At 70.8% G+C, this 112,733-nt stretch carries 108 protein-coding genes, 1 pseudogene and 2 riboswitches (2 of these 111 only partly in view); of the genes and pseudogenes, 41 read left to right on the forward strand and 68 right to left on the reverse strand.

Going from position 1 to position 112,733, the window contains the following annotated elements:
- The 21 genes and pseudogenes from AW272_RS07980 to pyrR form a co-directional block, all read right to left on the reverse strand.
- Positions 1–802, reverse strand: the 5' portion of a protein-coding gene (locus tag AW272_RS07980) for an RsmB/NOP family class I SAM-dependent RNA methyltransferase (RefSeq protein WP_066362216.1). Its footprint begins 608 nt before the window's first position; only the first 802 of its 1,410 coding nucleotides appear in the window; its start codon is at positions 800–802; its stop codon lies off the left edge, out of view.
- A 48-nt stretch (positions 803–850) separates the two neighbouring features.
- A complete protein-coding gene (gene fmt / locus AW272_RS07985) occupies positions 851–1,777 on the reverse strand; it encodes a methionyl-tRNA formyltransferase (protein WP_066362217.1) in 927 nt (308 codons plus the stop codon).
- On the reverse strand, positions 1,777–2,322 hold the full coding sequence (gene def / locus AW272_RS07990) for a peptide deformylase (protein WP_066362219.1): 546 nt from the start codon (positions 2,320–2,322) through the stop codon (positions 1,777–1,779). The genes fmt and def overlap by 1 nt, the downstream gene beginning before the upstream one ends.
- An 80-nt stretch (positions 2,323–2,402) precedes the next feature.
- A complete protein-coding gene (locus AW272_RS07995; RefSeq protein ID WP_245657264.1) occupies positions 2,403–3,632 on the reverse strand; it encodes a hypothetical protein in 1,230 nt (409 codons plus the stop codon).
- Positions 3,633–3,655: 23 nt separating this feature from the next.
- Positions 3,656–5,341: a hypothetical protein gene (locus tag AW272_RS08000; protein WP_066362221.1), complete on the reverse strand. Its 1,686-nt coding sequence runs from the start codon at positions 5,339–5,341 to the stop codon at positions 3,656–3,658.
- 182 nt (positions 5,342–5,523) lie between these two features.
- Complete coding sequence (locus AW272_RS08005) at positions 5,524–7,080, reverse strand: primosome assembly protein PriA (RefSeq protein WP_066362223.1); 1,557 nt, start codon at positions 7,078–7,080, stop codon at positions 5,524–5,526.
- A gap of 909 nt (positions 7,081–7,989) precedes the next feature.
- A pseudogene (locus AW272_RS44865) lies at positions 7,990–8,334 on the reverse strand (primosomal protein N' family DNA-binding protein); the annotation flags it as partial.
- Between the two features lie 63 nt (positions 8,335–8,397).
- On the reverse strand, positions 8,398–9,585 hold the full coding sequence (gene metK, locus AW272_RS08010) for a methionine adenosyltransferase (RefSeq protein WP_066362225.1): 1,188 nt from the start codon (positions 9,583–9,585) through the stop codon (positions 8,398–8,400).
- Positions 9,586–9,675: 90 nt separating this feature from the next.
- Complete coding sequence (locus AW272_RS08015; protein WP_066362605.1) at positions 9,676–10,032, reverse strand: hypothetical protein; 357 nt, start codon at positions 10,030–10,032, stop codon at positions 9,676–9,678.
- A gap of 98 nt (positions 10,033–10,130) precedes the next feature.
- Positions 10,131–11,318: a bifunctional phosphopantothenoylcysteine decarboxylase/phosphopantothenate--cysteine ligase CoaBC gene (coaBC, locus tag AW272_RS08020; RefSeq protein WP_218010828.1), complete on the reverse strand. Its 1,188-nt coding sequence runs from the start codon at positions 11,316–11,318 to the stop codon at positions 10,131–10,133.
- A 517-nt stretch (positions 11,319–11,835) separates the two neighbouring features.
- Complete coding sequence (gene rpoZ, locus AW272_RS41860) at positions 11,836–12,105, reverse strand: DNA-directed RNA polymerase subunit omega (RefSeq protein WP_061299114.1); 270 nt, start codon at positions 12,103–12,105, stop codon at positions 11,836–11,838.
- Between the two features lie 12 nt (positions 12,106–12,117).
- On the reverse strand, positions 12,118–12,681 hold the full coding sequence (gene gmk, locus AW272_RS08030; protein ID WP_066362235.1) for a guanylate kinase: 564 nt from the start codon (positions 12,679–12,681) through the stop codon (positions 12,118–12,120).
- A 146-nt stretch (positions 12,682–12,827) separates the two neighbouring features.
- Complete coding sequence (gene mihF / locus AW272_RS08035) at positions 12,828–13,151, reverse strand: integration host factor, actinobacterial type (protein ID WP_066362237.1); 324 nt, start codon at positions 13,149–13,151, stop codon at positions 12,828–12,830.
- Positions 13,152–13,312: 161 nt separating this feature from the next.
- Positions 13,313–14,017 carry an orotidine-5'-phosphate decarboxylase gene (gene pyrF, locus AW272_RS08040; RefSeq protein WP_066362238.1) on the reverse strand — a complete coding sequence of 235 codons (705 nt, stop codon included), beginning with the start codon at positions 14,015–14,017 and terminating at the stop codon, positions 13,313–13,315.
- Positions 14,014–14,973, reverse strand: coding sequence for a dihydroorotate dehydrogenase (locus AW272_RS08045; protein ID WP_245657266.1), 960 nt, complete (start codon positions 14,971–14,973; stop codon positions 14,014–14,016). The genes pyrF and AW272_RS08045 overlap by 4 nt, the downstream gene beginning before the upstream one ends.
- Positions 14,963–15,781: a dihydroorotate dehydrogenase electron transfer subunit gene (locus tag AW272_RS08050; RefSeq protein ID WP_066362606.1), complete on the reverse strand. Its 819-nt coding sequence runs from the start codon at positions 15,779–15,781 to the stop codon at positions 14,963–14,965. Before AW272_RS08050 ends, AW272_RS08045 begins: the two co-directional genes overlap by 11 nt.
- 56 nt (positions 15,782–15,837) lie before the next feature.
- Positions 15,838–19,116 carry a carbamoyl-phosphate synthase large subunit gene (carB, locus tag AW272_RS08055; protein WP_066362240.1) on the reverse strand — a complete coding sequence of 1,093 codons (3,279 nt, stop codon included), beginning with the start codon at positions 19,114–19,116 and terminating at the stop codon, positions 15,838–15,840.
- Positions 19,109–20,212 (reverse strand): glutamine-hydrolyzing carbamoyl-phosphate synthase small subunit, encoded by a 1,104-nt coding sequence (carA, locus tag AW272_RS08060; protein WP_066362241.1) that lies wholly within the window; start codon positions 20,210–20,212, stop codon positions 19,109–19,111. The genes carB and carA overlap by 8 nt, the downstream gene beginning before the upstream one ends.
- Positions 20,209–21,498 (reverse strand): dihydroorotase, encoded by a 1,290-nt coding sequence (locus tag AW272_RS08065; protein ID WP_066362242.1) that lies wholly within the window; start codon positions 21,496–21,498, stop codon positions 20,209–20,211. Before AW272_RS08065 ends, carA begins: the two co-directional genes overlap by 4 nt.
- Positions 21,495–22,409: an aspartate carbamoyltransferase catalytic subunit gene (locus tag AW272_RS08070; protein ID WP_066362243.1), complete on the reverse strand. Its 915-nt coding sequence runs from the start codon at positions 22,407–22,409 to the stop codon at positions 21,495–21,497. The genes AW272_RS08065 and AW272_RS08070 overlap by 4 nt, the downstream gene beginning before the upstream one ends.
- Positions 22,406–22,966: a bifunctional pyr operon transcriptional regulator/uracil phosphoribosyltransferase PyrR gene (gene pyrR, locus AW272_RS08075; RefSeq protein WP_157518430.1), complete on the reverse strand. Its 561-nt coding sequence runs from the start codon at positions 22,964–22,966 to the stop codon at positions 22,406–22,408. Before pyrR ends, AW272_RS08070 begins: the two co-directional genes overlap by 4 nt.
- Positions 22,967–23,356: 390 nt before the next feature.
- Here pyrR and bldD point away from each other — a divergent pair, with 390 nt between their 5' ends.
- The 4 genes from bldD to AW272_RS08095 all read left to right on the forward strand — a co-directional run bounded on the left by bldD (position 23,357) and on the right by AW272_RS08095 (position 26,382).
- Entirely contained in the window at positions 23,357–23,851 is a 495-nt protein-coding gene (gene bldD / locus AW272_RS08080) for a transcriptional regulator BldD (protein ID WP_066362246.1), read from the forward strand.
- A 116-nt stretch (positions 23,852–23,967) separates the two neighbouring features.
- Positions 23,968–24,183 (forward strand): DUF3040 domain-containing protein, encoded by a 216-nt coding sequence (locus AW272_RS45970; RefSeq protein WP_066362247.1) that lies wholly within the window; start codon positions 23,968–23,970, stop codon positions 24,181–24,183.
- A gap of 37 nt (positions 24,184–24,220) precedes the next feature.
- Entirely contained in the window at positions 24,221–25,444 is a 1,224-nt protein-coding gene (locus AW272_RS08090; RefSeq protein ID WP_066362249.1) for an arginine deiminase, read from the forward strand.
- 53 nt (positions 25,445–25,497) lie between these two features.
- Positions 25,498–26,382: a universal stress protein gene (locus tag AW272_RS08095; protein ID WP_066362251.1), complete on the forward strand. Its 885-nt coding sequence runs from the start codon at positions 25,498–25,500 to the stop codon at positions 26,380–26,382.
- Between the two features lie 35 nt (positions 26,383–26,417).
- On the opposite strand, the gene AW272_RS08100 is transcribed toward AW272_RS08095, so the two are convergent.
- The 4 genes from AW272_RS08100 to AW272_RS08115 all read right to left on the reverse strand — a co-directional run bounded on the left by AW272_RS08100 (position 26,418) and on the right by AW272_RS08115 (position 29,241).
- The gene (locus tag AW272_RS08100; protein ID WP_066362253.1) at positions 26,418–26,981 is read right to left on the reverse strand and encodes an NADPH-dependent FMN reductase; all 564 of its coding nucleotides are present in this window, start codon (positions 26,979–26,981) and stop codon (positions 26,418–26,420) included.
- Between the two features lie 137 nt (positions 26,982–27,118).
- On the reverse strand, positions 27,119–27,466 hold the full coding sequence (locus tag AW272_RS08105) for a winged helix-turn-helix transcriptional regulator (protein WP_245657269.1): 348 nt from the start codon (positions 27,464–27,466) through the stop codon (positions 27,119–27,121).
- 192 nt (positions 27,467–27,658) lie between these two features.
- Positions 27,659–28,120, reverse strand: a complete 462-nt coding sequence (locus AW272_RS08110) for an SAV_6107 family HEPN domain-containing protein (RefSeq protein ID WP_066362255.1) — start codon at positions 28,118–28,120, stop codon at positions 27,659–27,661.
- A gap of 338 nt (positions 28,121–28,458) precedes the next feature.
- Positions 28,459–29,241, reverse strand: a complete 783-nt coding sequence (locus AW272_RS08115) for a L,D-transpeptidase family protein (protein ID WP_066362256.1) — start codon at positions 29,239–29,241, stop codon at positions 28,459–28,461.
- 133 nt (positions 29,242–29,374) lie between these two features.
- Here AW272_RS08115 and AW272_RS08120 point away from each other — a divergent pair, with 133 nt between their 5' ends.
- Both AW272_RS08120 and AW272_RS08125 read left to right on the forward strand, forming a co-directional pair.
- Positions 29,375–29,851, forward strand: a complete 477-nt coding sequence (locus AW272_RS08120; RefSeq protein WP_066362258.1) for a YbaK/EbsC family protein — start codon at positions 29,375–29,377, stop codon at positions 29,849–29,851.
- An 18-nt stretch (positions 29,852–29,869) separates the two neighbouring features.
- Complete coding sequence (locus tag AW272_RS08125) at positions 29,870–30,424, forward strand: GNAT family N-acetyltransferase (protein WP_066362259.1); 555 nt, start codon at positions 29,870–29,872, stop codon at positions 30,422–30,424.
- Positions 30,425–30,606: 182 nt separating this feature from the next.
- Here AW272_RS08125 and metF read toward each other — a convergent pair whose 3' ends face one another.
- A complete protein-coding gene (gene metF, locus AW272_RS08130; protein ID WP_066362262.1) occupies positions 30,607–31,527 on the reverse strand; it encodes a methylenetetrahydrofolate reductase [NAD(P)H] in 921 nt (306 codons plus the stop codon).
- A 129-nt stretch (positions 31,528–31,656) separates the two neighbouring features.
- Between metF and AW272_RS08135 the strand changes: the two genes are divergently transcribed.
- Complete coding sequence (locus tag AW272_RS08135; RefSeq protein WP_066362607.1) at positions 31,657–32,724, forward strand: polyprenyl synthetase family protein; 1,068 nt, start codon at positions 31,657–31,659, stop codon at positions 32,722–32,724.
- Here the strand turns inward: AW272_RS08135 and thiE are convergent.
- Genes thiE through AW272_RS08150 form a run of 3 tightly spaced genes read right to left on the reverse strand, consistent with a single transcriptional unit; the run spans position 32,721 to position 34,989 of the window.
- Positions 32,721–33,380: a thiamine phosphate synthase gene (gene thiE / locus AW272_RS08140; RefSeq protein WP_066362263.1), complete on the reverse strand. Its 660-nt coding sequence runs from the start codon at positions 33,378–33,380 to the stop codon at positions 32,721–32,723. The two genes, AW272_RS08135 and thiE, sit on opposite strands and share 4 nt — an antisense overlap.
- Before the next feature lie 21 nt (positions 33,381–33,401).
- Positions 33,402–33,776 carry an Rv2175c family DNA-binding protein gene (locus AW272_RS08145; RefSeq protein WP_066362264.1) on the reverse strand — a complete coding sequence of 125 codons (375 nt, stop codon included), beginning with the start codon at positions 33,774–33,776 and terminating at the stop codon, positions 33,402–33,404.
- A gap of 43 nt (positions 33,777–33,819) precedes the next feature.
- A complete protein-coding gene (locus AW272_RS08150; RefSeq protein ID WP_066362265.1) occupies positions 33,820–34,989 on the reverse strand; it encodes an NAD(P)/FAD-dependent oxidoreductase in 1,170 nt (389 codons plus the stop codon).
- 124 nt (positions 34,990–35,113) lie between these two features.
- A riboswitch (TPP riboswitch) is annotated at positions 35,114–35,228 on the forward strand.
- Between AW272_RS08150 and thiO the strand changes: the two genes are divergently transcribed.
- The 4 genes from thiO (at position 35,217) to pknB (ending at position 39,251) form a co-directional block, all read left to right on the forward strand.
- Positions 35,217–36,278, forward strand: a complete 1,062-nt coding sequence (gene thiO / locus AW272_RS08155) for a glycine oxidase ThiO (protein ID WP_066362608.1) — start codon at positions 35,217–35,219, stop codon at positions 36,276–36,278. Its footprint overlaps the riboswitch before it by 12 nt.
- Positions 36,279–36,479 carry a sulfur carrier protein ThiS gene (gene thiS / locus AW272_RS08160; protein ID WP_066362266.1) on the forward strand — a complete coding sequence of 67 codons (201 nt, stop codon included), beginning with the start codon at positions 36,279–36,281 and terminating at the stop codon, positions 36,477–36,479.
- A 6-nt stretch (positions 36,480–36,485) separates the two neighbouring features.
- Positions 36,486–37,256 (forward strand): thiazole synthase, encoded by a 771-nt coding sequence (locus AW272_RS08165; protein ID WP_218010815.1) that lies wholly within the window; start codon positions 36,486–36,488, stop codon positions 37,254–37,256.
- Positions 37,257–37,328: 72 nt separating this feature from the next.
- On the forward strand, positions 37,329–39,251 hold the full coding sequence (gene pknB, locus AW272_RS08170) for a Stk1 family PASTA domain-containing Ser/Thr kinase (RefSeq protein ID WP_066362269.1): 1,923 nt from the start codon (positions 37,329–37,331) through the stop codon (positions 39,249–39,251).
- Positions 39,252–39,264: 13 nt separating this feature from the next.
- Here the strand turns inward: pknB and alc are convergent, their stop codons facing one another.
- The 9 genes from alc to uraD are packed head-to-tail and all read right to left on the reverse strand — an operon-like array spanning position 39,265 to position 46,963.
- Positions 39,265–40,206 carry an allantoicase gene (alc, locus tag AW272_RS08175; protein WP_066362273.1) on the reverse strand — a complete coding sequence of 314 codons (942 nt, stop codon included), beginning with the start codon at positions 40,204–40,206 and terminating at the stop codon, positions 39,265–39,267.
- The gene (gene allB / locus AW272_RS08180; protein ID WP_066362274.1) at positions 40,203–41,489 is read right to left on the reverse strand and encodes an allantoinase AllB; all 1,287 of its coding nucleotides are present in this window, start codon (positions 41,487–41,489) and stop codon (positions 40,203–40,205) included. Before allB ends, alc begins: the two co-directional genes overlap by 4 nt.
- Positions 41,486–42,625, reverse strand: a complete 1,140-nt coding sequence (locus tag AW272_RS08185; protein WP_066362275.1) for a glycerate kinase — start codon at positions 42,623–42,625, stop codon at positions 41,486–41,488. The genes allB and AW272_RS08185 overlap by 4 nt, the downstream gene beginning before the upstream one ends.
- Positions 42,626–42,632: 7 nt before the next feature.
- On the reverse strand, positions 42,633–43,961 hold the full coding sequence (locus AW272_RS08190; RefSeq protein ID WP_066362276.1) for an 8-oxoguanine deaminase: 1,329 nt from the start codon (positions 43,959–43,961) through the stop codon (positions 42,633–42,635).
- Positions 43,958–44,434 carry a (2Fe-2S)-binding protein gene (locus tag AW272_RS08195; RefSeq protein ID WP_066362277.1) on the reverse strand — a complete coding sequence of 159 codons (477 nt, stop codon included), beginning with the start codon at positions 44,432–44,434 and terminating at the stop codon, positions 43,958–43,960. The genes AW272_RS08190 and AW272_RS08195 overlap by 4 nt, the downstream gene beginning before the upstream one ends.
- On the reverse strand, positions 44,431–45,294 hold the full coding sequence (locus tag AW272_RS08200) for an FAD binding domain-containing protein (RefSeq protein WP_066362279.1): 864 nt from the start codon (positions 45,292–45,294) through the stop codon (positions 44,431–44,433). Before AW272_RS08200 ends, AW272_RS08195 begins: the two co-directional genes overlap by 4 nt.
- Positions 45,294–46,148, reverse strand: a complete 855-nt coding sequence (pucL, locus tag AW272_RS08205; RefSeq protein WP_066362280.1) for a factor-independent urate hydroxylase — start codon at positions 46,146–46,148, stop codon at positions 45,294–45,296. The genes AW272_RS08200 and pucL overlap by 1 nt, the downstream gene beginning before the upstream one ends.
- 3 nt (positions 46,149–46,151) lie before the next feature.
- Positions 46,152–46,493, reverse strand: a complete 342-nt coding sequence (uraH, locus tag AW272_RS08210) for a hydroxyisourate hydrolase (RefSeq protein ID WP_066362609.1) — start codon at positions 46,491–46,493, stop codon at positions 46,152–46,154.
- Complete coding sequence (gene uraD, locus AW272_RS08215; RefSeq protein WP_066362281.1) at positions 46,490–46,963, reverse strand: 2-oxo-4-hydroxy-4-carboxy-5-ureidoimidazoline decarboxylase; 474 nt, start codon at positions 46,961–46,963, stop codon at positions 46,490–46,492. Before uraD ends, uraH begins: the two co-directional genes overlap by 4 nt.
- Positions 46,964–47,091: 128 nt before the next feature.
- On the opposite strand from uraD, the gene AW272_RS08220 reads away from it, so the two are divergent.
- Complete coding sequence (locus AW272_RS08220; RefSeq protein ID WP_066362283.1) at positions 47,092–47,928, forward strand: deoxyribonuclease IV; 837 nt, start codon at positions 47,092–47,094, stop codon at positions 47,926–47,928.
- Positions 47,929–48,025: 97 nt separating this feature from the next.
- Here AW272_RS08220 and AW272_RS40430 read toward each other — a convergent pair whose 3' ends face one another.
- Positions 48,026–48,667: a LytR/AlgR family response regulator transcription factor gene (locus AW272_RS40430; protein ID WP_245657271.1), complete on the reverse strand. Its 642-nt coding sequence runs from the start codon at positions 48,665–48,667 to the stop codon at positions 48,026–48,028.
- 28 nt (positions 48,668–48,695) lie between these two features.
- Positions 48,696–49,307: a molybdopterin-dependent oxidoreductase gene (locus tag AW272_RS08230; RefSeq protein WP_066362284.1), complete on the reverse strand. Its 612-nt coding sequence runs from the start codon at positions 49,305–49,307 to the stop codon at positions 48,696–48,698.
- A gap of 271 nt (positions 49,308–49,578) precedes the next feature.
- Here AW272_RS08230 and aroF point away from each other — a divergent pair, with 271 nt between their 5' ends.
- Together aroF and AW272_RS08240 are read left to right on the forward strand one after the other, a co-directional pair.
- Complete coding sequence (gene aroF / locus AW272_RS08235) at positions 49,579–50,625, forward strand: 3-deoxy-7-phosphoheptulonate synthase (protein WP_066362288.1); 1,047 nt, start codon at positions 49,579–49,581, stop codon at positions 50,623–50,625.
- An 11-nt stretch (positions 50,626–50,636) separates the two neighbouring features.
- Complete coding sequence (locus tag AW272_RS08240; protein ID WP_066362289.1) at positions 50,637–51,824, forward strand: MFS transporter; 1,188 nt, start codon at positions 50,637–50,639, stop codon at positions 51,822–51,824.
- Here the strand turns inward: AW272_RS08240 and thiI are convergent.
- Genes thiI through macS form a run of 3 tightly spaced genes read right to left on the reverse strand, consistent with a single transcriptional unit; the run spans position 51,813 to position 54,805 of the window.
- Complete coding sequence (gene thiI, locus AW272_RS08245; protein ID WP_066362290.1) at positions 51,813–53,009, reverse strand: tRNA uracil 4-sulfurtransferase ThiI; 1,197 nt, start codon at positions 53,007–53,009, stop codon at positions 51,813–51,815. The genes AW272_RS08240 and thiI overlap by 12 nt on opposite strands.
- Positions 53,010–53,051: 42 nt before the next feature.
- The gene (locus AW272_RS08250) at positions 53,052–53,702 is read right to left on the reverse strand and encodes a response regulator (protein WP_066362291.1); all 651 of its coding nucleotides are present in this window, start codon (positions 53,700–53,702) and stop codon (positions 53,052–53,054) included.
- Positions 53,699–54,805, reverse strand: coding sequence for a MacS family sensor histidine kinase (gene macS, locus AW272_RS08255; protein ID WP_066362295.1), 1,107 nt, complete (start codon positions 54,803–54,805; stop codon positions 53,699–53,701). The genes AW272_RS08250 and macS overlap by 4 nt, the downstream gene beginning before the upstream one ends.
- A gap of 110 nt (positions 54,806–54,915) precedes the next feature.
- On the opposite strand from macS, the gene AW272_RS08260 reads away from it, so the two are divergent.
- On the forward strand, positions 54,916–55,758 hold the full coding sequence (locus AW272_RS08260; RefSeq protein ID WP_083958102.1) for an MHYT domain-containing protein: 843 nt from the start codon (positions 54,916–54,918) through the stop codon (positions 55,756–55,758).
- A gap of 28 nt (positions 55,759–55,786) precedes the next feature.
- Here the strand turns inward: AW272_RS08260 and AW272_RS08265 are convergent, their stop codons facing one another.
- Positions 55,787–56,812: a 6-phosphofructokinase gene (locus AW272_RS08265; RefSeq protein WP_066362296.1), complete on the reverse strand. Its 1,026-nt coding sequence runs from the start codon at positions 56,810–56,812 to the stop codon at positions 55,787–55,789.
- A 107-nt stretch (positions 56,813–56,919) separates the two neighbouring features.
- On the opposite strand from AW272_RS08265, the gene glpK reads away from it, so the two are divergent.
- Complete coding sequence (glpK, locus tag AW272_RS08270) at positions 56,920–58,374, forward strand: glycerol kinase GlpK (protein ID WP_066362297.1); 1,455 nt, start codon at positions 56,920–56,922, stop codon at positions 58,372–58,374.
- Positions 58,371–60,917 carry a type 1 periplasmic-binding domain-containing protein gene (locus AW272_RS08275; protein WP_157518432.1) on the forward strand — a complete coding sequence of 849 codons (2,547 nt, stop codon included), beginning with the start codon at positions 58,371–58,373 and terminating at the stop codon, positions 60,915–60,917. Before glpK ends, AW272_RS08275 begins: the two co-directional genes overlap by 4 nt.
- Here the strand turns inward: AW272_RS08275 and AW272_RS08280 are convergent.
- A complete protein-coding gene (locus tag AW272_RS08280; RefSeq protein WP_066362299.1) occupies positions 60,914–61,867 on the reverse strand; it encodes a lactonase family protein in 954 nt (317 codons plus the stop codon). The two genes, AW272_RS08275 and AW272_RS08280, sit on opposite strands and share 4 nt — an antisense overlap.
- An 88-nt stretch (positions 61,868–61,955) precedes the next feature.
- Here AW272_RS08280 and AW272_RS08285 point away from each other — a divergent pair, with 88 nt between their 5' ends.
- From AW272_RS08285 to AW272_RS08305, 5 genes are read left to right on the forward strand one after another with little or no spacing between them, the layout of a single operon-like run.
- A complete protein-coding gene (locus tag AW272_RS08285) occupies positions 61,956–62,867 on the forward strand; it encodes a bifunctional helix-turn-helix transcriptional regulator/GNAT family N-acetyltransferase (RefSeq protein ID WP_066362300.1) in 912 nt (303 codons plus the stop codon).
- An 18-nt stretch (positions 62,868–62,885) separates the two neighbouring features.
- Positions 62,886–63,950, forward strand: coding sequence for an LLM class flavin-dependent oxidoreductase (locus AW272_RS08290; RefSeq protein ID WP_066362302.1), 1,065 nt, complete (start codon positions 62,886–62,888; stop codon positions 63,948–63,950).
- Entirely contained in the window at positions 63,947–64,708 is a 762-nt protein-coding gene (locus AW272_RS08295; RefSeq protein WP_066362304.1) for an ABC transporter permease, read from the forward strand. The genes AW272_RS08290 and AW272_RS08295 overlap by 4 nt, the downstream gene beginning before the upstream one ends.
- A gap of 13 nt (positions 64,709–64,721) precedes the next feature.
- Entirely contained in the window at positions 64,722–65,708 is a 987-nt protein-coding gene (locus tag AW272_RS08300) for a taurine ABC transporter substrate-binding protein (RefSeq protein ID WP_066362306.1), read from the forward strand.
- Positions 65,695–66,426, forward strand: coding sequence for an ABC transporter ATP-binding protein (locus AW272_RS08305; protein WP_066362308.1), 732 nt, complete (start codon positions 65,695–65,697; stop codon positions 66,424–66,426). Before AW272_RS08300 ends, AW272_RS08305 begins: the two co-directional genes overlap by 14 nt.
- 16 nt (positions 66,427–66,442) lie before the next feature.
- Here AW272_RS08305 and AW272_RS08310 read toward each other — a convergent pair whose 3' ends face one another.
- Entirely contained in the window at positions 66,443–67,423 is a 981-nt protein-coding gene (locus tag AW272_RS08310; protein ID WP_218010816.1) for an alkaline phosphatase PhoX, read from the reverse strand.
- Between the two features lie 152 nt (positions 67,424–67,575).
- On the opposite strand from AW272_RS08310, the gene AW272_RS08315 reads away from it, so the two are divergent.
- On the forward strand, positions 67,576–70,398 hold the full coding sequence (locus AW272_RS08315; RefSeq protein WP_066362312.1) for a P-loop NTPase fold protein: 2,823 nt from the start codon (positions 67,576–67,578) through the stop codon (positions 70,396–70,398).
- A gap of 54 nt (positions 70,399–70,452) precedes the next feature.
- A complete protein-coding gene (locus AW272_RS08320) occupies positions 70,453–70,734 on the forward strand; it encodes a hypothetical protein (protein WP_066362313.1) in 282 nt (93 codons plus the stop codon).
- Positions 70,735–70,868: 134 nt separating this feature from the next.
- On the opposite strand, the gene AW272_RS08325 is transcribed toward AW272_RS08320, so the two are convergent.
- The gene (locus AW272_RS08325) at positions 70,869–71,336 is read right to left on the reverse strand and encodes a Dps family protein (protein ID WP_066362314.1); all 468 of its coding nucleotides are present in this window, start codon (positions 71,334–71,336) and stop codon (positions 70,869–70,871) included.
- 107 nt (positions 71,337–71,443) lie between these two features.
- Here AW272_RS08325 and AW272_RS08330 point away from each other — a divergent pair, with 107 nt between their 5' ends.
- Both AW272_RS08330 and AW272_RS08335 read left to right on the forward strand, forming a co-directional pair.
- Entirely contained in the window at positions 71,444–72,205 is a 762-nt protein-coding gene (locus tag AW272_RS08330) for a helix-turn-helix domain-containing protein (protein ID WP_066362315.1), read from the forward strand.
- Positions 72,202–74,586, forward strand: a complete 2,385-nt coding sequence (locus AW272_RS08335; protein WP_066362316.1) for a VIT domain-containing protein — start codon at positions 72,202–72,204, stop codon at positions 74,584–74,586. Before AW272_RS08330 ends, AW272_RS08335 begins: the two co-directional genes overlap by 4 nt.
- 54 nt (positions 74,587–74,640) lie before the next feature.
- Here the strand turns inward: AW272_RS08335 and AW272_RS08340 are convergent, their stop codons facing one another.
- Complete coding sequence (locus AW272_RS08340; RefSeq protein ID WP_066362318.1) at positions 74,641–75,345, reverse strand: lysophospholipid acyltransferase family protein; 705 nt, start codon at positions 75,343–75,345, stop codon at positions 74,641–74,643.
- Positions 75,346–75,479: 134 nt separating this feature from the next.
- Between AW272_RS08340 and AW272_RS08345 the strand changes: the two genes are divergently transcribed.
- Positions 75,480–76,244 carry an alpha/beta hydrolase gene (locus AW272_RS08345; protein ID WP_066362319.1) on the forward strand — a complete coding sequence of 255 codons (765 nt, stop codon included), beginning with the start codon at positions 75,480–75,482 and terminating at the stop codon, positions 76,242–76,244.
- A gap of 12 nt (positions 76,245–76,256) precedes the next feature.
- On the forward strand, positions 76,257–76,715 hold the full coding sequence (locus AW272_RS08350) for a hypothetical protein (protein WP_066362321.1): 459 nt from the start codon (positions 76,257–76,259) through the stop codon (positions 76,713–76,715).
- Positions 76,716–76,777: 62 nt separating this feature from the next.
- Here AW272_RS08350 and AW272_RS08355 read toward each other — a convergent pair whose 3' ends face one another.
- Positions 76,778–77,911 carry a hypothetical protein gene (locus AW272_RS08355; RefSeq protein ID WP_066362322.1) on the reverse strand — a complete coding sequence of 378 codons (1,134 nt, stop codon included), beginning with the start codon at positions 77,909–77,911 and terminating at the stop codon, positions 76,778–76,780.
- Positions 77,912–78,881: 970 nt separating this feature from the next.
- Here AW272_RS08355 and AW272_RS41865 point away from each other — a divergent pair.
- Complete coding sequence (locus AW272_RS41865) at positions 78,882–79,541, forward strand: hypothetical protein (RefSeq protein WP_157518433.1); 660 nt, start codon at positions 78,882–78,884, stop codon at positions 79,539–79,541.
- 101 nt (positions 79,542–79,642) lie between these two features.
- The gene (locus AW272_RS08365) at positions 79,643–81,823 is read left to right on the forward strand and encodes a bifunctional polysaccharide deacetylase/glycosyltransferase family 2 protein (RefSeq protein ID WP_245657275.1); all 2,181 of its coding nucleotides are present in this window, start codon (positions 79,643–79,645) and stop codon (positions 81,821–81,823) included.
- Here the strand turns inward: AW272_RS08365 and AW272_RS08370 are convergent.
- From AW272_RS08370 to AW272_RS08395, 6 genes are read right to left on the reverse strand one after another with little or no spacing between them, the layout of a single operon-like run.
- The gene (locus tag AW272_RS08370) at positions 81,787–82,425 is read right to left on the reverse strand and encodes an endonuclease/exonuclease/phosphatase family protein (protein ID WP_066362324.1); all 639 of its coding nucleotides are present in this window, start codon (positions 82,423–82,425) and stop codon (positions 81,787–81,789) included. The genes AW272_RS08365 and AW272_RS08370 overlap by 37 nt on opposite strands.
- Positions 82,422–83,366 carry an ROK family glucokinase gene (locus AW272_RS08375; protein ID WP_066362328.1) on the reverse strand — a complete coding sequence of 315 codons (945 nt, stop codon included), beginning with the start codon at positions 83,364–83,366 and terminating at the stop codon, positions 82,422–82,424. The genes AW272_RS08370 and AW272_RS08375 overlap by 4 nt, the downstream gene beginning before the upstream one ends.
- Before the next feature lie 21 nt (positions 83,367–83,387).
- Positions 83,388–83,813, reverse strand: coding sequence for a DUF5304 family protein (locus tag AW272_RS43720; RefSeq protein ID WP_066362329.1), 426 nt, complete (start codon positions 83,811–83,813; stop codon positions 83,388–83,390).
- Positions 83,810–84,958, reverse strand: coding sequence for an ArsA family ATPase (locus AW272_RS08385; RefSeq protein WP_066362333.1), 1,149 nt, complete (start codon positions 84,956–84,958; stop codon positions 83,810–83,812). Before AW272_RS08385 ends, AW272_RS43720 begins: the two co-directional genes overlap by 4 nt.
- The gene (locus tag AW272_RS08390; protein ID WP_066362334.1) at positions 84,955–85,389 is read right to left on the reverse strand and encodes an SRPBCC family protein; all 435 of its coding nucleotides are present in this window, start codon (positions 85,387–85,389) and stop codon (positions 84,955–84,957) included. The genes AW272_RS08385 and AW272_RS08390 overlap by 4 nt, the downstream gene beginning before the upstream one ends.
- Positions 85,390–85,403: 14 nt before the next feature.
- Positions 85,404–86,171 carry a metallophosphoesterase family protein gene (locus AW272_RS08395; protein WP_218010817.1) on the reverse strand — a complete coding sequence of 256 codons (768 nt, stop codon included), beginning with the start codon at positions 86,169–86,171 and terminating at the stop codon, positions 85,404–85,406.
- 176 nt (positions 86,172–86,347) lie between these two features.
- Between AW272_RS08395 and AW272_RS08400 the strand changes: the two genes are divergently transcribed.
- Positions 86,348–88,093, forward strand: coding sequence for an AMP-dependent synthetase/ligase (locus tag AW272_RS08400; RefSeq protein WP_066362336.1), 1,746 nt, complete (start codon positions 86,348–86,350; stop codon positions 88,091–88,093).
- On the opposite strand, the gene AW272_RS08405 is transcribed toward AW272_RS08400, so the two are convergent.
- The 6 genes from AW272_RS08405 to AW272_RS08430 form a co-directional block, all read right to left on the reverse strand.
- Positions 88,084–89,202 carry a glycosyltransferase family 4 protein gene (locus AW272_RS08405; protein ID WP_066362338.1) on the reverse strand — a complete coding sequence of 373 codons (1,119 nt, stop codon included), beginning with the start codon at positions 89,200–89,202 and terminating at the stop codon, positions 88,084–88,086. The two genes, AW272_RS08400 and AW272_RS08405, sit on opposite strands and share 10 nt — an antisense overlap.
- Positions 89,199–90,440: a M48 family metallopeptidase gene (locus tag AW272_RS08410; protein ID WP_066362340.1), complete on the reverse strand. Its 1,242-nt coding sequence runs from the start codon at positions 90,438–90,440 to the stop codon at positions 89,199–89,201. Before AW272_RS08410 ends, AW272_RS08405 begins: the two co-directional genes overlap by 4 nt.
- The gene (locus AW272_RS08415; RefSeq protein ID WP_066362342.1) at positions 90,437–91,216 is read right to left on the reverse strand and encodes a gluzincin family metallopeptidase; all 780 of its coding nucleotides are present in this window, start codon (positions 91,214–91,216) and stop codon (positions 90,437–90,439) included. Before AW272_RS08415 ends, AW272_RS08410 begins: the two co-directional genes overlap by 4 nt.
- A gap of 95 nt (positions 91,217–91,311) precedes the next feature.
- On the reverse strand, positions 91,312–91,815 hold the full coding sequence (locus AW272_RS08420) for a C40 family peptidase (protein ID WP_245657277.1): 504 nt from the start codon (positions 91,813–91,815) through the stop codon (positions 91,312–91,314).
- Between the two features lie 121 nt (positions 91,816–91,936).
- Positions 91,937–92,095: riboswitch (cyclic di-AMP (ydaO/yuaA leader) on the reverse strand.
- A 263-nt stretch (positions 92,096–92,358) separates the two neighbouring features.
- Entirely contained in the window at positions 92,359–93,321 is a 963-nt protein-coding gene (locus tag AW272_RS08425; RefSeq protein ID WP_066362343.1) for a C40 family peptidase, read from the reverse strand.
- Positions 93,322–93,437: 116 nt separating this feature from the next.
- Positions 93,438–94,754, reverse strand: coding sequence for an NYN domain-containing protein (locus AW272_RS08430; protein ID WP_066362344.1), 1,317 nt, complete (start codon positions 94,752–94,754; stop codon positions 93,438–93,440).
- A 169-nt stretch (positions 94,755–94,923) separates the two neighbouring features.
- Between AW272_RS08430 and AW272_RS08435 the strand changes: the two genes are divergently transcribed.
- The 5 genes from AW272_RS08435 to AW272_RS08455 are packed head-to-tail and all read left to right on the forward strand — an operon-like array spanning position 94,924 to position 98,542.
- Positions 94,924–95,133, forward strand: a complete 210-nt coding sequence (locus AW272_RS08435) for a hypothetical protein (protein WP_066362345.1) — start codon at positions 94,924–94,926, stop codon at positions 95,131–95,133.
- A gap of 28 nt (positions 95,134–95,161) precedes the next feature.
- Complete coding sequence (locus tag AW272_RS08440; protein ID WP_066362346.1) at positions 95,162–95,710, forward strand: GNAT family N-acetyltransferase; 549 nt, start codon at positions 95,162–95,164, stop codon at positions 95,708–95,710.
- A gap of 21 nt (positions 95,711–95,731) precedes the next feature.
- A complete protein-coding gene (locus tag AW272_RS08445; RefSeq protein WP_066362348.1) occupies positions 95,732–97,462 on the forward strand; it encodes a DEDD exonuclease domain-containing protein in 1,731 nt (576 codons plus the stop codon).
- A gap of 27 nt (positions 97,463–97,489) precedes the next feature.
- Complete coding sequence (locus AW272_RS08450; RefSeq protein WP_066362349.1) at positions 97,490–97,777, forward strand: Lrp/AsnC family transcriptional regulator; 288 nt, start codon at positions 97,490–97,492, stop codon at positions 97,775–97,777.
- Positions 97,778–97,786: 9 nt separating this feature from the next.
- On the forward strand, positions 97,787–98,542 hold the full coding sequence (locus AW272_RS08455) for an SDR family NAD(P)-dependent oxidoreductase (protein ID WP_066362350.1): 756 nt from the start codon (positions 97,787–97,789) through the stop codon (positions 98,540–98,542).
- On the opposite strand, the gene AW272_RS08460 is transcribed toward AW272_RS08455, so the two are convergent.
- From AW272_RS08460 to AW272_RS08470, 3 genes are all read right to left on the reverse strand, one after another.
- On the reverse strand, positions 98,539–99,234 hold the full coding sequence (locus tag AW272_RS08460; protein ID WP_066362354.1) for a sensor histidine kinase: 696 nt from the start codon (positions 99,232–99,234) through the stop codon (positions 98,539–98,541). The two genes, AW272_RS08455 and AW272_RS08460, sit on opposite strands and share 4 nt — an antisense overlap.
- A 162-nt stretch (positions 99,235–99,396) precedes the next feature.
- On the reverse strand, positions 99,397–100,443 hold the full coding sequence (gene trpD / locus AW272_RS08465) for an anthranilate phosphoribosyltransferase (protein ID WP_066362355.1): 1,047 nt from the start codon (positions 100,441–100,443) through the stop codon (positions 99,397–99,399).
- Positions 100,444–100,467: 24 nt separating this feature from the next.
- Positions 100,468–100,857: a response regulator transcription factor gene (locus tag AW272_RS08470; protein WP_030450462.1), complete on the reverse strand. Its 390-nt coding sequence runs from the start codon at positions 100,855–100,857 to the stop codon at positions 100,468–100,470.
- 137 nt (positions 100,858–100,994) lie between these two features.
- On the opposite strand from AW272_RS08470, the gene ctaE reads away from it, so the two are divergent.
- From ctaE to qcrB, 4 genes are read left to right on the forward strand one after another with little or no spacing between them, the layout of a single operon-like run.
- Positions 100,995–101,615: an aa3-type cytochrome oxidase subunit III gene (gene ctaE, locus AW272_RS08475; protein ID WP_066362356.1), complete on the forward strand. Its 621-nt coding sequence runs from the start codon at positions 100,995–100,997 to the stop codon at positions 101,613–101,615.
- A 17-nt stretch (positions 101,616–101,632) separates the two neighbouring features.
- Complete coding sequence (gene qcrC, locus AW272_RS08480; RefSeq protein ID WP_169807509.1) at positions 101,633–102,445, forward strand: cytochrome bc1 complex diheme cytochrome c subunit; 813 nt, start codon at positions 101,633–101,635, stop codon at positions 102,443–102,445.
- Positions 102,442–103,518, forward strand: a complete 1,077-nt coding sequence (gene qcrA, locus AW272_RS08485; protein WP_066362358.1) for a cytochrome bc1 complex Rieske iron-sulfur subunit — start codon at positions 102,442–102,444, stop codon at positions 103,516–103,518. Before qcrC ends, qcrA begins: the two co-directional genes overlap by 4 nt.
- A complete protein-coding gene (gene qcrB, locus AW272_RS08490) occupies positions 103,515–105,146 on the forward strand; it encodes a cytochrome bc1 complex cytochrome b subunit (protein ID WP_066362360.1) in 1,632 nt (543 codons plus the stop codon). Before qcrA ends, qcrB begins: the two co-directional genes overlap by 4 nt.
- Before the next feature lie 54 nt (positions 105,147–105,200).
- Here qcrB and AW272_RS08495 read toward each other — a convergent pair whose 3' ends face one another.
- The 4 genes from AW272_RS08495 to AW272_RS08510 all read right to left on the reverse strand — a co-directional run bounded on the left by AW272_RS08495 (position 105,201) and on the right by AW272_RS08510 (position 112,051).
- Positions 105,201–105,947, reverse strand: a complete 747-nt coding sequence (locus tag AW272_RS08495; RefSeq protein WP_066362361.1) for a phospholipase — start codon at positions 105,945–105,947, stop codon at positions 105,201–105,203.
- A 34-nt stretch (positions 105,948–105,981) separates the two neighbouring features.
- Complete coding sequence (locus AW272_RS08500; protein WP_066362363.1) at positions 105,982–108,045, reverse strand: serine/threonine-protein kinase; 2,064 nt, start codon at positions 108,043–108,045, stop codon at positions 105,982–105,984.
- On the reverse strand, positions 108,003–110,708 hold the full coding sequence (locus tag AW272_RS08505; protein WP_066362365.1) for a TIR domain-containing protein: 2,706 nt from the start codon (positions 110,706–110,708) through the stop codon (positions 108,003–108,005). The genes AW272_RS08500 and AW272_RS08505 overlap by 43 nt, the downstream gene beginning before the upstream one ends.
- 89 nt (positions 110,709–110,797) lie before the next feature.
- Positions 110,798–112,051, reverse strand: a complete 1,254-nt coding sequence (locus tag AW272_RS08510; protein WP_066362367.1) for an FAD-binding oxidoreductase — start codon at positions 112,049–112,051, stop codon at positions 110,798–110,800.
- A gap of 82 nt (positions 112,052–112,133) precedes the next feature.
- Here AW272_RS08510 and AW272_RS08515 point away from each other — a divergent pair, with 82 nt between their 5' ends.
- Positions 112,134–112,733, forward strand: partial view of an ATP-binding protein gene (locus AW272_RS08515; RefSeq protein WP_066362369.1) — the beginning only. It continues 2,655 nt past the right edge of the window; only the first 600 of its 3,255 coding nucleotides appear in the window; it begins with the start codon at positions 112,134–112,136; its stop codon lies off the right edge, out of view.

Genomic DNA, 112,733 nt, shown 5'->3' on the forward strand with positions numbered 1-112,733 from the left:
TCGCCTCGTCTTGCACCGCCGCGCGCTGCTCGCCGATCGCCTTGAGCTGACCGGGGTCGCCCTCGGTCAGGTAGGCGCCGTAGGGCGAGTAGGGGGCGGGCTCGGCACCGGCGTCGACGAGCTCGTCGATGGTCGCCCGGCCGGGCCGCGCCACCAGGGCCACGCGGGGCCGCTCGTTGTCGGCCTCCAGGGCCTTGGCGGTCTCGTCGATCGACCCGCCGATCGCGTCGCGCAGCGCGACGACGATCCACTTCGGGTGGCTGTAGGTGATCGACAGATGGCCGATCGGGTCGTCTTCGATCGGCGGCGCCACGGCCTTCAGCCACTCGTCGAGCGACCGCTGGCTCACCTTGCGCAGGATCGCGTTGGCGAACTTCGACGGACCCTGGCCGACCCGCAGCCGGACCAGGTCGATCGTGGCGCTGACGGCCGCGTGGGCCGGGATGCGGGTGCGCAGAAGCTGGTGGACGCCCAGGCGCATGGCGTCGAGAAGCGGCGGGTCGATCTCCTCCGGCGGGCGGTCGCTGCAGGCGGCGATCACCTCGTCGTAGGTGCCGAGACCGCGCAGGGTGCCGTAGGCCAGCTCGGTCGCGAGGGCGGCGTCGCGACCGGAGATGTCACGCTGCCGCAACATCTGCGGCAACAGGAGGTTGGCATAGGCATCGCGCTCGTCGACGGCCCTCATCAGGTCGTAGGCCGCGTTCCTGGCCTCGTCACGGACGGGTTTGGGGGGCCGCGGGGGGCCGCCGCGCCGACCGGTGGAGCGGGGCCGGCCCGTGGGGTTGTTGCCCCGGTTCGTCATCTGGCGGTTGCCTTTGGTTGGTGGTGGCGAGCGATCATTCAGCGTAGCTCAGCCGAGGTGGTCGCCTTCCCCGATTCGGGCACCGCGGGCCCAATCGCCCGCCGTCATCGGCTTCTTCCCCTCAGCTTTTACCTCGCCGAGAAGGACGGGATGGCTGGCCGTCCCGGCCCACACGCGATTCTTCTGGACGCGCAGCTCACCCGGCGCCAGCTTCTCGGCCTCCGGGGCGGGGGTGACGGCTCCGAGCTTGAGCCGGTGGCCGCGGAACTCGGTCCAGGCGCCGGGATTGGGCGTACAGGCCCGGATGAGCCGGTCGACCCGCAGCGCGGGCGTGGTCCAGTCGACCCGGGCGTCGTCGACCGCGATCTTCGGCGCCAGGCTGACGCCCTCGCCGGGCTGCGGCCGGGCTTCGAGGGTCCCGTCGTCGATGCCGTCGATCGTGGCGGCCAGCAACCCGGCACCCGAGTAGGCCAGCCGCTCCAGGAGTTCGCCGCTGGTGTCGCCGGGCCGGATCTCCTCGGTGACCACCCCGAAGACGGGCCCCGCGTCGAGCTCTTTCACGATCCGGAACGTGGCCGCACCGGTGATCTGGTCGCCGTGCAGCACCGCGTGCTGGACGGGGGCCGCGCCGCGCCAAGCGGGCAGGAGCGAGAAGTGCAGGTTGACCCAGCCGTGGACCGGGATGTCGAGCGCCGACTGCGGCAGCAGCGCGCCGTAGGCGACGACCGGGCAACAGTCGGGCGCGATCTCCCGCAGCCTCTCGAGGAACGCGGGATCGCCGGCCTTCGCGGGTTTCAGCACCTCGATGCCCGCCTCGGCGGCGAGCTCGGCCACCGGGCTGGGGTGGAGTCTCCGGCCGCGCCCCGCCTGGGCGTCGGGCCGGGTCACCACGGCGACCACCTCATGGCGCGAATCGAGCAACGCCCGCAGAGACGGCAGCGCGGTCTCGGGGGTGCCCGCGAAGACGAGACGCACTAGATGGCCCTCCCACCGGTGGCGTGCGGCGAGTAGCGCACGACGGGCGCCAGCCCGCTCCACTCGGCCTCCCGGACCGCCTTCATGGCGAGCTTGCGCTGCGCGGCGTCCATGCGGTCGATGAACAGGATGCCGTCGAGGTGATCGGTCTCGTGCTGGAGGCACCGGGCCATCAGGTCGGTGCCCTCGATGGTGACCGGCTCACCGTGCATGTCGAAGCCCTTGGCGACCGCCCGGATCGCGCGCGGCGTCGGGAACGCCAGCCCCGGGAAGGACAGGCAGCCCTCGTCGCCGTCCTCGTCGCACTCCTCGCCCAGGTCGAGGACGGGGTTCACCAGATGGCCGACGACGTCGTCGATGTTGTAGGTGAAGACCCGGAGCCCGACGCCGATCTGCGGGGCGGCGAGACCGGCGCCCGGGGCGTCCATCATCGTGTCGGTGAGATCCTTGACCAGCTTGCGCAGTTCCTTGTCGAAGGTCTTGACCGGCTCCGCCGGAGTGCGCAACACGGGGTCGCCGAACAGGCGGATCGGCTGAACTGCCACCAGAAGGCTCCTTGGACTAGGGATCGCTCCAGTTTAGGGGCGACCGCCGTCACCGCGTCCCGGTCTTGTCAGCCGTCGCGCTAGAGCGAGCGGGCCTTCATCGCGGTCTTGCGGGCGGCCTTGGCGACGACCACGTCGGGGTGGTGCTTGCCCAGCAGTTCGAGCACGGCCAGGGTGTCGGGATGGTCGGCGCCGCCCATGGCGGGCACCAGGCTGAGCAGGTCGTCGCCGAGCACGTCGAGGTCGCCGCCCTTGGCGGGCGCGCCCAGGTAGAGCAGGGCGGCCAGGGTGTCGACGGCCACCCAGGCGCCGTCGGTCTCGCCGAGAGCCGGAGCGTCGAAGTCGCGCACACCCAGCCAGGCGGCGGCGTAACGCCACATCAGCGGCTCGTCGAGCGCCTCGCGCACAGCGGGAGAGGCCTCGGGACCGAGCTCCTCCAGGATGGTCCCGGCGGTGCCGCGCTGGGCGGCGTTGCCTGTCGCGGCGATCTTGATGAGGTCGCGGGCCGCCTCCTCGGGGGCCCGCCGCTCCAGCCACAGGCTGGCCGCGCTGGCCGACGCCTTCCCGGCGATCAGCGCGTCGATCAGCTCACCGGCGGTCAGCAGGGCCAGCCCCTCGATCTCGCTCAGCGACGGCGCGTCATGCCCTTCACGCAGCAGGTCGCGGCGCACCGCCCAGACCCCGATCGGCGTCAGCCGCACCGAATCGGCCCCGGCCCGCTCGATCAGCCCGCAGTAGGCCAGCAGCTCCATCGCCGCGGCCAGCTCGGTCGGCAGCACCAGGCGCAGCCGCCGCAGCTCGTGGAGGCCCGCCTCGCAGCCGACCTCGTGGGCCTGCAGGATGCCGGTCGTGAGCAGCGTCACCGACATGCCCTCACGCACCGAGTACATGGTGGCCAGGATCTCGGTCAGGTGCTCGTCGACGACCTTCGACCCGGTCAGCCCGTGTTCGTCGGTGCGGTCGAGGACGTCCATGACGACGCCGTCCCAGAACTCCATCGTGTCGCGGAACCCGGGCCCCGGCCGCGCGCCCTCAGCGGTGATCTCGGTCAGCCGGCCGTTGACCGCGACGATCCACAGCAGCCGCAGCCGGTCAGGCTTCAGACCCAGTTCCTGTACGACCTGAGCAGCGTCCCCAGGCAGCAGAGTGTGGTCGTCGGCGACGGGCCTGGTGCCCGTCCAGGCGGCGAGACGGACCGCGTCGCGAACCAGGGGAACCGACCGGACCTGAGCGGCGAGCTCGTCGTCGAGCGCCAGCTCGACCGGCGGAAAGGTGAGCACGTCGCTGTCGAGGATCGCTGAACCTGGCATTCCTGCAACTTACTCCACAGCAGTTATCTGATGCCCCGCGAACGAGCCTTGAAGGCGGCCTTCCTGGCGGCCTTGGCGGCGTTCCGGTCGGGCAGCGTGTGCCCGAGCAATTCAAGCACCTGCACGACGTCGGGATGCTCCACTTTCCACATGTCCTCGATCACCTCGGGCGACGGCCCCGAGGCCGCCATGTTCTCGGCGAACGACTCGGGATCGGCCTCGGCCGCCGGAATCGCGAGGGCCAGCATGTCGACGCTGACCCACAGCATCTCGTCGTCGGTCATCGACGGCGCCCCCAGCCGACGGGCCGTCAGCCAGTGGATGACGTGGGGCCGCAGCTCCTGGTCGGACAGATATCCCCGGACGGCCGACTCGGCCTCGAACCCGAGCCGGTCGACGATCGTGACCGCCACCCCGCGCACCTCGGCCGGCGCCCCGACGACGGCCGCCAGCAGTTCTTCCGCGGCTTCGGCGGGCGAACGCGCCCCCAGCCACCCGGCGATGTCGGGCTCGGCCCCCTCGGGTGTGAAGCCGTCGGAGAGGAGCCCGGCGATGAGCCCGCTCGCATCCCCCTCGGCCAGAACGGGGGCGATGGGGGCGTCGAGCCCGAGTTCGGCGTACATCTCCCGGATTCCCCACATCCCGTGCGGGGTCAGCATCAGACCCTCGGCGGTGACGGCCACGGTCCCGGCGGCGGCGAGCCCTTCGAGGGCCTCGGTCAGGTCACCCACCGGCCCGTCGTCGGCCACCTCACTGAGGTAGTCGCCGACGGCCTCGACCGGCACGGGCACCTGGAGGCGGTAGAGGAGGTCGTGGATGGCGTACACCTCCTTGTCGACCACCGCCGACCCGGTGACCTCGCCGCGGTCCTCACCCAGGAACTCGACCAGGCCCACCCACAGGTCGAGCACGTCTTCGTCGGCCCGATCCTCCAGAGCCTTGAACCCTGCCTCAGCACTGACCTGGACACCGTCGAGCTCCGCGAGCCCGAGCGCGATGGCGAGCCCCCAGGCGACCGAAGGCCGCGCGACCCGACGGGCGGCGAGTTCCTTGGCGTCTTTGACCCTGAGCGCCTTGCGAGTGGTGGCGGTGGCCCCGGTGCCGACCATCCACGCCACGACGGTGTGGGCGTCGCGCAGCAGCGGCACCTCACGCACCATCTTGGCGACCTCGGCCGGCGCCGCCAGCCGCACGGGCGGCAACGGCGCACACCCCGGACAGTCGCAGTCTTCGTCGAGGGTGAGGCTGCGCCCCTGCCCGAGCCGAGGCGCGGCGTCGTCGACCCCCGGCTCGATGAGCTCGAACGTGTCGGCCCCGATGACACTGAAAATGCTCTTCGCCATGCCGAACTTCGACGAGTCGGCCAGCGCCGACGGCATGAGCGGCCCGACCCGGTCGAGCGCCGCCCGCATCTCGGCGGCGGTCGCGTCGTCGATCTCGCCGGTGGAGACGAGGAAGTCGACGAGCGTGCGCGCCGCCGCGACGATCCCGGCGGCGCTGTCGGGCGGAGTGATCACCTTGCGTGGGTAGATCTCCAGCAACAGTTCCTCGAAGGTGGCCGGACGGAAGTCCCCCGGCTCCCCGACCTCCAGATAGTCGCTGGCGTAGTCGCACAGCAGCCTGATCTCGTCAGCGTCGGGCGTGACACCGTTTTCGTGCCCCCACACACGCAGGCCGACGATGGCCCGGTTCACCCATTCGATCGACACAGGGAGACGCTAACGGGTTACTGACCGCATCGCGAATCGACGCCCTCGCCCCTAGATCAGGTCACAGCAGATCAAGCCCCCCAGACCACCTGGCAGCCCCACCCAACCAGGCCGAACGACAGAGAAGCGAGCCTCCGGCAACGCGTCGAGCGCCCCGAGAAGCCAGCCGGGACGGGCTCAGGTCACAACAGATCAAGCGGGTCGATGTCCACCCTGACCACTTCAGCTGCCTTCCGCGCGGACCTGACGCCGGCGGCCCCCTTGAGGACCTTGGCCAGCTCGGCCCCCTTCGATTTGGGCGCCCTCAGGACCGCTCTCTCCTCTTCGGTACGCCCGACCGGCACCGGCCCCAGCACCTCCACGCCCTCCGGAAGGGTCACCAGCCCGAGCATCTCGCGGATGGCCGAAGGCGAGCCGGTGAGCGTGGCGACATGGGTGACGGGAGGGAAGCCGAGCTCGGCGCGGTCGCGGAGTTCACGTTCGGCATGTGTGACCGGATCCCACCGCACGAGCGCCTGAGTGACCGGCGCCCCCGCGTCGGCGAGCACGACCACCTCCCCGCCCGGCCGCACCAGCGCGGCGGCGTTCAGCCACCTCCGGAGCGCCTCCTCGGCGGCCCTGAGGTCGGGCCTGCTGAGCATCGCCCACCCGTCGAGCAGCGCGGCGGCGGCGTAACCGCCCTCCGCGACCGGTTCGGCGCCCGGCGTGGCCACCACGAGCGCCGGCGCGTCGGGCACCGACGCGAGCACCCCGTCCCGCCCCGACGTCGCGACCCTGGTCGACGGAAACGCCCGCCCCAGCTCTTCGGCCGTCCTGCGCGCCCCCACGACAGCCGCTCGCAGCCGGGGGGACCCGCAGTTGTGGCAGCGCCAGTCTCCGGCGATCCGGCCACACCAGCGGCAGTAGGGCGCCGCGTGCCCGTTCGTCAGCGCGAGTGACCCGGCGCAGTTCGAACAGTGCGCGCGAGTACGACAGTTCTGACAATTCAACGCCGGGAGATATCCCCGCCTCGGCACCTGGATCAGCACCGGCCCGCTCTCCAGCCCGGCCTTGAGCGCCCGCCAGGCGATGCTGGGCAGCCGAGCCGCCCGGGCCGCCTGGTCACGCCCGAGTTCGGCGTCGTCTCCGGCGGGCTTGACCCGGGGGGCCCACCGCCGGACCTCGTCCCGCGAGACGGTCAGCGGCTTCGCCCACCCGGTCGCGATGAGCCGCGTCCCTTCGGCGGTACGCGCGTACCCCCCGATCAACATGGCCGCCCCGGCCGCATGCACCCGGGTGGCCAAGACCTCCCGGGCGTGCGGATAAGGCGCCAGCCGCTCAGAGTGCAGGTCGTCCCCGTCATCCCAGAGCACCGCCAGCCCAAGGTTCTGTACGGGCGCGAACGCCACCGCCCGGTTCCCCACGGCGACCGCCACCTCGCCCCGCAACACCTTGAGCCACCGCCGATACCGCTCCGCAGGCCCCAGATCGGCCGTGATGGCGACATGCGGCGTCTCCCCGAGAGCAGCGGAGACCAGCGTGACGTCCTTCCCATCGGGAACCACGATCACGACCCCCCGCCCGGCCGCCATCGTCTGCTGAACAGCCTCGGCGACGGCCCCAGGCCAACTCGGCGGCCCCCCAGGCAGGGCAGCCCACACGGCCCGCACCGGACGCCCCTCGCGAAGAGCTACCAGGAAGGAAAGCCCCGCCGGATAGGTACCCCAGTAGTCGCTGACCAGGTCAACGGATTCCCCCACCCCACCAGAGACCTCGGAAAGCCCTGGATCGCCCGCATATCCCGAAATTTCGCGACCTGGCTTCGACACAGAAGAAGACGCAGAGGGAGGAGCGTCACCCTCCCGTCCAGATCCGTCGGCATAGCTGGACACACCTGCCGGACCAGCCACATCGGCCCGTTCGGGCACGCCGTCTTGGCCAGTCACGCCACCCGGGCCTGACACATCCACTTGGACGGACACGGCGACTCGTTCAGACACATCGGTTTCTTCAGGCACGCCGACTTGGCCGGACACGTCGGAACCCATGCCAGCTACTTCGGGACCCGAGCCCAACCCGAAGGAGGGCACAGCCTCTCCCTGACCCGAAATCTCACAACCCACCCTGCTCACAGGCAGGGAAGCCACATGGTCAACATCGGAAATTTCACGATCTGCGCGAGGCGCAGGCGGTGACACGGCATGCTCCGCGCCCGAAATTTCGCGACTTGTGCCGCGCGCAGCCAGAGACGACAAACCCGCTTGACCGGATGCTTGGCGACCACTGCCGGCCACGAACCGAGGCGCGCCACCGCCCGCACCGGAAACACCCGGATCCGCACCAGCCGCGAACGAAGCCTCCCCCGAGGTGCCGCCATCCACCCCGTCAGCAGGTGACCCGACTACATCCCCGTCACCAGAAGCCCTCTCGCCCCCGGCCCCGACCGTCGCGCCAAGCCCAGCCCGCTCGGACCCGGCCGCCAGCTCACGAGGTGAACCGGCGGCATCCCCGCCAGGCCCCTTCCCCACCCTGACCGTCGCACTGGTCCGAGCCTTCTTGGACACAGCCGCCGACTCACGCCCCGAAGCCTCGGCCCGGGCATGGCGCGGCGGAATCGCCAGCCGCAGCACATCGGACAACGTCCCCGCATACCGATCGGCCACGGCCCGCGCGAGAGAGGCGATCTCCGCCGTCAGCACCCGCTCCGGCGAGATCACCCGGTCAAGAAAGAGAAGCGCACCTTGGTGCTCGCTGAACTCCACCCGCTCCAGCAGGTAAGCGTCGGTCAGTTTCCCGGCGAACCGCACCCGCACCCGCACCCCGGGCAACGCGGTATCGGACATGCCCTCAGGCACCAGATAGTCGAAGAGCCGATCCAGGTGAGGCAGCGGGTTGTCGACCACCACCCGCCCCACCGGCAGCCGGGAAGCCGCCAGGGGCGCGCCGACGCCCCTCCCCCGGACCTCCGGGGAGGTCGGGAGCGCGATCAGCGCCTCCTGCGAACCCTCACTCACAAGGCCCAAGTCCTACCAGCAAGAAAAAGATCCCCGGACCGTAGCCCGGGGATCTGGGGAAAACTACAGACCGGCGGCAGCGCGCAGCGCCCCGGCGCGGTCGGTCGACTCCCAGGAGAATCCGTCACGGCCGAAGTGGCCGTAGGCGGCGGTCTCCGAGTAGATGGGACGGAGCAGGTCGAGGTCGCGGATGATCGCGGCCGGACGCAGGTCGAACACCTGGAGGACGGCCGACTGGATCGCCGAGATCTCGACGGTCTCGGTGCCGAAGGTCTCGACGAACACGCCGACAGGCTGAGCCTTGCCGATGGCGTAGGCGACCTGGACCTCGGCGCGGTCGGCCAGACCCGCGGCGACGATGTTCTTGGCGACCCAGCGCATGGCGTAGGCGGCCGAGCGGTCGACCTTCGACGGGTCCTTGCCCGAGAAGGCGCCGCCGCCGTGGCGGGCCATGCCGCCGTAGGTGTCGACGATGATCTTGCGGCCGGTCAGGCCGGCGTCGCCCATGGGGCCGCCGATCTCGAAGCGACCGGTCGGGTTGACCAGGAGGCGGTAGCCCTCCACCACGATGTCGAGGTCGGCCAGGACCGGCTCGACGACGTGCTCGCGGATGTCGGGGGCCAGCATCTCCTTGAGGTCGATCTCCGGAGCGTGCTGCGTGGACACGACGACCGTGTCGAGGCGGACGGGCTTGTCACCGTCGTACTCGATCGTGACCTGGGTCTTGCCGTCGGGGCGCAGGTAGGGGATGGTGCCGTTCTTGCGGACCTCCGACAGGCGGCGGGCCATGCGGTGGGCCAGCGTGATCGGCAGCGGCATCAGCTCGGGGGTCTCGCGGCAGGCGTACCCGAACATGAGGCCCTGGTCGCCGGCGCCCTGGCGGTCGAGGTCGTCGCCCAGGCTCTCCTCGCGGTGCTCGTAGGCGTCGTCGACGCCCTGCGCGATGTCGGGCGACTGGGCGCCGATCGAGACCGAGACGCCACAGGAGGCGCCGTCGAAGCCCTTGTGGGAGGCGTCGTAGCCGATCTCAAGGATCTTCTCCCGGATCACTCCGGGGATGTCGACGTAGGTCTCCGTCGTCACCTCTCCGGCGACGTGGACCTGGCCGGTGGTGATCATCGTCTCGACGGCGACTCGGCTCTTGGGGTCGTCCTTGAGCATGGCGTCGAGGATCGCGTCACTGATCTGGTCGGCGATCTTGTCGGGGTGGCCCTCGGTGACCGACTCGGAGGTGAACAGGCGACGGGACAACTCGTGGCTCCTCATGCAGCGGCTGCTGACGGCTAAATGGCTTCGCTGAGTGTAGCCGGACGACCGTCACCGCCGCGAAACCGTCTCACGTTACAAATCAGGAAGTGGGTCACGCGGCAGGTCCCCCGGCGCGAACGCCTCGGCGTCGGCGGCCCCCACGACGGCGACGTACTCGTCGGCGACCTCGAACGACACGCCGCCGAGCTCGATGACGGGACCGGGCGAGAAGTCGACGGGGCCGAGCCGGGTCCGGCGCGGATGACGCGCCCACACCGACGCGGGCTCGTGCCGCCCGAACACCTTGGTGGCCAGGACCGTGATCGACCGGTCGGTCACCACGACGAGATAGCCGGCGCCGTCGGCGTAGGCCGGGAAGACATAGCGGAGATCCTCACCCGGCGGCAGCAGGGCGCGGCAGCGTTCCCGGATCGCGGCGGACACGGGCATGGCCATCTCCTTCATTGCCCGGAGTCGGGGGCCCGTCCCGGAGGGCCAAACGGGCCTTTTGTGGGCCCCATTCCCTCTTTGTCCCGCGAACCGGGGCGTTACACCAGCCTGGCGGCGATGAGATCCCAGACGACCCCGGCGAGGTCGTCTTTGGGCCCGCGCGGAATCTCGACCGGTTCCCCTTCAGCTACTAGGACGGTCGCCGCGTTGTCCGGGGTTCCGAAGGCGAGATTCTCCCCTACTTGATTGACGACAAGCAGGTCACAGCCCTTCCGCGCCATCTTCGCCTGCCCGTTGGCCAGGACGTCGTCCGTCTCGGCGGCGAACCCCGCGATCACCGCGGGCGACTTCACACCGGCCCGGCGCCGCTCTCCGAGCTCCGCCAGAATGTCCGGGTTCTTGGTGAGATGAATGGCCTCGGGTTCATCTCCCGTTTTCTTGATCTTCGTACGACTCGCCGCCACCGGCCGGAAGTCCGCCACCGCGGCCGCCATCACCACCACATCGGCATCGAGGGCCGCGGCGAGCACCGTCTCCCGCAACTGCAACGCCGACTCCACCCGCACCACGTCCACCCCGGCGGGGTCGGGCAGCGACACATTGGCCGCCACGAGCGTGACCGACGCCCCCCGGGCGGCGGCGACCCGCGCCAGCGCGTACCCCTGCATCCCGGACGACCGGTTCCCGATGAACCGCACCGGATCGATGGCCTCCCGCGTACCCCCCGCCGACACCACGACGCGCCGCCCCGCGAGGTCGGGGGTGGCCCCCTTGAGCACGTTCCGGCACACCTCGAAGATCGCCGCCGGATCCGGCAGCCGCCCCTTGCCGGAGTCGGCCCCGGTCAGCCGCCCCACGGCGGGCTCGATCACGATCGCCCCCCGGGCCCGCAGGGTCGCGACGTTGGCCTGGGTGGCGGGGTGCTCCCACATCTCGGTGTGCATCGCCGGCGCGAACACGACGGGACACCGCGCGGTGAGCAGCGTGTTGGTCAGCAGATCGGAGGCGAGCCCATGGGCGGCCTTGGCGAGAATGTCGGCCGTGGCGGGCGCCACGACGAGAAGATCTGCGTTCTGCCCAATCCGTACATGCGGAACTTCCTGGACGGAATCCCAGACCTCAGCCGAAACAGGATTCCCCGAAAGCGCCGCCCAAGTGGGCTCCCCCACAAACCGCAACGCATCCCGCGTGGGCACAACTCGAACAGAATGCCCGGTTTCGGTAAACAACCGAAGAAGCTCACACGCCTTATAGACCGCGATCCCCGCGGATACCCCCAACACCACCTGATTAGCCACGGAGAAACCCTATCGAGCGCCCGCGAAGCGCCCCGCACCCCGGCCCAATTGGACGATCCCGCGCGTGACACCGATCGTCACGACCCCGGCAGAAAAGCTTTTTTCTCTCCGTTACGGCTCACGCCTGGCCGGCACCGCCCGCCGCCGCCGGCCCGCACCGTATTCGACGCCAACCGGCCGCTCCCGCCTCGCCCCGATACGAGGCGGCATCCCCACCCTGACGAGAGAACCATCGGGGTGGAGGATCAGCAGGTGGCCAATGCTCTCGCCGCATGCAGGGGGCAGCACACTTGTCGACCCGCGACCCCGGGGGCGCCCAAACGACGCACCGGTCAAACGCCCGACGAGATCTCCACGTCAGGCGTTACGGCATCAGTCGTGTGGTGCCCGCTCGGGCGCGCCTGTTTCTGGACTGAGGAGCGCAGGAGAGCGAAGCGAACCGGAGCGACGAGGGAAGAAGCAGGCTGAGAGCGCCCGAGCCCGCGTGTGCGGAGCACACGCCAAACTACACAGCGCCCTCGATGGGCTCAGAGGTCAGCAGACCCTCGGAGACCTCGCGCAGCGCGATCGAGAGGGGCTTCTCCTGGGCGTGGGTCTCAACCAGGGGGCCGACGTACTCGAGCAGGCCTTCGCCCAGCTGGGAGTAGTAGGCGTTGATCTGGCGGGCCCGCTTGGCGCCCATGATCACCAGGCTGTACTTGCTGTCGACGACGTCGAGCAGCGAGTCGATCGACGGGTTGGTGATGCCCTCGGAATAGGCGGCGCTGGTGGTCACAGTGCGGGTCCCCTAGCTAGTCGGATCGTCAGCCATCAAATCTATCAGCCGCCGACATACCTCTTGCACCGACGTGTTGACAAGGGTGAGGTCGAACTCTTTCTCGGCCGCCATCTCGATCTGCCCCGCCTCAAGCCGGCGGGCGATGACGTCGGGCGGTTCGGTGCCTCGTCCGCGCAGACGGCGTTCGAGTTCTTCCCACGTCGGCGGGGCGAGGAAGACGAGCAGGGCCTCGGGCATGCTGGCCCGGACCTGGCGCGCGCCCTGGAGGTCGATCTCCAGGAGGGTGGGCTCGCCGTTGACCAGGCGCTCCTCGACGGCTGTGCGAGGGGTGCCGTAGCGGTTGCCGGCGAACTCGGCCCACTCGAGCAGGTCACCGCCGGCGATGAGCCGATCGAACTCGGCGTCGTCGGCGAAGTAGTATTCCACCCCGTGAATTTCCCCGGGGCGGGGTTTCCGGGTAGTCACCGAGACCGACAGCCACACCTCTGGGTGTGCCCGCCGGAGCTCGGCGACGACCGTGGACTTGCCGACGCCGGACGGCCCGGAAAGGACCGTCAGGCGTGTCAGAGGCATGGAGCAACCGTATCGCGCCCCGTCCCCTCCGGTTTCCGCGGCCTCGTGAGCCGTGCTGCCGTCGGACCAGGACGTCGTGGTCACTCAATGCCCCTTGTTGTCACGCGATCCCCGGCCACCCCGAGGGATGGCCGAAAGCGTACGCCTCAGCTTTCAGCGCCACCGAATTCGCGCTCAAGAGAAGCGCGCTGGTTGGCGCCCAGTCCACGCACGCGGCGGGATTCGGCGATACCAAGACGTTCCATCAGCTGCTTGGCGCGGACCTTGCCCACGCCAGGGAGCGACTCAAGCAGAGCCGAGACCTTCATCTTGCCGATGACGTCGTCGGTCTGCCCATCCTTGAGCACCTCGCTCAGAGACACCGCGCCATGCTTGAGACGGTTCTTGACCTCAGCACGTTCCTTGCGGGCCTTCGCAGCCTTCTCAAGTGCTGCGGCGCGCTGCTCGGGGGTCAGGGGAGGAAGAGCCACGCCGGGTCACCTCGAATTTCTGTCGATGTACTCGGACGGGATGGGAAATTAGCTGGTCCTTGCCCCATCCGGCAACGTCAAGACCTGTTTCTCGCAAAGAAACTTAAATAAACTACGCCCCGTAATCGCGATTTAACTGTCCGTCGACGAAAACCGCCTCATCAGGGGCGGGACAGTGATGTGCGCCTCAGTGCCGCGGCGATGCCCGCGGCGGTCGCGCCGGGGTCCGCCGAGCCGGTGATCGGACGTCCGATCACGAGGAGGTCGGCGCCGTCGGCAAGCGCTCTCTCGGGGGTCGCGACGCGGGCCTGGTCCTGTGAGTCGGCCCCCGCCGGGCGGACTCCGGGGGTGATGAGCGTGATGCCCGCCCCGACCTCCGCGCGGACGGCGGCGACCTCCATGGGCGAGCAGACGAGCGCCTGGGCCCCCGCACCCACCGCGAGGGCGGCCAGACGGCGCACGGCGTCCTGTGGCGGCCCCTGGAGGCCGATCGCGGCCAGGTCGGGCTCCGAGAGCGAGGTGAGCACCGTGACGGCCGCGATGCGCGTCTGAGGGGCGTTGTCGACGGCCGCGCGGATCATCGCGGCCCCGCCGGTCGCGTGGACGGTCAGGAACGCGGGCTTGAGGCGGGCGACGGCCTTGGTGGCGCCGGCGACGGTGTTCGGGATGTCGTGCAGCTTCAGGTCGAGGAAGACCTGCACGCCGCTGGCGCCCCGGACGGAGGCGATCACGTCCGGTCCGTACCGGAGATACAGTTCGAGCCCGACCTTGACGGTCGAGACGTGTGGGGTCACCAGGCTCGCCCAGCGGGCCGCGGTCTCCAGGTCGGGCGCGTCCAGGGCGACGGCGATGGGTGCGGGCGTCACAGGGAACTCTCCTCACGATCATTGCGGTGGGACGGACGGTGGGCCAGGCCCACCGCGTCGGCGAGCCGGTCGAACCCGCGCTCCTGGAGGAGTTCCTCCAGCTCTCTCAGCACGCGGTGACCGGCGTAAGGGTCGTGGAACAGGACCGTACCCACCCCCACCGCGCAGGCTCCGGCCAGGACCAGCTCAAGGGCGTCGCGGCCACTCACGACGCCGCCCATGCCGATGACGGGGGTGCCGGGGAGCGCGGCGTGCACCTGCCAGACGCACTTGACGGCCAGCGGCTTGATGGCGGGCCCGGACAGGCCGCCGGTCCCGGCGGCCAGGGCCGGACGCATCCGGTCGACGTCGATGGCCATGCCGACCGGATTGTTGATCATCGCCAGGGCCTCGGCGCCGCCGTCGACGCACGCCTTGGCGATGGCGACCACATCGGCCACGTCGGGCGACAGCTTGGCGATCACGGGGAGGTCGTACCGCGCGGCGGTCCTGACGGCCGAGACGACCTCGCCGGCGGCCGAGGGGTCGCGGGCGAAGACGCGGCCCCTGTCCTCCACGTTGGGGCACGACAGGTTGACCTCAAGAGCAGTCACGCCGGGGGCGTCGGTGAGCTTGCGGGCCAGGGCGGCGAACTCGGCGACGCTGCCGCCGCCGATCGACACGACGGTCCGGACGCCGCGCTCGGCCAGCCAGGGCAGCTCCCTGGTCAGGAACGCGTCGATGCCCGGCCCCTGGAGCCCCACGGCGTTGAGAAGCCCTGAGGGCGTCTCGGCCATGCGGGGGGTGGGACGACCCGCCCGGGGCGACATCGTGATCGTAGGGGTCGTCAGGGCCCCCAGACGGGCCACGTCGGCGAAGGGAGCCAGCTCGCGGCCGGTCCCGGCGCAGCCGGAGGCGGTCAGGATCGGGTTGGGCAGTTCGACGTGCGCCAGGTAGGTGCGCATGTCAGCGGGCACGGTCGCCTCCCGGCGCGCCGTGGGCGTCGAACGGGATCGTGCCGACGTCGTCGAACCTGACCCGCTCGCCCCGGAAGACCGGGCCGTCGACGCAGGCCCTGGTCATGCGGGTGACGCCGTCGTCGCCGATGACGGGAACGGTACATGTCATGCAGATCCCGATGCCGCAGGCCATCATCTCCTCGACGCTGACCTGCACGGGGATGTCGAGTTCCGCGCACACGGCGGTCACGCGGCCCAGCGTCGCCATCGGCCCGCAGGCGTAGACGACGTCGGCGTGCGTGTCGGCGATCACGGCGGGCAGGACGTCGACCACCGACCCCTGCACGCCCAGGGAACCGTCGCGGGTCGTGAGGGTCGCCGTCTCCGCCATCCGGCGGGCCCGCAGCGCGCCGAAGACCCGGTCGGAGGACGCGGCGCCCAGCACGAAGTCGACCCGGCAGTTGCGCTGCTGGAGCACGTCCGCCAGGGCGAACAGGCCGGCCGCGCCGTATTCGGAGCCGACGAGCAGGCAGGAGGCGGGGTCGCGCGGGATCGGGAAGGGCCGTCCCAGCGGGCCGATGAGATCCAGCGGATCACGGGCCCGCCGGTCGGCCAGCCAGGCGGTGCCGGCGCCGCGCACGGTGAAGACCAGCTCGACGGTGCCGCCGTAGTCGGGCTTCACGTCGTGCACGGCGAAGGCCCGGCGGGTGAGGGTGCTGGTGCGGGGCCCGCCCACCGCCACGGTGACGAAGTGGCCGGGCCGGAAGCGGTCGGCGATGCCCGGCGCGACGACGGTCATCGCGTGGTAGGCGTCGATCCGGCGCATGGTCAGCACCGTCCCCGTCACCTGCACCGGGCTCCCGGCCACGTCGAACTCCCTTGTCAGCCCCGCAGGCGCTGAGCGTGCTCCTGCAGCGAGCGCACGCCCACGTCGCCGCGGACGATGTGCTGGATCCCCTGCACCGCGGCGGCCAGGCCCTGGACCGTCGTGATGCAGGCGATGCCGCGCAGCACGGCGGCGGTGCGGATCTCGTAGCCGTCGAGCCGCGGCCCGGCCTGGCCGGGGCTGCCGAACGGGGTGTTCACGATGAGGTCCACCTCCCCGTCGAGGATGCGCCGCACGATCGTCGGTTCGCCGTCGGCGCCCGGTCCGTCGCTCTGCTTTCGCACGATCTTGGCATGGACGCCGTTACGGCGCAGCACCTCAGCCGTACCCTCCGTCGCCAGGATCTCGAAGCCGAGCTCGGCCAGAGCCTTGACGGGGAAGATCATCGCCCGCTTGTCCTTGTTGGCGACCGACACGAACGCCCTGCCCTTGGTGGGCAGACCGCCGTAGGCCGCCTGCTGGGACTTGGCGTAGGCCGAGCCGAAACCGGCGTCGATGCCCATGACCTCGCCGGTCGAGCGCATCTCCGGGCCGAGCACGATGTCGACGCCGAGGAACCGGTCGAAGGGCAGCACTGCTTCCTTCACCGCGATCGGGGAGTCGAGGGGCAGGGTGCCCCCGTCCCCGGTGGAAGGCAGCATGCCCTCCTCGCGCAGCTCGGCGACGGTGGTGCCCATCATCACCCGGGCCGCCGCCTTCGCCAGCGGCACCGCCGTGGCCTTGGACACGAACGGGATGGTCCGGCTGGCGCGGGGGTTGGCCTCCAGGACGTAGAGGACGTTCGCCGCCAGGGCGTACTGGACGTTCAGCAGCCCGCGCACCCCGACGCCGCGCGCGATGGCCTCGGTGGCGGTCCGGATGCGCTTGATGTCGTGGCTGCCGAGGGTGATCGGGGGCAGCGCGCAGGCCGAGTCGCCGGAGTGGATGCCGGCCTCCTCGATGTGCTCCATGACGCCGCCGAGGTAGAGCTCCTCGCCGTCGAACAGGGCGTCGACGTCGATCTCGATGGCGTCGTCGAGGAACTTGTCGATGAGCACCGGGTGGTCGGTCGCGGCCTTGCCCATGTACGTCGTCAGCGTGTCGTCGTCGTACACGATGGCCATCCCGGCGCCGCCGAGGACATACGACGGGCGGACCAGGACCGGGTAGCCGATCTCCTCGGCGATGGCGCGGGCCTCGTCCACGGAAAGGGCGGTGCCGTGGCGCGGGGCGGGCAGGCCGGCCTCCGCCAGGACCCGGCCGAAGGCGCCGCGTTCCTCGGCGAGGTGGATGCTCTCGGGAGAGGTGCCGACGACCGGGACCCCGGCGTCCTTCAGCGCCTGCGCGAGGCCCAGCGGGGTCTGGCCGCCGAGCTGCACGATGACGCCCGCGACGGGCCCGGTGGCCTGTTCGGCGTGGACGACCTCGAGCACGTCCTCCAGGGTGAGCGGCTCGAAGTAGAGCCGGTCGGAGGTGTCGTAGTCGGTCGAGACGGTCTCGGGGTTGCAGTTGACCATGACGGTCTCGAACCCGGCCCTGGCCAGCTCGAACGAGGCGTGCACGCACGCGTAGTCGAACTCGATGCCCTGCCCGATGCGGTTCGGCCCGCTGCCCAGGATGATCACCTTGGGCCGGTCGCCGGTCGGGACCTCGGTCTCCTCGTCGTAGGTGGAGTAGAGGTAGGGCGTCTTGGCGGCGAACTCGGCCGCGCAGGTGTCGACGGTGTTGTAGACCGGCCGCAGCCCGAGGGCGTGCCGCAGGTCCCGGACCCGCGACTCCTCAAGGCCGAGGATCTCGCCGATCTGGACGTCGGAGAAACCGTGTTCCTTGGCCCTGCGAAGCGTCGGCCCGTCGAACTCGTGAATGCCCGACGCCACCTCGTGGATGAGGAACAGCTGGTCGAGGAACCACGGGTCGATCTTGGTGGCGTCGTGGAGCTCTTCGAGGGTGGCTCCGGCGCGGATGGCCTGCTGGACGGTGTTCAGCCGGCCGTCATGGGGCACCCGCATCTGCTGGATCAGCGCGTCCTTCGGGAGAACGGGACCCGCCCAGGAGAACTGCGAGCCCTTCTTCTCCAGCGACCGCAGCGCCTTCTGCAGCGCCTCGGGGAAGCTCCGCCCGATGGCCATCGCCTCACCGACCGACTTCATGTGGGTCGTGAGGGTCTGGTCGGCCCCGGCGAACTTCTCGAACGCGAACCTGGGGATCTTCACGACCACGTAGTCGAGCGACGGCTCGAACGAGGCCGGGGTCTCCTTGGTGATGTCGTTGGGCACCTCGTCGAGGGTGTACCCGACGGCGAGCTTGGCGGCGATCTTCGCGATCGGGAACCCGGTCGCCTTGGAGGCGAGGGCGGACGACCGCGACACCCGGGGGTTCATCTCGATGACGATCATCCGGCCGGTCGACGGGTCGACCGCGAACTGGATGTTGCACCCGCCGGTGTCGACGCCGACCTCGCGGATGACCGCGATGGCGACGTCGCGCATGTTCTGGTATTCGCGGTCGGTCAGCGTCATCGCGGGCGCGACGGTGACCGAGTCGCCGGTGTGCACGCCCATCGGGTCGATGTTCTCGATCGAGCAGACGATGACGACGTTGTCGGCCTTGTCGCGCATCACCTCCAGCTCGTACTCCTTCCAGCCGAGGATCGACTCCTCCAGAAGGACCTCGGTGGTGGGCGAGGCGTCGAGCCCGGCCCCGGCGATGCGGCGCAGGTCGTGCTCGTCGTGGGCGAACCCGCTGCCGGCCCCGCCCATGGTGAAGGAGGGCCGGACCACGACGGGGTAACCCAGCTGCGTGGCACCGGCGAGGCACTCGTCCATGGTGTGGCAGATCACGCTGCGGGCCGACTCGGCGTTCAGGCCGTGCTCGGCGGCGACCTTGGCGACGATCTGCTTGAAGATCTGGCGGTTCTCGCCGGCCTGGATGGCGTCGAAGTCGGCGCCGATGAGCTCGACGTCGTAACGCTCCAGAACCCCGCTCTCGTGGAGGGCGACCGCGGCGTTGAGCGCGGTCTGCCCGCCCAGCGTGGGCAGGAGCGCGTCGGGGCGCTCCTTGGCGATGATCTTCTCGATGATGTCCGGAGTGATCGGCTCGACGTAGGTCGCGTCGGCGAACTCCGGGTCGGTCATGATCGTGGCCGGGTTGCTGTTGACCAGGATCACCCGGAAGCCCTCGGCGCGCAGCACGCGGCAGGCCTGGGTGCCCGAGTAGTCGAACTCGCAGGCCTGCCCGATCACGATCGGCCCGGAGCCGATCACCATGATCGACTCGATATCGGTCCGCTTAGGCACCCATGACCTCACAGAACTCGTCGAACAGGTAGGCCGCGTCGTGGGGTCCGGCGGCGGCCTCGGGGTGGTACTGCACGCTGAACACGGGCCGGTCGAGCAGCCGCAGGCCCTCGACGCAGTCGTCGTTCAGGTTGACGTGGCTGACTTCGGCCCGCCCGTAGGGGGTGTCGAAGGGCCCGTCGAGGGGGGCGTCGACGGCGAAGCCGTGGTTGTGGGCGCTGATCTCGACCTTGCCGGTCCGGCGGTCCTGGACGGGCTGGTTGACGCCGCGGTGGCCGTACCGGAGCTTGTAGGTCCCGAGCCCCAGCGCGCGGCCGAGGATCTGGTTCCCGAAGCAGATGCCGAAGAACGGCTTCCCGGCGTCCAGCACGCCCCGCAGCGTCGCGACGGCCTGGTCGGCGCTCGCGGGGTCGCCCGGCCCGTTGGAGAAGAACACGCCGTCGGGGTTCACCGCGAGGATGTCCTCGACGGTGGCCGTGGCGGGCAGCACGTGCACCTCGCAGCCGCGCTCGGCCATGCGGTGGGGGGTCATGCCCTTGATCCCGAGGTCGACGGCGGCGACGGTGAACCTCTTCGCGCCGATCGCCGGGACCACGTAGGTCTCGGCGGTCGCCACCTCGGCCGCGAGGTCGGCGCCGGTCATCTCCGGGCTGGTGCGCACCCTGTCGATCAGTTCCTGTACGGGGGCCAGCGCGTCCCCCGAGAACACGCCCGCCCGCATCGCGCCGCGCTCACGCAGGTGGCGGGTGAGGGCGCGGGTGCCCCGCATGGCGATCCCGACCACGTTCTGCTCGCGCAGGTAGTCGTCGAGGGACCGGTTCGCGCGCCAGTTGGAGTGGACGCGGGCGGGTTCGCGGACGACGTATCCGGCGACCCAGACGCGGCCCGACTCGGGGTCTTCGTCGTTGACGCCGGTGTTGCCGATGTGCGGCGCGGTCATCGCGACGATCTGACGGTGATACGACGGGTCGGTGAGGGTCTCCTGGTAACCGGTCATCCCGGTGTTGAAGACCATCTCGCCGAAGGTCTCGCCGACGGCCCCGTAGGGCACGCCTTCGAAGACACGGCCGTCCTCAAGAACAAGCAGAGCGGTCATACCAGCTTCCCATCAAGCACAGTGGGGCGGCCTCGAAGGAAGGTCGCCACGACGCGGCCGGGCAGGGTCAAACCCTCGTAGGGCGTGTTGCGGCTGCGGGACACCATCGCCGTCGGGTCGACCGGCGTGCGGACCGCCGGGTCGTACAGGGTGATGTTCGCGGGGGCGCCCACCTCAAGGGCGAGCCCCTGCCCCGACAGGCGGCCGATACGCGCGGGGCGGGTCGACATGCGGTCGGCGACGCCGGCCCAGTCGAGCAGGCCGGTCTCGACCATGGCCTCCTGGACGACGCTGAGCGCCGTCTCCAGGCCGATCATGCCCATGGCCGCCGCGCCCCATTCGGTCTCCTTGTCTTCGACCGGGTGGGGCGCGTGGTCGGTCGCGACGCAGTCGATCGTGCCGTCGGCGAGGGCCTCGCGCAGGGCGTTGACGTCGTCCTGGGTGCGCAGCGGCGGGTTGACCTTGTAGATCGGGTTGTAGGGACCGACCGGCGACTCCTCGGCGCAGGAGTCGGTCAGCAGCAGGTGGTGGGGGGTGACCTCGGCCGTCACGTTCCAGCCCTTGGACTTGGCCCACCGGATGATCTCGACGGACCCGGCCGTGGACACGTGGCAGACGTGCAGGCGCGACCCGACGTGGGCGGCGAGCAGGCAGTCACGCGCGATGATCGCCTCCTCGGCGACCGCCGGCCAGCCGGTGAGCCCGAGCCGACCGGATACCTCGCCCTCGTTGAGCTGGGCGCCCTCGGTCAGACGCGGCTCCTGGGCGTGCTGGGCCACGACACCGTCGAAGGCCTTCACGTATTCCAGCGCCCGCCGCATCAGCACGGCGTCGCTCACGCACTTGCCGTCGTCGGAGAAGACCCGTACGCGGGCCTGGGAGTCGGCCATGGCGCCGAGCTCGGCCAGGTGCTTGCCCTCCAGGCCGCTGGTCACGGCTCCGACGGGGTGCACGTCGCAGTGGCCGGCCTCCTGGCCGCGCCGCCAGACCTGCTCGACCACGCCGGCCGTGTCGGCCACGGGAGAGGTGTTGGCCATCGCGTGGACGGCGGTGAAACCGCCCCTGGCGGCGGCGCGGGTGCCGGTCTCGACGGTCTCGGCGTCTTCGCGGCCGGGCTCGCGCAGGTGGGTGTGCAGGTCGACGAGGCCCGGCAGGGCGATGAGCCCCTCGGCCTCGATGACGGTCTCGCCGCCGAGCCCGGCGCCGATCTCGGAGATCAGCCCGTTCACGATGAGGATGTCGCGCGGCTCGCCGCCCAGAATGCGGGCGTTCCTGATCACGATCACTGGTTCTCGCCTCCGATGAGCAGGTAGAGCGCGGCCATCCGCACGGTCACCCCGTTGCCGACCTGCTCGACGATGGTCGACCGGGGGGAGTCGGCCACCTCGGCGGAGATCTCCATGCCCCGGTTCATCGGCCCGGGGTGCATCACGATCGCGTCGTCGTGGAGCTTGGCGAAGCGGTCGCGGTCGAGGCCGTAGCGGCGGCTGTACTCGCGCGCGCTGGGGAAGTAGGCCGCGTTCATGCGTTCGAGCTGCACGCGCAGCATCATCACGACGTCGGCCTTGGGCAGGACGGCGTCGAGGTCGTAGGACACCTGGCACGGCCAGCGCTCCACCGAGACCGGCAGCAGCGTCGGCGGCGCGACCAGCGTCACCTCGGCGCCGAGGGTGGCGAGCAGCAGCACGTTCGACCGGGCGACCCTGCTGTGCAGGATGTCGCCCACGATCGCGACCTTGAGGCCTTCGAGGCGGCCCAGGCGCTGCCGCATCGAGAAGGCGTCGAGGAGCGCCTGGGTGGGGTGCTCGTGGGTGCCGTCGCCGGCGTTCAGCACGCTCCCCCGTACCCAGTTGGCGAGCCGGTGGGGCGCGCCGGAGGCCGGGTGGCGGATGACCACGGCGTCGGCGCCCATGGCCTGGAGGGTGAGCGCGGTGTCCTTGAGCGACTCGCCCTTGGAGACGCTCGACCCCTTGGCGGAGAAGTTGATCACGTCGGCCGACAGGCGCTTGGCGGCGGCCTCGAAGGAGATCCGGGTGCGGGTGGAGTCTTCGAAGAACAGGTTCACCACGGTACGGCCGCGCAGCGTCGGCAGCTTCTTGATGGAGCGTTCGGAGACCCGGGCCAGTTCCTCGGCGGTGTCGAGGATGAGCAGGGCCTCGTCGCGGGAGAGGTCTCCGGCGGAGATCAGGTGCTTCACCTGGCCGCTCCCTTCAGCAGTTCGACGGCGTCGCGCCCGTCGATCTCGGAGAGCAGGACCTTGACCTTCTCGCTCTTGGCGGTCGGCAGGTTCTTGCCGACGTAGTCGGCCCGGATGGGCAGCTCGCGGTGGCCGCGGTCGACCAGGGTGGCGAGCTGCACGGTCTTCGGACGGCCGATGTCGTTGAGCGCGTCGAGGGCGGCTCTGACCGTACGGCCGGAGAAGAGCACGTCGTCGACCAGGACGACGGTCTTGCCGTCGATCCCCCCGGCCGGGACGTCGGTGTGCCCGAGCGGGCGGGCCGGGCCGAGGCGGAGGTCGTCGCGGTACATCGTGATGTCGATCGAACCGACCGGAACCTTCACGCCCTCGAACTGGGCGACGCGCTCGGCGAGCCGGTGGGCGAGAGTGGCGCCACGGGTGGGGATGCCGAGAAGGACGACGTCGGAGGCGCCACGGGTCCGTTCGAGGATCTCGTGGGCGATCCGGGTGAGCGCCCGGTGGATGTCGGGCCCTTCGAGCACAGCCCTGGCGACCTGATTTTGGGCATGCGTCATCGGATAGTTCACCGCCTTTCCCGCCTCACAGGACGGGTCTTAAAAGGGTGTCTGGCCACCGAAACCCTACCAGGCCCCCTGCCTCTGCCAGCGAGGACGGGTCCCATGGCAGGTAGGAGGCCGACCGCAGCTCAGCGCCCGAAATCCGAAGGATGTTCGGTTCCCGCCGAGAGCACGGTTTCGCCATCTTTTCCCAATCGACTTGACCTTTGACTGTGACGGCTTTACCGTCACTGTCCGTAACCACAACTCTCGACCTTCCTGGGTAAATCCCGACGCAACGGTCACGGTTGGTACCTGCCCCCAGGTACCGCACCCGGTGAACCGGGCATACGGGACGTGGGCACACAATCAAGTAAGAACAGACATAGAGAGCCGGGGGCCCAAACGATGCCGTCTGACTACGCCAAGTCGCTTGGTGCGCGGCTGCGCGCGATCCGAACACAGCAGGGTTTGTCGCTGCACGGGGTGGAGGAGAAGTCCCGCGGCCGCTGGAAGGCCGTCGTGGTGGGCTCCTACGAGCGTGGCGACCGTGCGGTGACCGTGCAGAAGCTCGCCGAGCTGGCCGATTTCTACGGGGTGCCGGTGTCCGAGCTGCTTCCCGGGGGCGCCGCGCCCTCACCGTTGCTGCCCACGCCCAAGCTGGTGATCGACCTTGAGCGCCTTGGCCAGTTGCCGAAGGACAAGGCCGGCCCACTTGCCCGTTACGCGCAGACGATCCAGTCGCAGCGTGGTGACTACAACGGCAAGGTGCTGAGCATCCGCCAGGAGGACCTGCGCTCGCTCGCCGTCATATACGACAGGTCCCCGGCCGAGCTGACCGAGGAGTTCATCGCCTGGGGCGTCCTCGACGCCGAGGCACGCCGCGCCGTCGAGTCGTTCTGACCCCACGATCACCCCTTCCAGCGAGCCGGGGTGATCGTGGCAGGTCAAAGTCTGGTCATTTCGGACAAAGAACGCTAAAACTTCCTTCACGGTTTCACCACCTGGAGGAAGATCACATGAGGCTGTCCCGGGCCGAGCGGCGCGTTCTCGACGAGATCGCGGGCCACTTCCGCCGGAGCGACCCCCAGCTCGCCCAGGACCTGGCCGAGCACGGCGGCGAAGAGCGGGAAGTCCCGATCCTCCCGGCCTTCATGACCGGTCGCCCCGCCATGGCTGTGGCCGGAATCGTGCTGGTTACTGCCTTTTTGATGCCTTTCATCGCGATCAACTAGCGTTTGACCATATTCGGTGACGGGCAGGTCGCCGGACATGACGTTCACCGTCGCCTCCGAGGTCGGGCACCTCCACCACGTGCTGCTGCACGCCCCCGACCTGGCGCTGAAGCGGCTCACCCCCACGAACATGGCCGATCTGCTCTTCGACGACGTGCTGTGGGTGGCGCGGGCGGTCGAGGAGCACGAAGAGTTCCAGACGGTCCTGCGTGACCGGGGCGTCCGGGTCACCCTGCTGCACGATCTGCTCCGCGAGACCGCCGAGATCCCCGAGGCCCGCAAGCACATCCTCGACGGCGGCGTCGACGACCGGTTCATCGGCCCGATGGCGGCCGACGAGATCCGCAACGCCCTCGACTCCCTGGATCCCGCGTCCCTGGCCTCCCACCTCACCGGCGGGCTGACCAAGCGGGAGACCCTCGAGCTCGGCTGCGACCCGAAGTCACTGGTCTTCCATTCGCTCGATCCCGACGACTTCGTGCTGCCGCCGCTGCCCAACCACCTCTACACGCGCGACACGTCGTGCTGGATCTACGACGGCGTCTCGATCAACGCGATGCGCAAGCGGGCCCGGCGCCGCGAGACGGTCAACATGGAGGCGATCTACCGCTTCCACCCGATGTTCGCCGAGGAGCACTTCGGGGTCTGGTATCCCGGCACGTCCATGGCCCCCGCCACCGTCGAGGGCGGCGACGTCCTGGTCATCGGCCGGGGGGCGGTGCTGGTCGGGATGAGCGAGCGCACCCAGCCGCAGGCCGTCGAGATGCTCGCCAAGAACCTGTTCGCGGCCGGTTCGGCCTCGGTGATCGTGGCGCTGCGGCTGCCGCAGACGCGCGCGTTCATGCACCTCGACACGGTGATGACCAACGTCGACGTCGGGGTGTTCACCAAGTACGCGGGGCTGGGGATGCTGCCGTCGTACACGATCGAGCCCGGTGACACCGAGAAGGAGCTGAAGGTCACCGACCACGCGCCGGAGGACATGCACCGGGCGATCGCCCGCGCCCTCGGCCTCGACGACATCCGGGTGCTGACCCCGACCCAGGACGTGCACGCCGCCGAGCGCGAGCAGTGGGACGACGGCTGCAACGTGCTGGCCGTCGAACCCGGCGTGGTCATCGGGTACGAGCGCAACACCACCACCAACAACTTCCTGCGCGCCAACGGGGTCGAGGTCATCACGATCCGCGGCAGCGAGCTGGGCCGGGGCCGGGGCGGCCCGCGCTGCATGAGCTGCCCGCTGCACCGCGACGGGATCTGATCCGCCGTGGCCGCCCGCATGCCCCGCACCGAGCCGACCGGACCGAAGCCGGCATGAACATCCTGACCGGATACACGCCCGACCTCCGTGGCCGCGACGCCCTGGCGCTGACCGGCGTCATCTCGACGGCCCTGAGCGCGCGCGTGACCGTGGCGAACGTCCGCCCGGCGACGTGGGAGACACCCGGCCCCGGAAAGGTCGACGCCGAGTGGAAGGCCTACCTGCGGGCCCAGCAGGAGTCGGCGATGTCCGCCGCCGCCCGCGCCGCCGAGGAGTCGGGCCTGTCGGACGTCGAGGCGGCCACCACGGCCCACCACAGCAGTGGCCTGGGCCTGATCCGCCTGTCCTCCCAGGAGGACTGCGACCTGATCGTCATCGGCTCGGCCCCCCACGGCCCGCACGACCGCATCGCCGTGGGCAGCACGGCCGACCAGCTCCTGCACTGCTCCCGGTCCCCCGTGGGCATCGCGCCGAAGGGCTACTCGATCGACCCGCCGACGACCCTGACCCGCCTCACCTTCGCCTACTTCAAGTCTCCGACCTGCGAGGACGCGCTCCTGCTGGCCATCCGGGCGGCGGGCAAGCTCCAGCTCCCGCTGCGCCTGATCTCCGTGCTGCTGAAGGAACGCGGCACGGCCCGCGTGGAGGAGGACGTGCTGGAGGAGGTCCACGCACAGTACGAACGCGACCTCCGGGCCGCCGTCCGGGGACCTCGGCGGACCGCCGCCCTCCACCAGGGGGTCAGCACCGAGGTCGTGGCCGGGCCGAACGCGTCGAAGGCGCTGGCGGAGACGGCGTGGATCCCGGGGGAGCTCATGGTCTGCGGCTCCAGCTCGGCGGGGCCGCTGCGCCGGGTGTTCGTCGGCGACATGTCGCTGAAGATCCTCCGGGCGGCGCCGTGCCCGGTGGTGGTCCTCCCCCGCTCGGTGACCCACTAGCTTTCCGCCGAGCAGGGGTTCGCGTCATGCCCTCTTCAGGCGGTCTGGCGCAGCGGGGCCAGGGCGCGGCTCCAGGAGACGACCTCGTCGAGCAGGGTGGTGAGGGTCGCCACCTGGTAGTCGCTGGGCGCGATCTTGCTGAACTCCTGGAAGTCGGTGAACAGCGACAGCGCCACGTTGGTCCGCACGTCGGCCATCTTGAGCTCGCCGCCGATCAGGCGCAGGTGCTCGGCCGCCCGAGCGCCGCCGACCCCTCCGTACGACACGACGCCGAAGGCCTTGTTGTTCCACTCGGCGAACAGGTAGTCGATCGCGTTCTTGAGCACCCCCGACGTCGAGTGGTTGTACTCGGGCGTCACCATCACGAAGCCGTCGTAGGACGCGATCTTGGCGGCCCACTCCTTGGTGTGGGCGTTCTGGTACTGGCCCATGGCCGGCGACATGGGCTCGTCGAAGTGCGGGAGCGGGTAGTCGAGCAGGTCGATGATCTCGAACGTTGCGTCGGTACGCTGCGAGGCGTGTTCCAGCACCCACCGGGCGACCTGTTCGCCGTTGCGGCCGGGCCGGGTGCTGCCGAGGATGATGCCGATGCGTGTCATGAAGGGGTCCTCTCGCGGAAGAAAGCGGCGAGGCGTCAGTGGAGCGAGCCCGCCACCTGCTCAGTAACTAATGAGTACTGAGTACACGCCGGTAACCGGTAACTTCAACTGAACCCAGTAACACCGAGGGGACCGACTCACTCGACGTCGTCGAGATCACCGGCGGCCTCGTCGTAGGCCCTGCGGTGGGCGACGATCGCGTCCTGGTTCTCGGCGGCCCATCGGGCCAGCCCGAGGACGGGCGGGGTGAGGGTGTGGCCGAACGCGGTGACCTCGTATTCGACCCTGGGCGGGATCTCCGGGTAGACCGTCCGCTTGACGATCCCGTCGCGTTCGAGGTTACGCAGCGTCAAAGTGAGCATCCGGCGGGAGATGCCGGGAGTCGTCCGCAGCAGCTCGGTGAATCGCATCGACCCGGTGTCGAGCAGGCCGATCAGGATCAGGCTCCACTTGTCGCCCACCCGGTCGAGCACGGAACGGAACATCTCCGGATCGTGCTCCAGACACATCCGGCCCATCGAACGCATGACCCGATCCGCATCGGCCTGATGAGACACGTCACCACCCCCGCCGTCACCCGAAGATGACCTGGTCTCTTGTCGGTTACCGAAGATAACCCACAGGGCGGCGGGGAGCCGCGTCCGGATGCGGCGGGGAAACGCATCCGGACGCCTCGGCTACCCCGCCATGGGCAGGGTCTCCTGGGAGGTCACACCGAGGGTGGACTCGATGATGGTCACGAAGGCCGTCGCCTCGGCGATGAGCTCTTCCGCGTCGTGGGCGCTCACCAGGTGGACCAGCCCGGCCTCGGCCGCGGCGCGCTTCTTGGCGCTGACGGCGAAGTAGGCGGCCCACTGGGACAGTTCGGGCTGGACCTCGGGAAGGAGCTCCCATGCGCTGCGCAGGCGGCGGCGCCGGCCGTCGATCGGCTGGGGGCGCGCGGCGAGGATGGCCGCGGCCGAGCGGAGAGCGGCCATGTGGGCGTGGATGTAGCGGTCGGCCGGGTTGCCCGCCAGTGCCGCGGAGGCGAGGCAGGCGCGTGCGTCGGTGAGATGCGCGAGGACGGTCCGCGACACCTTGGGGCCGCTGGCGGGCCCGGTCGGGGCTGCCCCGTGTCCGTTCTGCTGCGGTCCGGTCATGGTGGTTCGGCCTCCTAAACGAGTGGCCACCGGCGGTCTCATCACCGGTCAGGGTCAACAGTCGCAGACCCCACCGACATTTCCGCCGGATCGGTCAGCCGGACGAGGAGCTTCCCCTCTCCCCGTCCGGCCCGAAGCTGTGGGGCCGCGGCACCCGTCCTTCCGCCGATGGCGGATGCCGGGACCCACGAGGTGAGAGCGAGCCGCGAGTCCCACTCTCACCTTCATCGAACATAGATTCGACCCACACCAAAGTCAAGAATGTTCGAAAGCCCGTTCGACACAGGCCCGAGGAAAAGAAAAAGGCCCCGCCGGAGCGAGGCCTTTCCGGACAACCGTCAGCGCTGGAAACTGCCGCGCACGATGACCGGCACGCCCGTGCCCAGGAGGCCGGGGAGGACCTTCGCCACGTGCATCGGCAGGCGCACGCAGCCGTGCGACGCCGGGTAGAGGGGGACCGACAGCGCGCCGTGGAAGGCGATGCCGCCGTTGAAGAAGATCGGGTTGTAGAGCTCGCCCAGGTAGGACTTGTGCCAGCCGGTACGCCGCCACGTCGTCTTGAACGTCCCCGTCGGGGTCCGCGCGTCGCCGCTGAACTTCTGGCGGGTGCCGTTCCAGGTCGCGTACTCCACGTAGGGGATGCCGCTGCCCGACGAGATGTGCGAGATGAGCTTGATCTGGCCCTTCACGTACAGGACCAGGATCTGGGTCGACAGGTTGACCTCGGCGCGGGTCGGCTTGCCGGTCGGGACGAGCACCTTCGGCAGCTTCGGGTTCTCCAGCGCCCGCCACGTCCTGGCGACGATGGTGCTGGTCGGCTTGATGCCGTTGACCTTCTGGAAGGCCCAGACCGCCGTCTGCGTGGCGCCGCCGTACTGACCGTCGACGCTTCCGGGCATGTAGCCCAGCGCCTTCAGGCGGGCCTGCAGGCTCTTGACGACGCTGCCCTTCGCGCCGAACTTCAGTGTCTTGCCCGGCGAGACCCAGTCGGGCGCGGTCCGCACCGTCTGGGCGAGCTGCTGAACGGTCACCGGTGCCGCCATGGCCGGTGGTGAGATCGCGAGTACGGCCCCCGCCGTGAGCATCGCGGCGGCGACAGCCAGATGCTGCCGAACCCCCATGGTTACCAACCCCTCCAAAAGTGCACAAAGCTCAGGTCAATGGACCATAACCCAGAGGCCGATTGGTCCATATGGGGGGCATGGTGTCGTTATCAACACGCCATGTCCCATCCGATCTGTTTAGAGTTGGCGCGTGCCAGAAAAGTTGCCGCCGAGTGCCGTCCACATCGCCGGAATCCTCCGGGCCCACGGGGCCACCGGTGAGATCGTCCTGTTCGAGGAGGCGACGCCGACCGCCGCGACGGCCGCCGCCCAGCTCGGGTGTGAGGTCGGCGCGATCGCCAACAGCCTCGTCTTCGACGCCGACGGCGCTCCCCTGCTGGTGCTCACCAGCGGCGCCCACCGCGTCGACACCGGGCTGGTGGCGTCGTTGATCGGGGTGGCGAAGGTGCGGCGGGCGACGCCCGAGTTCGTCCGAGAGCACACCGGGCACCCCATCGGCGGGGTGGCCCCGATCGGGCATCCGGCGCCGGTGCGCACCCTGGTCGACACGTGGCTCGGCAAGCACCCGGTCGTCTGGGCCGCGGCGGGGCATCCCCACACGATCTTCCCGACGACGTTCGACGAGCTCGTCGCCCTCACCGGGGGTACACCCGCCGACGTGGCCTGATCGGCTAGGGTGCGGAGGATGATCGAGATGCGCCGGGTGGGGCCTCAGAGCTTCGCCTCGGAACTGCGGACGGTCCTGGGCATCTACACGGCCGCCATGCACCCGCCGCCCGACCAGCTGTCGGGACGGCTGGCCATAATGCGCAACCACACGACATATCCGGTGTTCGCCGGCGTGCTGGCCACCACGGAGACCGGCGAGATCGCCGGGTTCGCCTACGGCTTCCACGGCGCCCACGGCCAGTGGTGGCACGACGTGGTCAAACGGTCGTTGTTCGAACGGGCCGGCCCGCTGGTGGCCGACGACTGGTTCGGCGACGCGCTGGAGCTGGCCGAGATCCACGTCCACCCCGACCACCAGGGCAAGGGCGTCGGCCGGCGGATGATCCACACGATGTGCGAGGGCCGCCCCGAACGCACCGCGGTCCTGTCGACCCACGACGCCCCCACCGCGGCCCGCCACCTCTACGCGAGCCTCGGCTTCTACGACCTGATGACCGCCTTCGCCTTCCCCGGCGGCTCGGAGCTCTACGCGATCGCGGGCGCCAGACTCCCGCTCATCCAGCCCGCCTAGTCAGCCGGACTCAAAAGCTCTTTTTTCCGTTACGGCTCCGCCTGGCCGGCCCCGCCCACCGCGCCCGCACCGGCCCCGTATCCGGCGCCGACCACCCGCTCCCGCACCCCGCCGCGACGACGGCGGTCCAACCGAGAACCGGCGCCTGGCAGGCCTCGCCAGGCGCCGGTCAGAGCCCTGTCTCAGGCCAGCGGGACCGCCGGCATCAGAGCCTGGTAGACCTCGCGCGTCGCGTTCGAGCGGTTGAAGGTGATGAAGTGGATCCCCGGCGCGCCTTCGTCCAGGAGCCGGCGGCACAGCTCGACGCCGTGTTCGATGCCCAGCTGGTAGACCGCGTCGGGGTCGTCTTTGACCTTCTCGAAGCGCGCCGCGATCTTCGCCGGGAACGGGGCGCCCGACAGCTGCTCGGAGCGGGCGATCGTGCCGAACTTGGTCACCGGCATGATGCCGGGGATGATCGGCGTGTCGCAGCCCGCCGCCGCGACCCGGTCGCGGAGCCGGAGGTAGTCGTCGGCCTCGAAGAACATCTGGGTGATCGCGTAGTCGGCGCCGGCCCGGCATTTGCGTACGAAGAAATCGACGTCGGACTCGATCGACGGCGACCTCGGGTGCTTGTACGGGAACGCCGCCACCCCCACGCAGAACTCACCCGACTGGCGGATCAGCCGGACCAGGTCCTCGGCGTAGTGGACACCCTCGGGGTGCGCGACCCACTCGCCCATCGGGTCGCCGGGCGGGTCGCCCCGGACGGCCAGGATGTTGCGCACGCCCGCGTCGGCGAAGCGGCCGATGAGGTGGCGCAGTTCGCGGGTCGAGTGGTCGACGGCGGTGAAGTGGGCGACCGGCGTCAGCGTGGTGCTGTGCGCGATGCGCTCGACGATCTCGACGGTACGGTCGCGGGTGGAACCCCCGGCGCCGTAGGTGACCGAGACGAACGTCGGCTTCAGCGACTCCAGTTCCCGGATCACCCGCCAGAGGTTCCGTTCCGCCTCGGGTGTCTTCGGCGGACCGAACTCGAACGAGAAAGACCGTTCGCCAGCCGCGAGGAGCTCCTTCACGGTGGCGACACGATCGGGAAAGCGTGAGGGGAGACCCAGAGCCATGCGGCCAAGGCTACTAGTCCCGCCGGAAAGACGGCGGGAACCGCTTTGCGAGATGATCGAATTCAACCTCGCCAGCAACAACCACCCCGGTAGATGAACGAATCGATCACCTCCAGATACCCTCAATACATGACAAATGCCACCGCGCCTTTGGAGTTCATCCGCCCCGAGGTGGACCGGGCCCTCAAGCGCTTCATCGACCGCCACCGGATGGCGTTCGACGACCCCGACCTGGCCGTGGTGCTGGGCGCGGTGCAGGACTTCCTCACGGGCGGGAAACGCCTGCGGCCCGCCTTCTGCTACTGGGGCTGGCGCGCCGCCGGAGGCGCCGACGACCCGTCGGTGATCTCCGCCGCGGCGGCCCTGGAGCTGCTCCAGGCCAGCGCGCTCGTCCACGACGACGTGATGGACTCCAGCGATATGCGGCGCGGCATGCCCTCGGCGCACCGGCGCTTCGAGAAGCTCCACGTCGACTCCGGGTGGCACGGGTCGGCGGTGCAGTTCGGCGAGGGCTCGGCGATCCTGGTCGGGAACCTGCTCCTCATCTGGTCGGGCGAGCTCTGGCGGACCTCCGGCGTGGCCTCCGAAGGCCTGGCCGCCGCGCAGCCGGTCTTCGACCACATGCTGACCGAGCTGATGAACGGCCAGTACCTCGACCTGCTGGCCCAGGCGCACGGCGAGAACTCGTTCGAGAGCGCGCGGCGGGTGGCGCTGTTCAAGAGCGGCAAATACTCGGTCGAGCATCCGTTGCGCCTCGGCATGACCCTGGCGACCCAGTCCCGCGAGGGATGGATCGACCAGGTCTGCGCCGGTTATGGGCAGAACGTCGGCATCGCCTTCCAGCTCCGCGACGACGTCCTCGGCGTCTTCGGCGACCCGGCCGAGACCGGCAAGCCCGCCGGTGACGACCTGCGCGAGGGCAAGCGCACGATGCTCATCGCGCGCACCCTGGAGCTCGCCTCACCTGCCCAGACCCAGTCTGTTCGCGCCCTCGTCGGCGACCCCAAGCTCGACGCGGAAGGCGTGGAAGCCCTCCGGGGCGTCATCGTGGACACCGGAGCCCTCGCATCGGTCGAGGAGCTCATCACGACCTACGTGACCGAGGCACTGGCGGTCCTCGACGCGGCCCCCATCGAGGCCGAGGCCCGAGAGGCCCTGAAGGCCCTGGCCATCGCGGCCACGACCCGCCGCAACTAGACCCCGAGGCGACGGCTCAGTTCCTGGGCTGCCGCCTTCGGGTCTTCCGCCTCGGTGATGGCGCGCACGACGACCACGCGCGTCGCGCCCTGGGCCAGGACCTCGTCGAAGTTGCCCAGGTCGATGCCGCCGATGGCGAACCACGGGCGCTCCGCCGGCAGGCCGGAGGCGTGCGCCAGCAGGGGAAGGCCCGGTGCGGGCCGGCCTGGCTTGGTCGGGGTCGGCCAGGTCGGGCCGCAGCAGTAGTAGTCGACACCCGGCTCGGCCGACGCGGCGGACGCCTCGTCGAACGAGTGGGTGGAGCGGCCGATCACGATCTCCTCGCCCAGCATCGCGCGCGCGATGGACACCGGCAGGTCGTCCTGACCCAGATGAAGCACGTCAGGACCGAAACCGGCGGCACGGGCCGCGTACGCGACGTCCGCCCGGTCGTTGACCGACAGGAGAGCTCCATGCCGGTCGCAGACCGCGCGGAAGACCTCGAGGAGGGCGAGCTCCTCCCGGGCCTCCAGACCCTTCTCACGGAGCTGGACGACGTCCACTCCGCCCGAGAGCGCCGCGTCGAGGAATTCGACCAGGTCGCCGCGCTCTCGGCGGCCGTCAGTGCACAGGTACAGGCGTGAGTCGGCGAGTCTGCGCCGGGAGGGATCGGTCACCCACCCAAGATGCCATGGGTCCTAGAAGCCGAGTGCCTGGGCCCTGCGCTTCACCTCGGTGTGGCGCCCGGCCGTGAGGAGGTCGATCGGGGCGCCGGGCAGCGACTCGTCGGGAGTGAAAAGCCATCTGATGCACTCGACTTCGCTGAAGCCCGCGTCGGAGAGCACGGTCAGCGTCCCTGGTAGCCCCTTGATGACGTCGTCTCCGGCGATGAAGACCGCCGGGATCTGCGGTTCGCCGCCGCCTCTACGGGCGCCGACGAGTTTCCTGTCCTTGATGAGCTGCTTCGCCCTGCCGATGCTGAGCTGGAGCTTCTTCGCTACGTCCGAGAGAGGGAGCCACTCCCCCACGAGCTGGTCGGTGTCTCGGTCGATCTGCGCAACTGTAAGCGTCACGAATCCACCATTACCACACGGCCGCCTCCATGAAACACCCAGTTTACGCCACGGTGCAGTCTCGGAGGGTAACGCTTGGGTCGGCGAGGCGGCCGGCGTCGAGCCTTTGCCGTCCTTCGACGAGGCGTCGGCCTTGCACCAGATCGCGTGGTCTGTCGACGGTCAGGATCGCGGTCAGGCGGTGGTCGGCGGTGAGCCAGCACGCCGCCCATTTGGCGTCGGTCTCGGGGTCGCCGCGCAGGACCAGGTTGGCGCCGTGGTGGTGCCCGGCGTACTGGACCATGCGGCCGAACTGCTCGGACCAGAAGTAGGGCACCGGGTCGTAGATGGCGTTCTCGCCCATCAGGGTCGCGGCGGCGGTGTCGGGGGCGCCCAGGGCGGTGTCCCAGTGTTCGACGCGCATGCGGCGGCCGAAGCGGCGGCTGTACCAGTTGGCGCAGTCGCCCACGGCGACCACGTTGGGCGAGAAGCTGCGCAGGTGCTCGTCGACCAGCACGCCGTTGTCGAGTTCGACGTCGGAGCCGTCGAGCCAGGCGACGTTGGGGCGCACCCCGACGCCGGTGACCACCACGTCGGCCGGGATCCGGTCGCCGTTCATCAGCGTCAGGCCGTCGGGGTCGACGGTGCCCACGGTGGCGTCGAGCAGCAGTTCGATGCCCGCCTCGGCGTACCAGGGGATCATGTATCTGCCGATCGGCAGGGCGGTGGCCACGGGGGCCTCGCCCGCCTCGACGACGGTGACCTGGCAGCCCGCTTTGGCCGCCGCGGTGGCGACCTCGGCGCCGATCCAGCCGGCGCCGATGACGGCGACGCGGGCGCCCTCGGTCAGGCTCGCGCGAAGGGCCAGGGCGTCGTCGATGGTGCGCAGGACGTGCTGGTGGCCCTCGCCGCGCAGGCGGATCGGGCTGGCGCCGGTGGCGACGACCAGGCCGTCGAAGGAGAGCTCTCCGTCGGTTGTCGACAGAACGCCCTCACGCAGGCCCTTGGCGGCGGTGCCGAGCATGAGGCGGACGTTCAGCGCCTCCAGGTCGGAGTCGACGACCGTGGAGTCGGCGTCGCCGAGCAGGACCGCCTTCGACAGAGGTGGACGGTCGTAGGGGCGATGAGGTTCGTCGCCGACCAGGGTGATGCGCCCCTGATATCCGTGGGCCCTTAACGCCTCGACACTCCGGACGCCGGCCAAGCCGGCCCCCACCACCACGACGTGATCCACGAGTAGACCCTAGATTGCCGACGGGCCCACCCGCCAATGGAGATTCGGTAACGAATTGAGTAAGTAGCTCGCACAGCATGGGGATTCCGTGTTGTGCGAATCAGATCAATTCGCATTACTGTGGACAAAGACGCGCGGGAGTCCGGCTGACCGGGCTGAGAGGGGAACTCCACAGGTTCTCGACCGCTATCGAACCTGATCCGGATCATGCCGGCGAAGGGAGCGCGATGAACGCTTCGGATGTATTCGTGATCGGCGGCGGCATCGCCGGGCTGTCGATCGCCTGGCGGGCCGCCTCGCGGGGCCTCACCGTCACGCTCGCCGACCCCGACCCCGGCTCGCAGGCGACGCGTGCCTCCGCGGGCATGCTGGCGCCCGTCAGCGAGGTCACCTACACCGAGGAGCCGCTGCTCCGGCTCGGGCTCGCCTCGCTGGAGCGCTGGCCCGAGTTCGCGGCCGAACTCGAGGAGAAGAGCGGTGTCCCCGTCGATCTGCGCTCCGACGGGACGGTGGAGGTCGCCTACGACGCCGACGACCTCGCCCAGCTCGACGAGCTGGCCGCCTTCGAGGAGAAGCTCGGGCTGCGCGTGGAGCGGCTCACCGGGCGGCAGTGCCGCCAGGCCGAGCCGATGCTGTCGCCCAACGTGCGGGGCGGCCTGCTGGCCCGCGACGACCTGTGGGTGAACCCGCGCCGGGTGACCCAGGCCCTGCAGAAGGCGTTCCAGAACGCGGGCGGGAAGATCGTCAAGGAACACGTCACCACGCTCGACGGCATCGAGGCCGACCAGATCGTCGTCGCCGCCGGGGCCTGGACGCCGAGCCTGCTTCCCGGGCTGCCCGTCCGGCCGGTGAAGGGGCAGATCCTGCGGCTGCGCGGCCCGCGCGGCTTCCTCCAGAAGTGTGTACGGGGAAGGGTGCGCGGCTCCGACGTCTATCTGGTCCCCCGCGACGACGGCGAGATCGTGGTCGGCGCGACGATGGAGGAGCTCGGGTTCGACACCCGGGTGACCGCCGGCGGGGTCTACGAACTGCTGCGGGACGCACGCGAACTCGTCCCGGGGATCACCGAGCTCGACCTGGCCGAGACCTTCGCGGGGCTGCGGCCCGGCACCCCCGACAACCTGCCCTACGTCGGGCGGCACGGCGACGTGTGGGTGGCGGCGGGCCATCACCGCGCGGGCGTTCTGCTCGCGCCGCTGACGGCCGAGGCCGTCGTCGCCTGTCTCCACGGCGAGGCCAACCCGATGCCCGAGTGCGACCCCTCTCGCCTCGACACAGAAAGAATCTGAATGCGCATCACGATCAACGGTGACCCGCACGACCTCGACGACGGGTCGACGCTCACGAAAGCCGTACAGACACTGACGAGGCAGCCCACGGGGATCGCGGTGGCCGTCAACGACGAGGTGGTCAGCCGGGGCGCGTGGGACGCGACCCCACTGACCGAAGGCGACCGGGTCGAGGTTCTGACCGCGGTCCAGGGAGGCTGACGACTGATGGACGATCCTTTGCTGATCGGCGGCGAGGAGTTCGCCTCGCGGCTCATCATGGGCACCGGCGGCGCGCCGTCGCTGGAGGTGCTCGACCGGGCCCTGGTGGCCTCGGGCACCGAGCTGACCACGGTCGCGATGCGCCGGCTCGATCCGGGCGCCCGGGGTTCGGTGCTCGACGTGCTGCGCGAGCGCGGAATCAAGGTGCTGCCGAACACCGCCGGTTGTTTCACCGCAGGTGAGGCGGTGCTGACCGCGCGACTCGCCCGGGAGGCGCTCAATACCAATTGGGTCAAACTCGAAGTCATCGCCGACGAGCGGACCCTGCTGCCCGATCCGATCGAGACGTTCGACGCGGCGGAACGGCTGGTCGCCGACGGTTTCGTCGTGCTGCCCTACATCGGCGACGACCCGATCCTGGCCCGGCGGCTGGAGCAGGCGGGCTGCGCGGCCGTCATGCCCCTCGGGTCGCCGATCGGGTCGGGGCTGGGCATCCGAAACCCGCACAACATCGAGCTCATCGTGGAATCGGCGCAGGTGCCGGTGATCCTGGACGCCGGGATCGGCACCGCCAGCGACGCCGCGCTGGCCATGGAACTGGGCTGCTCGGCGGTGCTGCTGGCCACGGCGGTGACCCGGGCGCGCAAGCCCGATCTGATGGCGGCGGCGATGCGCGGCGCGGTCGAGGCGGGGCGCCGGGCGTTTCTGGCGGGCCGAATTCCCCGGCGGCGATATGCTGAGGCGTCCTCACCGGGTCGACCGTTCCAAGACGGGTAAACCTTCCTGTTTCGGTCTCGGTTTGGGATTCCTGCACTCAGCATGTGGCAAATCACCCGTAAACTCGAGGCCGTGGACACGACGCTTTCTGATCCGCTCGTCGGGCATGTGCTCGATGGTCGCTACCGCGTCGAGTCCCGGATCGCCCGGGGCGGCATGGCGTCCGTCTATTTGGCTCTGGACGTCCGGCTCGACCGCATGGTCGCGATCAAGGTGATGCACCGATCGCTGGCAGAGGACCCCGAGTTCGTCCGGCGGTTCATCGGTGAGGCCAAGTCCGTCGCCTCGCTGTCACATCCCAACATCGTGCACGTCTTCGACCAGGGCACCGACGGTGACCACGTCTACCTGTCGATGGAGTACTTCCCCGGCAAGACGCTGCGGGCGGTGCTCGACGAGCGGGGGCCGCTGGCGCCGCGCGAGGCGCTGGAGATCATGATCCCGGTGCTGGCGGCGCTCGGCAGCGCCCACCAGGCCGGGCTGATCCACCGTGACGTGAAGCCCGAGAACGTGCTGATGACCGAAGACGGCCGGGTCAAGGTCGTCGACTTCGGGCTCGTGCGGGCCATCGAGGGCGGCAACCAGACGCGCAGCGGCGTGATGATCGGCACGGTCGGCTACATGGCCCCCGAGCAGGTCACCTCCGGCCAGGCCGACGTCCGCAGCGACGTCTACTCCGCCGGGATCATGCTGTTCGAGCTGCTCACCGGGCGTCAGCCGTTCGGCGGCGAGAGCCCGGTGTCGGTCGCCTACCGGCACGTCCACGAGTCGATCCCGGCGCCGTCGTCCTTCTCCTACGACATCCCGCCGTCGCTCGACGCGCTGGTCGCGAAGGCGACGGCCAAGGAGCCGGCCGACCGCAACCACGACGCGAACGCGATGCTGGTGGCGGCGGTCGAAGTACACCGCACCCTGCCCCAGACCTCGACGGGGCGGCACTCGGTGCCGCCCCGGCAGCAGTCGGCGGAGCAGGCCTTCTTCTCCGGCTCCCACACGATGATCCAGCCGGCCATCGAGGTCCCGCCGACCCGGCCGCCGAGGGCGGCGGTGCGGCGCGGGTTCCGGGTGAACTGGTTCATCGTCGCGCTGGCCGTGCTGATGGTGGGCGGCATCGCGTTCAGCGGGTGGTATTTCACGCTGTCGCGCACCGCGATCGTGCCCGACCTGGTCAAGCGCAACATCGAGGCGGCCCGTCAGCTCGCCGAGAGCAACGGCTTCACCATCAAGATCGGTGAGGGCCGCTTCGACGCCAAGGTGCCCAAGGACATGGTCCTGGAGACCAGTCCGCTCAAGGGCGTCGAGGCCGAGCGCGGCTCGGTCATCACGATCATCGCCTCGCGCGGCCCCGAGATGGTCGGCGTGCCGAAGACCGAGGGCATGACCGAGGCCGACGCGCGGGTCGCGATGTCGGACGCCGGTCTGAACGTGTCCCGGATCCGCCGCACCCCGAGCGACAAGATCGGGCGCGGCCTGGTGATCAAGACCGACCCCGTCGTCGGCAAGAAGGTCGAGAAGGGCTCCAACGTCATCCTGGCGATCAGCATGGGCCTGCTGATGCCCAGCGTGGTCGACCTGCCGCGCGACCAGGCCGAGGCGCTGATGCGGGAGAACGGCTTCGACCCGAGCTGCATCAACGAGGTTGTCGACGAGAAGCCGGGCAACACCGTCATCGCCCAGGAGCCGGCCGCCGGCGCCGAGGTCGACAAGGGCGCCCGGGTCTGCCTGACCGTCTCACGCGGCCCCGACACCGGCTGGCAGTGGCCCTGGGAGCAAGATCCCTCGGTCGCCGCGCCCGACTTCGTGAACGTCCCCGACGTGCGGTTCAAGAACGTCGAAGAGGCCAAGCGCGAGTTACAGGCGGCCGGGTTCAAGGTCCAGGTGCACAAGCTGTTCTCCCGCGGCCGCCCCGGCGGCGACGGGCCCGGTCAGCGGGTGCGCGGCCAGAACCCGCTCGGCCAGGTGCCCGCAGGCAGCACGATCAACCTGTGGTTCTAGGCGAGAACCCGCGTCAAGAAAGCAGGTCACCCAGCAGCCGAAGCCGGGCCAGGCCACCGTCGGGGTAGATGTCACATTTGACGTGGGTCACCGGGCGGTCGCTGTCGAGCCGGAACCGGTGGGGCGCGTCGGGCTGGAGGCGGGTCTTGCCGAGCAGGCTGAACCAGTCGCCGTCACCGTCGCGGCCCGACAGCGACACCCAGCCGGGCGCGTTGAAGACCAGGTGGGTGGTGTCGATCTCGGCGACCGTGACGGTGCCGCGCCCGGCGAGGCGCACCACCAGCCAGTCGTTGCCGTCGTCGCGGCGGCGCGCGGTCTCCCAGCCTTCGGCCTGGTGGCGGGCCAGGCCCGGGGCGATGACGTTGTTGGGCGAGCTGTAGAACTGGTTGGAGCAGTCGATCACCAGGGCGCCGTTGGCGAGGGCGGCCAGGTCGACGGTGAGGCCGTGCAGGAACGCCGGGTCGGGCACCACCTCGCCGTGCACCCGGAGCCGGGCCACTCCCCCGTCGGGATAGATGTTGAGCCGCACGTGCGTGTAGCGGTTCGGGTCGTCGACGGCGAACTCGTGTTCGCGGTCGCCGCCGAGAGGGCTCCTGGGCAGGATCTCGGTCCAGCCGGTCAGCTCCTCGTGGGCCAGCGGCTCGTCGGCCGTGCAGGCCTCGACCGAGGCGTAGGGCGGGTAGTTGCCCTTGAACCAGGCCGTGTCGATCACCAGCCCGTGGATGACGCCGGGCAGGCCGAGCCGGACGATCGCCCAGTCGTGCCCGGTGGTGCGCCGCCGCCGGGTCTCCCAGCCGTCGTAGATCTGGCCCTTGGCGCCGAAGTCGTGGGTGTGGAACAGGGCGGGGTGCGGGCGGATGAGCGCCTGGCGGTCGGCGAACGCCTCGTCGTTGGCGGCGATCACGGAGCCGCCCAGGCCGCGCACGGCCAGGTCGGGCAGATGGCGGAAGGTCATCGGGCGCCTCTCGTCAGAAACCGGCCGTGGCCGGGAGCGTCACCGCGCAGCCAGGTCTGCTGGACGACGCCCTTCAGCGACCTCCCCTGGTAGGCGGTGACCGGGTTCTTGTGGGCGAGGTCGCCCGCCTCGACGACGAAGCCCGCCTCGGGGTCGAAGGCCACCAGGTCGGCGTCGGCGCCCACCTCGATCCGGCCCTTGGAGGAGAGCCCGGCGAAGTCGGCCGGGCCCCGGGCCATCCAGCGGACGACGTCCTCCAGCGAGAAGCCCCGTGCGGACGCCTCGGTCCAGATGGCGGGCAGACCCAGCTGGAGGGAGGAGATCCCGCCCCAGGCCGTGACGAAATCCGGGGAGTCCAGGCCCTTCATGTCGGCCGGGCAGGGCGAGTGGTCGGAGACGATCCCCATCAGGGTCCCGTCGGCCAGGCCCGCCCACAGGGCGTCGCGGTTGGCCGCCTCGCGGATCGGCGGGCAGCACTTGAACGCGGTGCCGGTGACCTCCTCCGCGCTGAGGGTCAGGTAGTGGGGACAGGTCTCGGCGGTGATCCGCACTCCCTGCGCCTGGGCCTCGCGCAGCACCGCGATCGCGTCTCCGGCGGAGACGTGCACGATGTGCGCCCGCGCGCCGGTCTCCCGGGCCACCGCGATCACCGTCTCGATGGCCCTGACCTCGGCCTCCTGGGTGCGCGAGTCGAGGAACTCGGAGTAGGAGGGGCCGGTGGGCTCGGTCAGCGTCCAGGGGTCCTCGGCGTGCGCGATGAGCAGGCCGTCGAAGCGGGCCAGTTCCTGGAGCGCGCGGGTGAGGCCGTTGGCGTCGAGGGCGGGGAACTCGTCGACGCCCGACGGGGACAGGAAGCACTTCACGCCGAACACCCCGGCGTCCCACAGCGGGCGCAGGTCGCCGAGGTTGCCGGGGATCGCGCCGCCCCAGAAGCCGACGTCGACGGCGATCTGGCCGTACGCGGCCTTCTTCTTGATCTCCAGGTTGGGCACGGTCGTGGTCGGCGGCAGCGAGTTGAGCGGCATGTCGACGACCGTCGTCACGCCCCCGGCCGCCGCTGCCCGGGTGGCGGTGGCGAAGCCCTCCCAGTGGGTGCGGCCGGGTTCGTTGATGTGGACGTGCGTGTCGACCAGGCCGGGCAGCAGCGCGACGTCACCGAGGTCCAGGCCTTCGTGGGTGGTGTACGGCACCAGCCCCGCGATCCGCCCGTCGACGACGTCCACCCCGAGCGGCAGTACCCCTTCGGGGGTGACCACCCGGCGTGACCGCACCAGAACCGTCATACGCGCTCCTTCACCACACTCGCCACGAGTCGCTCAAGAAGTGGCCCCGCCTCGGCCATGCACCGCGCGGGGTCGGGCTCGATGTCCGTCAGGGCGTACGCCGCCTCGATCCCGGCCTTGCGCAGGTCGTCGTCTGAGACCTCGCGCCGCCCGCAGACCGCGATGACCGGCACGCCGTGCCGCATGGCGGCGTTGGCGACCCCGACCGGGGCCTTGCCGCGCAGCGACTGCTCGTCGAGCGAGCCCTCGCCCGTGATCACGAGGCGCGCGCCCTCGATGTGGGTCTCGAAGTCGAGCAGGCCGAGCAGGTAGGCGATGCCGGGCCGGATCGACGCCTTCAGGAAGGCGAGCGCGGCGAAGCCGACGCCCCCGGCCGCCCCGGCGCCGGGCTGTCCGGCCACGCCCATCGCGCGGACGATCCCGTCGTGCTCGATCGACCCGGTCAGGCCGTGGGTGTGGACGGCGACGGCGGCCAGCCTCGACAGCCCCGCTTCGAGCAGCTTCACCTGGTCGGGCGAGGCGCCCTTCTGCGGGCCGTAGACAGTGGCGGCGCCGTGCGGGCCGAGCAGGGGGTTGTCGACGTCGGAGGCGACCACGTAGTCGGCGGATCCGGCGTCGAAGCCGGACAGGTCGATCTTCGCCAGGTCTTTCAGGGAGCCCCCGCCCAGCGGGAGTTCGGCCCCCTCGTCGTCGAGGAAGCGGGCGCCCAGCGCGCGGGCCAGGCCGGTGCCGCCGTCGGTGCAGGCGCTGCCGCCCAGGCCCAGCACGATCCGGGTGGCGCCCTGCGCGAGGGCGTGGGCGATCAGTTCTCCGGTGCCGTAGCTGGAGGCGGTCAGGGGTTCCAGTCCACCGGGCAGGCGGCGCAGCCCGGACGCCTCGGCCATCTCGACGACGGCGGTGTCGTCCCTGACGGCGTACGAGGCCCGGATCGGCTGCCCCGTCGGCCCGGTCACCTCGACCTCGACGCGGGTGAAACCGCAGGCCGCGACGGCGTCTACGGTCCCGTCGCCGCCGTCGGCCACGGGGAGGAGCACTACCGGGACATCGCCGAGGCCGGCGGCGACGTGGTGGGCGACCTCGGGGGCGGTCAGCGAGCCCTTGAACTTGTCCGGGGCGATGACGATGTGATCCCTCATGCCGTCATCATGACCGAAGCAGCCGGGCGTGCGCCCGCGCCCCCGCCGCTCCGGCGGCGTCGCCGGAGACGGTCCGCAGGTCGCCGTTCTCGACCACGGTCACGCCGTTGACGATCAGCCTGGCCAGAGGCGGGGTCTGGCCGTGGCTCAGCGCGACGACGGGGTCGTCGGCGGCAGCGTAGGGGCCGTCGATCCGCCACATCGCGATGTCGGCGAGCTTGCCCGGTTCGAGGGAGCCGATCTCGTTCTCGCGCCCGAGGCAGCGGGCGCCGCCCAGGGTGGCCATCTCCAGGGACTGGCGGGCGGTGAGCGCCTGCGGGCCGTACCGAGCACGCTGCATGAGCAGGGCCTGGCGGATCTCCCCGGCGAGCGGGATGAACTCGGCCGAGCCGGGTCCGTCCACGCCGAGACCGACCGTCGCGCCCGCCCTGAGAAGCTCGCTGACCCTCGCGATCCCGGCGCCCAGACGCCCGTTGGACGACGGGCAGTGGGCGGTGCCGGTGCCCGTCTCGGCGAAGCGGGTGATGTCGGCGTCGGTGAGGTGGACGCTGTGCGCGATCCACACGTCCGGGCCGAGCCAGCCGAGCGATTCGAGGTATTCGACGGGGAGCATGCCGAACTGCTCCTTGCAGTGGTCGTCCTCGTCGAGGGTCTCGGCGCCGTGGGTGTGCAGGCGGACGTTCAGATCCCTGGCCAGCCCGGCGGCCTGGCGCATCAGGTCGCCGCTGACCGAGAAGGGCGAGCAGGGGGCGACGGCGACGCGCAGCATCGAGTCGAACGACGGGTCGTGATATCTCCGGACCGCCGCCTCGGTCTCGGTGAGGATCTCGTCGAGCGTCTCGACGACCTCGTCCGGCGGGAGACCGCCCTGCGAGCGGCCCCGGTCCATCGAGCCCCGGCACGGGTGGAAGCGCAGACCCACCTCGGCGGCCGCCTGGATCTCGGCGGCGAACAGGTCGCCCCGGCCCTTCGGGAAGACGTAGTGGTGGTCGGTGGACGTGGAGCAGCCCGACAGCGCCAGCCAGGCCAGGCCGGCCGTGGCCGCGCCGTGCACGACCTCGGCGTCCATCCGGGCCCACACCGGGTAGCTCGCCACGAGCCACTCGAACAGGGTGCCGTCGGGGGCGAGGCCCTGGGAGGCCCACTGGTAGAGGTGGTGGTGGGTGTTGACCAGGCCGGGGGTGACCAGGCAGCCGCGCCCGTCGATCCTCTGCGCGTCGCCCTGGAACGGCCCCGCGCCCACGGACACGATGCGGTTGCCCTCGATCGCGACGTGACCGTTGGAGATCTCCGGGCCGACGACGGGGGCGATGTGGGCGTTCTCGATGACGATCACGAACCGGCCTTCCGGCTCGCGGCCAGGCGGACCGCGTCGAGGATCTTCTCGTAGCCCGTGCACCGGCACAGATTGCCCGCCAGGTGTTCGCGGATCTCCACGTCGGCGGGCACCCCGTCGTGCTGGGCGAGAAGCGAATGGGCCTGGACGATCAGACCGGGCGTACAGAAACCGCACTGAACGGCGCCGCACTCGACGAACGCCGCCTGCACCGGATCGAGGCCGCCCTCCGCGGAGGCGAGCCCCTCGACGGTGAGGACCTCGCGGCCCTCGGCCTGACCGGCCGCGACGAGGCAGGCGCAGACCGGGACGTCGTCGAGATAGACCGTGCAGGAGCCACACTCGCCCTGTTCGCAGGCGTTCTTGGAGCCCGGCAGGCCGAGGCGCTCGCGCAGGACGTAGAGCAGGCTCTCGCCCGGCCAGACGTCGTCGGCGATCATCGGCGTCCCGTTGACGGTGACGTTGACCCTCATGAGTTCCCCCCGTTCACACGTTCTTGCCAGGCCCAGCCGAGCGTGCGGCGGGCCATGACGGCCAGGGCGTGGACGCGGTAGTCGCGGCTCCCCCGGACGTCGTCGATCGGTGCCGCCGCGGCGGCGACCAGTTCCCCGAACCGTTTCGTCACCACTGGATCGAGTTCGTTCTCAAAAGACCAGTCGAGGTTTTCGGCCAGGAAGGTCTCCGCCTCGAAGGCCCGGCGCGGGGTGGGGGCGGCGGACCCGATGCCGGTGCCCACCGTTCGTTCCGCGACGTTCAGCGCGAGACCGAACGAGCAGACCGCGATGACCATCGCGTTCCTGGTGCCGATCTTGGAGAAGTACTGCGGGCCCGTCTTCACCGGCACGTGGATCGCCCGGATCAGCTCGTTCGCGGCCAGCGCGTTGCGCTTCACGCCGGTGTAGAAGTCGCCGATCGGGATCATCCGGGTGCCGTCGACCGACTCGGCCTCGACGGTCGCCCCGGTCGCGAGCAGCGGCGGGTGGCTGTCGCCCGCCGGGGAGGCCGCGCCGAGGTTGCCCGCCACGGTGCCCCGGTTGCGGATCTGCGGCGAGCCGACCGTCCGGGACGCCTGGGCCAGACCGGGCAACCGGTCAGCCAGTTCGGCGATGATCCGGGTGTAGGTGACCCCCGCGCCGATCCTGACCGTGTCGTCGTGGATCGACCACTCCGTGAGTTCGGTGACGGGCGTCAGGTCGAGGAGCGCCTTGGGGCGGCCCTTGTCGAGGTTGATCTCGACCATGACGTCGGTGCCGCCCTGGAGCGGGGTCGCGTCGGGCCGGTCGGCCTTCATCCGAAGGGCCTCGGTCCAGGTGGTGGCGCGCAGGAAGTCCATCACTCCCACGCCTTTCCGGCGGCGGGGGCGTCTTCCCGCAGCACCGCGCCCTCGATCAGGCCGTAGGGGCGGTCGGCGGCGAAGTAGACCTCGCCGTCGTTGTCGAGGTCGAACGGGCCGAGGTCGACGAGGAAGTGGTGCCTGTTGGGGAGTTCGAGGCGGACCTCGCAGACGTCCGGGCAGTCGGTCAGCACGCGGGTCCCCATGGCGTAGAGGGTCTGCTGGAGCGACAGGCTGTAGGTCGTGGCGAAGGCGTCGAGCAGGGCCTGTCTCGCCGTTGTGTAGGACGCGTCCCAGTCTTTGTCCGAGCCGTCGTGACGCCAGCGGGCGGTCACGGCGGTGGCCAGGACCCGGTCGCGGGTCTCCGGGAGAGTCGTGTACTCGTCTTTGAGATAGCCCCAGAACTCCGAGTCGGTCGTGTTCAGGACGACCAGCTCCTTCAGGCCCGAGACGACGGTGGCCTGTTCGCCGTCGTAGTGGACCACGCAGGTCCGCACCTCCTGCCCCTTGCGGGCGAACGAGTGGCCGCCGAGGCGCTCCCAGGCGTACTCGTCGATCTCCACGCGGGCGTGGTGGATCGTCGGCTGCCCGTCGACGAAGTGGCGGGCCAGCAGCAGGGCGAACTCCTCGATCGCGCCGACGCCGTGTTTCTTGGCGAACGCGTAGACGGTGTTCTTCTGCGAGTCGGTCGGCAGCACCGTGGCGTTGTCGCCCGTCAGGTGGACCTCGGTCATCTCGCCCGACAGGGACGTGCTGACGTTCAGGTCCTTGATGTGGTGGGCGTCGCCGTGCCGGGTGACCCGCACGACCCGGGTCTCGGCTTTGCCGTAGCGGTTGGGGCCGAGCACGAACACTTTCTAACTCCCACGGTAGGTCGAGTAGCCGAACGGGCTCAGCAGCAGCGGCACGTGGTGGTGCTGCTCGGCGTCGGCGATGGCGAAGACGACCGTGACCTCGGGGAAGAACGCGTCGTCCCCCAGGTAGCCGCCGGTGTCGAAGATCAGCCGGTACGTCGCCGCCTCCAGCTCCCCGGTCCATTCACGGCCGAGCGGCGTCCAGTCGCTGATGCGGCCGTCCTTGTCGGTGCGGCCCTCGGCGAGGGCGACGTACCCGTGGGCGGCCCGCCGGGCCAGTCGCACGTGGACGTCGGCGGCCGGGCAGCCGCGCGCGGTGTCGAGCACGTGGGTGGACAGGGTCACGCCGTCTCCTCCCACAACTTGGCCAGCCGCAGCCGGACGATCTTCCCGAGCTCGTCCCTGACGACCATGCGTTCCTTCTCCGGTACGTTGCCCAGACGATCCTCCAGGATCGCCAGCATCTCCCCGGCCGACTTCCCGGTCGCGCAGACCAGGTACACATGCCCGAACCGGTCCTCATATGCCTGGTTGCTCTTCCGGAGCTCTTCGAGGATGTCCTGTTCTGCGGTGGCGGTCCCCGCCTGCTCGTCACGTGACCAGGCCGATTCCCGATCAGCCCCCTTCGACCGGTCGCCGATCCGGGGGTGCGCGGCCAGCGCCTCATGGACGTCGACCCAGTTCAGCATGGCCAGGACCGAGTCGCTCCGGTCGAGGAGGGCGGTGAGGTCGGAGTAGGGCGGCCCGGCCACACCGTCGGCCCAGCGGGCGGACGCGCAGCACGCCAGCAGGTCGTCCCGGCTCAGTTCACGCATGGTCGCCAGTACACAACCTGGCCCCCGCCGAATCCAGCAGCGGGAGCTCCCAAAGCCCCGTCCATGAGCGGCCGATGGTTTGTACGTTGCCACAAACCGGCGAAACCCCCGGGTAACCTGAAAGCACTATGAGCACTGGAAACGCGATCGGCGGCCACGTCCTGGTGGCCGGCGGCCTGGCCACCGGAGGCCTCAGGTACGCCGCCGAGATCGGCGCCGAAATGGCCCAGGTCTTCGTCAGCAATCCGCGCGGCTGGGCCCTGAACGACGGCCACCCCGACGAGGACGCCCAACTCCGCGCCTCCGGCATGACGGTCTACGCCCACGCGCCCTACCTGATCAACTTCGGCTCGCCGACCGAGGCGACCCTGGAGAACTCGGTCGCGTCGGTCCGCCACACGCTGCGGCGGGGCCGGGAGATCGGGGCGCTGGGCGTGGTCGTCCACACCGGATCGGCGGTCAGCCAGCCACGTGAGGCGGCTCTCCAGCAGGTGCGCGATCACCTGCTCCCCCTGCTCCAGGAGATCCCGGACGACGGCCCCGACCTGCTGCTGGAACCGATGGCCGGGCAGGGCCAGATGCTCTGCGCGACCGTTCAGGACCTGGGCCCCTACCTCGACGCCCTCGACTGGCACCCGAAGGTCGGCGTCTGCCTCGACACCTGCCACGCCTTCTCGGCCGGCCACGACCTGTCGACGCCCGAAGGGGTCAAGGAGACCTTCGACGCCCTCCACGCGATCGCGCCGGGCCGGCTGAAGCTGATCCACGCCAACGACTCGAAAGACGCGCTGGGCTCGAAGAAGGACCGCCACGAGAACATCGGCGCCGGCCACATCGGGGCGCCGGGGTTCGGCGAGATCATGCGCCATCCGGCGGTCGCCGGGGTGCCGCTGTGCATCGAGACGCCCGGCAAGGCCGACAAGCACCGGGAAGACATCGACCTGCTGAAGAAACTGCGCGGCTAGTTGAGGCGGATCCGGCCGTCCCCCGAACGACCGGATCCGTGCCGCAACCTTATTTCGCAGGTCAGCGCCACACCGGCTGATCGCGATAGACGGCGTGTCAGGCGCGACGAGCGGTAAGGCGCTCCCTGACCTCCCGCGTGTGCCGCCGCGAAACGGGCAGCGTCTCGGTCCCGACCAGCAGCAACGCCCGCCCGTCGGCGAACCTCAGCTCGGTGACGTGGCGGGCGTTGACGAGCGTGCTGCGATGGGCCCGGATGAACCCGGCCCCGGCCCAGCGGCGCTCCAGCGCGGCCATGGAGATCCGCACCAGGAAACCGCCCTCGCTGGTGCGCAACCTGACGTAGTCGCCGTGAGCCTCGGCGAACCAGACGGCGCCGGGATCGATGAACCGGGTCCGGCCCCCGAGCTCCACCGGGATGGACTCCTGCGCGACCTTGCGGCGCAGATGATCGAGCTCCAGCTGGTCGGAGAGATGCCGGGCTGCTTTGCGCAGGTCACGAGCCGGGCCGTGGGCCACCAGCGCGCCGACCACCATCCCCGTGATCGTGAGCGGCACCGCGCTCGGGGAGGGTCTTCCCCTCATGGCCGCCATCGCGGCCTCCCAGCCCTCCGGCGATCCCGCCAGGACGGCCGTCGTGGAGGTGATCGTCATCGGCGCGCCGACGGCCTTCTCCAGGTGGGGCAGGGCCGCGCGGGCGGCCTCGGGGGTGAGGCGGAAGGGCAGGTCGAAGCAGCACACCCCGGCGAGACTAGACCTCGGAGTGGCCCTACGGCGGGCCCTCGCCCGGGTCCTCCTGGTATGAGTAGCGCTGCTCCCGCCAGGGGTCGGCGACGTTGTGGTAGCCCCGGTCCTCCCAGAAGCCGCGCCGGTCCTCGGTCAGGTATTCGATGGCGCGCACCCATTTGACGCTCTTCCACGCGTACAGATGAGGGACCACGACGCGGACGGGGAAACCACGCTCGGGAGTGAGCGGCTTGCCGTCGAGTTCGGTCGCGAAGACGGTCGAGTCACGGTCGAAGTCGGCCATCCGGACGTTGGCGCTGTAGCCGTATTCAGCCCAGATCATCACGTGCCGGACACCCTCGGCGGGCGGGACGGCGGCCAGGAACGCCCCGGCCGGCACCCCCGACCACTCGGTCCCCATGATCGAGAACTTGGTCACGCAGTGGACGTCGGCCAGCACCGTCGACCGGGGCAGCTCACCGAACTCGTCCCAGCTCAGGAAGTGCTGCTCGCCCGACGCGGTCGCGCCGAAGATCTGCAGCCGCCAGGTCGCCGGGCGGAACGACGGAACCCTGCCGTAGTGCACCACGGGCCTGCCACGCGGGATGTACTGACCCGGGGGCAGCCGGTTCTCCTCGTCGGGCGTCTCCGGCATCCGCCCATCCTGTCACCCCGCGCGGTGCTGATCACTCCCGGGTCGGCCCCCGTCGTGAGGATCATGGCCACGCCCACCCTGCGGGGGGCCGGAAGGCGATCCGGCGGGGATGAGGTATATTCCAGACATGCTCAGCGCACTCTCGTTTTGGTATGGCGACGGACCCGTGTGGACCGCTCGCCATGAGGTTGTGCGCTAGCAGCCAAAGGCGAACGAAAAGCCCCGGGTCCGATCAAGGACCCGGGGCTTTTCGCATGTTAAAGGAGAGGCAATGGTCATCGTCATGGCCCCGCAGGCCACCCAGGAAGACATCACCGAGGTCGTCGCGCTGGTCGCGACGGCGGGCGGCGAGGCGTTCGTGTCGCGCGGGGTGAACCGCACGATCATCGGGCTGATCGGCGACGTCGAGCAGTTCGCCAGCCTGAATCTGCGCGGCCAGCGCGGTGTCGCCGACGTCATGCGGGTGTCCACCCCCTTCAAGCTGGTGAGCCGCGAGAACCATCCCGAGCGCTCGACGGTCAGAGTGGGCGGCGTCCCCATTGGGCCGGACACGGTCACCCTCATCGCGGGGCCGTGCGCGGTGGAGACGCCGCAGCAGACGCTTGAGGCCGCGCTGATGGCCAAGGCGGCCGGGGCCACCCTGTTGCGCGGCGGCGCCTACAAGCCGCGTACGTCGCCGTACGCCTTCCAGGGGCTCGGCGAGGCGGGGTTGCGGATTCTGGCGGACGTCCGGGAGCAGACCGGCCTGCCGATCGTGACCGAGGTGGTGAACGCGGCGGACGTGCCGCTGGTGGCGGCGTACGCGGACATGCTGCAGGTCGGCACCCGCAACACGCAGAACTTCGCACTGCTGCAGGCGGTCGGCGAGGCGGGGAAGCCGGTGATGCTGAAGCGCGGGATGAGCGGCACGATCGAAGAGTGGCTGATGTCGGCCGAGTACATCGCGCAGCGCGGCAACCTCGACATCGTGCTGTGCGAGCGGGGCATCCGAACCTTCGAGACGGCGACCCGCAACACCCTCGACGTGTCGGCGGTGCCGGTGGCGCAGCGGCTGTCGCACCTGCCGGTGATCATCGACCCGTCCCACTCGGGCGGGCGGCGTGACCTGGTGCTGCCGCTCAGCCGGGCGGCCATCGCGGTCGGCGCCGACGGCGTGATCATCGACGTCCACCCGCACCCCGAGCAGGCGCTCTGCGACGGGCCGCAGGCCCTGGTCGACTCCGACCTCGAAGAACTGGCCAAGATCATGCGGGACTTCCCGCCGTTGCTCGGCCGCACCCTGGCCGCGAACCTCGCCGGGGAGTCCATCCCCGTGTAGCCTGCGCCCTCGTGGCGTTTTCGGGGGATCTCTACCGCAACAAGAACTTCGTTCTTCTCCTTGGTGTGCAGACGCTGTCCGTGCTGGGCGACGCGTTCTCGACCGTGGCGGTGCCGCTGCTGGCGCTGCACGCGACCGGATCCGTCGCCCAGATGGGCATTCTGACCGCCCTCACGGGCGTCGCCTCGGTGGTGACCGGGACGTTCGCCGGAGGCATCGTCGACCGGTTCGACCGGCGGCGGGTGCTGGTCGTGTGCGACATCGGGCGGTTCTTTCTGTACGGGTTGATCCCGGTCCTCTGGTGGGTCTCGCCCGTCATCTGGCCGCTCTATGTGATCGTGCCACTGGCGGCCTCACTCGGGATGATCTTCTCGGTGGCCTATGTGACCGTGCTGCCGTCGATCATGGAGTCGGAAGACATCACCCGGGCCAACGGGATCCTGTACGGGACCTACGCCGTGGCCGGGGTGGCCGGGCCCGCGCTGGCCGGGCTCATCTCCGGGGCGTTCGGGCCGGTCGCCGCGATCGGGCTGGATTCGGTCACCTTCCTGATCTCCGCGCTCGGGCTGCGGTTCATCAGGCTCAGGCCGTACACGAAAGAGAAGACCGGGGGCCGGCTGGCCGGGGCGCGGTTCCTGCTCGGGAACCCGGTGCTGCGGACCATGACGATCCTGCTGACGGCGCTCATCTTCCTCACCGCCGGGCTCGACGACCTGGTGGTCTTCCATCTGAAGGAGAACCTGGAGCAGCCGGACGCGGTGGTCGGCTACGTGCTCGGCGCGGCGGCGGTGGGCACGGTTCTCGGGTCGATGGTCGTGGCCCGGCTCCGCACGCGGCTGGGATTCGGGCCGACGTGGCTGCTGTCGACGGCCCTGGCGGGGGTCGCCGTGGCCGTCATCGCCCTGTCGCCCGGGGTCGCCGGGATCGGGGCGCTGATGGCGGCGTTCAGCCTGGCCATCACGGTGGGGGCGATCTGCTCGATGTCGCTGCGGCAGGAGATCACCCCGGCCCACCTGCTCGGCCGGGTGACGGCTGCGTTCTGGACCATCCACTTCGCGCTGGGGCCGCTCGGGGCGACCCTGGCGACGTTCTCGGCGGCCGGGCAGGGGGTGTCGACGGTGGTGGCGCTGATCGGCGGCGGGCTGCTGCTGGTCGCGCTGGGCGGGGTGTTCAGCCCGGTCAGAAGGTCAGGTCTCTAGCTTGTAGGCCTGGATCGAGTCGGCCAGCTGCACCGCGAGCTCCTCGGCGTCGAGGCGCTTCTCGATCTGCTTCAGGTCTTCGATCTTGGCGGCCAGCTCGGGCTGGCGGGAGGCCAGGATGGTGCAGCAGTCTTCGTCGGGCAGCTCGGAGATGGCCAGCGTGCCGATGCGGCGGGCCTCGGCGATGACCTCCATCTTGTCGAGGCCGATGAGCGGGCGCAGGATCGGCATGTCGGTCGCGCTGTCTTGGGCCACGATGTTGGCCATCGTCTGCGACGACACCTGGCCGAGCGAGTCGCCGGTGATCAGGGCGGCCGCCTTGTGGCGGATCGCGACCTCTTCGGCGGTCTTCAGCATCAGCCGCCGCTGGGCGATCATCGCCAGCTTGTCGCTGCCGGAGACGCGGATCGACTGCTGGGCCTTGCCGAACGGCACCACCCACAGCCGCGAGCGGCCCTGGAAGGCGTCGAGCCGCCGGACCAGCGCGTAGGCCTTGTAGATCGACTCGGTGGTGGTGAACGGGATGCCGGAGAAGTGCAGGAAGTCGACCCGCAGGCCGCGCCGCATCATGCGGTAGGCCGCCACCGGGGAGTCGATGCCGCCCGACAGCAGGGCCAGGCCCCGGCCGCTGGTGCCGACCGGCAGGCCGCCCTGGCCGGGGCGGGCGCCGACGTAGACGAACACCTCGTCGCGGTCGACCTCGATCGAGACGATCAGCTCGGGGCGCCTCAGGTCGACCGGCAGGCCGTAGGTGTCGTTGATCTCGCCGCCGACGTGGCGGTCGAGCTCGTTGGACGTCAGCGGGAACCGCTTGTCGCGGCGGCGCGACCGGACCGCGAAGCGGGCCTTGCGGGCCACCTCGGGGGTGTCTCTGATCAGTTCGAGCGCGGCCTTGGTGACCACCGAGGGGTCTTTGGCGACCCGCCAGGCCAGGTGGACCAGCACGATGCCGGGCACCTCGCTGACCCGCGCGGCCACCTTCTCGGCGACCTCGACGTCGGTGCCGTCGGGCAGGAACAGGGCGATCACGCCGTGGCGCTGGCGCAGGTCGATCTCGAAACCGGCCAGGGCGAACTTGATGTTCGCGCGCAGCCGTTGCTCGAAGATCTCGCGGTTCTTCCCCTTGAGGACGATCTCGCCCAGTTTGAGCAGAACGCAGGGCTCACCCAGAGCGGTCATGGTCATGACGATGGTCCTTCGGGAACGACTGTCGGGAACCTTTTAACTCTAGTCGAGGTCCGCCAGACCTTTTTCGATCGCGTACCTGACCAGCTCGACCCGGTTGTGCAGCTGGAGCTTGCTCAGGGTGTTCTGCACGTGGTTCTGGACCGTCCGGTGCGACAGCACGAGCCGTTCGGCGATCTGCTTGTACGACAGCCCCTTCGCCACCAGCCGCAGCACCTCGGTCTCCCGGTCGGTGAGCCGGGGGCCCTCCTCGGCGGCCTTCGGCTGGGCCGCCAAGCGGCGGTACTCCCCCAGCACCAGCCCGGCCAGGCCGGGGGTGAAGACGGCGTCGCCCTTGGCGGTGCGGGCCACGGCCTCCAGGAAGTCGGCCTGGCTCGCCGACTTCACCAGATAGCCCGACGCGCCCGCCTTGACCGCCTCCAGCACGTCGTCGTGCTCGGCGCTGGCCGACAGCACCAGCACCTTGGGCGGGTTCTCCGAGGCGCCCAGGCCCCGGGCCACCTCGACCCCGGGCAGGTCGGGCAGCTGGAGGTCGAGGACCACCACCTCGGGCCGCACGGCCGCCGCCACGCGCAGCGCCTGGCGGCCCTCGCCGCAGGTGGCCACGATCTCGTAGCCCGCCTCGGCGAGGTCGCGGGCGACGCCCTCCCGCCACATCGGGTGGTCGTCGACGACCATGACGCGCACGCTCATGGCGCCACGATAACCATCTCGATCTCGGTCCCATCAGGGGAGGAGACAATCGTGACCGAGCCGCCCAGGGCGGCCACCCGGCCCCTGATCGCCTGGGAGACGCCCAGGCGGCCCGCCCGTGCCGCCTCCTCCAGACGGCCCTCGGGGATGCCGGGGCCGTCGTCGCGGACGGTCACCGTCACGGCCCCGTCTTCGGCCTCGACCAGGATCCACGTCTTCGTGCCCTCGGGGCAGTGGTGGTTGACGTTGCTGAGGGCGTTGGCGACGGCGGCCTCCAGCTCGTCGACGGTCCTGGCGGGCAGGTCGACCGGGGTCGCCGGGGTGGCGACGGTGACCGTGGCGGAGGCGTGGCGGCGCAGCGCCTCGTTGAGGTCGGCCCTCTCGGCCACGCGTGGCCGGGGCGCGGTGCGGACCAGCTCGCGCAGGACGGCCTCCTGCTCCCCCGCCAGCCGGCCCAGCTCGGCCGCCTCGCCGCCGATCTCGGCGCCTCTGCGCTGGACCAGGGCCAGGACCTGGAGGACCGAGTCGTGGATGCCCCGGGCCAGGCGTTCGCGTTCGCGTCCGGCCGCCTCGATCTCCACGGCCTGCTGCATCAGCGCGTCGGCCTTGCGGGAGAGCTGGGCGACGTGGCCGATCACCACACCCGCCAGGAACAGCAGCACGGCGCCGTTGACCTGGACGGTGTTCAGGTCGAGCACGCCGACCCCGCGCAGCCAGATGTCCAGCGCGGCGATCACCGCCGCCGCCACCGCCCCGGCGCGGCGGCCCGCGTAGACCGCCCAGGCGACCACCGGCGCGGCCACCCACGTCGCCGTGATCGGCATGCTGCCGCGCTCGCCGTCGAAGCCCTGGACCCAGATCGACGACAGCAGGCAGGCGCCGGTGACGACCAGGTCGGCGGTCAGCAGCGGCCAGCCCCGCAGCCGGTCCCGCGCGTAGGCGTAGGTGGCGAAAGCCGTCCAGGCCGCCATGAGGGTGAACACCGCCCAGGCGGCGATCGGGTCGTCGTAGCCGTCGGCCTCGACCAGGAGCACGCCCGCGTAGCCGAGCGAACACACCCGGAATACGGCGATAGCCCGCCAGAAGGGGGTCTCGATGCTCATTTCGGTCATCGTACGACTACATAACGAACAGAGCATGAACCCTCGAAAGGGACAAAGACACCCAATGGAGCGATGTAATAATTTTGTTGCAACCACAACCGGGAGAACGCATGTCCCATATCAACCACTTCTCGCATGGGGCCCTGACACCGCTCCTCGCGTACCTGATGTCCGTCGTCGGCTCACTGCTGGGCCTCATCTTGACCGCCAGGGCCCGCTCCGCACAGGGCGCCTCGCGGTATCGCTGGCTCGCCGGGGGCGCGCTGGCCATCGGCGGAACCGGCATCTGGGTCATGCACTTCATCGCCATGATGGGCTTCGACGTCACCGGTAACGAGATCCGTTACAACGTCGGGCTGACCGTGGTCTCAGCGGTCGTCGCGGTCGCCGTGGTCTACGGCGGTCTGCACGTCGTCTCGACGGGCGAGGGCTTCCCGCGTCTGCTCGCCGGCGGCCTGCTGGCCGGCGTCGGCGTCGGCACCATGCACTACCTGGGCATGTTCGCGATGAGCATGGCGGGCACCCTCGCCTTCGACCCGCTGCTGGTCGCCCTGTCGGTCCTGATCGCGATCGTCGCGGCCACCGTCGCGCTCTGGTTCACGCTGAAGGTCAACGGCCCGCTGGCCACCGCCGGCGCCGCTCTCATGATGGGCGTGGCCGTCACCGGCATGCACTACACGGGCATGTACGCCCTCAGCGTCGCCCCCGGCGACAAGGCGATCTCGGGCGCCACGGCCATGGACTTCCTGCTGCCGCTCATCGCCGGGATCAGCCTGATCACCGTGGGTCTGCTGCTCGCCATCCTGCTGTCGCCCTCGGCGCGGGAGATGCGCGAGGACAGCGAACTCCTGGAGCGCCTGCAGCAGCGGCGCACCGCCCCGCCTCCCCCGCCGGTGCCCTCCAGGGGACACCGCAAGCCGGAGGGCGACGACCTGTTCACGCCGCGCAGGTAGTTCCCGCGCGGCGCGGCAGGAGGGGTTCTTAACCGAAGAAGACCTCGGCCTCGGCGTAACGGTGGACGGGCACCGTCTTCAGCTCGGCCGTCGCGGCGTCGAGGCCGCTGCGCACGATCTCGGTGCCCTGGAGGCCGACCATCTTGCCGAAGTCGCCCTCGTGGACGGCGTCGATCGCGGCCAAGCCGAAGCGGGTGGCCAGCACGCGGTCGTACGCCGTCGGGGTGCCGCCGCGCTGGATGTGGCCGAGGACCGTGGTGCGGGCCTCCTTGCCGGTGCGCTTCTCGATCTCCTGGGCGAGACGGTCGCCGATGCCGCCGAGGCGGACGTGGCCGAACGCGTCGAGCTCGCCGACGGTCGTCTCCATCTGGCCGTCGATCGGGTGGGCGCCCTCGGCGACCACGATGATCGGGGCGTAGCGGATCTTGAAGCGCGACTCGACGTATTCGCAGACCTTGTCGATGTCGAACGGCTTCTCGGGGATCAGGATGACGTTGGCGCCCGCGGCCATGCCGGCGTGCAGGGCGATCCAGCCCGCGTGACGGCCCATGACCTCGCAGATCAGGGCGCGGTGGTGCGACTCGGCCGTGGTGTGCAGCCGGTCGATGGCCTCCATCGCGATGTTGACCGCGGTGTCGAAACCGAAGGTGTAGTCGGTCGCGTTGAGGTCGTTGTCGATCGTCTTCGGCACACCCACGACGTTCACGCCACGGTCGAAGAGCTGCTTGGCGACGCCAAGGGTGTCTTCGCCGCCGATCGCGACCAGGGCGTCGATGCCGTGGCTCGCAAGGTTCTCCTTGATGCGCTCGACGCCACCCTCGATCTTGATCGGGTTGGTGCGCGACGAGCCAAGGATGGTGCCACCACGCGGCAGGATGCCGCGGACCGTCTGCACGTCGAGGGGCATCGTGTCGCCCTCGAGCGGGCCACGCCAGCCGTCGCGGAACCCCACGAACTCGTGACCGTAGACGCCGACACCCTTGCGGACCACGGCCCGGATCACGGCGTTCAGACCGGGGCAGTCGCCGCCACCGGTGAGCACTCCAATACGCATGTCGGGTTCCTCCATATGAGATAGCGCGGCCAGACTGTGTCTGGACGCCGACGGTGGCATTCTGCCGTGACGGCGCAACAATGGTCTAGACCAAAAAGTGAGGCGCCGTGGCGGTTTTGGCGATAGACGCTGGTACGACGGGCGTGACCGCACTCGTGGTGGGTGAGGACGGCCACATCGACTCTCGCGGATACCAGGAATTCGAGCAGCGATTCCCGGAACCCGGCTGGGTCGAACACGCGCCCGACGACATCTGGCGCGCGACGCTGGCAGCCTGCCGCACCGCTCTGGCCAGGGCAAGCACCACTGTGCGGTGCGTCGGACTGACCAACCAGCGCGAGACGGCCGTGCTGTGGAACGCCACCACTTTGGACGCCCCCCGCAATGCCATTGTGTGGCAGGACCGGCGGTCCTCCGACATCTGCGCCCGCCTTCGTGAGGAAGGTCACGAACCGCGTGTGACCGAACTCACCGGCCTGCGGCTCGACCCCTACTTCACCGGCACCAAGCTGACCTGGCTGGCCGAGCACGATCCGGAGGCCTGGGCGGCGAAGGACCTGGCCATCGGCACGGTCGACAGCTATCTGGTGGCACGCCTGACCGGCGGCGCCCGCCACGTGACCGACCCCTCGAACGCGTCCAGGACGCTGCTCTACGACATCCACGCGGGCGCCTGGTCGCCCGAGCTGTGCGACCTGTTCGGGGTGCCCATCGAGGCGCTCCCCGAGGTGGTGCCGAACTACGGCGAGTTCGCCCGTACGAGCCCCGACCACTTCCTGGGGCTCGACCTGCCGATCAGCGGCATGGCCGGCGACCAGCAGGCGGCCCTGTTCGGCCAGACCTGCTTCGAGGTGGGCGACGTCAAGTGCACGTACGGGACCGGCTCCTTCGTCCTGGTCAACACCGGGCGCGAGGCGGTGGGCTCGGACGCGGGGCTGCTGACGACGGTCGCCTGGCAGGAGCCCTCGGGCGAGCTCACCTACGCCCTGGAAGGGGCGATCTTCGTCACCGGCGCGGCGGTGCAGTGGCTGCGCGACGGGCTCGGCCTGATCGGGACGGCGGCCGAGTCGGAGGAACTGGCCCGGTCGGTGCCCGACGCGGGCGGCGTGGTGTTCGTGCCCGCGCTCACTGGCCTGGGAGCGCCACATTGGGATCCGGACGCCCGGGGAACGATCACCGGCCTCACACGGGGTACCACTAAGGCACATCTGGCCCGCGCGACGCTCGACGCGATCGCCTACGAGGTGCGCGACATCGTGGCCACCATGTCGGAGGAGGTGACCGTGCTCAAGGCCGACGGCGGCGGCAGCGCCAACGACCTGCTCATGCAGGTCCAGGCCGACCAGCTCGGCATCCCGGTCGAACGGCCGAGGATCCAGGAGACGACCGCGCTGGGCGCGGCGTTCCTGGCCGGTCTGGGCGCGGGCGTGTGGTCCACCCGCGAGGAACTGAAACACACCTGGCAGCTCGACCAGCGGTTCGAGCCGGGCCCCCGCGACGAGCGGGCCTACGACGACTGGCTGCGCGCGGTGCAGCGGTCTCGGGGGTGGGCCGCGCGGTGAGTGCCGACCTCCGAGGCGACTTAGCCGGGTTCCTGCGCCGCCCCTGGTTCTGGCGGCGCGACCAGCAGCTCCCCGTCGTGCTGGTGACCGGCAGCGGCGCGCCCGCCGTCGTCGCCGAGCTGACCGCGCCGTTCGCCGACCACCTGCCGACCGCGCTGATCCGCGACGGCGAACACGGCTCGGTGCTCGCGCTGGTGGCGGCGCTCACCGGGCCGCGCGGCCAGCTCGCCCGGCCGGTCGGCGGTTCGTTCCTGCCGCCGCCCCGGTTCCCGCTGGCCCAGTTCGTGGCCTGGGCCGCGACGCAGCGGCACCCGCCGGAGCCGCAGTCCCACGAGGGATATCAGGACTTCCGCAAGCGGCTTCGCGACCGGCGGCGCGGCCCCGCCGACGCGTCGCTGCGGGTGGCCGCCGACTTCTTCATCGGCCGGGCCGCGCTGACCTGGGTGCCGATCGGCACGATCGTGACCTGGCTGCTGGCCGGGCCGACCGACCTGGTGGGCGTGCTGCCGTGGGTGCTGGGCGCGCTGGTGGCCGTGCTCGGCGTCGGCGCCCAGGGCCTCGCGTCGCTGCGGGGCTCGTTCTTCTTCGGCTGGTTCCGCCGCCAGCCGGTGCTGCGCCGCCACCGCTGGGAGAGGCTCGCCTGGTACGCGCTGCGCCTGGCCAACGCCTCGCCGGAGGAGCTCGAACGGCTGGCGGTCAACGCGATGTGCGAGGACCTGCGGCAGGCGTACAAGAAATGGCGCATCCCGTGGCCGAGCTGGGGGCGCGGGCTCTACTGCCTGCTGCGATTACAGGTCAGCGATCCCCACGGGGTGAACGCCCGGTTCCTGCGGCTGCTGGAGGACGCCGCCGCGCTGACCGGTCACCCGGTCCCGGTGGTCGTGGTCGCGGCGGTGCCCGACGAGCTCGCCGACCCCCGGCCGATCGCGGCGACCCCGCTCGCCGACATCACCGGTCACGTCGGCACATGGCGGCGGGAGCACCGGCGCCGCCGGTTGCCGGTCCGGCTGGTGATCGGGCCCGGCGACCACGCCGCCCACCCGGGCGTCCCCCACCGCTTCCGGCCCATCAAGCACCAGGCGCGGGCGTGGATCTACTGGGCGGTCGTGCTGGCGGTGCTGCCCGGCCTGATCATCGGGTTCGTCGTCATCAACCTGTCGGAACGCACGGCCCACTGCGGCGGTCTCCCCTACGTCGACCGCATGGGCAGCGAGTGCGTCGGCGTGGTCAACGCCGCCGACGAGGCCCCCGAGGGCCTGTTCGCCAAGCCGATCGCCGATCTGGTCGCCCGCATCGACGTCAACAACGCCTACGCCGTCGAGTCGGCGCAGTACGTCACCCTGGCCCTCTTCGGCGAATATTCGGTGCGGCAGACCGCCCAGGACGACACCCGATTCCCCAGCATGGTCTCCGAGCTGACCGCCGCCGAGGAATACCAGCGCACCCTCCAGAACCCGCTGCGGCTGCGCATCCTGATCGTCAACGCGGGCGACAACTACGCCCACGGCGGCCGGGCCGCCGACCTGGTCGCCCGGCTGGCCGACGACGACCCCCACCTCGTCGGCGTGGTCGGCCTCGGGCGCAGCGTCGGCGGGGTCGAGCAGGCGGTCGACCGGTTCGACGCCGCCAAGATCCCCCACATGACCACCACCGCCACCGCCGACGACCTCGGCGTCGTCGGCGACCGGCCCTCGCCCTACTTCTTCCGCGTCGGCCCGACCAACTTCCGCGAGGCGACCCTGTCGGCCCGGTTCGCCAAGCGCACCCTCGACGCCGAGACGGCGGTGATCGTGCAGGACGGGACGGCCGACGACACCTACACCAACAACCTGGCCGACGACTTCGCCGACGCCCTGACCACCGAGAAGGTCGACCCGGGCCGGCCGGTCGCCTACGGCAACTCACGTGAGGGCATGTCGGGCGCGGTCTCCACGGCCTGCGCGCGTAAGGCCGACGTCTTCATGTACGCCGGTCGCGCCCGCGAGTTCGTCGGCTTCCTCAAGGCGCTGGAAGGCAGCAGCGCGTGCAGTGCCGGGGTGCTCAAGGTGGTCGCCGGCGACGACGTGATCAGGGTGGTCGCCGACCACCGGGCCGAGATCGCCGCGATGAGACAGGTGGAGGTCTACTACGTGGCGCTGGCCAGCCGGGAGATGTGGGGCGAGGTGAACCCGACCGGGTTCGTCAGCGCGCTGCGCGCCGGGGCCCACGCCGACCTCGCCGACGACAACCTGATCCTGACCTACGACGCGGTCGACGTGGTCTACCGGGCCGCCGACCGCGCCTTCCTGCCGGGTGACGAGCTGCCCAGCAGGGGCGACGTGCTCTATCGGCTGGCCCGCACCTCGGGCCCGTCGGCGTGGAACGGTTCGAGCGGCGTCATCGACTTCGGCCACGGCGAACGGCACGACCCGGTGAACAAGGCGGTCGGCATCATCAAGGTCGCCGACCAGCCGACACCGCCGCTGGTCCGCTGCGGACCGCTCGACGCCGACGAGCCTCCCACCACCGACGAGCTCTGCGCCAAGCTGCCCGATGCTCCCTAGAGCAGCACGCAGGTCGGGGTCGGCACGGCCAGCACCTGGCCGGTCGGCTCCGGCACGCCGTTGACCAGCCTGAAGTGGACGACGTCGCCACTTCGCTGGTTGGCGACGTAGAGGTCGGCTCCGTCGATCGCGAAGTGGCGGGGCCAGTCGCCGCCGCAGTCGACCTCGGCGACCATCTTCAGCGTCTCGGGGTCGAAGACGCTGATGGTGTTGGGACCCCGGTTGGCGACGTAGAGCCGGTCGCCGTGGAGCTGGATGTGGGACGGGTAGTTGACGCCGTCTCTGCCGGTCGCGGCGACCTCACCGGTCGGGTTCCAGTGGCGGTCGAAGGCGTGGACCTGGCCGTCGAGCTCACCGGCGACGAACCAGCCGGTCGAAGCGCTCACCAGGTGGCGGGGGCCGGTGCCCGGGGTGAGCGCCACGGGTTCGAGCTCGGTGACGTCGGTGCGGACGCGCCACTGGCGGATCTGGTCGGCGCCCAGGTCGGTGACGTAGAGGATGCCGGCCTCGAAGGTGGCCTGGTGGGCGTGGGGGCCGCGCTGGCGCTCGGGGTCGGGGCCGCCGCCGTCGTTCGGGAAGAGCAGCGGCGGGCCGGTGAACAGGCCCTCCTCGTCGAGCGAGTGGAGGGCCACCATGCCGTCGGCGTAGTTGGCCACGGCCAGCCAGTTGTCGGCGACGGCCACGTGGCAGGGGGAGCCGCCGCCGCTCGACCGGGTCGCGAGGCGCTCGGGGTCTTCGGTGGCGCTGAACGCGGTGATCGTGCCGGGGTCGGACTCGCCCACGGCGTAGAGCACCGGGAGTGAGGGGTGCACGGCGAGGAACGAGGGGCCGGAGACGGCGGCGGCGCCGGTCTCGGTGAGTGCCCCGGTTCCGGCGCGGACGGCGACGGTCACGCCCGGCCCCGCCCCTCCGGTGTCGGGCGTGTAACCCCCGATGTAGACCGTGTTCACGTCGCTCCTTCGAACAGGCGGGCAGGTTTCGAACCCTAGCGCATCCGCATTATCGTTGCCTCAGTCAACGTTTCGCTTGAGGAGAGCAATGGACGCGATCGCGGAGGTCCGGGCGTTCAACCGCTTCTACACCGAGGTCATCGGCGTGCTGGGACCGGGCATGCACGACTCCCCCTATTCACTGACAGAGGCCAGGATCCTGTACGAACTGGGCCAGACCTCCAGCCCGATGGAGACCGGCGAGATCCGGCGCCTGCTCGGCATCGACGCCGGTTACCTCAGCCGGCTGCTGACCCGGCTGGAGTCCGAGGGGCTGGTGACCCGGGAACGCGCCGATCACGACGCCCGCCGTCAGGTCGTGTCCCTGACGGAGTCCGGCACGACGACATACGCGGATCTCGACCAGAAGTCGGCGGCCCAGGTCGCCGGCCTGATCGACGGAGTGGAGCTTCCACGCCTCCTGACCAGCATGGCCACGATCCGGGAGATCCTCGGCGGCGGGCCCCGCAGTGACACCGTCGTCATCCGGGCGCCGCGCCCCGGCGACCTGGGCTGGGTGGTGCAGCGGCACGGCGCGATCTACACGCGCGAGCAGGGCTGGGGGCCCGATTTCGAGGCGTTGGTCGCCCGGATCTGCGCCGACTTCCTCGACAATCTCGACGACCCGGGCCAGGGCGGGTGGATCGCCGAGGTCGACGGGCGCCGGGCGGGGTGCGTGTTCTGTGTCAGGAAAGACGGCGAGACGGCGCAGTTGCGGCTGCTGCTGGTGGAGCCGTGGGCGCGCGGGCGCGGCGTGGGCGCCCGGCTGGTCGAGGAGTGCCTGCGGTTCGCCGCCGACGCCGGATACACGCGGATCCGGCTGTGGACGCGCGACGTGCTGACCGCCGCCCGGCGGATCTACCAGGCGGCGGGCTTCGAGGTCACCGGCACCGAGCAGGCCGAGGGGTTCGTGGACGAGATCTGGGAGCGGGATATTTCCGGCTTTACTGATAGGAATTAGCGGAATAAGATCCGGGGCATGCGGTTCCACTGGTTCCTCCCGACCTCGGGCGACGGCCACTACGTGCGTCCCGCGACCACCACGGTCGCGGCCGGCGCGGCGCCGGTCCGGCAGCCCACGCTCAAATACCTGACCCAGGTCGCCCTCGCCGCGGAAGAGGCCGGCTTCGAGGCCGCGCTGACCCCGGTCGGCCTGGGCTGCCCCGACCCGCTCGTCACCTGCGCGGCCGTGGCGGCCCGGACCGACCGGCTCGGCATCCTGGTCGCCTTCCGGCCCGGCTTCACGCTGCCGACCCTGCTCGCCCAGCAGGCCGAGGCGTTCCAGGAGATCAGCGGCGGCCGGCTGCGCCTCAACGTGGTCACCGGCGGCGACCCGGTGGAGCAGCGCGCCTACGGCGACTTCCTGAACCACGACGAGCGCTACGCCCGGACCGCCGAATACCTCCACGTGCTGCGCCGCACCTGGGAGGGCGTGCCCTTCTCCTTCACCGGCGACCACTACCGGGTCGAGAACGCGGGCCTGGCCACGCCGCTGGCCAACCCGCCGGAGATCTACTTCGGCGGCGCGTCCCCGGCGGCCGAGCGGGTCGCGGCCGAGCACGCCGACGTCTACCTGATGTGGGGCGAACCCCCGGCGATGATCGCCGAGCGCCTGGAGCGCATGCGCAAGCTGACGGCCGAGACCGGCCGCACCCTGCGCTACGGCATCCGCCTGCACATCATCGCCCGCGACACCTCCGAGGAGGCCTGGGCCTACGCCCGCCACCTGCTCTCGGGCATGGACCCCGACCGGATCACCGCCGCCCAGGCCCGCTTCGCCCGGATGGACTCGGTCGGCCAGGCCCGCATGGCCGGGCTGCACGGCGGCAGCGCCGACAACCTGGAGATCTCCCCCGGGCTGTGGGCCGGTGTCGGGCTGGTGCGCGAAGGCGCCGGGACCGCCCTCGTGGGGTCCTACGCCGAAGTGGCCCAGAAGATCCGCGAGTACGCCGCGCTCGGCCTCGACGAGTTCATCCTGTCGGGCTGGCCGCACCTGGAGGAGTCGGTCCGGGCCGGCGAGTTCCTGCTGCCGCTGCTCAAATGAACCTCGCCCTGCGCCTGGGGGCCGTGGTCTTCCTGCTGGCCGTCTGGCAGGTGGTGGCGTGGCTGAAGATCTGGCCGCCGGTGTTCGTGCCCGAACCCCTGTCGGTCTGGAAGCAGTTCATCCGCACCTCCACCGAGGGCTACAGCGACTACACGCTGGCCGGTCACCTGCTGGCCAGCCTGCGCCGGATCGTCCTCGGCTGCCTCTACGGGATCAGCGGCGGCATCGTACTCGGGCTGCTCATCGGGGTCGTACCGGTGCTGCGGACGCTGCTCAACCCGCTGGTGACCTTCGTCCGCACCCTGCCGCCGCTGGCCTATCTGAGCCTGCTCGTCATCTGGTTCGGGATCGGCGAGGAGCCGAAGGTGTGGCTGCTGCTGCTCGCCGCGCTGCCGCCGGTGGCGGTCGCCACCGCCGACGCGGTCCGGGGCGTGCACGAGGACTACCTGAACGCGGCCCGCTCGCTCGGCGCCCGCCCGTGGGAGATCCCCTATCGGGTGGTGCTGCCCAGCGCGCTGCCGGAGATCGTGACGGGGGTGCGGGTGGCGGTCGGGGTGGCGTACACGACCGTCGTCGCGGCCGAGACCATCAACGGCGTACCCGGCATCGGGGGCATGGTGCGCGACGCCCAGCGCTACAACCACACCGACGTGGTGGTGCTGGGGATCATCGTGATCGGCCTGTCCGGGCTGCTCATCGACTATCTGCTGCAAACGCTCGACCGGCGGCTCGTGCCCTGGCGCGGCCGTCACATCTGAAGGAGCCCCCCACATGAAACGCGTCATCGCGGCGCTGTTGGTGCTGGCCACCGCCTGCTCCTCCCCCGCCGAGTCACCTGGCGAGAAGAAGACGGTCCTGCGGATCGGCTACCAGCTCATCCCCAACGGCGACCTGATCGTGAAAGACCAGAAGTGGCTGGAGCAGGCGCTCCCCGGCACCGAGGTCACCTGGGCCAAGTTCGATTCCGGCGGTGACGTCAACACCGCGATGATCGCGGGCGCCATCGACATCGGCCTGGCCGGCAGCAGCCCCGTGACCCGTGGCCTCTCCGCGCCGCTGAACATCCCCTACCGGGTGCCGTGGATCTTCGACGTGATCGGCGACAACGAGGCCCTGGTCGCCAAGAAGGAGATCACCTCGGTCGCCGGGCTGGCCGGCAAGACGATCGGGACCCCGTTCGCCTCGACCGCCCACTACAGCCTCCTCGCGGTCCTCGCCGAGGCCGGCGTGACCGACGCCAAGGTCATCGACCTCCAGCCGCCGGACATCCAGGCGGCGTGGACCCGGGGCGACATCGACGCCGCCTACGTGTGGACGCCGGTCCTGGCCGAGCTGGAGAAGGACGGCGCCGTGCTGGCCACCAGCCGCGAGCTGGCCGCCAAGGGCAAACTGACCGCCGACCTGGCCGTGGTCCGCAACGAGTTCGCCACCCAGCACCCCGAGATCCTGGCGGAGTGGCTCAAGCAGCAGGACCGCGCGGTCAAGCTCACCCGCAGCGACACCCCGGCAGCGGCGGCGGCCATCGGCCGCCAGCTCAACCTCGACCCGGCCGAGGCGACCCGCCAGCTCGGCCAGCTCGTCCTCCTCGACGCCACCGAGCAGCGCTCCCCCGAATACCTGGGGACCACCGAGGCCCCGGGCAAACTCGCGGAGAACCTCCGCAGCGCGGCGGAGTTCCTGGTCGGCCAGAAGCAACTGGACGCGGTGCCTGAGCTGACGGTCTTCCAGAAGGGCCTCCTGACCGATGCCCTCCCCTGAGCCGGCCATCGAGCTCCGGGCGGTGACGCGGGTCTACCGCGACCGCCCGGCGCTCGGGCCGATCGATCTGGCCATCCCCGCCGGGGAGTTCCTGACCGTGGTCGGGCCCTCCGGCTGCGGCAAGAGCACCTTGCTGAGCCTGGTGGCGGGGTTCGCCCCGCCCACGGCGGGGACCGTGCTGGCCGATGGTGCGCCGGTGACCAGGCCGGGTCCTTCGCGGGGCGTGGTGTTCCAGCAGCCCCGGCTGTTCCCGTGGCTGTCCGTCGCCGGGAACATCGGGTTCGGGCTGCGGCGGCTGAGCCGGTCCGAGCGCGCCGCGCGGGTGGCCGAACTGCTGGCCATGACCGGCCTGGAGAACGCGGCCAGGCTGAAGCCCTACGAGCTGTCGGGCGGCATGCGGCAGCGGGCCGCCATCGCGCGGGCGCTGGCGCCCCGGCCCAAGGTGCTGCTGATGGACGAACCCTTCGGCGCGCTCGACGCCTTCGCGCGGGAGCGCATGCAGGAGGAGGTCCGCGAGCTGTGGCGGAGCACCGGGGTGACGATTCTGTTCATCACCCACGACGTCACCGAGGCGACGACCCTGGGGACCCGGGTGATCGCCCTGGCGGGGCCGCCGGGGCTGATCACGCTCGACGCGCGGGTCAGCGAGGGGCTGCGCGAGAAGGTCGAAGCCGCGATCCGGGACGCCGCCTCGGCGCGGGCCGGGGTGGCCTCGTGAGGTCGTACAGAGGAAATCAGCCTTTGAAGGGACCGGTCACCTCGTAGGTGACTCCCCCGGTGCGGGAGGAGAAGTAGAGGCGTTCCCCGTCGGGGGAGAACGCGAGGCCGGCGATGGACTTCTCCGGGCCGTCGAGGCGCAGGAGTGAGGTCACCACGCCGTCGGCGTCGATGATGTTGATCTCGCCGCCGGGGGTGACGAACAGGTCGCCGGCGCCGGCCAGCAGGCGCGGGTCGGCGCCGTAGAGGACGGACAGTTCGCCCGCCGCCGGGTCGTAGGACCAGACCCGGTCGTCGTCGGTGGAGAAGTAGCAGAAGCCCCCGGACGTGGAGCACCGGCCGGCGCGCCGGAAGCGGGCCGCGCCGGGAAGCTGGTCGCGGGTAGGGGCGTCGGTCGCCGACGGGTTGGGCACGCGGGCCCAGGTCACCGGTCCTGGGCCGGTGCCGAGCATGACCTCCAGGACCCCCGTCGTCAGGTCGCCCCAGTCGTCGGGGCGGAACCGGTAGAGGCAGCCCTCGGGGTGGTCTTCGGTCAGGTAGATGACCTGGCGGACCTCGTCGCAGACGGCGCTCTCGTGCCGGAACAGGCCCATGGCCGGGCGGGGCATGGCGGCGAAGTGGCCGTAGGGGTCGCATTCGAAGACCCGGCCGCGGCCGGTGTCCTCGCACGACAGCCACGTGTTCCACGACGTCGCGCCCCCGGCGCGGTTGCTGTCGGTGCCCGACAGGATGCGGTAGCCGCTGCGGATCGACCCGTCGGGGCCGAACTTGAGTGCCGAGACGCCGCCGAGCAGCGGGATCTCGGAGTTGGAGACGTAGATCCAGCCGTCGCCGTCGGCGAAGCACGCGCCGTTCTCGGGCGCCTGGTGCCAGGTCACCCCGCCGACCCGTTCGCCGGTGCGGCCGACCACCCGGCTGGTGAAGCCCTCGGCCAGCTCGATCGCCGGATCACCAGGTGTCTTCATCCGCGCCGCGAACCTCCCCGAACCGGCAGCCATGGGACCTCCCTCACAATTCACGCTACGCGCGGCAGGCGGGGACAGTCGAACCGAGCTATGTGAACTTCCGGGGAATCGGCACGGGTCCCCGGGCAAAACTTTGCCCAAACCACGGGCAGCGGGGTCCTGGACCATTCCTAAAGTGATCGGCCATGCCCCTCTCTCCCGACGTGATCGCCCCGGCGGTCACTTCGCGCCGTGCTCTCGTGTTCCTCGACCAGGATCCACCGGCCCGGCGACTGGCGAGTGCCCTCAGATCCTCCGGCTACGCGGTCGAGACCAGCCCGGCCGGCCGGCGTGACCACGAGCGGCTGGCCGAGTTCCTCGGCTCCGGACGGCCCGGCGAGCTGCTGCTGGTGCGCTGGCCGTCGACGTCGACCTGGTCGGGGGCCGATTTCGCGACGCTGGTGAAGCGGTTCGGGGCCTCCGCCGGGGAGTCGACCGCCTCGGCGGTGCTGATGATCGTCGACTTCGGCTGGATCGGCAGCGCCTCCCCCGACGAGCAGACCGTCAGCGCCCTGCCGGCCCCACCGGGCATCGTCGCCGCCGCGCTGACCACGGGGCTGGCCGTCGGCGCTGAGGTGAGACCGGGGGCGCCCTCGCTGACCGAAGTGGTCGCCGACGGCCTGCTGACCTTCGACGCCGACCTCGGCGGCGACGGCGTGGTCTCGGTCGCCGACCTGCTGGCCCACGCCCTGGCCGCCTTCGGTGAGCACGCCGAGTTCCTGCCCCACCTGCTGACCTCGCCCGAGGCGCTGGACGTCGCGGTGGCGGTCCGGGGCACCGTGTCGGGCACGCTGCCGACGGTGTTCGAGCGCGCCGCGGCGATGCTGGGCGGCCCGCGGCCGAAGTCGGCCGAGCAGGCCGTCGCGCGGATCTACGACGAGCACCTGTCGCCGGAGGCGCAGCTGCTGCTGCGGCGCGGCAGCCTGCTGGCCGAGGGCGAGCGGCTGACCGGCGAGGTCGCCGAGGTGCTCGGCGGCGCGCGGGCGGGCCGCACCGAGCTCGCCGAATGGGGGCTGCTCGGTGAACCTTTCAGCCATCCGGCCGTGGCCCTGTTCGGCCGGGCCCGCCTCGATCCCGACGAGAAGGCCACCCTGCCGGGCGCGCTGCGCCGCTGGCGGGCCCGCCGCAAGGCGACCCGCCCCCGGGCGCGGCTGACCCCCGACCGCTGGACCGTCGACGACACCCTCGGCCACGGCGTCTACGCGGAGGCCATCGCCGCGTTCATCCGCCACGCCGAGACCCGGCCGCCGCTGACGATCGGGGTGAAGGGCCCCTGGGGCACCGGCAAGACCTCGCTGATGCGGATGATCCAGGAGGAACTCGACCCCGGCGCCTCGGACGGGCACGCCCGCGAACTCCGGCTGCCCCGATCGCTCCCGGCCCGGCCGCCGGCCCGGCTGATCCGGCTGATGGCCCGGCTGTGGCCGGGCGACCGGTCCACCGAGGGCATCACGAACGCGGAGGTCCGCGCCGCCGCGAAGGCCCCGGAGGGCGAGCCGGCGCCGGTCGGGGCGACCTCGGGGTCCTGGCGGCCGACGGTCTGGTTCAACCCGTGGATGTACCAGAACGACGAGCAGGTCTGGGCCGGCCTCGCCCACGAGATCATCACCCAGATCACCGACCGGCTCCCCCGCGCCGAGCGGGAGCGCTTCTGGCTGCGGCTCAACCTGGCCCGCGTCGACCGCGAGGCGGTCCGCCGCCGCGCCTACCACCTGGCGCTCATGCGGGTCGGCCCGGTGCTGCTGGGGCTGGTCCTGACCCTGCTGCTGTCCGGCGCGTCCCTGCTGGCCGCGCCGCTGCTGCCCTTCCTCTCCGGTACGGCCGGCGCGCTCGCCTCCGGGGGCGCGGTGGCCGCCGTCTTCGCCGCCTCCGTACGTCTGGCGCGCTTCCTCACCGAATCGGCCGAGTCGGCCTTCGCCTCCCTGGTCCGGGCGCCCGACCCCCTCAGCGGGGACGGCCCGGGATATGGGGCGCGGACGGGGTTCCTGCATCTCGTCCAGACCGACATGGGACACGTGCTCGACCTGGTGGCCACCTCGGAGCGCCCCCTGGTCGTCTTCGTGGACGACCTCGACCGCTGCTCCTCGGGCGCGGTCGCCCAGGTGATCGAGGCGATCAACCTGTTCCTGGCCGGGGAGTTCCCCAACTGCGTGTTCGTGCTGGCCATGGAGCCCGACGTGGTCGCGGCGCACGTCGAGGTGGCCTACCGCGACCTGGCCGAGACCATGCCCGCCCACCTGCGCGAGGACCTCGGCTGGCGGTTCCTGGAGAAGATCGTGCAGCTCCCGCTGCGGGTGCCGCTGCTCGACGAGGACGCCCGGCTGCCCGACTACGTGCGCGCCCTCATGGACATCCCGGCCCAGCGCACCGCCCCGGTCGCCGCCCCCGCCCGGCCGTCGGTCGACCTGGCGATGGTGGCCCGCATCGAGCGGGCGATCCGGGGCTCGGGGGCCCGCGTCGACACCCTCGACGACGCCGCCCGCGCCGCCCAGGACACGGTCGCGGTGGCCGAGGGCGAGACCTCGGCGCTCGGGAACCTGTGGGCGGAGACCCGCTTGGCCGCCGACCGGGTGTTCGACGACCTCTACAGCGACGAGAACGCCTACCGGGCCATCCGGGGCGCGCTGCCGGTGCTGACGGCGTCGAACCCGCGCGAGCTCAAGCGCTATGTGAACGTCTTCCGGTTCTACTCCTTCGTGACCTACCGCCAGCGGCTGGCCGGGGAACGCGCGGCCTCCGACGCCGAGGTGGCGAAGCTGGCGGCCCTCACCGTCCGGTGGCCCCATCTGCTGTCGAGGCTGTCGGGCGGGGCGGTGCTCGGGCGGCTGGAGGAGGCCGCCGGCGACGCGGCGGCGTGGCATGAGGCGCTGACCTGCGCCGGTCTGGAACCGGGGCCCAAGTGGGATCCGCTGCGGGCGCTGCTGGCCGCACCGCCCTCGGTGACCGACCTCGCGCGACGGCTACTGTAACCGATTCGTCGCGGTACGCTACCGTCGTCCCCCCGATCGGAAGGGTGATCCACGATGGCGCTCATCTATCCCGTCCACGCCGAGGCCGACGACAGCGACGATTCCTTCGAGTCCATGTCGGCCGAGTGGTCGTCCCAGTGGGTGATCGAGGTGACCGTCCGCGACGAGGGCGACGACAGCGACTGCGACAGCATCGTCATCGGTCCGATGGCGGCCCGGCCCGCGTGGGACTACGTCCACGAACTCGAGGCTTTGCGACCGGGGTGGACGTTCGTCCTCCAGCCGATCTTCGAACCGACCGAGGCCCCGGAGCTGGTGGCCTCGCTCGAAGCGTGAGAACACCGATGCCGCAGGCCCTCGGAAGGGACTGCGGCATCGGTTCCCGGTGACCCAGGTTGGCGCCGCCGCTCCTGAAAGGATCCAGCCAATCACGTGATCAGGAGCGGCGGCCGTCTAAGTCGGGGGGTCGTTCAGCGCTGGGCCTGGATCATCCAGTGCTGCTTCTCCAGCTCCCGGGTGATACCGATCAGCAGGTCCTGGGTGACCACGTCGCTCTTCTCGGTCATCTCGATGCGCTCGCGCATGCGCCGCACGATCGACTCCAGGATGTCGGTCATCGCAGCGATGACCTTGCCGTCTTCGATGTAGCCCGGTTCGAGCTGGTGCAGGTGTGTGTGCTCGGCGAGCGTGCGAGCCCGGCCGTCGGGGTTGAGTCCGACGGCGACGGCGCGTTCGGCCACGCTGTCGGCGCTCTCCCTCGCCATGCTGACGATCTCGTCCAGGTGCAGGTGCAGCGAGCGGAACGACCGCCCGATGATGTTCCAGTGCGCCTGCTTGCCGAGCAACGACAGGTCCAGTAGATCGACGAGCGATCCCTGTAGCGCCTCTGCTGTGACCTTCTTGTCCTCCGCGCTCAGAAGGCTGGTGATCGAAGCCATGAAAGCGGATCTCCCTCCCACAAAGTCGGTCTATAGCGCCTAACGGAGGACGAATCACCCATATTCCCCATTTGACAGTGTCATTGTGACAGTGTCACTGTGGAGGCATGGACGAGACCTGGACCATCGCCGAACTGGCCGAGCGCGCCACCACCGCGCTCGCCGGGCTGGCGCCTGCCAACGGCCGGATCAGGGACGTACCGAACGAACGCCTGATCCGCTACTACACGACGATCGGCCTGCTCGACCCCCCGCTCGCCCGTCGGGGCCGGGTCGCCCTCTACGGCCGCCGGCACCTGCTCCAGCTGGTGGCGGTCAAGCGCCGCCAGGCCGAAGGGGTGTCCATCGCGGCCATCCAGGCCGAACTGGTCGGCGCGACCAACGCCCACCTGGCCGAACTGGCGGGGACGGCGGACTCCGCCAAGCCCGCGGGCTCGACCAGCGACCGGGCTTCCCGGCAGGCGGGCAACGGCACGGCGCCCACTACGCCTGCCGAACAAGCGCCCGCCGCGCGGCGGGCGCCCCCTCCTGCGCCGGCGGGAGCCGGGCAGCAGGAAGCACTCCCGTCGCCGAACGGACTTTCCCGCGACGCCGAACCGGATCCGGCCCAAGTCCGGTCCAGATTCTGGGCTGCTCGACCGGCGGCTGCCGTCTCTGTCGACCAGACCGCCGCTCAGTCCGAACCGGTCTCCGCGCTTCCACGCCAAGGCTTCCCCTTCGCGTTCCACGGCGTCGGCCTGACCTCGGAGGCCGCGCTGCTCCTGACCCGTCCGCTCACCGACGACGAACGTGCGGCCGTGACGCTGGCCGCCCAACCCTTGATCGACCTCCTGACCGACCTTGGTTTCTCCGAAGGGACCCAGTCATGACCGTTCCCATCACGCCGATCAGGCCCGACGAGATCCTGCCGGTTCCCGACGCGGGGTTCGGCGCCCTGGAGACCGAGAAGGGCAACCTGCCGCTGGAGTCGGTCGACGTCCGGGCCGCCATCGCGGCGCTGTCCGCCGAGGTCAAGGTCGTGCAGGGGTTCCGCAACCCCCATGACGTGGCCCTGGAGGCCACCTATGTCTTCCCGCTGCCGCCGCGGGCCGCCGTCACCGCGTTCCGGATGGAGGCCGACGGGCACGTGGTCGAGGGTGTGCTCCAGGAGCGGGGGGAGGCGCGGGCCGCGTACACGCGGGCTCTTCAGGAGGGCCGCCGCGCCGCCATCGCCGAGGAGGACCGGCCCGACGTCTTCGCCATCAGGGTCGGCAACATCGTGCCGGGCGAGCGGGTGATCGTCCACCTCGATCTGAGCCAGCCCCTCCCCTACGAGGACGGCGCGGCCGAGTTCCGGTTCCCGCTGGTCGTGGCCCCGCGCTACATCCCGGGGGCGCCTCTCGACGGCGCGCCGGTGGGAGCGGGCACGGAGGCCGACACCGACGCCGTGCCCGACGCGTCGAGGATCACGCCGCCGGTGCTGCTGCCGGGGTTCCCCAGCAGGGTCCGCCTCGGGCTGAGCGCGACGCTCGACCCGGCCGGGCTGGAGATCACCGAGATCCAGAGCAGCCTCCACGACGTCGACCGTGAGGGCGACACCCTGACGGTCCGGCCGGGCGAGCGGCTCGACCGCGACTTCATCCTCCGGTTCAGATACGCCGCCTCGACCTCGCTCACGCTCACGCCCGACGCCGAAGGCGAGGAGGGCACCTTCGCGCTCACCGTCCTGCCGCCGGAGGTGGAGCAGCGACGGCGGCCCCGCGATGTGGTGCTGCTGCTCGACCGGTCGGGCAGCATGTCGGGCTGGAAGATGGTCGCCGCCCGCCGGGCCGCCGCCCGGATCGTCGACACCCTCACCACTGACGACCGGTTCGCGGTGATCTCGTTCGACCACACGGTGGAGCAGCCGTTCCCCGGTCTGGCCGAGGCGACCGACCGCACCCGCTACCGCGCGATCGAGCACCTGGCCCGCCTGGAGGCCCGGGGCGGCACCGAGATGCTCCAGCCGCTGGAGTCGGCGCTGGCCCTGCTGACCGACGCCGGCCGCGACCGGGTGCTGGTCATGGTCACCGACGGCCAGGTCGGCAACGAAGACCAGATCATCGAACGCGTCGGCGCCAGGCTCACCGGCGACGTCCGGGTGCACACGGTCGGCATCGACCGGGCGGTCAACGCCGGGTTCCTCGGCCGCCTGGCGCTGCTCGGCGGCGGCCGGTGCGAGCTCGTCGAGTCGGAAGACCGGCTCGACACTGCGATGGAGCACATCCACCGCCGCATCGGCGCCCCCCTCGTCACCGACCTGACCCTCCACGCCGAGGGCCTGACCATCACCGGCGACAGCGTCACCCACGTGGGCTCGCTGTTCCCGGGCGTCCCGCTCACCGCCCACGGCCGCTACCGTGCCGCCTCGGAAAAGGCCTCGATCTCTGTACGCGGCCAGGCGGCGACCCCCTGGTCGGAGACCGTGACCGCACGGGAGAGCGCCAATCCGGCCGCCCGCGCGATCTGGGCCCGTGCCGAGCTGCGGCGTCTCGAAGACCGCTACACGATCGGCGAGAACACCCTGGAGAAGCGCATCGTCGAGACGTCGCTGGCGTTCGGGGTGCTGTGCCGCTTCACCGCGTTCGTGGCGATCGACGCCCGGGTGGTCGGCGACGGTCCTCCCCTGCACCAGGTGATCCAGCCGGTGGAGACCCCGTCGGGCTGGGACTCCCCGGTCCACCTGACCGCCGCGGGCGGCGCGACGCCGATGATGGCCCAGGCCGCGTTCGGGTTCGCCGCCCCGCCCCCACCCGCCGGGGCGCCGATGGCCCCGCCGATGTCCGCTCCGATGGCCCCGCCGATGCCCGCGCCCGGGTCGGCGCCCGAGTCGATGCCCAGGTCGATGCCCGCGCCCAAGGTCGCGGGCAGGCTGCGCAAGGCGTTCGGCGGCGGCGGGCAGGCCGACCGCATGATGCCGCACCCGGGCCGCGAGCAGGCGCCGCAGACCGACATGAGTGGGATCGTCCCGCTGCTCCAGGGTGAGCTCACCCGGCTGGCCGAGGCGAAGGGGAGGCCCGACGACGAGCGCCGCCGTTACCTGGCCGACCTGGCCAGCCGCCTGAAGGTGGCCGCCCACATGGTCGGCGGGCATCAGGAGCTGTCCGCGCTGGCCAGTGAGCTGGAGTGGGCCGAGCGGCCCGACTTCGACCTGGCCCGCATGTGGGCCAAGACGGAGAAACTGCTGGGCGGGCTGACGGGCGACGTCCAGAAGCCTTTCTGGAAGCGCTAGAGACGACGAAGGGCCCGGGCTTTCAGAAGCCCGGGCCCTTTACGTTGTAGATCACTACTTATCTTTCGCCGCCTTGGCCGCGCGGACCATTTCCACCTTGGCGCTGGCCGCGTATTTGTCGACGTATTCCTGACCGGAGAGTTCCATGAGGGCGTACATGATCTCGTCGGTGACCGCCCGCAGCACGTGGAAGTCGTTCTCCATCCCGTAGTAACGCGAGAAGTCGAGCGGCTTTCCGTAGCGGACGCCGGGGCGGATGCCGAACTTGGGGAGCAGCCGGCCGGGGGGCATCATCTCGAACGTCTTGACCATCGCCCACGGGATGACCGGCGCCCGTGACTCGAGGGCGAGCCGGGCCACGCCGGTCTTGCCCTTGTAGAGGCGGCCGTCGGGCGAGCGGGTGCCCTCGGGGTAGATGCCCAGGACGTGGCCCTCGCCCAGCACCCGCAGGCCGGTGGTGAGGGCGGCCTCGCTGGCCTTGCCCCCGGAGCGGTCGATGGGGACGGTTCCGACACCGGAGAAGAAGGCGCGGCTGAGCACGCCCTTCAGACCGGAACCGGTGAAGTAGTCGGACTTGCCGAGGGAGATGACCTTGCGGGGAAGGAAGAGCGCCCCGAAGAAGTGGTCGGCGAACGACAGGTGGTTGCCGGCCAGGATGACGGGGCCCTCTTTGGGCACGTTGTCCACCCCTTCCGCCCAAGGGCGGAACACGGTGTGGAGGAAGGGCCAGAGGATGGCCTTGACCACCCAGTAGAACACTCGGGGGCTCCTTCTCTCGGCATCGCCTATGCCATCTAGTGCCGTGTGTTCGTGTCATCTTGCCACGCCGACTCCACTCGCACGACTACGGCTTAACGTGCGACTATCGGGCATATTTCCCATCGGGAGGTGCCATGCCGTTGTTGCCGGGCGCGGAGCCCTACCACCACGAGGGCGGACCGGTCGGGGTGCTGCTCTGCCACGGCTTCACGGGGACGCCGCAGTCGCTGCGCCCGTGGGGTGAGCACCTCGCGGGGGCCGGGCTCACGGTCTCACTGCCCCGGCTGCCGGGGCATGGAACCACTTGGCAGGAAATGAATCGCACGCGCTGGGAGGACTGGTACGCGGAACTGGATCGGGCCTTCACGGTGTTGAAGTCGAAGTGCGCCGACGTGTTCGTGATGGGCCTCTCGATGGGAGGCTGCATCGGCCTGCGCCTGGCCGAGGTCCACGGGCCCGCCGTACGGGGGCTGGTGCTGGTGAACCCGTCGGTCGTGAACGACAACCCGGCGCTGACTTTCGCGCCCGTGCTCAAGTGGGTGCTGCCCTCGGTCGCGGGGGTGGCCAACGACATCAAGAAGGCGGGGGCGACGGAGTTGGCGTACACCAGGACTCCGGTGCGGGCGGCGGCGACGCTGCCCAAACTCTGGAAACTCACCCAGTCCGAGCTGGCGAAGATCCGTCAACCGGTGCTTGTCTTCCGAAGCCCGGAAGATCATGTGGTCAAAGCGGCCAGCGTGACGTTCCTGCGCGACAGAATGGGTGAGAACCTGGAAATCCGGGAGTGCGTGAACAGCTATCACGTGGCGACGCTCGACAATGACGCCCCGCTCATCTTCTCGGGGAGCCTCGACTTCGTCCGCGCGCACGCCTCGGTACCCTTGACCAAAGACATGTGACCTGGGATCGATGTGACGCCGCAGAGTGACGAGGACGAGGTCTGGCGTCAGATCGTCGCCTCGTTCAACGAAAAAGCCGGAGACGATCCGGCTGATCAGCCATGGCCTGACCGGGAGAACGTCCCGCAGGGCGAAGAACCGCCGCCGCCCCTACCTGACGAGCCGGAAGAACCCAGCGATGAGACGCCGGACGACTCCGGCGAAGACACAGTGGAGGAAGAGGACGGCGACCACTACGTCCCGCCGCCTCCTCCGCCGCTGCCGAAGGCCGACCTGGTGACCAGGGTGGCCTGGACCGCCCTGTTCGGCGGGCCCGCCTATCTACTGCTGGCCGCGATGCTGAAGCTGCCGATGGACCCGTGGATCGTCTTCACGGCGGTGGCGTCCTTCATCGGCGGGTTCGTGGCCCTGGTCGTCCGGATGGGCGACGGCCCACCGAACGACGGCTGGGACGACGGAGCCGTGATCTAGCCCGGACGAAGACGAGAGATGGCCGTCGGCGAGCACGTGGCCGACGGCCATCGTCATGCCGCCTAGCGGACGGGCGGTTCCTTCGGCCCGAAGGTCTCGACCAGGTCGCTGTAGTGGTCGCCTGCGAGCACGTGGCCGACGGCCATCGTCACGCCGTCGGTGCGGACCACCGACTGGAGGCGGACCGAGCGGTCGCCGGTGCCGGCCTCGCCGCGCAGCGGCTTCCACTCCTTGTCGGTGTAGCGGAGCAGGAAGGCCTCGCTGGGGCGGTCGGCGTCGTAGCCCGAGGCCCAGTAGCCGCCGTCGCCGTCGCCGGTCACTCCGTAGAGCTCGGCGTCGCCCTCGGGCAGGGTCTCGCGGAGCCACTTCTTGCCGTCCCAGCGCAGGATCAGCGGGCGCGTGGTGCCGTCGTCGGTGAACACGCCGCCGACCGCGACCGCCCGCTTGGGGCTGGTGATGTGGACGTCGCGCAGGTAGCCGCCCTCGACGTCGGGCAGGGCGACCGGCTTCCAGGCGCCGCCCGACAGCCGCATGATCAGCGGCTCGTCGCCGTTGTTGCCGACGGCCCAGCCGTCTTTGCCGCGCAGCGCGACGCCGTGGAGAACGCCGTCGGGACCTTCGTGCACCTTCCAGGCGGGCCCGCTCGTCACGATGAGCACCCGGCCGCCCCGGCTGCCGACGATCGCCGCCTTGCCGGGTTCCGCCGCCACCGCACGCAGCCAGTCGCCCGCCCTGACCTGCGGAACCACGACGCGGTCGATGCCGCCGCCGCCACCCCGCCCGACATAGGGCACGCCGTCGTGGCCGTCGCCGACCACCCAGACCTCGTTGTCGGAGACCGCGCTGACCGACCGCAGCGGCCCGGCCCCGGTGGCGTCGCCGCGCGTGGGCACCTCGGCCCAGGCGGCGCCGTTCCAGCGGGTGACGATGCCGCGGTTGCGCCAGACGTCCCAGAGCCCGGTCTGCCCGACGGCCCAGACCGCCGTGCCGGACACGCCGCTGACGTCGGCGAGCGCGGCGTCCCGGCCGAGGCGCGCCGACGACGCCTGTCGCACGACCTCGTCAGGAACGGTCGCGGACCAGGCAGAGGCGGTGGACACGTGCGCGAGCGATGGTGCGAGGGGGAACTGACCTGCCAGCAGACCGGCGAGGAACACACACAACGGCACCGCACACCGCATCAAGCGGCGGGGCATGAACAAATCGTACGGGGACGCACGGCCCCCGCGGGCGATAGGACGGAATTCCCCCAGTCAAGACCGCCCCCGAGAGCCACCATCCACTCCTAGATCACCAACCCCAAACCCCAGAACCCCCCAGGTCAGAGGAAGGAGTCCGGCAAACGCGAGACAGCGGGGCGCGGACATCCCCTGGGTGGAACCCGGCGGGCACTCCCCCGAGGCCCTCCGGCCCGCACCGCCACCCATCGCGCGGACATCCCATGAACGAACGCCCGGCGGCTACTCACTCGGCGGCCCTCCGCCCACCTATCGCGCGGACATCCCCTGGGCGGACACACGGCAGGCAATCACCCTGCGGCCCTCCGCCCGCGCCGCCACCGATCGCGCGGGGCCGAAAGGCGCCGGCTCCTCGAATCGGGCGCCCACCAGGCGGGGAAACCTCTTCCCATTGACCCCGACTCATAGCGGGAACACCATGTGCCGGAGGCGATTCTGCACGCGAATTCCTATACCCGGGTCTTCGAATTGATGCGACAGATCGCCCGACGCGACAACCTGGCGCCAGGACTGTTATCCGTATACTCACCCACCGACGGGCGCGCCATTCCACTCGACGAAACCGGTGCGCGCGAGGCCTCGATGAAGAAATGGCAGCCGAACACCAGGTGGCCCCGGCCTGAACATACCGCCAAGGGCACCGAGGCGTGGACCTCGGTCGATGTGCCCGTTCGGGCTCCCTGGAGACATGAGAACGAAGGACCGAATCGGCCACCGTGCAGGACCCGCCAGGTGTGCGCGATAATGCGAGGTTCCGCATTCGAGGCCTCACCATCAGTCGCGGATCGTTACCTGGATCGGCGGTCCGCAGCATAAGTCAGACCGAAAGCCACCGTCCGGAATCCCCGATGCCCGGTCGATCCAAATCGCAACCTTCCCCGAATGAAATCGGTCACTGACGCGTTATCCCGTTCACTATTATTTACTCGTGTCTCCTGAGCGATATCCCACGGCAGCCGTCTTCGTCGACCATAGCGGCCGCCGCCGACGGATGATCATGATGGTGTCGATCGGGTCGAGCGTCCCGCTCCTGGCGCTGCTCGCGGTCGTGATCGGCGGCCTGTTCTCCGACACGAGGCTCTCGGTGAACGGATGGCCGGGTGATCGGCAGGGCGGGACGGCCGACCTGGGTTCACCCAGCCCTGCCGGGGAGGCCCGCCCGAGCCGGTCGGAGCAGCCGTCACCCTCGATGACGGGCTCGGCGGTCCGTCCGACGTCCGGCACCTTAGGCACCGTCGGCCCGGCTTCGCCCTCGGCGAGCCCGCGGCCTTCGCTCAGCCCGGAACCCCCCGACGGCCCGTGGCCATCGCTCTGCCCACGGCCTTCGCTCTGCCCGGTGCCGAGCCGGCCGCCGGAGCCGACCCCCGGCTCCACCACCGGTTCCGCGACCGACCTCACGACCGCCCCCACCCCGCGCCCGTCGAACAGCTCGACGAACGGCTCCACTCCCCGCCCGACCACCAGCCTCACCGGGCAGCCCACGAGCAGCTCCACTCCCGGCCCGACCACCGATCCCACCGCGCAGCCCACGAACGGCGGCGAGCCGCTCAGCCTCGGCGGGCCGGGCAGCGACCGGCCGGGCCGATGACGACGACCGGATCCGGCCGCCGCCCCCGCCCCGCTTCACCCCATGGCACGACGAGACCGCCGCCCAGGGGCCGCTCGCCGCGGCGGCGCCGGCCGCCGGCGGTGCGGCCCGCGCCGCCCCCCGACACGCCGGCCGCGCCCCGGGGGCACTGGTTCCTGTTCGCCGCCGGCCTGCTGCTGGTCACCGCCGCGCTGCTGCTCAACGGCTACGTGACCAACGTCGTCGGCGAGACGCAGCCGGGGGGCCCGCCCGCCGCCGACTTCCGGACCGCCGAACTCGACGAGATCCGGCGCGGCGGTCCCGTCGTCAACCTCACGGGAGACCGGCCCACCAGCGCGCGCCTGCCGGACAGAACCGTCGCGCTGACGTTCGACGACGGGCCCGATCCCGCCTGGACCCCCCAGGTGCTGGACGTCCTCGCCGAACACGGCGCCAAGGCGACGTTCTTCGTGGTCGGTTCGAGGGTGGCCACATATCCCGATCTGGCGAGGCGCATCGTCGCCGAGGGTCACGAGCTGGGCAACCACACCTATTCACACGCCGACCTGACGGCCGTGCCCGGCTGGCGGCTGCGGCTGGAGTCGTCGCTCATGCAGCGGGCGCTGGCGGGGGCGACGGGTCTGCACACGACGCTGGCCCGCCCGCCCTACGCGGCCCCGCCCTGGGCGGTCACGACCCTCCAGTGGGAGAGCATGAAGGGGCTGGCGGCCGAAGGCCATCTCATCGTCCTGACCGACCTCGACGCCAAGGACTGGAGCCGTCCCGGCACGGCGAAGATCGTGGCGTCGTCGCTGCCCGCGAAGGGCCGGGGCGCCGTCGTCATGATGCACGACTCCGGGGGCGACCGGCGGCAGACGGTGGAGGCCGTCGATCTGGTCCTGAAGAACCTGAAGGGCAAGGACTACCGGGCCGTCACGGTGACCGAGGCGATCGGCATGCCGTCGGCGCACCGGCCGGCCGGTGGAGTCGACCGGTTCGTCGGCGCCGCGCTGAATCTGGCCCAGCGCGCCTCGGAGACCTTCACCGACGTGCTGCGATGGGCGCTGTTCACCGCCGGGGCGCTCACTCTGGGGCGGTTCGGCTTCTTCATGGTGCTCGCGGGGGTGCACGCGCACCGTACAAGAGGTGGCCCCAGGGGCAGGGACCGTGCGCACGTGTGGCCGGGCCCGCCGCCGGTGACCGTGATCGTGCCCGCCTACAACGAGGCGGCGGGGATCCAGGCGACGATCCGCTCACTGGTCGCCACCTCCTACCCGGGCGCACTCGAGGTCCTCGTCGTCGACGACGGCTCGACCGACGGCACCGCCGACCTGGCGGCGGCATTGAGGCTCCCCGGTGTACGGGTGATCCGCCGGCCCAACGGCGGCAAGGCGGCCGCGCTCAACACCGGCATCGCGCAGGCCGCGCACGAGTTGCTCATCATGGTCGACGGGGACACCGTCTTCGAGCCCGCCACGATCGGCCGACTCGTCCGCCGGCTCGCCGACCCGGCGATCGGCGCGGTGAGCGGCAACACCAAGGTCGGCAACCGGCGCGGTGCGATCGGCCGCTGGCAGCACATCGAATACGTCATCGGCTTCAACCTCGACCGGCGCGCCTTCGAACTGCTCGACTGCATGGCGACCGTGCCCGGCGCGATCGGGGCGTTCCGGCGTTCGGCGCTGGTGGCGCTGGGCGGGGTCAGCACCGACACCCTGGCCGAGGACACCGACCTGACGATGGCGCTGTGCCGGGCCGGATGGCGGGTGGTCTACGAGGAGAACGCGGTGGCCTGGACCGAGGCGCCCGCCTCGCTCGGCGAGCTGTGGAGACAGCGCTACCGCTGGTGCTACGGCACCATGCAGGCGATGTGGAAGCACCGGCGCGCCGTCCTCGACCGCGGCCCGTTCGGCCGCCGCTGCCTCGGCTACCTGACGCTGTTCCACGTGCTGCTGCCCCTGCTGGCGCCCGTCGTCGACCTCATGGCGGTCTACAGCATGGCCGTGGGCGACCCCCTGCCGGTCGTGGCGGTGTGGGCCGGTTTCGTCATGGTGCAGGTGGTGATCGGCTGGTACGCCCTGCTCCTGGACGGCGAACGCGCCTCCGCGCTGTGGATCCTGCCGCTCCAGCAGTTCGTCTACCGCCAGCTCATGTACCTGGTGGTCATCCAGTCACTGGCGACGGCGCTGCTGGGCGTGCGGCTGCGCTGGCACTCCGTCCGCCGGGAGGGCACCTTCAACGACCACGGGGAGCAGTTCCCGCCGGCTCACGCCGAGCGCAGGTCGGCCACCACCGGCCGGTGATCCGAGGCCTCCGCCAGGTCGTCTTCCGAGGCGCCGGCCACGCCACGGGCCAGCGCTTCGAGGCCTGCACCGGTGAAGATCGCGTCGATGCGCTTGCCCGCGAAGGTCCCGCCTTCGCCGCGCTCGGCGTACCGGGATCCCAGGTGCTTCCACGCGGCCGCCCCCGGCAGTTCGTTCAGGTCCCCCGCGACCACCGGCACCGCGTCGAACCGCGCCGCGACCGTCTCGACCCGGCGCACGATCTCCACGGCATGCGCCAGCCGCGCCCCCGCGTGCAGGTCGAGGTGGAAGGAGGCGACGGCGAGCCGCAGCCCTTCGGCCTCGACCACGGCGAGCGCCATCGACCGGCGTTCGAGGCCGGGGAACCACCGCAGCCGATGGTGTTCGACGTGCGGCACCCGGATCCCGGGCCGGACCAGGATCGCCACCCCCGAGAAGCGGGCGGAGCACACCTGTTCAAGCCCCGTCAGCCGGGAGAACGCCGGCCCGAAGCCCCGTTCCTGCGCGCACAGCACGTCGACGGCCAGCGCGCGGACGACCCGCGCCAGCGCGGGACGGGAGTCGCGCAGGCCGTGGAGGTTGTAGCTGGCGACGCGTATCAGGGCAGCCGGGCCAGGTCTGCCGCACCGGCCACGCCCGCGGACGCGCCGAGTTCGGCCAGTCGCACGTCGGCGACCGGACGGTGGCCGCGGCCGGTCAGGCGCTCGGCGAAGGCCTCACGGGCCTGGTCGAGCCACAGGTCGGCGGCGTTGGAGACGCCGCCGCCGATGATGAAGCAGCCGGGGTCGAGGATGGACGCCAGGTCGGCGAGCCCTTGCCCGATCCACTGGGCCATGGTGGCGAAGGCCTCCAGAGCGACCGGATCACCGGCCCGCCCGGCGTCGGTGATCTCGCGGCCCTCGATGCTCTCGGGGGTGCCGCCGGCCAGCTTGAGCAGGGTCGCCGCCCGGTCGGGATCCGCGGCGGCCAGCCGCCGCGCGTCGCGGACTAGGGCGTTGCCGCTGGCGTACTGCTCCCAGCAGCCGAGGTTCCCGCAGCCGCACTTCACGCCGCCGGGCACGGTCTGCATGTGGCCGAGTTCGCCGCCCATGCCCCAGCGGCCCCGGTAGACGGCGCCGCCGAGGATGAGGCCGCCGCCGATGCCGGTGCCGACCGTGACGGCGATCAGGTGGCTCTCGCCCCTGCCCGCGCCGAAGCGGAACTCGCCCCAGGCCATCGCGTTGGCGTCGTTCTCGACCACGATGGGCAGGCCGGTGAGCTCGGTGAGCTTGCGCTGGAGGGGTTCCTCGCGCCAGGCCAGGTTGGGCGCGAACCGGACCACGCTGCGGGTCTCGTCGATGAAGCCGGCGGCGCCGACGCCGACGGCCTCGACCTCGTATTTGCCGGCCAGTTCCTTGATCGCCTCGGCCACCGTCTCGGCGACCTTGGCCGGGTCGTCGGCCGGAGTGGGTTTCAGGAGACTCTCGACGATCAGGCCGTGGGCGTCGACGACGCCCGCCGCGACCTTGGTGCCACCAATGTCGATACCGATGGTCAGCGCCATGTCGCGTGTCTCCCGTCGGGCTCAGCCCAGATCGATGTGTTCTACCTTCGAACTTCCTGGCGAGTCACCCGGCCCGCGCGGGGACGGCGGGCGTTGCAGGGAGTCGACCGCCTGACGGAAGGCCGCGAGCAGCTCGCTTCCCGCCGCCATCAGATGGTCACTCACGTCGCCACCGGCGTCCCGGCGGGCCGCGATCACCCGGCAAACCGGGCAGGCCCGGCAGATGTACTCCTCGTGATCATGCCCTGAAACGGCCTCGCTCCACACATCCTCCGGGGCGGATGTCGTGCGGGGCCGCTGCGTCGCTCCGGTGACCCCGGAGAAGGCGCCTTTCACGAAGCCCTTGCCGAGCTCCCGGCCGACTCGCTGCTGCAACGAGTCGAGCAGCTTCAACGCCTCGTCGGCGGCCGAGCCGAAGGGGTCGGGACGTTCGTTGCTTTCCGTCATATCTCGAACCGTACCCGGAGGTGGCCGTCGCGGAGCGCCGCCGAAGCGACGTCCCTGCGGGCCAGTGCGGCGGGCAGCGCGATGATGCGCCGGTAGGGGCCGGCGGTGATGATCAGCTCGTCGGCCTTACGGGCCAGATCGATGTCGTTCTTGCCGGCCAGGGGCAGTTTCAGCACGACCTCGTCGGCCCCGAAGACCAGCGGCGGCTCGGCGGCCGGGGTCGCGAAGGCGTCCCAGCCGTCGTAGAGCTCGTCTGCCACGGAGGCCAGCGCGTCGACGCCCACCGGTTCCTCCGGCAGGTAGGGCACCCGCAGGATCGGCAGCGGTTCGAACGACTCGTGCACGGTCTCCATCTGGCGGGCCTGCGCCTCGACCCATTTCGCCCGCCACGGGTCGGCTCCCCCTTCGGGGAAGACGCGGTTGGCGATGACGGCGTCGACGCGGTATCCGTACAGAGAAAGAGAGGTGAGGGTGCGCCGGGCCTCGGCGACCACCACCGCCTCGGGGGTGAGCACCAGCCGGACCGAGGCGTCGTCGCCGGTCAGCAGCGCGCGGACCTCCATCAGGCCCTTGTGCAGCCGCTCCCCGGCGTTGAGCACGCCCTCTTCGGGGGCGCTGACCTTGGCGACCGCGCGCATCACCGGAGCGATGGCGCGCATCACGCGGCGGCCGATCGGCAGCAGCCGGGTCACGTGCCAGTCGAGGGCCTCGGGCAGCGCCAGCAGGCGCAGGGTCTCGGCGGTGGGGGCGCAGTCGACGACGATGACGTCCCAGCGGCCGGTGCGGGCCTGCTCGCGCAGCTCCAGCAGCGCGATGATCTCCTCGGCGCCGGGCAGCACGGTCACCTCTTCCGAGGTGATGGCGTCGAGGCCGAGCTCGGTGAACAGGCCGCGCGCGTAATCCTGCAGGTCGCCCCAGTGGCGTTCCATCGACTTCTGGGTGTCGACCTGCTGCAGGTAGAGGCTGCGGGTCACCTCGGCGGGCTCGCCCGAGGGCGCGACCGCGAGCGCGTCGGCCAGCGAGTGGGCCGTGTCGGTCGACACGACGAGCGTCTTGTGGCCTCGCCGGGCGGCCAGCGTCGCGGTCGCCGCGGCGGCGGTCGTCTTGCCGACGCCGCCCTTCCCCGTGAAGAGGAGAGTCCTCATGCCTTCTCGACGCGCTTCTTCAGCCCCTTGAGGGCCGTGTCGATGATGACCTTCTCGGCCTTGCGCTTGATCATGCCGATCATCGGGACCTTGAGGTCGACCGCGAGCTCGTAGGTGACCTCGGTCGCCTCGCCCTTCTCGGCGAGGCGGTAGCTGCCGGTCAGGCCGGACACCATCTTCCCGGCCTCGGCGATCTTCCAGCTGACCAGCTCGTCGGCCCAGGTGTAGGCGAGCACGTATTCGTCGCTGATGACGCCCGCGTCGAGGACGAACCGGACGGTCGCCGGGAGCCCGTCGTCGCCGACCGAGAGGACCTGCGCCGATTTCACCTGCCCTGCCCACCCCGGATAGGAGGGGAAGTCGGCGATGACGGCCAGGATTGTCGACCGGCTCGCGCCGATCACGATGCTCGACGTGGTGCGATCAGCCATGGCCCGACCTTAGCTCACAGCTCCAGGGTGAACGGTGTGCCGCGTCCCCGGAAATGCCCGACATTCAGGCATTCGGTACGACCTATTCGCGTCCTCGGCGCCAGCGGTTGGTGGACGTGCCCGAACAGGGCGTACCGGGGCTGGAACTCCTTGATGTAGTCGAGGGTGGCCTCGCTGCCCCGCTCGAAGCGCCTGGCCACCACGTCGTAGAGCAGATCGGGCACCGCGGGCGGGATGTGCGTGCAGAGCACGTCGACCGGGCCGAGCGCGGCGACCTTGGCGGCGTAGACGTCGTCGGCGAGCTCGTAGGAGGTGCGGTAGCGCGTCTTCAGGCCGCCGCCGACGAAACCGAAGGTCATGCCGCCGATCTCGGCCGTCTGGCCGTCGAGCACGGTCTGGCCCTCCCGGACGTATTCGGCCCAGAGCGACGGCACGTCCACGTTCCCGTACGTCAGGTAGGACGGCACCGGCATCGCGGCGAAGAGGTCGGCGTACTGGGAACGCACCGCCTTCTCGATGTGCTCGCGGGGGTCGCCGCCGAGATCGGCCCACAGGACCGCCGACAGGGCCCTGGCCTCGTCGAAGCGTTTCTCGGTGCGCAGCCGGATGTACTCGGCGGCCCGGTCGACGCCGAACAGGTCGGGGAAGATCCCCTGCGAGGTGTCGGCGTAGTCGACGAACAGCACCAGGTCCCCGAGGCAGATCAGGGCGTCGGCCCCCTGCCCGGCCTTGGCGAGGGCGTCGGCACGGCCGTGGACGTCACTCACGACGTTGATGCGCATGCCGGACATGATATTCCCGAGCAATTGCTTGTTTTCGGGGCGGTGCCGGTAGGCATTCGGGCGGTCACGGACTGATACCTTGCGATTGACCGGATAACGCCTGTGTGACGGCACTATCCACCGTTCGTGTCACGCGGTAGCGTCCCGGGCAACCTGACCGTCCCAGAGGAGAGACCGTGCAGGAGTACACCGTTCCCGTGCTGGTGGACGTCCCCTTGTCGGCCAACTGCACCGACGCGGTGTTCCAGCGGGCCGCCGACACGCCGAACGCCGTCGTCATGAAGGTGCAGACCGGCTCCGATTGGCTCCCGGTCACCGCGGGTGAGTTCCGGCAGAAGGTCGCCGGGGTCGCCAAGGGCCTCATCGCCACCGGCGTCGAGCCGGGCGACCGGGTCGCCCTGATGAGCCGCACCCGCTACGAGTGGACGATCGCCGACTACGCGATCTGGGCCGCCGGCGGCGTGAGCGTCCCGATCTACGAGACCAGTTCCACCGAGCAGGTGCGCTGGATCATCAGCGACTCCGGCGCCAAGGGCTCGTTCGCCGAGACCGCGGCCCACGTGGAGACCCTCCGTGAGGCCGCGCCCGACCTGCCGCACGTCTGGACCTTCGACGAGGGCGCGGTCGACGCGCTGATCGAGGCCGGGAAAGACGTGCCCGACGAGACCCTGACCGACCGGCGGACCTCCCGGGGCGGCCACGACCTGGCCACCATCATCTACACCTCGGGCACCACCGGCCTGCCGAAGGGCTGCCGGATCACCCACGACAACCTGTTGTTCACCGCGCGGAACGTGGCGCAGGGGCCGCTGGAGAAGATGTTCTCCATCGACGAGCGGGCCGTGCTGCTGTTCCTGCCGCTCGCGCACAGCTTCGCCCGCATGGTCGAGATCGTGACCGTGGAGACCGGCACCGTCCTGGCGCACACCCCGAACATGAAGAACGTGGCGCCCGACCTGCAGGCCTTCAAGCCGACGTTCCTGCTGGGCGTGCCGCGCGTGTTCGAGAAGGTCTACAACGGCGCCGAGCAGAAGGCCACCGCCGACGGCAAGGGCAAGATCTTCGCCACCGCCGCCCAGGTCGCCATCGACTACAGCAGGGCCCAGAGCACCGGTGGCGCCGGGTTCGCGCTGAAGCTCAAGCACACCGCGTTCGACAAGCTCGTCTACACCAAACTGCGCGCCGCTACCGGCAGCCGCCTGACCAACGCCGTCTCCGGCGGCTCCGCGCTGGGCGAGCGCCTCGGCCACTTCTTCCGCGGCGTCGGCATCGAGGTGCTGGAGGGCTACGGCCTGACCGAGACCTCCGCCCCGTCCACGGTCAACATCCCCGGCGCCAACAAGATCGGCACCGTCGGCAGGCCGTTCCCCGGGGTGACGATCCGGATCGCCGACGACAAGGAGATCCTGGTCAAGGGCCGCCACATCTTCGACGGCTACTGGAACAACGAGAAGGCCACCGCCGAGGTCATCGACGGGCAGGGCTGGTTCCACACCGGCGACGTGGGCGAACTCGACTCCGACGGCTACCTGCGCATCACCGGCCGCAAGAAGGAGATCCTGGTCACCGCGGCCGGCAAGAACGTGGCGCCCGGCCCGCTCGAAGACAGCATCCGGGCGCACCGCCTGATCAGCCAGGTCCTGGTCATCGGCGACGACAAGCCGTTCGTGGCCGCGCTGGTCACCATGGACCCCGAGGCGATGGCCGGGGTCAACCTCACCGAGGAGCAGATCAGAACCGAGGTGCAGGGCGCGGTCGACAACGCCAACAAGATGGTGTCGAAGGCCGAGCAGATCAAGAAGTTCGTCATCCTCGACGGCGACCTGACCGAGGAGACCGGCCACCTGACGCCGTCGCTGAAGCTCAAGCGCAACATCGTGATGCGCGACTTCGCCAAGCAGGTCGACGAGATCTACGGCTGACCGACCGGCGCCGTCAGCAACTCGCCGAAGCGGGCGGCGACCTGGTCCCAGGTCCAGTCACGTTCGATCCACTCCCGGCCGCGCGCGCCCATGGCCCGCGCGGCCTCGGGGTCCTGGAGCAACTCGATCAGCGCGCCGGCGATCTGCCGCGCGGAACCGCCGTCGACCACCAGCCCCGTCTCGCGGTGCCTGACCGCGTCGGGCGCGCCGCCCGACGCCCCGGCGACCACCGGCAGCCCGCTGGCCGAGGCCTCCAGGTAGACGATGCCGAGCCCCTCGACGTCGAGCCCGCCGAGGCGGGTGCGGCACGGCATCGCGAACACGTCTCCGGCGTCGTAGTAGGCGGGCAGGTCCCCGTCGGGCACCGGTCCGGTGAACCGGATGTCCTCCCGCCCCTTCGCCGCGCGTTCCAGCGCCGCCCTCCCCGGCCCGCCGCCGACGAGGAGAAGCGTCGCTTTCGGTACGGCCTCCGCCACCTCCGGCCACGCCTCGATCAGCCGGTCCTGTCCTTTCCTGGCGACCAGGCGGGAGACGCAGACCACCACCGGCCGCTCCCCCAGCCCGAGCGCCTCCCGTATTCGGCCACCCCCGGCACCCGGCCGGAAGACGTTCGTGTCGACCCCCGGAGCCAGCCGCGTGAGCTTCCCCGCCGGGATGCGGGCGGTGAGGTGCCGCCGGGTGTAGTCGCCGAGATAGGTCACGACGTCGGCGTGGGCCCCGATCCGCCGCAGCAGCGTGCCGGCGAGGGGCAGCCGTGCCCACGACGCCTCGTGGCCGTGGGTCAGCATGACCACCCGCTCGGCCCCGGCGGCCCGCAGCGCCCCGCCGAGCAGCCCGAGCGGCGCGGCGGCCCCGAACACCACGGTCGAGCCCGGCTGGACCAGCTCACCGGCCCGGCGGGCCACGTCACGCGTCGGCAGCATCAGGCTCGTCGGGTGGCGCACCACCCGGTAGCCCTGCCGGGCGTCGAACTCGGCGCAGCCCTCCCAGCGGGGGGCGTACACGACCACGGAAGAGGCCGGGAGCCGCACGGCCAGGGCGTGCACGAACGACTGGATGCCGCCGGAGCGCGGCGGGAAGTCGTTGGTGACCACCACGACCCGCGTCACGGCACCCGCTGCCCGTGGAACAGCCCCCACGACCGGGCCATCGCGATCCGCTGCGGCGCGGTCGGATGGGAGGAGTAGAGCACGTACTCCAGCGGCGTCGGGCTCAGGTCGGAGATGTTCCGGACGGCCAGGTTGCGCTGCATCGCGACGAACGTGGCGGGGTCTTCGGTCAGCTGGAGGGCGTGGGCGTCGGCCCGGCCCTCGATGTGCCGACTCACCAGGTTCTGCGCCGGGCCCGACAGCAGCGTGGCGAGCGAGACCAGCCCGACCAGCAGCGTGGCCGCCTTCGGGTCGCCCAGCGACGGCACGCCGGTCCGGCGCCGCAGCAGGTTGCCCACCACGAACAGCGCGCACGCCCCGAACGCCGCCCCCAGCGCCCCGACCAGGGTGCCGTGCAGGACGTCGTCGGTCTTGGCGTGGCCGAGCTCGTGGGCGACGATCAGCTCGATCTCCGGCTCGGGCACCTCCAGCAGCGTGTCGTAGACGACGATGCGCCGGGTCGCGCCGAACCCCGAGACGTAGGCGTTGAGCGCGGTCGTCCGGCGGGAGGCGTCGGCGACCAGCACGTCGTCGACCGGCACCCCGTCGCGGTCGGCCATCGCCAGCAGGCTCGCGCGGAGCTGCCCCTGCGGGAGGGGGGTGAAGTCGTTGAAGACGGGCTCGACCACGATCGGGTAGAGGAACGACAGCGCGAGCGTCAGCGTGAACGCCCCGATCGAGGCGGGGATCCACCAGCGGCGCGGCCACCGGCGGGCCAGCGCGATGACCACCACGACCATCACCGCCGACAGCAGCAGCTGGAGGGCGAAGTTCTTGAGCCGGTCGGCGGTCCAGGTGCCCCAGGTCTGGGTCGACAGGCCGTAGTCGCGCAGGACCGTCTCGAACCACATGCCGAGCGGCCACCGGATCGCCAGCGACACCAGATAGACCCCGGCCACCCCGATGAGCGCCCGCAGCCACCACGGTCCCTTGAGACGGCCGATGAGCCGGGCCCCGAGCGGGGTCGCGACCAGCACCGCGGCGATCACGAGCGAGACGCCGAGCGAGAGGTAGGACGGCGCGCTCGTCGCCGCGTCGAAGGCGTCGGCGCGGGCGATCTGGGCGGCGCCGAAGTCACGGACCGGATCGGGCGTCACCTCGGCCGCCCCGGCCGGAAGCACGCGCCAGGGCGTGGTCAGCGCCACCACCGCGACGATCGCCACCCCGAGCCCGGCCAGCCCTATGGCCGCAGCTTTCATCCCCGTACGTTCCACTCCGCCTCCGGAACACTTCGTATCACGTAGTCGACCCAAGCCGCGGTCAGCTCGGCCTCGCCGACGCCGAGCGTCTGTTCGAGCGCCGTGGCCGGATCGGCCCGCGCCGCGCGGTAGAGCGCGGTCAGTCTCGCCTCGCCGTAGTGCTCGGCGATGTAGCGACAGGCCAGCCAGGCCTCCTGGTAGGCCTGGGGGACCCGCGCGCCCCCTGCCGTGAAGTCGGCCCGGGTCGGCAGTTCCCGTGGCGCCTGAGGGTCTGTGGCGAGCTCGGCGGCGATCGTCCCGGTGGACAGGCCGCTGTCACGGTAGCCGACGTAGTCGGCGTAGCCCTCCACCAGCCACACGGGCATCTCCGGACTGGTCGCGGCGCCGGTGGCGACGTGGGTGAGCTCGTGGGCCAGCACGATCACCCTCCCCTGCGGCGACAGCGACGCCCAGCTCCGGGGTTCGATCACCACGAAATCGGGGCCCGCCAGGGCGGCCATGCCGGTCACCGGGGCGGGGCGGGCGATCTCGGCGGCCTCCTCCGTCGTGGCGGGCGCCAGGACGGTGGCGGTCACCTCGGAGCCCCAGACGCGGGCGACGGCCTCGGCCGCCCGGTCGGCCTGCCCGGCCAGCTCGGGGAAGCGCTCGTCGGCCGCCAGCACCTGGATGTGGCCTGCGTGGACGGCGAAAGGCCAGCTCTGCCCGTACAGGACCTTCGGGGGTTGCCCGGCGGACAGGACGGCCAGCAGCGCACCGACCGTGACCAGGAACCGCATGTCAACGGATACTACAAACGAAAACACCGCGGCCCCGCCCGCCGGGAAGGTGGCGGACGGGGCCGATCGGTACTTCGATCCGGGTTGAAACTGGGTTAGAACCCGGGCCGAACCGCGCCTACGAAGGTGCGCTTGCGGTAGGTGTCCAGCTTGTCGATCCGCACCCGGGAACCGGAGTTCGGGGAGTGGATCATCTTGCCGTGGCCGACGTACATGCCTACGTGGCCGCCGCCGCTGGTGAAAACGAGATCGCCCGGCTTCATCGCCGTCCAGCTGATCTTCTTCTTCACCGAGCTCTTCTGGGACCAGGTCGTACGGGGCAGTTTGACGCCCGCCTTGCGCCAGGCGAACTGGACCAGGCCGGAACAGTCGAAGGAGCCGGGACCGGTGGCACCCCATCGGTAGGGGTCACCGATCTGCTTCTTCGCCATCGCGACCGCCTTGCCGGCCAGGACCCGCTGACGCTGGGCCTTGCTCAGCTTCTTGACGCGCTTGGCCGACTTGCTCTTGGTCTGGCTCTTGGTGGCCGAGGGAGCGGCGGGCGCCGCCTCTCCCGAGACCGGGACCGCCATGGTGTTCCTCGTGACGGTGACCGTCACCTCATCGGCCCGCGCGGGTGGCGCCGTGACCGCCCCGACCGAAGCCGTGAGCGCGACGCCGCCAAGGGAGATGCGGGCGATGCGAGACAGACATGCGGGGGTCGTTGACAGGATTGCTCCTAGTGTCTTCCTCTGATGCCTACCGGGTTAGCTGACGGATTCGGGCAGGGAAGTCGCCCTACGGCGAAATTGACGCCGATTCACCCCTGGCTCCACTGGGGAACCTTTTGGGTCCCCGGCTCCATGCCTCCTGGCTGCATGGACTCGGCCGTGCCGCGGTGATCTGCGACACATGGATCTTTATTAAGACATCCGAGCCTTCGCACCGGACTCTCCTCGGACGGCATGGATTGCTCGTCGCGAAGCCAGAAGTTACCGACTCAGCCATTAGTCGGCAAAGTTTTGGCGAAAGATAAAGATCAGGTAAACACGCGCACTATTCGAAAACGCCTGCATATGACGGCATTTCGAGGGGTGATGTGACTCTCGTCACACCCCTTGGTGCACAGTGTGAAATAAGCCCCAGAAGTCGCACAAGACACACTAAGGACGAACGGCCTTGTCGGGGTTGTACTGAGCCAGAGGCGTGATTTTCACCACGTCACCCGTCTGGGGTGCGTGGACCACCGAGCCCTGTCCGGTATAGAGGCCGACGTGTCCGAAACCGCTGTGCCAGACGAGGTCGCCGGCCTGCAGATCACTGATCTGCACCTGGCGGTTCTTGCCCCACGCCCACTGCTCGTAGCTGGTACGCGGCAGGCTCACCCCGCCTGCCCGCCAGGAGGCCTGGACCAGACCTGAGCAGTCCCAGGCGCCGGGGCCGGTGCCGCCGTACTGGTAGGGCTTGCCGATCTGGGCGAAGGCGAAGTCGAGGGCGGCGCGGGCGTTGCCGGAGGCCGGGCCCGAGTAGACCTGGCCGGTGCTCTGGGGGTTGCCCGGGTTGAAGGCGCCGAGCTCGCGGAGCAGCTTCATCTGCTCGTCGACCATCTTGTCGGTCTTCTTCTTCTTGGCCGCCAGGTCGGTGCGGACCTCGGTGGCGTCCTCGAAGGCGGTCTTGCGCTGGTCGCGCTGCTCCTTCAGGCCCGCGATGGCGCCCTCGTACTCCTCGAGCCGGAGCTGGCGGCTGGTGGCGAGCTGGTTGAGGATCGCCATGCCGCTGAGCGCCGTCAGGGGGTCGCCGGTGCCGAACATGCCGGACATGCCGCGCACCTCGCCGGTCTGGTAGCTGGAGACCGCCAGGCCCACCACGCCGACGCGGAGCGTCTCGACCTTCACGTTCTGCTTCTTGAAGGAGGAGTTGATCAGGTCGTACTGCTTCTTGGACTTCTTGTACTTCTCGTTGGCGGCGTTGTAGTCCTCGACCAACTGGTCGGCCTGCTTGTTCAGCTTCGCGAGCTTCGCCTTCGCCTGGGGAATGGTCGGCTTTGGATCGGCCGCCGCCCCCGCGATCGGAAGAAGCAGCACGAACGCCGTAAAACCGGCCACGGCCGGTACCCGCCCACGCACGCCCGAAACCCCCTCCATACCGGACAGACCTGGGTCGGGACTTTACTCAGGGGATCAAGTACCCTCAACCGATTCGCAACTATTCGCGCAGGTCATCACGGTTGGCGACGACGTGATCACGCACGGCCAAGGCGACGGAGGAGCAGAACGGAAGGAACGGGACGGGCACCCATTTTTCGGACAGACACTCCGACCTCCCGGTCGGAGGACACGACGGCGATGGCCCGGCCCTGCGGCTCGATCTGCACCATCTGCCGGATGAGGTCGTCGGCTATCTGACCGGGCGCGCTGAACGCCACCCGCACCCCCCGTGGCTGCGACACCTGCACGGGACCGTCGAGCTCCGCGCCGTCGAACACGCACGTGATCTCCACCCGGACCTGCACGGCCAGCCCGCCCAGCCCGGTCAGCAGGCGTTGCCGCTGGTCGGCGAGGGTGAGGGTGCCGTAACCGCTCTTGGTCACGTTGTAGCCGTCGATGATCAGGTGGAGGTTCGGTATCGCGAGGAGCTGGTCGAGCAGCTGCGGGTCGTCGTCGGCCAGCGCACGGGCCGGCACGTCGCGGACCGAGGGGGCGGTGCCGCTGACGGCGGTGACGTAGTCGGCCGGTCTGCTGATCGTGGTCGGCAGCGCCAGTTCCTTGCGCAGGCCCTTGGCGGCGTCTTCGAGGGCGTCCATGAGCACCCGGATGCGGGCGTCTTCGACGGACCGGCCCTCGCGGGCGGCGCGGCGGCTGGCCTCCAGATGCCGCTCGGCCTCGGTCAGGCGCTCCTTGAGGCGGCGGACCTCGGTCTCGGCGGCGGCCCCGGCCCCGGCGACCCGGGCGCGGGCGTCGGCGGTGGCCGCCTCGAGCTCCGCGGCCCTCTGCTCGGCGGCCTTGGCCCGCTCGCGGGCGTCGTGGAGCTTGCGGCGCAGGTCGGTGTTCTCGGCGCGGGCGGTCTTGAGCTGATCGCGGACGCGGTCGATCTCTTCCTTGGCGGCCGTGCGCTGCTGGGCGAGCTGTTCCTTCAGCCGCCCCTCGGCCTGCTCACGCTGCGTGTCGAGCGCGGCGGCCTGATCGAGGTCTTCGCGCGCCAGTTCGACCATCCCGGCCCACCCGGGCGGGCGGGTCAGATAGGCTGCCGCCGCGACCAGAACGGGCTCGGCGGCGGGCGGAACCGTCTCTTCCGCGAGTGCGGCGACCAGTTCGGGCCAGGCCTGGGTGAGCGCCTCGGCGACCAGTTCGCGGAACTTCTTGTCGTTCTCGAGCTGAGCCGCGATGGGAGCCGACCCCAGGCGGGCGCGCTTGCGAGGCTCGAACTTGGCGACGGCACGCAACGGCGCAGGCACGGTCGCGGCGGGCATCGTCCCCAACACCTGGGCCGCCAATTCGACGACGTGTGTTCGCACCTGCTCGGGCAGGGGACGAGACAGGCCCTCTCCGGCTGAACTCATCCCTGCTGCTCTCTTCCTGTCCTGGTCGTTCATTCAAGAGTACGGCTCTGCGAGGCCACTACATCACGTTCAGCGACGTGAACGGGGAGCAAGTAGGACACGGACCACTTGTCTCATAAATCGCTCACGTTACGTCAAGGAATGGTCACGTGATGTCACAATGACTGGCGTGACGATCGCGAGTGACCATCTGCGCCGGCTCGCCGCAGAGATGGACGACGTGCTGGAACCCGTGTGGGCGCTGCGGGCCTTCCCCAAGTGGACCGGCCCGGCCGCCCAGCGCTTCGACGTCGAGCTCCACCGCCACCGGGCCCTGCTGGCGGCCCTGTCGACGGAGGCCGCGCTGGTGGCGATACACATGGATAAAGAAGTCGCTTGAGCTGTTTGTCCCGGTTTAGTCTGCTCGGATGTTCCAGCCCGCGCTGCCCATCGAAACGCCCCGCCTGGTGCTGCGGCCCTTCACCCTCGACGACCTGACCGAGCTCCACGCCATCCACTCCCGCGCCGACGTCGCCCGCTTCCTCTACTGGGAGCCGCGCGACCTCGAACAGGTGCGCACAGCGCTGATCGACAAGGCGGCCACCACCGAGCTCACCGGCGAGGGCCAGGCGCTCGTCCTGGCGGTGACGCTCCGCGAGACCGGCGACCTGATCGGCGAGGTGGTGCTGTTCTGGCGCAGCGCCGAACACCGGCAGGGCGAGATCGGCTACATCTTCCACCCCGGCCACCACGGCAGGGGCTACGCGACCGAGGCGACGCGGGAGATGCTCCGCCTGGGGTTCGACGGCCTAAAGCTGCACCGGATCGTGGCCCGCTGCGACGGCCGCAACGACGCATCGACCAAGGTGATGGAACGGCTCGGCATGCGCAAGGAGGCCCATTTCGTGGAGAACGAGATGGTCAAGGGCGAGTGGACCGACGAGATCGTCTACGCGATGCTGCGGGGCGAATTCTAGGAAGTGTCGGTGGGGCCACCTATGGTCGTCTGCGTGGAACAGGGCACGCTGGACGATCTGGGCACCCCCCTCGTCGACGTCACCTTCGTGGTGTTCGACCTGGAGACGACCGGCACCTCCCCCGCCGAGTGCGCGATCACCGAGATCGGCGCGGTCAAGGTGCGCGGTGGGGCGGTGCTGGGCGAGTTCGCCACCCTGGTCGACCCCGGCGGCCCGATCCCGCCGTTCGTGTCGGTGCTGACCGGCATCACCGACGCGATGGTGGTGGCGGCGCCGAAGATGGCCGAAGTGCTGCCGAGCTTCCTCGAGTTCATCAAGGGCGCCGCCCTGGTCGCCCACAACGCCCCGTTCGACATGGGCTTCCTCAAGGCCGAGTGCGCCCGTCAGGGCTACCCCCCGCCGGTCAACGCGGTCGTCGACACCGCCGACCTGGCCCGCCGGGTGCTGACCCGCGACGAGACCCCCAACTGCAAGCTGGGCACGCTGGCCAGGTTCTTCCGCAGCGGCGTCGAACCCTGCCACCGCGCCCTCGCCGACGCCCAGGCGACCGTCGACGTGCTCCACGGGCTGATCGGCCGGGTCGGCAACCTGGGCGTCCACTCGCTGGAGGAGCTCAAGGGCTTCGTCCGGATGCCCACCCCCGAACAGCGCCGCAAGCGCCACCTGGCCGACGGCGTGCCCGACAAGCCGGGGGTGTACGTCTTCGAAGACGTCCGCGGCGAGGCGCTCTACGTGGGCAAGAGCCGCAGTCTGCGCACCCGCGTGCGCAGCTACTTCACCGCCGGCGAGACCCGGCCGAGGGTCCGGGAGATGGTCGGCATCGCCGAGCGGGTGCGCCACATCGTGTGCGCGACCCCGCTGGAGGCGGAGATCCGCGAATTACGCATGATCGGCCAGACCAAGCCCCGCTACAACCGGCGGTCCCGGTTCCCCGAGCGGGTCGTCTGGCTGAAGCTGACCGACGAGCCGTTCCCCCGCCTGAGCATCGTGCGCGACCTGAAAGACGACGGCGCCACCTACCTGGGCCCGTTCGGCAGCAGCCGCACCGCCGACGACGCCCGCACCGCCATCCACGAGGCGCTCCCCCTGCGGCAGTGCACCGAACGCCTGTCCCTCACCGTCAGGCGCAGCGCCTGCGCGCTGGCCGAGATGGGCAAGTGCGGTGCCCCCTGCGAGGGCCGGGAGAGCCACGACGACTACGCCCGCCACGTCACGGCGGCCCGCCACGCCATGCTGCTCGACGGCAGCAGCGTGTTCTCCGCCGTCGAGGCCCGGATGGACCGCCTGTCGGCCGAGCAGCGCTACGAGGAGGCGGCGGTCGACCGTGACCGCCTGGCCGCCTACGTCCGCGCCGTCGCCCGCATGCAGCGGCTGACCGGCCTCACGAGCATCGACCAGATGGTGGCCGCCAGCCCCGGGAAGGACGGCGCCTGGGACATCCACGTGATCCGCCGCGGCCGGCTGACCGCCGCCGGGGTGATGCCGCGCGGCGCCCACCCGGTCCCCTACGTCGAGGCCCTGGTCGCGACCGCCGAGACGGTGCTCCCCGGCCCCGGCCCCACCCCGGCGGCCAGCGCCGAGGAGACCGAGACGATCCTGCGCTGGCTCGAGTCGCCGGGGGTCCGGCTGGTCCGGGTCGAGGGCGGCTGGAGCCTGCCCGCGTTCGGCGCCGCCCGGCTCAAGAAGCGCATCGACCGGGCGTACGACCAGGGAGGTTCCCGGTCGCCCAGGGAGGGCAGACCGCTGCGATAGGTTGGGGCCCTCGGAAAGGAGCACGCTTTGGTCACCGCGATCGTGCACATCAAGGCCGACGTCGACCGGATCCCCGAGGTCGCCCAGGCGATCGCCGGTCTCCCGGGCGTGAGTGAGGTCTACTCGATCACCGGCGAGTTCGACCTGATGGCGATGGTCCGGGTCACCCACTACGAGGAGATCGCCGAAGTGGTGCCGGGGCGGCTCAACAAGATCGAGGGCGTCCGGGCGACCGACACCCACATCGCGTTCCGGACCTACAGCCGACACGACCTTGAAGCGGCGTTCTCGATCGGGCTGCCCGACGCCGACTAGAACTGCTCCATGGAGATCATGGAGTTCACCGGCAGGACCGTCGTCGTCACCGGAGCCGGATCGGGCATCGGCCGCGCCACCGCCCGCCTGTTCGCGGCGGCGGGCGCCCTGGTGCTCGGCGTCGGACGCCGCGGGGAGACCCTCACCGAGACCGCCGGCCCCCACGAGGCGATCAGCGTGCACGTCGCCGACCTCCGTGACCCCGACGCGCCCGCCGGAGTGATCGAGGCCGCGATCGCCCGCTGGGGACGCCTCGACGTGCTCGTCAACAACGCGGGCGCCGCGCAGATCATGCCGCTGGCCGAGACGACGGCCGGTGAGATCGCGGCGCTGTTCGAGCTCAACGTCACCGCGCCCAGCCTGCTCGCCCGGCACGCCCTGCCCCATCTGCGGGAGACCCGGGGTTCGATCGTCAACGTCTCCAGCACCTACGGCCACCGCCCGCTGCCGGGCGGCGCCTGCTACGCCGCGTCCAAAGCCGCCGTCGAACAGCTCACCCGGAGCTGGGCGCTGGAACTGGCCGCAGAGGGGATCCGGGTGAACGCCCTGGCACCCGGCCCCACCGAGAGCGGGGCGCTCGCCTCCGCGGGCCTGCCCGCCGCCGTCGTCGAGCAGATCAAGAGGGACGAAGAGGGCCGCATCCCCATGGGCCGCCGCGGCGACCCCGGCGAAGTGGCGGCCTGGATCCTGCGCCTGGCCGACCCGTCGGCCACCTGGCTGACCGGCCAGGTCCTCACCGTCGACGGGGGCCTCGAACTCGTCTAGCTCACCCGTTCCTCGTTCCGGGCCCGCGCCCGGCCGCCGGTGAGCAGACGGACCCGGACCTCGAAGCCGCCCCGGACCGGGCCGGCGGTCACCGAGCCGCCGAAGAGCGCCGCGCGCTCCCAGATGCCCAGCAGGTGTTCACGCGGCCCGCCGTCGTCCTGCACGCTCAACTCGACCATGCCGCCCTGCCAGCGCAGCCACACCCGCGCCTTGCGCGCCCCGCCGCGTTCGAGCGCGTTGACCAGGCACTCTTCCACGATTCTGTAGGCGGAGAGCTCGAGCACCGGTCCGGGGCGCCGAGGGCCCTCCTCGGCGAAGCCCACCGCGAGCCCGGCGGCGCGGAAGCGGTCGAGAAGGGCGGGCAGGGCGCCGAGGGTGGGCTGAGGGCCGGTGGTCGCCGAACCGCCCGATCGCAGCAGGCCCGCCACGCGTTGCAGGTCGGTCAGGGCCTGGCGGCCGGCCTCCTCGGCGTCGCGCAACGTCTGCCGGGCGCGCTCGGGATCGCGGTCCATGATGACCCGGCCCGCGCCCACCCCCAGCGTGAGCACGCTCAGGTCGTGAGCCACCACGTCGTGGAGCTCCTCGGCGATCCTGAGCCGTTCCCGGGTCACCGCGTCGGCGGATTCCGGCGGCCGGCGGCGGGTCACCCGGGCCCTCAAACGGGCCAGCCGGGCGGCGATGAGGCGCATCATGGCGGCACGATAAGCCGCCGCCCCGCCCGGGGGCGTCCTCCCCAGAGGTGAGGCCGGATCAGCCCTGGGGCTTACCCGGGCGGGCACCGAAGACCCGGACCTGCCCGCGCGGGTTCCGAAGACCCGGACATGCCCGCGCGGGTGTCGCGGACCTGTGGAGCTTCAGTCGCGCAGGCGCTGCGAGACCTCGACCCAGCGGTCGAGCAGGGTCGCGGCCGCGCCGGAGTCGACCGCCTGGCCGACCGTGAGGTAGGCGGCGGCGATGCGCTCGGGCAGGTCGTCGACCGTCGGGCCCTCGCTGGCCACCAGGGCGGCGGCGGCGTTCAGCAGGACCGCGTCGCGGATCGGGCCGGTCTTGCCGCGGACCAGGTCGTGGACGGCGCCCGCGTTGAAGGCGACGTCGCCGCCCTTCAGGTCGGCGGGCTGGGAGCGGGCGATGCCGATGTCGGCCGGGTCGAAGACGGTCTTCGTCGAGACGCCGTCGCGGACCACGTAGACGGTGGAGGGGGCGGCGGTGGAGAGCTCGTCGAGACCGTCGTCGCCTCGGAAGACCAGGGCCGACACGCCGCGCTCGGCGAACACGCCGGCCATGACCGGCAGCATGCGCTGGTCGAACACGCCGATGGCCTGCGCCGACGGGCGGGCCGGGTTGGTCAGCGGGCCGAGGAAGTTGAACACCGTCGGGACGCCGATCTCCTTGCGGGTCGGGCCGGCGAACCGCATCGACGGGTGGTAGACCGGCGCGAAGCAGAACGCGATGCCGGCCTCCTCCGCCACCTGGGCGGTCGCCGCGGGCGACAGGTCGATCACCACGCCGAGGTGCTCGAGCACATCGGCCGCGCCGCACTTGGAGGAGGCCGCCCGGTTGCCGTGCTTGACGACCCGGGCGCCCGCCGCGGCCACGACTATGGCGGCCATCGTCGAGACGTTCACCGTGTGGGCCCGGTCGCCGCCGGTGCCGACGACGTCGACCGCCGGGCCCGTGATCGTGAGCGGGGTGGCGATGGACAACATGTGCCGGGCCAGGCCGGACACCTCGGCGACGGTCTCCCCCTTGGCCCGCAGCGCGACGACGAACGCCGCGATCTGGGCAGGGGTGGCCGCGCCCGACATGATCTCGCCCATCGCCCACGAGGTCTCGTCGGCGGTCAGGTGCTCACCGGCGAGCAGCGCGTTGAGCAGCGAGGGCCAGGTGGTACGGGCGTCCATGGCGGTCCTTATGGAATAGGGATGTCAGGAGACGGCGGGCAGCCGCCCGCGCATCAGCCCGGCGATCGTCTCGGCGACGACCATCGGGTCGAGCGGCTGGGAGATGACGGCGTCGGCCCGCGACCAGTTGGCCAGCCAGCGGTCGTCGCGCCGGGCGATGATCAGGCAGATGGGCGGGCAGTCGTGCACCTCGTCCTTGGCCTGCTTGGCGATGCCCATGCCGCCGGCCGGCGCGGCCTCGGAGTCGAGGATCGCGATGTCGATCTCTCCAGAGTCGAGCTTGCGGACCACAGCCGCCTGGGTCGCGCACTCGACGATCTCCACCAGCGGCAGGTCGGCGGCGGGCCGGCGGCCGAGGGCCAGCCGCACCTTCTCACGGGTGGCCGCGTCGTCGCTGTAGACGAGAACCTTCATGATGCGCACTCCAGTCACCGGGTAGGGTCACCAGGGATGCTATCGGCCCTGAGCAGCCGTCGACATCCCGCCCTTTCCCCCTTTGGCCACCCTCTATCGGGGGGCCGTGCGCCGACCCGGCCTCATGAGCCGCAATAATGTCGGGCGTGGCGACAGCATCCGCAATTACTACGACGACGACAGCCCACTCGTCGCGCCGGCCCAACTTGGTCAGCGTCGGGACGATCATCTGGCTGTCCTCTGAGCTCATGTTCTTCGCGGCGCTGTTCGCGATGTACTTCACCATCCGCTCGGTGAGCGTCGGCCAGGACCCAGCGAGCTGGCCCGGCGCTCATCTGAACGTCCCGTTCGCGACGGTCAACACGATCATCCTGGTGCTGTCTTCGGTGACATGCCAGTTCGGTGTGTGGGCCGCGGAGAAGGGCCAGGTCAAGAAGCTCCGGTTCTGGTACTTCATCAGCTTCCTCATGGGCGCGGTCTTCGTCGCCGGGCAGCTGATCGAATACAACGAGCTGGTGCACGAGGGCACGACCCTCTCGTCCGACGCCTACGGCTCGGTGTTCTACCTGACCACGGGCTTCCACGGCCTGCACGTGACGGGTGGTCTGATCGCGTTCCTGTTCCTCCTGGGACGCACGTACGCCGCGAAGCGCTTCACGCATGAGCAGGCCACCAGCGCCATCGTCGTGTCCTACTACTGGCACTTCGTCGACGTCGTCTGGATCGGCCTTTTCGCGACCATCTACATCATCAAATGATCGGAACGGGGATTTCGGTGAACTCCATCACCGCGCGACGGCGGCATCCCCTCGCGCGCCTCGCGGTCGTGGCGCTCGCGCTGGGGCTGCTGGGTGGCGGATACGCCGCCGCGGCGCCCAGTGACAGCACCGCCGACGCGGCGGTCGCGTCGGGCAAGGCCGACGACGTGGCCGAGGGCAAGAGCCTGTTCGTGGCTCACTGCGCCAGCTGCCACGGCTTGAACGCCGAGGGCAGCTCCATGGGCCCGACGCTCGTGGGCGTGGGCGCCGCCGCGGTCGACTTCCAGGTGAGCTCCGGCCGTATGCCGGCCGCCGACCCGGGCGCGCAGGCCCCGCGCAAGCCGCTCGGCGAGTGGGTGACACCCGAAGCCGTCCGGCAGCTCGCCGCTTACGTGCAGACCCTCGGCGGCGGCCCCACGGTGCCGACCGCGGAGATGGTCGACGCGAAGACCGGTGACGCCGCCAAGGGTGGTGAGCTGTTCCGCGCGAACTGCATCCAGTGCCACAACTTCGTCGGCGCCGGCGGCGGGCTCACCTACGGCAAGTACGCCCCGAACCTCAACCAGGCCACCGAGACGCAGATCTACGAGGCCATGGTCACGGGTCCGCAGGCGATGCCGGTCTTCAACGACTCGACGATCACTCCTCAGCAGAAGAAGGACATGATCGCCTACATCGTCGAGGTCCGGGGTCAGGTCGACCCGGGCGGGTTCGGGCTCGGCCGCATCGGCCCGGTCTCCGAAGGTCTCGTCGCGTGGATCGCCGGAATCGCCTTCATGTCCCTTGCCGCCATTTGGATCACCGCCAAGAAGCGTAAGAGAACAAAATGACAGATAACGAGCTTCCCGGCCCCGATGACGAGACGCGCGTCCCGCGTCGCGTCATCGGCACCCCGGCTCAGGGAACCGCCGTACTCGGCACCCGCCCGGCCACGGCCGAGGTGGACACGCCCGGCGTGACGCTCCCCGACCCCGCCGACGCCCGCAAGGCCGAGCGCACGGTCACCCTGCTGTTCTTCGTCGCCTTCCTGGCGGGCATCGGCTTCATCGCCTCCTACGTGATCTTCCAGGTCGGCGACATCGACAGCACGGCCGTCTCGAACGCCGCGCTCGGCGCCACCCTGACGCTGGCTCTGCTGGCGCTGGCCTGCGGTGTCGTGGTGTGGGTCCGGCGGATCATGCCGAAGTACAACCTCGTCCAGGAGCGCCACGAGATGCGCTCCGACGACGACACCCGCGGCTACGTCGACGAGACGTTCCGCGCCGGCGCCGGCGAGAGCGGCTTCGTCAAGCACAAGATGATGCGCCGCACGCTGCTGCTGGCGGCGGCGCCGCTCGGCCTGGCCCCGCTGATCCTGCTCAAGGACCTGGGCCCGCTGCCCGGCACGTCCCTGCGCCACACGGTGTGGAAGAAGGGCATGAAGCTGGTCGTCGAAGGCACCGGCCAGCCGATCATGGCGGCCGACTTCGACTCCCCCGGCGGCATCCTCTCGGTCGTGCCCGAAGGTTACGAGCACGACCTCAACGCCCTCGCCAAGGCCACCCTGATCCTGATCAAGTTCCGTCCCGAAGACCTCAAGTCGGGCACGATCAGGAACTGGACCTACGACGGCATCGTCGCCTACTCGAAGATCTGCACCCACGTGGGCTGTCCCGCGGCGCTCTACGAGCAGACGACCCACCACATCCTGTGCCCCTGTCACCAGTCGACGTTCGACGCGACCGACGGCGCGCGGGTCATCTTCGGCCCGGCCGCGCGGCCGCTGCCGCAGCTGCCGATCGGCGTCGACGGCCAGGGCTACCTCATCGCCCAGGCCGACTTCGACGTCCCCGTCGGTCCCAGCTTCTGGGAGCGCGGCGACGCCGAGGCCGATGCCAGGGAAGCCAGGGGGAACCAGTCGTGAACGAGACTCCCAAAGCCGTCGCGGGTCCCGCGACCTACCTCGACGACCGGCTCGGCGCGGGCAGCTTCCTGAAGCGCAACCTGCGCAAGGTCTTCCCCGACCACTGGTCGTTCCTGCTGGGCGAGATCGCGCTCTACTCGTTCATCATCCTGCTGCTGACCGGCACGTTCCTGACGTTCTGGTTCAAGCCGAGCATGGGTCACGTCATCTACAACGGCTCCTACCAGCCGCTCGTCGGCGTGGGGATGTCGGAGGCCTACGCCTCGACGCTGCACATCAGCTTCGAGGTCCGGGGTGGTCTGCTGATCCGGCAGATCCACCACTGGGCGGCCCTGCTGTTCGTGGCCGGCATGATGGTCCACGCGCTGCGCGTCTTCTTCACCGGCGCCTACCGCAAGCCGCGTGAGCTCAACTGGATCATCGGCGTGCTGCTGCTGACCCTGGCGCTGGCCGAGGGCCTCACCGGCTACTCCCTCCCCGACGACCTGCTCTCCGGCGCCGGTCTGCGGATCACCGAGGGTGTGGCGATCTCGCTGCCGATCGTCGGCACGTACATCACGTTCTTCCTGTTCGGCGGGGAATACCCGGGTGTCGACGTCATCTCGCGCTTCTACACCCTGCACATCCTGCTGATCCCCGGCATCCTGCTGGCGCTCATCTCGGCCCACATGGTGCTGATGTGGGTGCAGAAGCACACCCAGATGCCCGGCCCGGGCCGCACCGAGCACAACGTGGTGGGCGCGCCGTTCTACCCGGCCTTCATGGCCAAGGCGGGCGCCTACTTCCTGTTCACGTTCGCCTGCGTCGCGGGTCTGGGGACCTTCGCCCAGATCAACCCGATCTGGCTGTTCGGCCCCTACACACCGGCTGACATCTCCTCGGGGTCGCAGCCCGACTTCTACATGGGCTTCCTGGAAGGCGCGCTGCGTCTGATGCCGGCCTGGGAGATCAACTTCCTGGACCACACGCTGCCGTTGAGCGTGCTGATCCCGGCGCTGGTCCCGATGGGCATCATCATGACCGGCCTGGCGCTCTACCCGTTCGTCGAACAGTGGATCACCGGCGACCGTCGTGAGCACCACCTGACCGACCGTCCCCGCAACGCCCCGGTCCGCACCTCGATCGGCATGTCGGCGGTGACGTTCTACGGCATCCTGTGGCTGCTGGGCGCCAACGACTGGATCTCGGCGTACTTCCACATCAGTCTCTACGAGACGACGATCATCGGCCGGTTCGCCATCTTCCTCGGCCCGGCGCTCGCCTACTGGATCACCTACCGGATCTGCATCGGCCTTCAGCGCAGGGACCGGGACATCCTGTCCCACGGTGTGGAGGCCGGCGTCATCAAGCGTCTGCCGCACGGTGAGTACATCGAGGTCCACGAGCCGCTGGCAGAAGACATCGCCGAGCACATCCGCGGCAAGAAGCAGATCATGATCGTCCCCGGTGAGCAGGACAAGGACGGCATCCCGCCGAAGGGCGTACGCGGCCCGATCGGCAAGTTCCGCGCCAAGGCCAGCAAGTTCTACGGCACCGACCGGGTGCCGCTGGAAGACGGCCACGGCCACGGCCACGACGACGACCACGCGGCCGTCGGCGCGGGCGACCACCCGCGCGAACTGCACTAAGCGTCACGTGAAAAAGGGCCCGGAGCACTCCGCTCCGGGCCCTTTTCGCTGCTCCTAGAACCCGGCCCAGGGAGTACAGGCGATCTCGGGCCGGTCAGCGGCCTTGCCGCAGACCCGGAGGGTGTGACCGGAGGTCAGGACCGGGGGCGTGACGGTGGAGTGCAGGGAGAAGAGGATCTCGGACACGGCCTGCTGCCGCCAGGTGGCGCCGCCGTCCCTGGAACGATCCAGCCAGACAGAGTCGCCGCGGGATCCGTTCGAGATGTGACCGAGGGCGACGGGGTCGTCGGCGCTGGCGTACAGGCGGATGAGCCGGCCGTGCACGCTGCCCACGCGGACGGAGTAGACGCGGCCGACCGCGCGGACGACCTCGTAGAAGGTCCGCGCCTCGGCCCGGCAGGCCACGCCCTTGTACGACTGAAGCCCCCGGTAGCGGCCGCAGATCGTGTTCATGTCGGCCCTGAACTGGTCGTCGACGCGCTTTCTGGCGCCCTGGGTGAAGCGGTGCTGCTTCTTGTGGTTGCGGTAGCCGAAGTCGTGCCGCCGGCAGGCTCTGAGGAAGTCGAAGACCCCCCGATCCCCGATGAACGAACAGCCGTCGGAGCCCCAGTCGAGGTCCTGGCTCCACCCGGCCGGGTGGAGTCGCGTGGAGGTGAAGGCGTCGAGCGAGGTGGCGAACAGTAACGTGTCGGTCTCCGCGGCGGCGTCCGCGACGGCCGCCGGGGCGGCGGTGACCGTGAGCAGCAGGGCCAGGACGGCGGCTCCCGCGCCGCGCGCGAGTCCGCGAGTCGAACGGGTCAACGTCTCTCCTCTGTACGTGGTTGGGCGGTGCCCCCTAGGACACCCAGGGCGTGCAGTCCTTTCTGCCGGCGAGTTCGGCGCAGGCACGGATGCGCCCGCCCGAGAACGGGTGGGACTCGGTGTGCGTGAGGCCGAGGACCGACCGCTCCCCCAGCCGTTTGGTCCCGCGTTCCAGCCAGATCAGCGCCCGCCGCTCCGAGCTGGTGATGAGCCCCCAGGCGCAGCCGGGCCCGACGGTCCAGCGCAGGGTGAAGTCGGCCCGCGCGCCGGGGACCTCGATGATCACGGGCGCGGAGACGTGTTCCAGGCGGCGGTCGTCGCCGAGGTGGTGGGAGCGCTGGCGGCGTCCCAGGTAGTCGTCGCACGGGTCCGAGGGCGGCAGCGCCACGGCCAGGTGCGGGAGGAGGACCAGCGCGGGCAGCAGCCGGGCGAGCCCGGCCCGGCCGAGTTCGACGGCCGGACCGGGGGTTCGCCAGCCACGGGCCACCAGATGGCGGGCGGTGGCGCTCGTGAGGACGTACCAGAGACCGAGGGGAACCCCCACCGCCGGGAGCGCCTCCCCGGCCATGGCGGAGAACTGGTCGAACATCTCCCCCGACTGGGGCAGGTGGTCCAGGGAGAGCAGGGCGGCGGCGACGTACCGGACGGTGCCGGCGGCGTTCCCCGCCAGCAGGGCCAGCGCCACCGCGCCGATCACGGCGGCGAGCGCGTCGGAGCCGATCGACGGGCGGGTGGCGGGCGTGCCGAAAGCCGGGCCGAACACGGTGTGCCAGGCCGCCACGCCCGAACAGCCGGCGAAGACCACCGCCCCCGCGATCAGGTGGCCGGTCACCACCCCCGCGAGAACACCGGCGGTGACGGCCAGGCCCAGCGCCGCCAGATGCCGGGCCCGGCCCCTGGGCACCGGTCCGAGGCCGACCGGCGACCGGCCGCGCGGGCACACCCGCCGATCGGCCGCGACACCGAGAACAAGGCCGACGACGAGACCGTGGACTCCACCCACCACGGCCATGGTGGCCGCTCCCACCACGACCGGCTGGAGCAGGGCGGGCACCCGCAGGTGCGTCCGCCAGCGCGGGTCGTCCTCCGCGAGGTCGTGGACGGCCAGGTCAGGCGGGGCGATCCCGAAGAAGACGGTCAGCAGCAGGCACCAGAGCCCGGCGGAGACAGCCGCCGTGACCCAGGCGGGCGTCCCGGGAGGCAGCGCCAGAGCGCCCAGCACCAGGCCCTGGGCCACCGAGGCCAGCAGGAGACCGGCCACGGCGAGCGTCCAGACGACGGCACGGGGGCGGCGGCCGGGCCCGGTGAACGCGCGCAGCAACTCCTCCGAGGTGGGCCGTGTGACCGGGTTCTTGTCCAGCGCCCGGGTGACGAGTGCCCGCAGGCCCGGGTCCAGCCCGTCGAGCAGCGGCTCCTCGCGCAGGATGGCGTGCCGGAGGTCGTCGTCGGGGAACGGCCAGCGGCGGGAACCCGCGAAGGCGATCGTCACGCCCCACGCGAACACGTCGGCGCCGAACCCGGCGGGTTCGCCGCGCCACAGCTCGGGCGCCATCACGTTGAGCGTGCCGGTCGGTTCGCCGGGCTGAGTCAGGTCGACGGGGTCGTGCAGGTGGCGGGTGAGGCCGAAGTCGATGATGCGGGCCCCGTCGTCGGCCAGGACGACGTTCTCCGGCTTGAGGTCACGGTGCACGATCCCGGCCCGGTGGAACTCGACGAGCCCCCGGAGCACCTCGGCGGCCACCCGCCGCAGTCGCGCGGGCGGAAGCGGCGCGCTGCGGGCCAGGGTCGGTCCCGGAACGTACTCCGTGACCAGGTAGGGGCGCGAGCCGGCGGCGTCGGAGTCGATCAGGGCGAGGGTGTACGGGCTCCGCAACCGCCCCGCCATCTCGATCTCCCGGGCGAACCGCACCCGGATGTCGGAGCGCAGGGCCAGCGCCTCGCGGATCACCTTCACCGCGACGGGCCGCCCGCCGGGTGCGGTGGCCCGGTAGACGACGCCCATCCCGCCCTCACCGAGCCGTTCCTCCACCCGGTAGGGGCCGATCTTCTCCGGGTTCACCGTTCCGGCCGGGGAAGGGACGGGAACAGCCGGCGCCACTCCTCCTCCGACGGCCGCTCAAGCCGTCCCTTCACGTGGTCCGGGTCGGTGCGCCACAACCCGATGCCCCCCTTTTCTGCCCCGGCCACGAGGTGTCTCCCGTCGGAGCCGAACCCGACCGCCCAGACCTTGTCGGGCAGTCCGGGCAGCGGCGCGGAGACCGTGGTGTCGGCGCGGTCCCACAACCGCACGGTCGGGCCCCCGGGGTCATCGTTGCCGGTCGCCAGCAGCGCCCCGTCGGGGCTGAGGGCGACCGTGAGGTTGGTGTACCTGGTGACGCCGTCGAAAGTGGCCGTGACGTCGAGCGCGTCGTTCCCGGGGCGCAGCCGGAGGACCCGCACGTCGTTCGGCTGGTCGGCGACCAGTCCGGAGCTCACGAAGATCACGGCGCGGTCGTCGGCCGGGTCGGTGGCCGCGTCGCCGATGCGGGAGAACCGGGGGATCCGGTCGACCTGCCGGCGTACCGGCGCCGGATCGGGTCGGTCGGCGTCGAGGTCCTCAAGGCTCCACAGTTTGATCGCCGAACCGCCGTCGGCGTCCCCGGCCGTGACGAACGCCTGGTCGGCGGCGCAGAAGTCGATGCCCCACACCCAGTGGCTCCCCTCGGCCTGGTTGGCGTGGTCGAGGACGCGGATCGGAGCCGTCGGATCGGCCGGGTTCCAGAGCTTGGCGGTCCCGTCGTCGCAGGAGGTGGCGAGCAGGCGGCCGTTCCGGCTGAACCGGACCCGCAGCACCCCCCTGTTCCGGGGGTGCGCCGGGAACCGCCGCGTCCGCCAGTTTCCGTTCCGGGGGTCGCCGCCCTCGGGACGGGCGATGGTGACCATTCCGTCGGAGTCGCCGAAGGCGAGGGCGCCGTCGGGACCGAACGCCAGACTGTACACGGGCGCGGGGGCCCGCAGCGGCTCGGCGCCCTGCCCGGCGGGGTCCTTCCGGAGGTCCCAGAACCAGATCTCATCGTCGCCGGCGCTGGCGAACAGGCCCGACCCGGGATCGGCGGCCAGGCCCCGCACCGTGCCGCTGTGCCGTCCGAGCAGGGTCATCTCAGCGTGCCTGAGCAGGTTCACCCGGGTGCGCGGGGTCGGAAGGATCAGGTAGGCGGCCAGGTCGAGCCGTGCCGCGAGGGCGGCGTCGCGGGCTCTCAGGCGATCGGCGGCCGAGGCCACGGCGTCGGCCCGCCCGGCCGGGTCGCGGGGCAGCGCCGACGGGCCGGGACCGCCGTCTTGGGCCAGCCCCACGTTCGCGGCCAGGACGGCCGCGCCCGTGGCCAGGAGGGCCCGGCGGTCGAAGCGCGGTGCGGCGGCGGCCCTGCGGGCGGGCTGAGCCGTGGTCAGCCACGCGAGCAGGGTGTCCGCCGTGGGCCGCGCCGTGGCCTCCCCGCGCAGCGCCTCCCTGACCGCGTTCCGCACCGGTTCGCCGAGTCCGGCCAGGTCGGGTGACCCTCGGAGGACGCGTTTGCGCACCTCGTCCTCGGTGGTGCCGGGAAAGGGCCAGTATCGGGTGCCCGCGTACGTGACGAGGCACCCCCAGGCGAACACGTCGGCCGCCGTGGTGATGACGGAGTTCCGCCACAGTTCGGGGGCCATCACGTTGGCGGTGCCCTCGGGCCGCAGGGTGTGCGGGCGGTCGCCGTCGGGCCGGGCCGCGCCGAAGTCGATCAGGCGCGGCCCGCTGCTGGACAGGACCACGTTGCCGCCCGACACGTCGCCGTGCACGACTCCGGCCCGGTGCACGTCGCCGAGCGCGGCGAGCAGGTGCACCGCGAACTGGTGCAGGCCTCTTTCGGTGAACTCGCCCCGGCGGGCGATCCGCTGGGCGAGGGTCGGCCCGTCGGCGTACTCGGTCGCCAGGTAGGGCGGGGCGGTACCGACGCCGAGCACGGCGGGCGTGTGCGCGCTGCGGACCTTCCGCATGTACCGGGCCTCGCGCTCAAGCCGCTCCGGCGACCCGGACGTCTTCACCGCCGCCGAGCGCCCCGTGTCGTCAGTCCCCAGGTAGACGGTGCTGAGCAGCCCCGCGCCGAAGCGGCCCCGCAGCCGGTAGGGCCCGATCACGGACGGATCGCGCTCGGTCAGCGCGGTGAAGCCGCTCCCGCCGCCGGCCATGTACACCGCCGAGGTGAGCGTCGAGCCACCGCGCCCGGGGAACGGGGGCGGCGGCGTCGGCGGGTGCAGGCCGGGCGTGGAGACCCGGGCGGGCGGGCCGCCCGGAAAGGCCGGGCTCCGCGACGGCCTGGCGTTTCCGGTCACCGCCTGCTCGATCTTCTCCAGCAGCAGCGTCCGGGCGTCGTCTTCGGGGAGCCCGAAAAGGTCGACATAGACGATCTGCTTGAGCAGCGGCGGCATCGTGCAGTCGGTGATGCGAATCGGAATGAGGCTGCGGGCGGCACCGGCGGAGTCGCCCTGCAGCGCGCCCTGCCATTCCATGCGGCCGTAGTCGGAGCGGAAATAGGCGTCAGAACAGACCGCTATGGTGCGGCGCGACTTGGCCATTCCCAGTTCCATGCTCGCCATCCAGTGGGCGCCCGCGGTGAAGTCCCACAACTGGATCAGTACGCGGTATTCGGCCGCTTCGAGCTGCCACGCAACCCACGCGGCCCAGTCTTTGTCATGGGCCGTGTAGGAAATGAAGAAATCCCACTTGACCGCCTCGCCCCCGGATGACATGGCCCGGAGTCTACGCCGGGATTCAGCGGCATCGGGAGGATGAAACCATTCCGAATTCCTATTCCATGATTTCGCCCATAACCCTGCACTTAACGCGGGGCGGCGTGCCCGATACGAAAGAGGTTTCCGGGGTCGATCTGATTTCTGATTTCGGTGAGACGCCGCCGGGTCGCCTCCGGCCAGGCGCGGTGCAGGGTCGCCAGATCGGAGCCGTGAAAGTTGATCAACGATCCACCCGTCGACCACGGGGCCATCGCCGCCGTGACCGCGTCCGGCGCGCTTCCTGGCAGCCCGACGACCAGCAGCGAGAACGCCCCGTCGCGCCCGCCGACCGCGTTCGGCTCCTTCGGCTCGCGGGCCAGCGCCCCGCCGAGCTGCCGCAGCTCCACCACGGGAACCGGCAGCTCCAGCGAGGGGCCGGCGACCGCGAGCAGCGCCTCCACCCCTTCGGGTGTCAGCTCGCGCAGCAGAGTGCTCCGCTCGATCACCGGCATCGGGTCGGTCGGGTCGTTGTGGATCCGGTCCAGTTGCGTGTACGGCAACTCCCCCACCCCGCCCAGCACCGGCTCGGCCACCCCGAGCATCGGCGCGAGCAGCGCCTCCTGCGGCGTCGCGGCGGCCACCCGCAGGTGGGCGACGAACTGCCCGCGCAACGGCGGCGGCAGCTGGGGCAGCGGCGGCAGCCGCAGGAAGGCGAGCGAGGTGGTGAGGGTCTCCGGCAGGCCGGGTGCCCAGGCCGCGTAGGCCCGCAGCACGGCGGCGGCGTCGGCGGCCGCGTAGTAGAACCCGCCGCCCCACACGGTGGCCAGCGGGAACAGGTCGACGGTCAGCGAGGTGACGACGCCGAAGCCGCCCTTCCCGCCGCGCAACGCCCAGAACAGGTCGGGCTCGCTGCCGGGATCGGCGACCCGGACGACCCCGTCCGGCGTCACCACGGTGAGAGCGCGCACGTGATCGGCGGCGAACCCGTACGTCCGGGCCAGCGGACCGACGCCGCCGCCCAGGGTGAAGCCGACCGCGCCGACCCCGGAGGCCGACCCGCAGAGGGGGGCCAGCCCGAACGGGGCCGCCGCCTGGACGACCTCGGCCCACGTGCACCCGGCGCCGACGGTCGCCGTCCGCTCCACGGGGTCGACGGTCAGCGACCGCATCCGGGAGGTCAGGATGAGGACCGCCCCGTCGGCGGGCTCGACCGCGCCGTGCCCGGTCGCCTGGACGGCCACCGGCAGGTCGTGGGAGGCGGCGTGGGCGATGGCCTCCGCCACGTCTTCTGCGGTCTCGGCCTCGGCCACGAGGGCGGGGTGGTGCCGTACCGCGAGATTGAATCCAGAGATTTCGTTCATGGGAGGAGTTGTCCCATGGTGCCCTCGTATGTCGCTGAGACGGCATCCTAGTGTTGTCCTATTCGACTAGGAGGAACACGCGATGCGGCACGACTTCCGGGTCCTCGGGCCCGTGGAGGTCCTGAGCGAGGGGCTGACCGTCGATCTCGGCCCCCGCAAGCAGCGGGCCGTCATGGCGCTGCTGCTGACCCACGCACCCAGGGTCGTGGCGCTCGACCAGATCATCGACGCCCTCTGGCAGGACGAGCCGCCCTCCTCCGCGACCGGAACGCTCCAGGCGTACATCTTCCAGCTCAGGAAGGCGCTGGAGCCCGGCAGGTCCCCCCGGACCCCGGCGAAGATCCTGCGGACCCGTGAGCCGGGTTACCTGCTGGAGATCGATCCCGGCCAGATCGACTCCCACCGGTTCCTGACGGCCGTGGAGCTCGCCGAGGCGGCCCCGCCGGAGCAGGCCGAGAAGATCCTCACTCCGGCGCTGGCGCTGTGGCGGGGAGAGCCGTACACGGGATTCCAGGACGAGGAGTATCTGCGGCCGACCGTCTCCCACCTCAACGAGGCCCGGCTGACCGCGCTCACCACCCGGGCGGAGGCGCGGCTCGCGCTGGGGCGGGCGGTCGAGGTGGTGCTGGAGGTCGAGCGGCTGCTGGAGGCGGCGCCGTACAGAGAAGGGCTCTGGTCGCTG

The sequence above is a fragment of the Herbidospora mongoliensis genome, from assembly GCF_001570545.1.
Lineage (GTDB): Bacteria > Actinomycetota > Actinomycetes > Streptosporangiales > Streptosporangiaceae > Herbidospora > Herbidospora mongoliensis.

What these genes read in the sequence shown, in the direction of transcription:
- AW272_RS07995 (WP_245657264.1), bottom strand. Translation starts at nt 3,632, where the DNA reads ATGCCAGGTTCAGCGATCCTCGACAGCGACGTGCTCACCTTTCCGCCG.
- AW272_RS08015 (WP_066362605.1), bottom strand. Translation starts at nt 10,032, where the DNA reads ATGCCCGTGTCCGCCGCGATCCGGGAACGCTGCCGCGCCCTGCTGCCG.
- gmk (WP_066362235.1), bottom strand. Translation starts at nt 12,681, where the DNA reads ATGCCTCTGACACGCCTGACGGTCCTTTCCGGGCCGTCCGGCGTCGGC.
- AW272_RS08050 (WP_066362606.1), bottom strand. Translation starts at nt 15,781, where the DNA reads ATGCGCCGGATCGACGCCTACCACGCGATGACCGTCGTCGCGCCGGGC.
- carA (WP_066362241.1), bottom strand. Translation starts at nt 20,212, where the DNA reads ATGACCGCTCTGCTTGTTCTTGAGGACGGCCGTGTCTTCGAAGGCGTG.
- pyrR (WP_157518430.1), bottom strand. Translation starts at nt 22,966, where the DNA reads ATGACGCATGCCCAAAATCAGGTCGCCAGGGCTGTGCTCGAAGGGCCC.
- bldD (WP_066362246.1), top strand. Translation starts at nt 23,357, where the DNA reads ATGCCGTCTGACTACGCCAAGTCGCTTGGTGCGCGGCTGCGCGCGATC.
- AW272_RS45970 (WP_066362247.1), top strand. Translation starts at nt 23,968, where the DNA reads ATGAGGCTGTCCCGGGCCGAGCGGCGCGTTCTCGACGAGATCGCGGGC.
- AW272_RS08090 (WP_066362249.1), top strand. Translation starts at nt 24,221, where the DNA reads ATGACGTTCACCGTCGCCTCCGAGGTCGGGCACCTCCACCACGTGCTG.
- AW272_RS08095 (WP_066362251.1), top strand. Translation starts at nt 25,498, where the DNA reads ATGAACATCCTGACCGGATACACGCCCGACCTCCGTGGCCGCGACGCC.
- AW272_RS08100 (WP_066362253.1), bottom strand. Translation starts at nt 26,981, where the DNA reads ATGACACGCATCGGCATCATCCTCGGCAGCACCCGGCCCGGCCGCAAC.
- AW272_RS08105 (WP_245657269.1), bottom strand. Translation starts at nt 27,466, where the DNA reads ATGTTCCGTTCCGTGCTCGACCGGGTGGGCGACAAGTGGAGCCTGATC.
- AW272_RS08110 (WP_066362255.1), bottom strand. Translation starts at nt 28,120, where the DNA reads ATGACCGGACCGCAGCAGAACGGACACGGGGCAGCCCCGACCGGGCCC.
- AW272_RS08115 (WP_066362256.1), bottom strand. Translation starts at nt 29,241, where the DNA reads ATGGGGGTTCGGCAGCATCTGGCTGTCGCCGCCGCGATGCTCACGGCG.
- AW272_RS08125 (WP_066362259.1), top strand. Translation starts at nt 29,870, where the DNA reads ATGATCGAGATGCGCCGGGTGGGGCCTCAGAGCTTCGCCTCGGAACTG.
- metF (WP_066362262.1), bottom strand. Translation starts at nt 31,527, where the DNA reads ATGGCTCTGGGTCTCCCCTCACGCTTTCCCGATCGTGTCGCCACCGTG.
- AW272_RS08135 (WP_066362607.1), top strand. Translation starts at nt 31,657, where the DNA reads ATGACAAATGCCACCGCGCCTTTGGAGTTCATCCGCCCCGAGGTGGAC.
- thiO (WP_066362608.1), top strand. Translation starts at nt 35,217, where the DNA reads ATGAACGCTTCGGATGTATTCGTGATCGGCGGCGGCATCGCCGGGCTG.
- thiS (WP_066362266.1), top strand. Translation starts at nt 36,279, where the DNA reads ATGCGCATCACGATCAACGGTGACCCGCACGACCTCGACGACGGGTCG.
- AW272_RS08165 (WP_218010815.1), top strand. Translation starts at nt 36,486, where the DNA reads ATGGACGATCCTTTGCTGATCGGCGGCGAGGAGTTCGCCTCGCGGCTC.
- alc (WP_066362273.1), bottom strand. Translation starts at nt 40,206, where the DNA reads ATGACCTTCCGCCATCTGCCCGACCTGGCCGTGCGCGGCCTGGGCGGC.
- allB (WP_066362274.1), bottom strand. Translation starts at nt 41,489, where the DNA reads ATGACGGTTCTGGTGCGGTCACGCCGGGTGGTCACCCCCGAAGGGGTA.
- AW272_RS08185 (WP_066362275.1), bottom strand. Translation starts at nt 42,625, where the DNA reads ATGAGGGATCACATCGTCATCGCCCCGGACAAGTTCAAGGGCTCGCTG.
- AW272_RS08195 (WP_066362277.1), bottom strand. Translation starts at nt 44,434, where the DNA reads ATGAGGGTCAACGTCACCGTCAACGGGACGCCGATGATCGCCGACGAC.
- AW272_RS08200 (WP_066362279.1), bottom strand. Translation starts at nt 45,294, where the DNA reads ATGGACTTCCTGCGCGCCACCACCTGGACCGAGGCCCTTCGGATGAAG.
- uraD (WP_066362281.1), bottom strand. Translation starts at nt 46,963, where the DNA reads ATGCGTGAACTGAGCCGGGACGACCTGCTGGCGTGCTGCGCGTCCGCC.
- AW272_RS08220 (WP_066362283.1), top strand. Translation starts at nt 47,092, where the DNA reads ATGAGCACTGGAAACGCGATCGGCGGCCACGTCCTGGTGGCCGGCGGC.
- AW272_RS08230 (WP_066362284.1), bottom strand. Translation starts at nt 49,307, where the DNA reads ATGCCGGAGACGCCCGACGAGGAGAACCGGCTGCCCCCGGGTCAGTAC.
- aroF (WP_066362288.1), top strand. Translation starts at nt 49,579, where the DNA reads ATGGTCATCGTCATGGCCCCGCAGGCCACCCAGGAAGACATCACCGAG.
- thiI (WP_066362290.1), bottom strand. Translation starts at nt 53,009, where the DNA reads ATGACCATGACCGCTCTGGGTGAGCCCTGCGTTCTGCTCAAACTGGGC.
- AW272_RS08250 (WP_066362291.1), bottom strand. Translation starts at nt 53,702, where the DNA reads ATGAGCGTGCGCGTCATGGTCGTCGACGACCACCCGATGTGGCGGGAG.
- macS (WP_066362295.1), bottom strand. Translation starts at nt 54,805, where the DNA reads ATGAGCATCGAGACCCCCTTCTGGCGGGCTATCGCCGTATTCCGGGTG.
- AW272_RS08260 (WP_083958102.1), top strand. Translation starts at nt 54,916, where the DNA reads ATGTCCCATATCAACCACTTCTCGCATGGGGCCCTGACACCGCTCCTC.
- AW272_RS08265 (WP_066362296.1), bottom strand. Translation starts at nt 56,812, where the DNA reads ATGCGTATTGGAGTGCTCACCGGTGGCGGCGACTGCCCCGGTCTGAAC.
- AW272_RS08285 (WP_066362300.1), top strand. Translation starts at nt 61,956, where the DNA reads ATGGACGCGATCGCGGAGGTCCGGGCGTTCAACCGCTTCTACACCGAG.
- AW272_RS08290 (WP_066362302.1), top strand. Translation starts at nt 62,886, where the DNA reads ATGCGGTTCCACTGGTTCCTCCCGACCTCGGGCGACGGCCACTACGTG.
- AW272_RS08295 (WP_066362304.1), top strand. Translation starts at nt 63,947, where the DNA reads ATGAACCTCGCCCTGCGCCTGGGGGCCGTGGTCTTCCTGCTGGCCGTC.
- AW272_RS08300 (WP_066362306.1), top strand. Translation starts at nt 64,722, where the DNA reads ATGAAACGCGTCATCGCGGCGCTGTTGGTGCTGGCCACCGCCTGCTCC.
- AW272_RS08305 (WP_066362308.1), top strand. Translation starts at nt 65,695, where the DNA reads ATGCCCTCCCCTGAGCCGGCCATCGAGCTCCGGGCGGTGACGCGGGTC.
- AW272_RS08310 (WP_218010816.1), bottom strand. Translation starts at nt 67,423, where the DNA reads ATGGCTGCCGGTTCGGGGAGGTTCGCGGCGCGGATGAAGACACCTGGT.
- AW272_RS08315 (WP_066362312.1), top strand. Translation starts at nt 67,576, where the DNA reads ATGCCCCTCTCTCCCGACGTGATCGCCCCGGCGGTCACTTCGCGCCGT.
- AW272_RS08320 (WP_066362313.1), top strand. Translation starts at nt 70,453, where the DNA reads ATGGCGCTCATCTATCCCGTCCACGCCGAGGCCGACGACAGCGACGAT.
- AW272_RS08325 (WP_066362314.1), bottom strand. Translation starts at nt 71,336, where the DNA reads ATGGCTTCGATCACCAGCCTTCTGAGCGCGGAGGACAAGAAGGTCACA.
- AW272_RS08330 (WP_066362315.1), top strand. Translation starts at nt 71,444, where the DNA reads ATGGACGAGACCTGGACCATCGCCGAACTGGCCGAGCGCGCCACCACC.
- AW272_RS08335 (WP_066362316.1), top strand. Translation starts at nt 72,202, where the DNA reads ATGACCGTTCCCATCACGCCGATCAGGCCCGACGAGATCCTGCCGGTT.
- AW272_RS08345 (WP_066362319.1), top strand. Translation starts at nt 75,480, where the DNA reads ATGCCGTTGTTGCCGGGCGCGGAGCCCTACCACCACGAGGGCGGACCG.
- AW272_RS08355 (WP_066362322.1), bottom strand. Translation starts at nt 77,911, where the DNA reads ATGCCCCGCCGCTTGATGCGGTGTGCGGTGCCGTTGTGTGTGTTCCTC.
- AW272_RS08375 (WP_066362328.1), bottom strand. Translation starts at nt 83,366, where the DNA reads ATGGCGCTGACCATCGGTATCGACATTGGTGGCACCAAGGTCGCGGCG.
- AW272_RS43720 (WP_066362329.1), bottom strand. Translation starts at nt 83,813, where the DNA reads ATGACGGAAAGCAACGAACGTCCCGACCCCTTCGGCTCGGCCGCCGAC.
- AW272_RS08385 (WP_066362333.1), bottom strand. Translation starts at nt 84,958, where the DNA reads ATGAGGACTCTCCTCTTCACGGGGAAGGGCGGCGTCGGCAAGACGACC.
- AW272_RS08390 (WP_066362334.1), bottom strand. Translation starts at nt 85,389, where the DNA reads ATGGCTGATCGCACCACGTCGAGCATCGTGATCGGCGCGAGCCGGTCG.
- AW272_RS08395 (WP_218010817.1), bottom strand. Translation starts at nt 86,171, where the DNA reads ATGCGCATCAACGTCGTGAGTGACGTCCACGGCCGTGCCGACGCCCTC.
- AW272_RS08410 (WP_066362340.1), bottom strand. Translation starts at nt 90,440, where the DNA reads ATGAAAGCTGCGGCCATAGGGCTGGCCGGGCTCGGGGTGGCGATCGTC.
- AW272_RS08415 (WP_066362342.1), bottom strand. Translation starts at nt 91,216, where the DNA reads ATGCGGTTCCTGGTCACGGTCGGTGCGCTGCTGGCCGTCCTGTCCGCC.
- AW272_RS08430 (WP_066362344.1), bottom strand. Translation starts at nt 94,754, where the DNA reads ATGAGTTCAGCCGGAGAGGGCCTGTCTCGTCCCCTGCCCGAGCAGGTG.
- AW272_RS08440 (WP_066362346.1), top strand. Translation starts at nt 95,162, where the DNA reads ATGTTCCAGCCCGCGCTGCCCATCGAAACGCCCCGCCTGGTGCTGCGG.
- AW272_RS08445 (WP_066362348.1), top strand. Translation starts at nt 95,732, where the DNA reads ATGGTCGTCTGCGTGGAACAGGGCACGCTGGACGATCTGGGCACCCCC.
- AW272_RS08455 (WP_066362350.1), top strand. Translation starts at nt 97,787, where the DNA reads ATGGAGATCATGGAGTTCACCGGCAGGACCGTCGTCGTCACCGGAGCC.
- AW272_RS08460 (WP_066362354.1), bottom strand. Translation starts at nt 99,234, where the DNA reads ATGATGCGCCTCATCGCCGCCCGGCTGGCCCGTTTGAGGGCCCGGGTG.
- trpD (WP_066362355.1), bottom strand. Translation starts at nt 100,443, where the DNA reads ATGGACGCCCGTACCACCTGGCCCTCGCTGCTCAACGCGCTGCTCGCC.
- AW272_RS08470 (WP_030450462.1), bottom strand. Translation starts at nt 100,857, where the DNA reads ATGAAGGTTCTCGTCTACAGCGACGACGCGGCCACCCGTGAGAAGGTG.
- ctaE (WP_066362356.1), top strand. Translation starts at nt 100,995, where the DNA reads ATGTCGGGCGTGGCGACAGCATCCGCAATTACTACGACGACGACAGCC.
- qcrA (WP_066362358.1), top strand. Translation starts at nt 102,442, where the DNA reads ATGACAGATAACGAGCTTCCCGGCCCCGATGACGAGACGCGCGTCCCG.
- AW272_RS08505 (WP_066362365.1), bottom strand. Translation starts at nt 110,708, where the DNA reads ATGTCATCCGGGGGCGAGGCGGTCAAGTGGGATTTCTTCATTTCCTAC.
- AW272_RS08510 (WP_066362367.1), bottom strand. Translation starts at nt 112,051, where the DNA reads ATGAACGAAATCTCTGGATTCAATCTCGCGGTACGGCACCACCCCGCC.